The 113,436-nt window shown below is 67.8% G+C and carries 104 protein-coding genes and 1 other RNA gene (2 of these 105 cut by a window edge); 68 read left to right on the top strand and 37 right to left on the bottom strand.

Features of this window, described 5'->3' with window-relative positions; all coding sequences use genetic code 11:
- From HH212_RS01555 to htpX, 5 genes are all read right to left on the bottom strand, one after another.
- Positions 1-78 carry the start of a glycoside hydrolase family 3 N-terminal domain-containing protein gene (locus HH212_RS01555; protein WP_170205194.1) on the bottom strand. Its footprint begins 1,368 nt before the window's first position, so only the first 78 of its 1,446 coding nucleotides appear in the window; its start codon is at positions 76-78; its stop codon lies beyond the left edge, outside the window.
- Between the two features lie 70 nt (positions 79-148).
- Positions 149-1,267 carry an N-acetylglucosamine-6-phosphate deacetylase gene (gene nagA / locus HH212_RS01550; protein ID WP_169433783.1) on the bottom strand — a complete coding sequence of 373 codons (1,119 nt, stop codon included), beginning with the start codon at positions 1,265-1,267 and terminating at the stop codon, positions 149-151.
- Positions 1,264-2,187 (bottom strand): glucosamine kinase nucleotide-binding domain-containing protein, encoded by a 924-nt coding sequence (locus tag HH212_RS01545; RefSeq protein WP_169433782.1) that lies wholly within the window; start codon positions 2,185-2,187, stop codon positions 1,264-1,266. The genes nagA and HH212_RS01545 overlap by 4 nt, the downstream gene beginning before the upstream one ends.
- Before the next feature lie 116 nt (positions 2,188-2,303).
- A complete protein-coding gene (locus HH212_RS01540) occupies positions 2,304-3,395 on the bottom strand; it encodes an AI-2E family transporter (protein WP_229217514.1) in 1,092 nt (363 codons plus the stop codon).
- A 15-nt stretch (positions 3,396-3,410) separates the two neighbouring features.
- Positions 3,411-4,286: a protease HtpX gene (htpX, locus tag HH212_RS01535; RefSeq protein WP_169433781.1), complete on the bottom strand. Its 876-nt coding sequence runs from the start codon at positions 4,284-4,286 to the stop codon at positions 3,411-3,413.
- A 300-nt stretch (positions 4,287-4,586) separates the two neighbouring features.
- Between htpX and HH212_RS01530 the strand changes: the two genes are divergently transcribed.
- The 7 genes from HH212_RS01530 to HH212_RS01500 all read left to right on the top strand — a co-directional run bounded on the left by HH212_RS01530 (position 4,587) and on the right by HH212_RS01500 (position 10,315).
- On the top strand, positions 4,587-5,666 hold the full coding sequence (locus HH212_RS01530) for an acyl-CoA dehydrogenase family protein (protein ID WP_229217513.1): 1,080 nt from the start codon (positions 4,587-4,589) through the stop codon (positions 5,664-5,666).
- Complete coding sequence (locus HH212_RS01525; RefSeq protein ID WP_169433780.1) at positions 5,654-6,442, top strand: PIG-L deacetylase family protein; 789 nt, start codon at positions 5,654-5,656, stop codon at positions 6,440-6,442. The genes HH212_RS01530 and HH212_RS01525 overlap by 13 nt, the downstream gene beginning before the upstream one ends.
- Positions 6,423-7,067 (top strand): methyltransferase domain-containing protein, encoded by a 645-nt coding sequence (locus HH212_RS01520; RefSeq protein ID WP_169433779.1) that lies wholly within the window; start codon positions 6,423-6,425, stop codon positions 7,065-7,067. Before HH212_RS01525 ends, HH212_RS01520 begins: the two co-directional genes overlap by 20 nt.
- A complete protein-coding gene (locus tag HH212_RS01515) occupies positions 7,064-7,789 on the top strand; it encodes a glycosyltransferase family 2 protein (RefSeq protein WP_169433778.1) in 726 nt (241 codons plus the stop codon). Before HH212_RS01520 ends, HH212_RS01515 begins: the two co-directional genes overlap by 4 nt.
- Before the next feature lie 85 nt (positions 7,790-7,874).
- Positions 7,875-8,330: a helix-turn-helix domain-containing protein gene (locus tag HH212_RS01510; RefSeq protein ID WP_169433777.1), complete on the top strand. Its 456-nt coding sequence runs from the start codon at positions 7,875-7,877 to the stop codon at positions 8,328-8,330.
- Between the two features lie 97 nt (positions 8,331-8,427).
- On the top strand, positions 8,428-9,408 hold the full coding sequence (locus HH212_RS01505; protein ID WP_169433776.1) for an IS481 family transposase: 981 nt from the start codon (positions 8,428-8,430) through the stop codon (positions 9,406-9,408).
- Positions 9,398-10,315 (top strand): IS3 family transposase, encoded by a 918-nt coding sequence (locus tag HH212_RS01500; protein ID WP_169433775.1) that lies wholly within the window; start codon positions 9,398-9,400, stop codon positions 10,313-10,315. Before HH212_RS01505 ends, HH212_RS01500 begins: the two co-directional genes overlap by 11 nt.
- Positions 10,316-10,481: 166 nt before the next feature.
- Here the strand turns inward: HH212_RS01500 and otsB are convergent, their stop codons facing one another.
- The 4 genes from otsB to HH212_RS01480 all read right to left on the bottom strand — a co-directional run bounded on the left by otsB (position 10,482) and on the right by HH212_RS01480 (position 15,540).
- Positions 10,482-11,282 carry a trehalose-phosphatase gene (gene otsB, locus HH212_RS01495; RefSeq protein ID WP_169433774.1) on the bottom strand — a complete coding sequence of 267 codons (801 nt, stop codon included), beginning with the start codon at positions 11,280-11,282 and terminating at the stop codon, positions 10,482-10,484.
- Positions 11,279-12,955 (bottom strand): alpha,alpha-trehalose-phosphate synthase (UDP-forming), encoded by a 1,677-nt coding sequence (locus HH212_RS01490; protein ID WP_169433773.1) that lies wholly within the window; start codon positions 12,953-12,955, stop codon positions 11,279-11,281. Before HH212_RS01490 ends, otsB begins: the two co-directional genes overlap by 4 nt.
- A gap of 188 nt (positions 12,956-13,143) precedes the next feature.
- Positions 13,144-13,548: a GFA family protein gene (locus HH212_RS01485; protein ID WP_308633236.1), complete on the bottom strand. Its 405-nt coding sequence runs from the start codon at positions 13,546-13,548 to the stop codon at positions 13,144-13,146.
- A 3-nt stretch (positions 13,549-13,551) separates the two neighbouring features.
- The gene (locus HH212_RS01480; protein ID WP_169433772.1) at positions 13,552-15,540 is read right to left on the bottom strand and encodes a CocE/NonD family hydrolase; all 1,989 of its coding nucleotides are present in this window, start codon (positions 15,538-15,540) and stop codon (positions 13,552-13,554) included.
- A gap of 233 nt (positions 15,541-15,773) precedes the next feature.
- Here HH212_RS01480 and HH212_RS01475 point away from each other — a divergent pair, with 233 nt between their 5' ends.
- The 8 genes from HH212_RS01475 to bufB all read left to right on the top strand — a co-directional run bounded on the left by HH212_RS01475 (position 15,774) and on the right by bufB (position 22,615).
- Positions 15,774-15,959 (top strand): hypothetical protein, encoded by a 186-nt coding sequence (locus HH212_RS01475; RefSeq protein ID WP_169433771.1) that lies wholly within the window; start codon positions 15,774-15,776, stop codon positions 15,957-15,959.
- A 2-nt stretch (positions 15,960-15,961) separates the two neighbouring features.
- Complete coding sequence (locus HH212_RS01470; RefSeq protein ID WP_229217512.1) at positions 15,962-16,483, top strand: hypothetical protein; 522 nt, start codon at positions 15,962-15,964, stop codon at positions 16,481-16,483.
- 40 nt (positions 16,484-16,523) lie between these two features.
- Positions 16,524-18,392 carry an AAA family ATPase gene (locus tag HH212_RS01465; RefSeq protein ID WP_169433770.1) on the top strand — a complete coding sequence of 623 codons (1,869 nt, stop codon included), beginning with the start codon at positions 16,524-16,526 and terminating at the stop codon, positions 18,390-18,392.
- 1 nt (position 18,393) lies between these two features.
- Positions 18,394-19,278, top strand: coding sequence for a general secretion pathway protein GspB (locus HH212_RS01460; RefSeq protein ID WP_169433769.1), 885 nt, complete (start codon positions 18,394-18,396; stop codon positions 19,276-19,278).
- On the top strand, positions 19,265-19,837 hold the full coding sequence (mobB, locus tag HH212_RS01455) for a molybdopterin-guanine dinucleotide biosynthesis protein B (protein ID WP_229217511.1): 573 nt from the start codon (positions 19,265-19,267) through the stop codon (positions 19,835-19,837). Before HH212_RS01460 ends, mobB begins: the two co-directional genes overlap by 14 nt.
- A gap of 141 nt (positions 19,838-19,978) precedes the next feature.
- Entirely contained in the window at positions 19,979-20,179 is a 201-nt protein-coding gene (locus tag HH212_RS01450; RefSeq protein WP_169433768.1) for a YjfB family protein, read from the top strand.
- A gap of 261 nt (positions 20,180-20,440) precedes the next feature.
- The gene (locus tag HH212_RS01445) at positions 20,441-20,731 is read left to right on the top strand and encodes a BufA1 family periplasmic bufferin-type metallophore (RefSeq protein WP_169433767.1); all 291 of its coding nucleotides are present in this window, start codon (positions 20,441-20,443) and stop codon (positions 20,729-20,731) included.
- Positions 20,732-22,615, top strand: coding sequence for an MNIO family bufferin maturase (gene bufB / locus HH212_RS01440; protein ID WP_169433766.1), 1,884 nt, complete (start codon positions 20,732-20,734; stop codon positions 22,613-22,615). It begins immediately after the preceding gene.
- A 31-nt stretch (positions 22,616-22,646) separates the two neighbouring features.
- On the opposite strand, the gene HH212_RS01435 is transcribed toward bufB, so the two are convergent.
- The 3 genes from HH212_RS01435 to fumC form a co-directional block, all read right to left on the bottom strand.
- Positions 22,647-22,937, bottom strand: coding sequence for a DUF883 family protein (locus tag HH212_RS01435; RefSeq protein WP_169433765.1), 291 nt, complete (start codon positions 22,935-22,937; stop codon positions 22,647-22,649).
- 153 nt (positions 22,938-23,090) lie between these two features.
- Positions 23,091-23,291: an RNA-binding S4 domain-containing protein gene (locus tag HH212_RS01430; RefSeq protein ID WP_229217510.1), complete on the bottom strand. Its 201-nt coding sequence runs from the start codon at positions 23,289-23,291 to the stop codon at positions 23,091-23,093.
- 185 nt (positions 23,292-23,476) lie between these two features.
- Positions 23,477-24,871, bottom strand: coding sequence for a class II fumarate hydratase (gene fumC, locus HH212_RS01425; RefSeq protein ID WP_169433763.1), 1,395 nt, complete (start codon positions 24,869-24,871; stop codon positions 23,477-23,479).
- Positions 24,872-24,980: 109 nt separating this feature from the next.
- On the opposite strand from fumC, the gene HH212_RS01420 reads away from it, so the two are divergent.
- A complete protein-coding gene (locus HH212_RS01420; protein ID WP_169433762.1) occupies positions 24,981-26,558 on the top strand; it encodes a type IV pilus assembly protein FimV in 1,578 nt (525 codons plus the stop codon).
- Positions 26,559-27,050: 492 nt separating this feature from the next.
- Here the strand turns inward: HH212_RS01420 and HH212_RS01415 are convergent, their stop codons facing one another.
- The gene (locus HH212_RS01415) at positions 27,051-27,311 is read right to left on the bottom strand and encodes a flagellar protein FliT (RefSeq protein ID WP_502572566.1); all 261 of its coding nucleotides are present in this window, start codon (positions 27,309-27,311) and stop codon (positions 27,051-27,053) included.
- A 310-nt stretch (positions 27,312-27,621) separates the two neighbouring features.
- Here HH212_RS01415 and HH212_RS01410 point away from each other — a divergent pair, with 310 nt between their 5' ends.
- The 4 genes from HH212_RS01410 to HH212_RS01395 all read left to right on the top strand — a co-directional run bounded on the left by HH212_RS01410 (position 27,622) and on the right by HH212_RS01395 (position 31,159).
- A complete protein-coding gene (locus HH212_RS01410) occupies positions 27,622-29,733 on the top strand; it encodes a M13 family metallopeptidase (RefSeq protein ID WP_169433760.1) in 2,112 nt (703 codons plus the stop codon).
- Positions 29,734-29,799: 66 nt separating this feature from the next.
- Positions 29,800-30,420: a class I SAM-dependent methyltransferase gene (locus HH212_RS01405; RefSeq protein WP_169433759.1), complete on the top strand. Its 621-nt coding sequence runs from the start codon at positions 29,800-29,802 to the stop codon at positions 30,418-30,420.
- A gap of 123 nt (positions 30,421-30,543) precedes the next feature.
- On the top strand, positions 30,544-30,723 hold the full coding sequence (locus HH212_RS01400; RefSeq protein ID WP_169433758.1) for a CsbD family protein: 180 nt from the start codon (positions 30,544-30,546) through the stop codon (positions 30,721-30,723).
- A gap of 241 nt (positions 30,724-30,964) precedes the next feature.
- A complete protein-coding gene (locus HH212_RS01395; protein ID WP_169433757.1) occupies positions 30,965-31,159 on the top strand; it encodes a CsbD family protein in 195 nt (64 codons plus the stop codon).
- Between the two features lie 166 nt (positions 31,160-31,325).
- On the opposite strand, the gene HH212_RS01390 is transcribed toward HH212_RS01395, so the two are convergent.
- On the bottom strand, positions 31,326-33,545 hold the full coding sequence (locus tag HH212_RS01390; RefSeq protein WP_169433756.1) for a S9 family peptidase: 2,220 nt from the start codon (positions 33,543-33,545) through the stop codon (positions 31,326-31,328).
- Positions 33,546-33,804: 259 nt separating this feature from the next.
- Positions 33,805-36,147 carry a glycoside hydrolase family 31 protein gene (locus HH212_RS01385; RefSeq protein WP_169433755.1) on the bottom strand — a complete coding sequence of 781 codons (2,343 nt, stop codon included), beginning with the start codon at positions 36,145-36,147 and terminating at the stop codon, positions 33,805-33,807.
- A gap of 535 nt (positions 36,148-36,682) precedes the next feature.
- Here HH212_RS01385 and HH212_RS01380 point away from each other — a divergent pair.
- On the top strand, positions 36,683-37,471 hold the full coding sequence (locus HH212_RS01380; RefSeq protein WP_169433754.1) for a hypothetical protein: 789 nt from the start codon (positions 36,683-36,685) through the stop codon (positions 37,469-37,471).
- Here HH212_RS01380 and HH212_RS01375 read toward each other — a convergent pair.
- Entirely contained in the window at positions 37,455-38,864 is a 1,410-nt protein-coding gene (locus tag HH212_RS01375; protein ID WP_169433753.1) for an MATE family efflux transporter, read from the bottom strand. The two genes, HH212_RS01380 and HH212_RS01375, sit on opposite strands and share 17 nt — an antisense overlap.
- Positions 38,865-39,094: 230 nt before the next feature.
- Here HH212_RS01375 and HH212_RS01370 point away from each other — a divergent pair, with 230 nt between their 5' ends.
- From HH212_RS01370 to HH212_RS01340, 7 genes are all read left to right on the top strand, one after another.
- Positions 39,095-40,051 (top strand): DnaJ C-terminal domain-containing protein, encoded by a 957-nt coding sequence (locus tag HH212_RS01370; protein WP_169433752.1) that lies wholly within the window; start codon positions 39,095-39,097, stop codon positions 40,049-40,051.
- 2 nt (positions 40,052-40,053) lie between these two features.
- Positions 40,054-40,380: a chaperone modulator CbpM gene (locus HH212_RS01365; RefSeq protein ID WP_169433751.1), complete on the top strand. Its 327-nt coding sequence runs from the start codon at positions 40,054-40,056 to the stop codon at positions 40,378-40,380.
- 325 nt (positions 40,381-40,705) lie between these two features.
- Positions 40,706-42,037 carry an Nramp family divalent metal transporter gene (locus tag HH212_RS01360; RefSeq protein ID WP_169433750.1) on the top strand — a complete coding sequence of 444 codons (1,332 nt, stop codon included), beginning with the start codon at positions 40,706-40,708 and terminating at the stop codon, positions 42,035-42,037.
- 84 nt (positions 42,038-42,121) lie between these two features.
- A complete protein-coding gene (locus HH212_RS01355) occupies positions 42,122-42,697 on the top strand; it encodes a type 1 glutamine amidotransferase domain-containing protein (RefSeq protein ID WP_169433749.1) in 576 nt (191 codons plus the stop codon).
- A 108-nt stretch (positions 42,698-42,805) separates the two neighbouring features.
- Complete coding sequence (locus tag HH212_RS01350; RefSeq protein ID WP_169433748.1) at positions 42,806-43,393, top strand: type 1 glutamine amidotransferase domain-containing protein; 588 nt, start codon at positions 42,806-42,808, stop codon at positions 43,391-43,393.
- An 87-nt stretch (positions 43,394-43,480) separates the two neighbouring features.
- A complete protein-coding gene (locus tag HH212_RS01345; RefSeq protein WP_169433747.1) occupies positions 43,481-44,056 on the top strand; it encodes a helix-turn-helix domain-containing protein in 576 nt (191 codons plus the stop codon).
- Between the two features lies 1 nt (position 44,057).
- Positions 44,058-44,579 carry a GNAT family N-acetyltransferase gene (locus tag HH212_RS01340; RefSeq protein ID WP_169433746.1) on the top strand — a complete coding sequence of 174 codons (522 nt, stop codon included), beginning with the start codon at positions 44,058-44,060 and terminating at the stop codon, positions 44,577-44,579.
- A 244-nt stretch (positions 44,580-44,823) separates the two neighbouring features.
- Here the strand turns inward: HH212_RS01340 and ssrA are convergent.
- The 5 genes from ssrA to ompA all read right to left on the bottom strand — a co-directional run bounded on the left by ssrA (position 44,824) and on the right by ompA (position 48,306).
- Positions 44,824-45,182: a transfer-messenger RNA gene (gene ssrA, locus HH212_RS01335) on the bottom strand.
- A gap of 72 nt (positions 45,183-45,254) precedes the next feature.
- Complete coding sequence (locus HH212_RS01330) at positions 45,255-45,866, bottom strand: glycine zipper 2TM domain-containing protein (RefSeq protein WP_169433745.1); 612 nt, start codon at positions 45,864-45,866, stop codon at positions 45,255-45,257.
- Between the two features lie 148 nt (positions 45,867-46,014).
- Positions 46,015-46,722, bottom strand: coding sequence for an HAD family hydrolase (locus HH212_RS01325; RefSeq protein ID WP_169433744.1), 708 nt, complete (start codon positions 46,720-46,722; stop codon positions 46,015-46,017).
- Between the two features lie 48 nt (positions 46,723-46,770).
- Positions 46,771-47,475 (bottom strand): bifunctional 2-polyprenyl-6-hydroxyphenol methylase/3-demethylubiquinol 3-O-methyltransferase UbiG, encoded by a 705-nt coding sequence (ubiG, locus tag HH212_RS01320; RefSeq protein WP_169433743.1) that lies wholly within the window; start codon positions 47,473-47,475, stop codon positions 46,771-46,773.
- Positions 47,476-47,583: 108 nt separating this feature from the next.
- Positions 47,584-48,306 (bottom strand): outer membrane protein OmpA, encoded by a 723-nt coding sequence (ompA, locus tag HH212_RS01315; protein WP_169433742.1) that lies wholly within the window; start codon positions 48,304-48,306, stop codon positions 47,584-47,586.
- Between the two features lie 400 nt (positions 48,307-48,706).
- Between ompA and gyrA the strand changes: the two genes are divergently transcribed.
- The 16 genes from gyrA (at position 48,707) to cysM (ending at position 66,563) form a co-directional block, all read left to right on the top strand.
- Positions 48,707-51,322, top strand: coding sequence for a DNA gyrase subunit A (gene gyrA, locus HH212_RS01310; RefSeq protein WP_169433741.1), 2,616 nt, complete (start codon positions 48,707-48,709; stop codon positions 51,320-51,322).
- Positions 51,323-51,586: 264 nt separating this feature from the next.
- Positions 51,587-52,138, top strand: coding sequence for a DUF2059 domain-containing protein (locus tag HH212_RS01305; RefSeq protein ID WP_169433740.1), 552 nt, complete (start codon positions 51,587-51,589; stop codon positions 52,136-52,138).
- 13 nt (positions 52,139-52,151) lie between these two features.
- The gene (gene serC, locus HH212_RS01300; RefSeq protein ID WP_169433739.1) at positions 52,152-53,240 is read left to right on the top strand and encodes a 3-phosphoserine/phosphohydroxythreonine transaminase; all 1,089 of its coding nucleotides are present in this window, start codon (positions 52,152-52,154) and stop codon (positions 53,238-53,240) included.
- A gap of 154 nt (positions 53,241-53,394) precedes the next feature.
- The gene (gene pheA / locus HH212_RS01295; protein WP_169433738.1) at positions 53,395-54,465 is read left to right on the top strand and encodes a prephenate dehydratase; all 1,071 of its coding nucleotides are present in this window, start codon (positions 53,395-53,397) and stop codon (positions 54,463-54,465) included.
- 30 nt (positions 54,466-54,495) lie between these two features.
- Positions 54,496-55,599, top strand: coding sequence for a histidinol-phosphate transaminase (gene hisC / locus HH212_RS01290; protein ID WP_169433737.1), 1,104 nt, complete (start codon positions 54,496-54,498; stop codon positions 55,597-55,599).
- Entirely contained in the window at positions 55,600-56,502 is a 903-nt protein-coding gene (locus tag HH212_RS01285; protein ID WP_169433736.1) for a prephenate dehydrogenase, read from the top strand.
- A gap of 4 nt (positions 56,503-56,506) precedes the next feature.
- Positions 56,507-57,835 (top strand): 3-phosphoshikimate 1-carboxyvinyltransferase, encoded by a 1,329-nt coding sequence (gene aroA, locus HH212_RS01280; protein WP_169433735.1) that lies wholly within the window; start codon positions 56,507-56,509, stop codon positions 57,833-57,835.
- Positions 57,836-57,847: 12 nt separating this feature from the next.
- The gene (gene cmk / locus HH212_RS01275; RefSeq protein ID WP_169433734.1) at positions 57,848-58,510 is read left to right on the top strand and encodes a (d)CMP kinase; all 663 of its coding nucleotides are present in this window, start codon (positions 57,848-57,850) and stop codon (positions 58,508-58,510) included.
- Between the two features lie 153 nt (positions 58,511-58,663).
- On the top strand, positions 58,664-60,370 hold the full coding sequence (rpsA, locus tag HH212_RS01270) for a 30S ribosomal protein S1 (protein ID WP_169433733.1): 1,707 nt from the start codon (positions 58,664-58,666) through the stop codon (positions 60,368-60,370).
- Between the two features lie 27 nt (positions 60,371-60,397).
- On the top strand, positions 60,398-60,703 hold the full coding sequence (locus HH212_RS01265; protein ID WP_008446215.1) for an integration host factor subunit beta: 306 nt from the start codon (positions 60,398-60,400) through the stop codon (positions 60,701-60,703).
- A 250-nt stretch (positions 60,704-60,953) separates the two neighbouring features.
- The gene (locus HH212_RS01260; protein ID WP_169433732.1) at positions 60,954-61,256 is read left to right on the top strand and encodes a LapA family protein; all 303 of its coding nucleotides are present in this window, start codon (positions 60,954-60,956) and stop codon (positions 61,254-61,256) included.
- Between the two features lie 30 nt (positions 61,257-61,286).
- Positions 61,287-62,462, top strand: coding sequence for a lipopolysaccharide assembly protein LapB (lapB, locus tag HH212_RS01255; protein ID WP_169433731.1), 1,176 nt, complete (start codon positions 61,287-61,289; stop codon positions 62,460-62,462).
- Positions 62,463-62,523: 61 nt separating this feature from the next.
- Entirely contained in the window at positions 62,524-63,933 is a 1,410-nt protein-coding gene (locus HH212_RS01250) for a UDP-glucose dehydrogenase family protein (RefSeq protein ID WP_169433730.1), read from the top strand.
- A complete protein-coding gene (rfaE1, locus tag HH212_RS01245; protein WP_169433729.1) occupies positions 63,930-64,934 on the top strand; it encodes a D-glycero-beta-D-manno-heptose-7-phosphate kinase in 1,005 nt (334 codons plus the stop codon). The genes HH212_RS01250 and rfaE1 overlap by 4 nt, the downstream gene beginning before the upstream one ends.
- A gap of 161 nt (positions 64,935-65,095) precedes the next feature.
- A complete protein-coding gene (locus HH212_RS01240) occupies positions 65,096-65,476 on the top strand; it encodes a ComEA family DNA-binding protein (protein WP_169433728.1) in 381 nt (126 codons plus the stop codon).
- A gap of 172 nt (positions 65,477-65,648) precedes the next feature.
- On the top strand, positions 65,649-66,563 hold the full coding sequence (gene cysM / locus HH212_RS01235) for a cysteine synthase CysM (protein ID WP_169433727.1): 915 nt from the start codon (positions 65,649-65,651) through the stop codon (positions 66,561-66,563).
- A 350-nt stretch (positions 66,564-66,913) separates the two neighbouring features.
- Here cysM and HH212_RS01230 read toward each other — a convergent pair whose 3' ends face one another.
- From HH212_RS01230 to HH212_RS01210, 5 genes are all read right to left on the bottom strand, one after another.
- Positions 66,914-67,261, bottom strand: coding sequence for a hypothetical protein (locus tag HH212_RS01230; RefSeq protein WP_169433726.1), 348 nt, complete (start codon positions 67,259-67,261; stop codon positions 66,914-66,916).
- 443 nt (positions 67,262-67,704) lie between these two features.
- The gene (mltB, locus tag HH212_RS01225) at positions 67,705-68,928 is read right to left on the bottom strand and encodes a lytic murein transglycosylase B (RefSeq protein WP_169433725.1); all 1,224 of its coding nucleotides are present in this window, start codon (positions 68,926-68,928) and stop codon (positions 67,705-67,707) included.
- Positions 68,925-70,961 (bottom strand): transglutaminase TgpA family protein, encoded by a 2,037-nt coding sequence (locus HH212_RS01220; RefSeq protein ID WP_229217508.1) that lies wholly within the window; start codon positions 70,959-70,961, stop codon positions 68,925-68,927. Before HH212_RS01220 ends, mltB begins: the two co-directional genes overlap by 4 nt.
- Positions 70,958-72,028, bottom strand: coding sequence for a DUF58 domain-containing protein (locus HH212_RS01215; protein ID WP_169433724.1), 1,071 nt, complete (start codon positions 72,026-72,028; stop codon positions 70,958-70,960). The genes HH212_RS01220 and HH212_RS01215 overlap by 4 nt, the downstream gene beginning before the upstream one ends.
- An 8-nt stretch (positions 72,029-72,036) precedes the next feature.
- Positions 72,037-72,957, bottom strand: coding sequence for an AAA family ATPase (locus HH212_RS01210; protein WP_169433723.1), 921 nt, complete (start codon positions 72,955-72,957; stop codon positions 72,037-72,039).
- A gap of 122 nt (positions 72,958-73,079) precedes the next feature.
- Between HH212_RS01210 and HH212_RS01205 the strand changes: the two genes are divergently transcribed.
- The 4 genes from HH212_RS01205 to ylqF all read left to right on the top strand — a co-directional run bounded on the left by HH212_RS01205 (position 73,080) and on the right by ylqF (position 77,429).
- Positions 73,080-74,012, top strand: coding sequence for a histone deacetylase family protein (locus tag HH212_RS01205; RefSeq protein ID WP_169433722.1), 933 nt, complete (start codon positions 73,080-73,082; stop codon positions 74,010-74,012).
- A gap of 131 nt (positions 74,013-74,143) precedes the next feature.
- On the top strand, positions 74,144-75,010 hold the full coding sequence (locus tag HH212_RS01200; protein ID WP_229217507.1) for a hypothetical protein: 867 nt from the start codon (positions 74,144-74,146) through the stop codon (positions 75,008-75,010).
- Positions 75,000-76,304 carry a hypothetical protein gene (locus HH212_RS01195; RefSeq protein WP_169433721.1) on the top strand — a complete coding sequence of 435 codons (1,305 nt, stop codon included), beginning with the start codon at positions 75,000-75,002 and terminating at the stop codon, positions 76,302-76,304. Before HH212_RS01200 ends, HH212_RS01195 begins: the two co-directional genes overlap by 11 nt.
- A 177-nt stretch (positions 76,305-76,481) precedes the next feature.
- Positions 76,482-77,429 (top strand): ribosome biogenesis GTPase YlqF, encoded by a 948-nt coding sequence (ylqF, locus tag HH212_RS01190; protein WP_169433720.1) that lies wholly within the window; start codon positions 76,482-76,484, stop codon positions 77,427-77,429.
- A gap of 145 nt (positions 77,430-77,574) precedes the next feature.
- On the opposite strand, the gene HH212_RS01185 is transcribed toward ylqF, so the two are convergent.
- The 3 genes from HH212_RS01185 to HH212_RS01175 all read right to left on the bottom strand — a co-directional run bounded on the left by HH212_RS01185 (position 77,575) and on the right by HH212_RS01175 (position 81,834).
- Positions 77,575-78,396, bottom strand: a complete 822-nt coding sequence (locus HH212_RS01185) for a DODA-type extradiol aromatic ring-opening family dioxygenase (protein ID WP_169433719.1) — start codon at positions 78,394-78,396, stop codon at positions 77,575-77,577.
- Between the two features lie 152 nt (positions 78,397-78,548).
- Positions 78,549-79,478, bottom strand: a complete 930-nt coding sequence (locus HH212_RS01180) for a hypothetical protein (protein WP_169433718.1) — start codon at positions 79,476-79,478, stop codon at positions 78,549-78,551.
- A 4-nt stretch (positions 79,479-79,482) separates the two neighbouring features.
- Positions 79,483-81,834 (bottom strand): M1 family metallopeptidase, encoded by a 2,352-nt coding sequence (locus HH212_RS01175; RefSeq protein ID WP_169433717.1) that lies wholly within the window; start codon positions 81,832-81,834, stop codon positions 79,483-79,485.
- A 169-nt stretch (positions 81,835-82,003) separates the two neighbouring features.
- Between HH212_RS01175 and HH212_RS01170 the strand changes: the two genes are divergently transcribed.
- The 5 genes from HH212_RS01170 to HH212_RS01150 all read left to right on the top strand — a co-directional run bounded on the left by HH212_RS01170 (position 82,004) and on the right by HH212_RS01150 (position 86,434).
- Positions 82,004-83,986, top strand: a complete 1,983-nt coding sequence (locus HH212_RS01170) for a TonB-dependent receptor (protein ID WP_169433716.1) — start codon at positions 82,004-82,006, stop codon at positions 83,984-83,986.
- Between the two features lie 190 nt (positions 83,987-84,176).
- Positions 84,177-84,839 (top strand): thiol:disulfide interchange protein DsbA/DsbL, encoded by a 663-nt coding sequence (locus HH212_RS01165; RefSeq protein ID WP_169433715.1) that lies wholly within the window; start codon positions 84,177-84,179, stop codon positions 84,837-84,839.
- A gap of 46 nt (positions 84,840-84,885) precedes the next feature.
- Complete coding sequence (locus tag HH212_RS01160; protein WP_169433714.1) at positions 84,886-85,233, top strand: hypothetical protein; 348 nt, start codon at positions 84,886-84,888, stop codon at positions 85,231-85,233.
- Between the two features lie 82 nt (positions 85,234-85,315).
- Entirely contained in the window at positions 85,316-85,978 is a 663-nt protein-coding gene (locus HH212_RS01155) for a thiol:disulfide interchange protein DsbA/DsbL (protein WP_169433713.1), read from the top strand.
- Positions 85,979-86,014: 36 nt separating this feature from the next.
- Positions 86,015-86,434 carry a GFA family protein gene (locus HH212_RS01150; protein ID WP_169433712.1) on the top strand — a complete coding sequence of 140 codons (420 nt, stop codon included), beginning with the start codon at positions 86,015-86,017 and terminating at the stop codon, positions 86,432-86,434.
- Positions 86,435-86,476: 42 nt separating this feature from the next.
- Here the strand turns inward: HH212_RS01150 and HH212_RS01145 are convergent, their stop codons facing one another.
- Positions 86,477-87,847, bottom strand: coding sequence for an ATP-binding protein (locus HH212_RS01145; RefSeq protein ID WP_169433711.1), 1,371 nt, complete (start codon positions 87,845-87,847; stop codon positions 86,477-86,479).
- A gap of 313 nt (positions 87,848-88,160) precedes the next feature.
- Here HH212_RS01145 and HH212_RS01140 point away from each other — a divergent pair, with 313 nt between their 5' ends.
- Both HH212_RS01140 and HH212_RS01135 read left to right on the top strand, forming a co-directional pair.
- The gene (locus HH212_RS01140) at positions 88,161-89,018 is read left to right on the top strand and encodes a MipA/OmpV family protein (protein ID WP_169433710.1); all 858 of its coding nucleotides are present in this window, start codon (positions 88,161-88,163) and stop codon (positions 89,016-89,018) included.
- 2 nt (positions 89,019-89,020) lie between these two features.
- Complete coding sequence (locus HH212_RS01135) at positions 89,021-89,797, top strand: hypothetical protein (RefSeq protein ID WP_169433709.1); 777 nt, start codon at positions 89,021-89,023, stop codon at positions 89,795-89,797.
- 57 nt (positions 89,798-89,854) lie between these two features.
- On the opposite strand, the gene HH212_RS01130 is transcribed toward HH212_RS01135, so the two are convergent.
- From HH212_RS01130 to xseA, 5 genes are all read right to left on the bottom strand, one after another.
- Entirely contained in the window at positions 89,855-90,538 is a 684-nt protein-coding gene (locus tag HH212_RS01130) for a response regulator (RefSeq protein ID WP_169433708.1), read from the bottom strand.
- A 118-nt stretch (positions 90,539-90,656) separates the two neighbouring features.
- On the bottom strand, positions 90,657-90,953 hold the full coding sequence (locus HH212_RS01125) for a hypothetical protein (RefSeq protein WP_169433707.1): 297 nt from the start codon (positions 90,951-90,953) through the stop codon (positions 90,657-90,659).
- 21 nt (positions 90,954-90,974) lie between these two features.
- A complete protein-coding gene (locus HH212_RS01120) occupies positions 90,975-91,214 on the bottom strand; it encodes a hypothetical protein (protein ID WP_169433706.1) in 240 nt (79 codons plus the stop codon).
- Between the two features lie 81 nt (positions 91,215-91,295).
- Positions 91,296-91,874, bottom strand: a complete 579-nt coding sequence (locus HH212_RS01115; protein ID WP_169433705.1) for a superoxide dismutase — start codon at positions 91,872-91,874, stop codon at positions 91,296-91,298.
- A 220-nt stretch (positions 91,875-92,094) separates the two neighbouring features.
- Positions 92,095-93,456, bottom strand: coding sequence for an exodeoxyribonuclease VII large subunit (gene xseA, locus HH212_RS01110; protein WP_169433704.1), 1,362 nt, complete (start codon positions 93,454-93,456; stop codon positions 92,095-92,097).
- Between the two features lie 1,213 nt (positions 93,457-94,669).
- Here xseA and HH212_RS01105 point away from each other — a divergent pair.
- The 7 genes from HH212_RS01105 (at position 94,670) to HH212_RS01075 (ending at position 100,965) form a co-directional block, all read left to right on the top strand.
- On the top strand, positions 94,670-95,275 hold the full coding sequence (locus HH212_RS01105) for a MotA/TolQ/ExbB proton channel family protein (protein ID WP_169433703.1): 606 nt from the start codon (positions 94,670-94,672) through the stop codon (positions 95,273-95,275).
- Entirely contained in the window at positions 95,275-95,727 is a 453-nt protein-coding gene (locus tag HH212_RS01100; protein WP_170205187.1) for an ExbD/TolR family protein, read from the top strand. The genes HH212_RS01105 and HH212_RS01100 overlap by 1 nt, the downstream gene beginning before the upstream one ends.
- Before the next feature lie 29 nt (positions 95,728-95,756).
- Positions 95,757-96,806, top strand: coding sequence for a tetraacyldisaccharide 4'-kinase (gene lpxK, locus HH212_RS01095; RefSeq protein WP_169433702.1), 1,050 nt, complete (start codon positions 95,757-95,759; stop codon positions 96,804-96,806).
- On the top strand, positions 96,787-96,960 hold the full coding sequence (locus tag HH212_RS01090) for a Trm112 family protein (protein WP_169433701.1): 174 nt from the start codon (positions 96,787-96,789) through the stop codon (positions 96,958-96,960). Before lpxK ends, HH212_RS01090 begins: the two co-directional genes overlap by 20 nt.
- Before the next feature lie 5 nt (positions 96,961-96,965).
- Positions 96,966-97,718 (top strand): 3-deoxy-manno-octulosonate cytidylyltransferase, encoded by a 753-nt coding sequence (gene kdsB / locus HH212_RS01085; RefSeq protein WP_169433700.1) that lies wholly within the window; start codon positions 96,966-96,968, stop codon positions 97,716-97,718.
- 195 nt (positions 97,719-97,913) lie between these two features.
- Positions 97,914-98,570 (top strand): adenylate kinase, encoded by a 657-nt coding sequence (gene adk / locus HH212_RS01080; RefSeq protein WP_169433699.1) that lies wholly within the window; start codon positions 97,914-97,916, stop codon positions 98,568-98,570.
- Between the two features lie 208 nt (positions 98,571-98,778).
- Entirely contained in the window at positions 98,779-100,965 is a 2,187-nt protein-coding gene (locus HH212_RS01075) for a sodium-translocating pyrophosphatase (protein WP_169433698.1), read from the top strand.
- 88 nt (positions 100,966-101,053) lie between these two features.
- Here the strand turns inward: HH212_RS01075 and HH212_RS01070 are convergent, their stop codons facing one another.
- Positions 101,054-101,590, bottom strand: coding sequence for a DsbA family protein (locus HH212_RS01070; protein ID WP_169433697.1), 537 nt, complete (start codon positions 101,588-101,590; stop codon positions 101,054-101,056).
- A 198-nt stretch (positions 101,591-101,788) separates the two neighbouring features.
- On the opposite strand from HH212_RS01070, the gene HH212_RS01065 reads away from it, so the two are divergent.
- The 6 genes from HH212_RS01065 (at position 101,789) to HH212_RS01040 (ending at position 111,919) form a co-directional block, all read left to right on the top strand.
- Positions 101,789-102,733 carry a hypothetical protein gene (locus HH212_RS01065; RefSeq protein ID WP_169433696.1) on the top strand — a complete coding sequence of 315 codons (945 nt, stop codon included), beginning with the start codon at positions 101,789-101,791 and terminating at the stop codon, positions 102,731-102,733.
- 178 nt (positions 102,734-102,911) lie between these two features.
- Entirely contained in the window at positions 102,912-103,670 is a 759-nt protein-coding gene (locus HH212_RS01060; RefSeq protein ID WP_169433695.1) for a class I SAM-dependent methyltransferase, read from the top strand.
- Positions 103,671-103,791: 121 nt separating this feature from the next.
- Positions 103,792-104,565, top strand: a complete 774-nt coding sequence (locus HH212_RS01055; RefSeq protein ID WP_169433694.1) for a 3-hydroxyacyl-CoA dehydrogenase — start codon at positions 103,792-103,794, stop codon at positions 104,563-104,565.
- Between the two features lie 117 nt (positions 104,566-104,682).
- On the top strand, positions 104,683-106,521 hold the full coding sequence (gene ggt / locus HH212_RS01050) for a gamma-glutamyltransferase (protein ID WP_170205186.1): 1,839 nt from the start codon (positions 104,683-104,685) through the stop codon (positions 106,519-106,521).
- A gap of 146 nt (positions 106,522-106,667) precedes the next feature.
- Positions 106,668-110,990 carry a hybrid sensor histidine kinase/response regulator gene (locus HH212_RS01045; RefSeq protein ID WP_229217505.1) on the top strand — a complete coding sequence of 1,441 codons (4,323 nt, stop codon included), beginning with the start codon at positions 106,668-106,670 and terminating at the stop codon, positions 110,988-110,990.
- Positions 110,991-111,079: 89 nt separating this feature from the next.
- Complete coding sequence (locus HH212_RS01040; protein WP_169433693.1) at positions 111,080-111,919, top strand: response regulator; 840 nt, start codon at positions 111,080-111,082, stop codon at positions 111,917-111,919.
- A 30-nt stretch (positions 111,920-111,949) separates the two neighbouring features.
- Here the strand turns inward: HH212_RS01040 and HH212_RS01035 are convergent, their stop codons facing one another.
- Positions 111,950-113,436, bottom strand: partial view of a bifunctional SulP family inorganic anion transporter/carbonic anhydrase gene (locus tag HH212_RS01035; protein ID WP_169433692.1) — the 3' portion only. It continues 730 nt past the right edge of the window; the window shows 1,487 of its 2,217 coding nt (coding positions 731-2,217); the start codon falls outside the window, past its right edge; its stop codon occupies positions 111,950-111,952.

Raw genomic sequence — 113,436 nt, 5'->3', positions numbered from 1 at the left:
GCAGGCGCCGCGGATGCGGTTGGCGCGGATGAAGGCGGCACTGTCTTCGTCCAGCGCGGTGCCGGCCAGGCGGATCATCACCAGCTGGCCGGCCAGGCGGCGCGCGTCGTCCGGCGCGACCGTGGCGCCAGGCCGGGTGGACGGGGCCTCAGTCAGCGGCGACTGCACAGGCTTCTCCTTCGACATAGACGGCTTTCAGCTGCAGGTCGCGGTCCAGCACCACCAGGTCGGCGTGGCAGCCCGGCGCCAGGCGCCCGCGGCGGGTCTCGCCCAGGTAGTCGGCGGCATTGGTCGAGACGCGGCGCGCGGCGTCGGCCAGGTCCAGGCCGATCGCCACCAGGTTGCGCAGCGCCTGGTCCATGGTGAGGGTGCTGCCGGCCAGGGTACCGTCCGCCAGGCGCACGCCGCCCATGCACTTGTGCACGACCTGGCGGCCCAGCATGTAGTCGCCGTCGGGCATGCCGGCGGCGGCGGTGGAATCGGTCACGCAGTACAGGTGGGGAATCGCGCGCAGCGCCACCTTGATCGCGCCCGGATGCACGTGCAGCAGGTCGGGGATGATCTCGGCGTATTCGGCATGCGCCAGCGCGGCGCCGACCATGCCGGGGTCGCGGTGGTGCAGGCCCGGCATGGCGTTGAACAGGTGGGTGAAGCCGGCCGCGCCGTGCTCCAGCGCGCGCACGCCGTCCTCGTAGGAGCCGGTGGTGTGGCCGACCTGCACGCGGATGCCGGCGTCCGCCAGCGCGCGCACCAGCGCCAAATGGCCTTCGAGTTCGGGCGCCACCGTGATCAGGCGCAGCGGCGCGCGCGCGCCCAGGCGCTCGACTTCGCCGAGGGATGCTTCGCGTGCGAACGGCGGCTGGGCCCCCAGCTTGCCGGAATTGATGTACGGGCCTTCCAGGTGCACGCCCAGGATGCGCGCTTCGCCGCGGCCGCGCGCGCGGACGGCGGACCCGATGGCGTCCAGCGCACGTTCGATGTCGGGCAGCGGCGCGGTCATGGTGGTGGCCAGCAGGCTGGTGGTGCCGTGGCGCGCGTGCAGGCGCGCGATGGCGTGCGCGGCGTCGCCGCCTTCCATCATGTCGCGTCCGGCGCCGCCGTGCACGTGCAGGTCGATGAAGCCGGGCAGGATGTAGTCGTCGCCGTTGGCGGACGGATCGGCGGGCGCGCCCTCGATCGTCGCGATGGTGCCGGCGCCATGGCGCAGCGCGCCGTGCAGCCAGCCGTCCGGTGTCAGGATGTTGCCGGTCAAGGTGGCGTGGTTCACTGGCGTGCCTCCGGCCGGCCGGGCGCGCTGGCGTGCCGGGTCAGGTAGAGCGCGGCCATGCGCAGGGCACCCTGCGCCGAATCGCCGCGCGGCGGCGTGGCGCGCGCCGCCAGGGCGGGCGGCAGCCAGGGGCGCAGCGCCGCGCCGAGGCTGCCGCACAGGGCCAGCGGCAGCGCGCCCTGCGGGTCGAGCGCGCGCGCGATGTTCGCCGCTTCACGGCCGGCTTCCAGCAGGATCGTGTGCGCCACCGGGTCGTCGGCGTGGCGCAGCACCAAGGGCGCCAGGCCGGCGTAGGCGGTCTGGTTGGCTTGCGCTAGCCAGGCCTGCACCGTGTCGCGGCAGCCGTTGCCGCCGCCGCAGGCGGCCGTCAGGTCATGCGCGAACGGGCTGGCGGGGCGGCGCCCGTCCAGCACCTGCTGCAGGTGGTTGACCGCGCGCAGCCCGATCCAGCCGCCGCCGGCCTCGTCGCCGGCCGGGAAGCCCCAGCCGCCGACTTCGCGCCGGGCGCCGTCGGCCAGCAGGGCTTCGCCGACGCTGCCGGTGCCGATGGCGACGATGGCGCCGGGAGCGCCGTCGTGGGCTCCCATCAGGGTGGTGAAGGCATCGGTTTCCAGGACCAGGGCGGCATAGCCCGGATCGCCGGCGACGAAATCCGCCGCCCACTGGCGGTTGTGCACGCCTGCCAGGCCGAGGCCGATGGCCACTTGCCGCGGCGCCGGCTGTGCCAGCCCGGCCGCATCGAAGGCGGCCTGCACGGCGCCGCGTACCGCCGTCCAGGCGCGTTCCACGCCCAGCCCGAGGCCGGAAGGCCCGCCGGCGCCTTGCGCCAGTTCCTGCCAGGCGCCGGCGCCGTCGCCGCGCGCCAGGCGCACCCTGGTGCCGGTGCCGCCGCCGTCGACGCCGATGAGATAGTCGATCATGAGTATGTCCTGCCGAAAGGTCAGGGCACTATAGGAGCGGCGGATTGGGCTGTCAACAGGTCTTTAATTGGTATTGGCTGGTCCGGCCATCGTTTGCAATTGCATGACTGCCAACACTATGGCGTGCGGTAATCTTCCAATCCTGAACTGGTATGTAGCGCGGTATGCTCTGCCGGAGGCGCAGGCAGCACGGCGTCGTCGCCGCGCAGCCACGCGAACAGCAGCGCCATCAGGAACGGGCCGACGAACAGGCCGATCACGCCCAGCGTCGACACCCCGCCCAGCAGGCCGAACAGCACCGCCAGGAACGGCAGGTTGACGCGCCGGCCGATCAGTTTCGGCCGGATGAACTTGTCGACCATGAACAGTTCGACCGCGCCCCAGCTGAACAGGCCGAGCGCCGCGCCCGAGTGGCCCTGTCCCAGGAGCAGCAGCGACACCGCCGTGAACGACAGCGGCGCGCCGCCGGGGATCAGGGCCAGGTAGCCGGTGATCACCGCCAGCAGCGCCGGCGCCGGGGCGCCGGCCAGCGCATACGCGATGCCGAGCACGATGCCTTCCAGGATCGCGATCGAGCACAGGCCGAGCGCGGTGCCGCGCACCGACAGCGGGAACAGGCGGCGCAGCAGCGGATAGTGCTGGGGCAGCAGGCGCGCCCCGGCGCGGTCGGTGTAATGCACGGCGGCGGCACCGTGTAGGTACAGCACGAACAGGGTCAGGAGGGTCAGGAACAGGTACAGGGCGTTGGCCAGGATGGTCGAGCCCCAGGTGCGCGCCGCGCCGGTCAGGTGCGGCATGAAGTCGCCGAGCGTGCTGCGCAGCAGGCCGTTGAGGCCGCCCGGCGTGGCCAGGTGCTCGGTCCACCACTTAAGCGCCGGTTCCGCCACCAGCGGCAGGCGCGCCACCCAGTCCGGCACCGGCACGCCGCTGCCGTTCAGCTGGGCGAACAGGCGCTGCACGCCGGCCAGCTCGCTGCTGAGGGCATTGAACAACAATACCGACGGCCCCAGGAAGCTGATCACCAGCAGGCCCACCAGCAGGGCGGCGCTGGCGGCGCGCGGCCAGCCGCGCCGCAGCAGGCGCTGGTGCAGCGGCCAGGTGATCGTCGCCAGCAGCGCCGCCCAGGCCAGCGAGCCGAGGAAATGCTGCAGCAAGAAGGCCAGCGCGAGCGCGAACAGCGTCGGCAGCACGAAGGGCGGTGTCCGCATCGGCCGGCCGTTCACTCAGCTGCCCTGGAGGGCGGCGATGCGCGCCTCGGTGGACGGGTGGGTGCTGAACAGGGACAGCACGCCGCCGCCGGCGATGCCGGACGCCGCCATGTTCTTCGGCAGGTCGCCCTGGGCGATGCCGCCCAGGCGGCGCAGCGCGGCGATCATCGGACGCGGCGTGCCCATGATGCCGGCCGAGCCGCGGTCGGCGCGGAATTCGCGCTGGCGCGAGAACCAGGCCACGATGATGCTGGCCAGCAGGCCGAACAGCAGGTCGCACACCACCGAGGTGACGGTGAAGGCGATGCCGGGGCCGTGGCTTTCACCTTCCTCGCCGCGGCGCAGGAAGCCGTCGACGAAGTAGGCGACCACGCGCGCTGCGAAGATGACGAAGGTGTTGACCACGCCCTGGATCAGCGTCAGCGTGACCATGTCGCCGTTGGCGATGTGGGCCACTTCGTGGGCCAGCACGGCTTCGGCTTCCTCGCGCGTCATCGCGTCCAGCAGGCCGGTCGACACCGCCACCAGCGACGCGTTCCTGGTGGCGCCGGTGGCGAAGGCGTTCGGCTCGCCCGGGTAGATGGCGACTTCCGGCATGGCGATACCGGCCTTGTTGGCTTGCGCGGCGACGGTCTGCACCAGCCATTGTTCGGTCTGGTTGGCCGGCTGCCCGATGACGCGCGCCCCGGTCGAGAACTTGGCGATCGGCTTCGACAGCCAGAGTGAGATGAAGGCGCCGCCGAAGCCCATCAGGGCGGCGAAGCCGAGCAGGGCGCCCAGGTTCAAGCCGTTCGCGGTGAGGTATTTGTTCACACCGAGCAGGCTCGCCGAGATGCCGAGCACGAGCATGATGGCAAGGTTGGTGGCGATAAACAGCAGGATGCGTTTCATGATCAGGGTCTCGTCATGGTTAATAAAAGACAACGGCCATCCATTCGTAGTGCATTGACCGTTTCCAAGCCGACAGCTTAAAACAAGCATGAGATCGTAAAAAGCGAAGTTCATGGAATGGTTACTTCGAAAAAAACTAAGTTCGACACGATTCGGCATGCGCTTCGATCGGCTGGTGCGTGACGAGCCCGGGTAACACGGCGATACGCCGTCGATACCGCCGGGATGCCGCCAGTCTGCGCTCGCGTGCGGGAGTCTGCAAGCCCCAAGTGGTACGATGCAATTTTCGCAATCTTTATCATGCCTAACGACCTGCTTCCCTTCGCCTCCTCCGATGGTGCCGATGCCTGCAGCCGGCTGCAGGGCCACTTGCACGGCCTGCGCGGCCTGGATGCGGGCGCCGCCCTGCGCCGGCTGGTAGAGGCCGGCGCGGATCGCCTGCCGCTGCCGGGCCAAGGGCGCACCCTCGAACGCTGGCGCGCGCTGGCCGCCGTCGGCGCCCGTGATCTCAGCCTGGCCAAGCTGTTCGAAGGCCATACCGATGCGCTGGCCATCCTGGCCGAGGCCGGCATGGATGGCCTGGCGCGGCCCGGCTCGACCTGGGGCACCTGGTGCGCTGAACCGCCCGACGCGCGCGTGCTGCTGCAGGCCGGCCCCGATGGCGGATTCGTGCTGGCCGGGCGCAAGGCCTGGTGCTCGGGCGCGCAGCACATGTCGCATGCGGTGCTCAGCTGCTGGAACGCGGCCGGCGAGGCGATGCTGGCCGCGGTCGAGATGCGCCAGCCGGGCGTGCGCGTGACGGACGACGGCTGGAACGCCATCGGCATGCAGGGCTCCGGCAGCGTCGACGTGCAGTTCGACGGCGCCCGCGCCACGCCGCTGGGCGAGTCCGGCTTTTATGTGCGCCGGCCCGGCTTCTGGCACGGCGGCGCCGGCGTGGCGGCGGTCTGGTACGGCGCGGCGACCGCGCTGGCGGAGGCGCTGCGCCGCCGCCTGGCGGGCCAGGCCGACGCGCACCGGCTGGCGCAGCTGGGCGAGGTGACGGTGGCGCTGCAGGGCAGCGCCGCGCTGCTGCGCGAGAGCGCCGCCGCCATCGACGCCGCGCCGCACGACAATGCGATGCTGGCGGCGGTGTCGGTGCGCCTGTCGGTGGAAGCGGCGGCCACGACGGCGCTGGCGGCGGTGGGGCGCGCACTGGGGCCGGGGCCGATGTGCAAGGACCCGGCGATGGCGCGCCTGTTCGCCGACCTGCCGGTGTTCCTGCGCCAGAGCCACGCCGAACGCGACCAGGAAACGGTCGGGCGCGTGGTCGGGCAAGGGCCGGCGGACGATGCGGCGGACGACGTGGCAAACGTAAGGAGGGCGCCATGGACGCTGTGAACCGCGACCGCAGCATCGTCGGCACCGGCACTTCCGCGCAGGACTGGCGCGCCGATGCCGGCGTGGCCGCGCTGCCGGCCGCCGGCGTGGATGCGCTGGTGCCGCCCGGCGCGCGCCTGCTGGTGGTGGCGCCGCATCCGGACGATGAGATCCTGTCCTGCGGCGGGCTGCTGCACCTGCTGGCGCAGCGCGGCGGCGCCGCGCCGGCGGTCGTGGTGGTGGCGGTCACCGACGGCGAGCGCAGCCACGAGAACTCGCCCGACTGGCCGCGCGCGCGCCTGCTGGCCACCCGGCCGGGCGAGACCGAGGCGGCGCTGCGCTGCCTGGGCATCGCCGCACCCCAAATCGTCCGGCTCGGCATCCCCGACGGCGGCGTGCGCGCCGCCGAGGCCGACCTGGTCGGACGCCTGCGCGCCATCGTGCGGGCCGGCGACGTGGTGGTCACCACCTGGCGCTACGACGGCCATCCCGACCACGAAGCCACCGCGCGCGCCTGCGCCGCCGCGGCGGCGGCATGCGGCGCGCGCGTGCTGGAAGCGCCGGTGTGGGGCTGGCACTGGAGCGCGCCGGGCGACGGCGCCATGCCGCTGGCACAAGCCGTGAAACTGGCGCTGCCGCCGCAAGCGGTGCAAAGCAAGCGCGAGGCGATGGCCTGTTTCCACAGCCAGATATCGCCGGACGCCAGCACCGGCGCCGCGCCCATCCTTCCCGCGCATGCCCTGGCGCGCGCGTTCAATCCATTCGAGGTGTATTTCCATGACTGCCCAACCGCCTGAGCGCAAGGCCCATTTCGAGGCGCTGTACGCCGCCAACGAGGATCCGTGGAACGTGCGCGGCGCCTGGTACGAGCGGCGCAAGCGCGCCGTGCTGCTGGCCAGCCTGGCCAGGCCGCACTACCGCAGCGTCTACGAGCCCGGCTGCGGCAACGGCGAGATGAGCGCCGCGCTGGCGCTGCGCTGCGAGCGCCTGCTGGTCAGCGACGGCTCGCCCAGCGCGCTGGCGGCGGCGCGGCGGCGGCTGCAGGAAGGCGCCGACCCCGCATCCACGGCGCCCGGGCATGTGCGTTTCGAGCAGCTGGGCCTGCCGGACGAGTGGCCGGCGGACACCCGCTTCGACCTGGTCGTCATCAGCGAATTCGCCTACTACCTGGACGCCGCCGCGCTGGACGACATGCTGCAACGGGCGCGCGCCAGCCTCGACGACGACGGCGAACTGGTGCTGTGCCATTACCTGCACGGCTTCGACGACCACATCACCCCGACCGCGACGGTGCACGCGCTGGCCGGCCGCTTGCCCGGCCTGGTGCGCACCCTGCATCACCGCGACGCCGACTTCCTGCTGGAAGCCTGGCAGGTCGCTTCCGATTCTTCAAGCAACGCATCGAAAGGAACCCCGACATGATCGGTATCGCCATCCCGGCCCACAACGAGGAAAGCAACCTGGACGCCTGCCTGGTCTCGCTGCTGGCCGCCGCCCGCCATCCGCTGCTGGACGGCGAAAAAGTATGCGTGCAGGTCGTTCTCGACGCCTGCGACGACGGCTCGGCCGCCGTGGTGGCGCGCCACCAGGCCGCCTTCGCCGCCGCCGGCATGGCGCTGGACATGGAGGAGGTCGCAGCGCGCCAGGTCGGCGTGGCGCGTGCGCTCGGCGCACGCCGCCTGCTGGCGCAGGGCGCACGCTGGCTGGCCTTTACCGACGCCGATACGCGCGTCTCGCCGCGCTGGCTGGTGGCGCAGCTGGCGCAGGGCGCAGACGTGGTGTGCGGCTCGGTGGCGGTGGACGACTGGTCGCCGCACGCCGCCAACGCCCAGGCGCTGCGCGCCCACTTCGCCGACACCTACCAGGACCGCGACGGCCACCGCCACATCCACGGCGCCAACCTGGGCGTGAGCGCCGAGGCCTACCAGGCGGCCGGCGGCTTCGAGGCGGTGGCCTGCCACGAGGACGTGTTGCTGGTCAAGGCGCTGGAACGCATCGGCGCGCGCTTCGCCTGGAGCGCGCAGCCGCGCGTCTACACCAGCGCCCGCACCGACGCGCGCGCGCGCGGCGGGTTCGGGGATACGTTGTTGGCGGTGCTGGCGGGGAAGGCGCAGGGGCAGCAGGGGCAGGCTGCGGCGCAGTAATGATGGTAGAACAGCGTCGTCCCCGCGCAGGTGAACTGCCCTAAGGAAGTTGGACAGGAAAACCGTTCAACTTTCGAAGGATCAGATGTTCAAGTATCTAGACGAATTCAAGCACAAGGTAGTGCTGGAGTACTTCAGCGGTACCATGGGTTTCCGCCGTTTGTCGGCGCATCACGAGGTAAATATTGGATCGGTCAAACGATGGGTAGCGGCTTATCGTTTGCATGGGATGGAAGGAATCAGCCGCAAGGTAACGCGCTATGATGCCCAGTTTAAGCTGTCGGCACTACAGTACATGTGGGACAATGGATTGTCGATGAAACAGACGGCAGCCATCTTCAATGTTCGCAACCCGACCAGTATTGGGATATGGGAGAGCCGCTATAGCAGCGGTGGCTTGGAGGCATTGGCCAAGCCGCACAATCACGCTCGCCAAATGAAAGCACCTACGAAAAAACCTGCCGCCAAACCTGATGCCGAACGTACGCTTGATGAGGTGCTCAAGGAAAACGAGTACTTGCGTATGGAGGTAGATGTTTAGACTCGTGGGATCATGTACCCACCCGTAGCTGGCCGCTCTTCAAGGCCAGGAACGTTTTGCGTACACTGTTTCAATCTGATCTTTCGCCGACAATTCAATGACCCAAGCGCTGCACAGCCAAGCCCGCACTACTCACCTGATTCGCGAGGAAATTAGGAACTCGACGCTACCGCAAGCCGAACTGGCCAGGCTGTACAACGTTACGCGCCAGACTATCCGGAAGTGGCAAAACCGCGATTCGCCGGAAGACAAGTCGCACGCTCCGGTCAAGATGTACACCACACTTTCACCTGAACAGGAACTCATCGTGGTAGAGCTGCGCAAGACGCTGCTGTTACCGACCGACGACCTACTGGCGATCACGCGTGAATTCGTTAATCCTGCCGTTTCCCGCGCTGGTTTGGGACGCTGCCTGCGTCGTTATGGGGTCTCGGACCTGCGCGACCTGGTCGAGCAGGAAAACGCTGCGCCGGTCACGAAAAAGACCTTCAAGGATTACGAGCCAGGCTTCGTACACATCGATATCAAGTATCTGCCTCAAATGCCCGACGAAACGTCACGGCGTTACCTGTTCGTCGCCATCGACCGTGCCACGCGCTGGGTCTACATCGGCCTGTACGCCGACCAAACCGACAGCAGCAGCGTCGATTTCCTGGCGAAGGTGCAGCAGGCCTGTCCCGTCAAGATCATCAAGCTGCTGACCGACAACGGCAGCCAGTTCACGGATCGCTTCACCGCTGGCAGCAAGAAAAAGGAACCCAGCGGCACGCACGCGTTCGACCGGCTGTGCAAACAGCTTGGCATCGAGCACCGCCTTATTCCGCCTTGTCACCCGCAGACCAATGGCATGGTCGAGCGCTTCAACGGCCGTATCAGCGACATCGTCAATCAAACACGTTTCGGCTCAGCCGCCGAACTGGAATCGACGCTGCGTAATTACGTCAAGATTTACAACCACTGCATTCCGCAGCGAGCCCTCGACCATAAAACACCTGTTCAAGCACTCAAAGACTGGCACGAAAAACGCCCCGAATTGTTCAGGAAACGCGTGTATAACCAGGCGGGTCTTGACAGGTAGAGGTTCTAAAAAAGCTGCAAGCCTTAGCTCAAGCACAAAAGCAGCCCGCGCCCAAAAAGCGCAGGTAGTGCATGAATTAAGGCAAAAATACCCAATTGTTACCCTGCTCAAGATCGTCAATCTTCCCAAGAGCAATTTTTACTATTGGGACAAGGCCAGGCAAAGGCCAGATAGACACGAAGGCATCAAACAGCTTATCAAGATGACGTTTGATGCGCACAAAGGGCGTTACGGCTACCGCCGCGTAGCAAGCGCCTTGGTACAGGCAGGTAAAAAAATTCATGCCAATACCGTCCAACGGCTGATGCAGGCAGAAGGATTGAAGTCGTCACAACGAGTTAAACGATATAAATCGTATAAAGTTCAAGTAGGCATAGTCGCGCCAAATGTGCTCAAGCGGGAGTTTACTGCAGGCGAACCTAACCAGAAATGGGTCACTGACGTCACCGAGTTCAAAGTAGGGCAAGACAAGCTGTACTTCTCACCAATCAAGGATTTGTTTAACGGGGAAATCGTTGCGTATTCATTCGATACACGGCCAGTGTTCACCCTGGTAACTTCAATGCTCACGAAGGCACAGCAAAAGCTGGGCATCAATGAAAAACCAATGCTTCATTCGGACCAGGGCTGGCATTACCAGATGACTCAATACCGCAAGATGCTGAGCGACGCCGGCATGGAGCAAAGCATGTCCAACAAAGGTAACTGCTACGACAACGCGTCCATGGAAAGCTTCTTCGGCATCTTGAAGTCAGAGTGTTTCCACAATCACAAATTTGCCAGCATCGATGACCTAAAGAAGACCATCGTGGATTACGTGCAGTATTACAATCAAGACCGGATCAGGATCGGCCTTGGCGGCATGAGTCCTGTTCAATATAGACTAGCACACGCCAAGACCGCATAATCCCCCTGTCCAACTTTCTTAGGTCACTTCAAGGCGGGGACCCATACTGAGCTATTAAGAATCGATATACTGAAAGCAGCCCGGTTCTTCGTATGTATCGATTTCAGGACTTCATCATGGGTTCCCGCCAAGGGGGCCGCCAAGGCCGGGAACGACGGGTTGGTGATCACGCAAAGGGCATTAGTCGCGTAGTCGGCTCGTCGCGCAGCCCTTCGCCGCTCAACGCGAGCAGCAGTTCCAGGCAATCCGCCACCGAGGCCTGGTCCGGCACGCCGAAACGCGCCGCCGACGGACCGTCCGCTCCCACCTTCACCGTCACCCACGAAGGCGGCGCGCGCCGGAACACCAGCTCGTCGTTCTCGTCGTCGCCGATGAAGAACACATTCTCCGTCCCCATGCGCCGCGCCAGTTCGCGCAGCGCGCCGAACTTGTCGACCGAGCCGGCCGGCAGCAGGTTGAACACGCATTTGCCGCCCACCACCTCCGGCGCCGGTTGCAGGGCAGCGATGCGCGCCGCCAGCGCGCGCCGGGCGGCCTCGTGGTCGGGCGTCTGGCGGTAGTGCAGGCACAGCGTGTAGCGCTTGTCTTCCAGCACCACGCCGTCGCCGAGCGCAGTGCTCACGCCGCCGAGCTGGGCATGCCAGCCGGCGCATACGGCGGCCTGCGCCGCCAGCCGGGCCGGATCGGCGCCCGGCATGCCCTCGGCGCCGTGGTTGCCGATCACCCAGCGCGGCGTGCCCGCCAATCGCGGGCGCACGTCGGCCACGCCGCGGCCGGTGACCACCGCGACCGGCAGGCGCCGCGCCAGTTCGGCGAAGGCGGCCGCTGGCCGGGCGTCCATCCACACCTGGTCCGGGCGCGGCCGGATCGGCGCCAGCGTGCCGTCGAAATCGAAGCCGAGCAGCGGGTCGGCGCGCAGCAGGCCGGCGAGGGCGGCTCGTCCGGCCGGGGAGAGCAGGCCGATCATGCGAGCGCGCCGAACGCGGCCGGCGCCGGTGGCGCGCACAGCGCAGGCACAGGCACCGGCGGCGCGCACAGGGCAAGCGCGGGCGCCGCCAGCGGCGCGGACATGGTGCGCAGCGGCGCGCAGGCCGGCGCGCAGGCGGCCTGACGGCGCGCGGCGGACGCGGCGCGCACGCCGTCTTCCAGCAGCCGCGCCGCCCAGCCGAACACGGTATGGCGCCGCACCACCGCGCGCATCGCCGCCATGCGCGCCGCCTGTTCGCGCGCCGGCATCGCCAGCGCGGCGCCGATCGCGGCGGCGGTCGCCTCGATGTCGCGCGGGTCGACCGGCAGTGCGTGCGCCAGTTCCGCTGCGGCGCCGGCGAAGCGGCTCAGCACCAGCGCGCCGCGCAGGTCGTCGCGCGCGGCCACGAATTCCTTGGCCACCAGGTTCATGCCGTCGTGCAGGCTGGTCACCAGGCAGGCGTCGCAAGCGCGGTAGCAGTCGAGCACCGTGGCCGCATCCACGCTGGCCAGGTGCAGCAGCACCGGCAGGCGGCCGGCAGCGCCGAAGCGCGCGTTGATGCGCGCCGCCAGCGCACGCACCTCGCGCTCCAGGCGCTGGTACGCCGGCACCGCGCCGCGCCCCGGGGCGGCGATCTGCAGCAGCGTCACCCGGCCGGCCTGGTGCGGATGGCGTTCCAGGAAGCGCTCGAACGCGCGCAGGCGCTCAGGCAAGCCCTTGGTGTAGTCGAGCCGGTCGACGCCGAGCAGCAGGCGCGCCGCCGCCGGCACGCCGAAGCGCGCATCGATGCGTCGGCGCGCGGCGGCGCCGTCGTCCACGGCGGGCGCCGGCCAGGCGATCGAGATCGGGTAGGCGCCGGCGGCGGCATGCGGCATGATGCGCGCGGATGCCGATGACAGCGCCGCCGCTCCCGCGCGCGCGGCGCGCGCGGCGCTGAAGTGGGCCAGGTCGGCGGCGGTCTGCAGGCCGACCACGGTGCTGCACAACAGCCCATCCACCAGGGCATCGCGCCAGGGCAGGCGCGCCAGCGATTGCGGTTCCGGAAAAGGGATGTGCCAGAACGTGACGATGACCGCGTCCGGCAGGCGTTCGCGCACCATGCGCGGCACCAGCGCCAGGTGGTAATCCTGGACCAGCACCAGCGGCCGCGCGCTGCGCGCCTCCGCCACCACGGCGTCGGCGAAGCGGCGGTTCACCCGGCGGTAGCAGTCCCAGTCGGACGCGCGGAACACCGGTTCCACGCTGGCGCGGTGGCACAGCGGCCACAGTGCTTCGTTGGCCAGGCCGTGATAGTAGCCGTCGACCTCCGCGTCGGACAGCCATAGCCGGCGCAGGCGGTAGGATGCCGGCAGGTGCTCGGGCAGCACGTGGTCCTGGCCGTCGCAGGTGGCGCGGTCGGCGCTGCCGCTGCCGTGCGCGATCCAGCAGCCGCCCTGGGCCGACAGTACCGCTTCCAGCGCCGTCACCAGTCCGCCCGGCGGGCGCGCGGCGGCGATGCCGGCGCCGGTGTGCGAATGGACCCAAGGGGCGCGGTTCGAGACCACGACGATGTCGTCGCCACAGTCGAGCCGGTCGAGCAGGCGCGCCAGGTCGGCGGCGTCGCGCACGTCGTGCGCCCTGGTAGGCTGGGCATCGCGCCAGCCGCTGTTCGAACCGCACGCCTTTTCTTTCATCACGCCGTATTCCTCTGGTCGGATCAATCCGACAAGGATAGCGCCGATGAGAAAAAACCAACGTTCGGCTGCGCACCGATGCGTGGATCCGGCCGGTGCAGGCGCGTGCCGCGCCATGCAACGACGAGCAACGCAGCACCCGCTTGCTAGGCGCGTCAGCAACGACCGGTTCCCTACTGAGATAGGTTCTAAGGGCCGATGGGATCGGTCCGTATCGTCCAGTCGTCGTTGCGGCCGTCGAGCCAGGAGACCGGCGCCGCCGCCAGCTCGGCCGCCGTGGCGTCGTCCAGGCAAGCCACGCTGACCGCCACGTACGGTCCGCGCTGCGGCGAGGCGCCGGTGTGGAACGGCTTGATGCCGCAGACGGCGCAAAACACGTGCTGCTCGATGCCTGTGTTGCAGCGGTATGCCGACAGCGCCGCCGCGCCCTGCAGCAGCCGGAACGCCGCCGGGGCCACGATCGCCGCCCAGTTGCGCTGCTTTGCGCACAGCGTGCAGTTGCAGCGGATCGTGCCGGCCGACAGGTCGATGTCGGCTTCGAAGTGCACCGCGCCGCAATGGCAACTGCCGCGGTAGGTACGGATTCCCGTCACGGCTCAGCGCGCCGCGGTCGCGTTGCTGGCCGCCGGCGTGCCCGTCGCCTCCACCACCGGCAGCTCGACGAAGCTGCTGTGGTACACGCGCTGGGTCGCCTTGCGATAGTCGCCCGGCTGGGCGAAGAAGATGTTGGGCACGAAGGTCTGCGGATTGCGGTCGTACAGCGGGAACCAGCTCGACTGCACCTGCACCATGATGCGGTGGCCCGGCAGGAACACGTGGTTGGCGGTCGGCAGGCCGAAGCGGTAGGGCAGCGGCTTGTTCGGCGCCAGCGGCTTCGCTTGCCCGAAACCTTCGCGATAGCGCCCGCGGAAGATGTCGCCGGCCACCATCAGCTGGTAGCCGCCCATGGCCGGCTGGCTGGCCACCTGGTCCGGATAGACGTCGATCAGTTTCACCACCCAGTCGGCGTCGGTGCCGCTGGTCGAGGCCACCAGGTTGGCCACCGGTTCGCCGGCGATGCGCACCGGCGCGCTCAGGACATCCGAGACGAAGGTGGCGACGTCGGTGCGGCCGGACGCTTCGCGCTGGTCGTCGACCAGCCAGCGCGGCCACGACTGGCCCTTGGCCTCGTCGTAGCCGTACACGGGAATCGGGCGCTGGCGGAACGGCACCGGTTTTGCCGGGTCGGACACGTATTCGTCGTAGCCGCGGCCGGCGGCGCCGCCCAGCTGCGCCTTGCCGCCCTCGGCCAGGCGCAGCGCCACCGAATGGATGGCCGTGCCGGCGCCGGCGCCCGGCCAGGCAGGCAGGTCGCGCCAGCGGTTGCTGCCGGTCTCGAACGCGGTGACGGCGGGGATGGCCGGCGCCGAAGTGTCGTCCTTCAGGTAGCGCGCCAGGAAGGGCTTGAGGACTTGCTGGCGCCAGTGCAGGGCGGTGTCGCCATTGAACTTCAGCGCGCCCAGCGTGCTGCCGTCGCCGATGGCGCCGCCGTGCGACCATGGGCCGATCGACAGGAACACCTTGTTGCCGGTGTCGTGCGGCTTGATCGCCTTGTACACCGCGATCGGGCCGTAGATGTCCTCGGCGTCCCACAGGCTGTGTACCAGCAGCGTCGGCACCGTCACCGGCTGCTGCGCCAGGATCTTGTCCATCGCCTGCTGCTGCCAGAAGGCGTCGTAGGCCGGATGCGCCACCAGCTTGCGCCAGAAACCGCTCTGTTCGAGGCCGCGCCGCCGTCCCAGCTCGCCGGCGGAACCGGCGCGCAGGTACATGTCGTAGTCGTCGTAGTTGGAGATGGCCCACTTGGCGCTGTTGGCGCGCGTGACCACCTGCTCCAGGATGTAGGACATGTTGATCTGGCGGAAGGCGCCGTTGTGGAACCAGTCGTCGCCCATCCAGCCGTCGACCATCGGGTTCATCGGAATCGCCGCCTTCAGCGCCGGGTGCGGGTTCACCAGCGCCATCAGGGGCAGGAAGCCGTCGTAGGAGATGCCGATGATGCCGACCCGGCCGTTCGATTCGGGGATGTTCCTGGTGAGCCACTCGATGGTGTCCCAGGTGTCGGTCGAGTGGTCGACCGGGGTCGGGTTCAGCGGCCCGCTCAGCGGCCGGTTCATCACGTAGTCGCCTTCCGAGCCGTACTTGCCGCGCACGTCCTGCACCACGCGGATGTAGCCGCCCTCGACGATCACGTCGGCGGCGTTGTCGTAGCCGGTCAGGATGGTTTCCAGGTCCGAGCTGTCGGCGTGGTTGACCATGCCGGCGGCGTCGTAGGGCGTGCGCGTGAGCAGGATCGGCGCATTCCTGGCGCCTTTGGGCACGACGATGACGGTGTTCAGGCGGGTACCGTCGCGCATCGGGATCATCACCGAGCGCTTGACGTAGTTGAAGTCGCCGGTGGCGGCGACGTAGTCGGCCGGCGTCTCGGAGGGCAGGGCGGGATACTGGGGAGGCGGGGCGGCCGGCGCTGCCGGTACGGTGGCCTGGGCGTGGGCGGCGCCGGCCACGAACAGCGAAGCCAGGAGGGCGGCGAGCGGTGACTTCATGAACGTCCTTGTGATCGTGCTGGGGATTGGGCGGGTGTCTGGTACATTAGCATAAGGATCAGCCGGCTTGCATGGCGGCTGCGTCGCGCGTGCCGGGGCGGGCCATGTGCGCGCGTCGTTGTTGATGTTGTCGCGACGCAACTTGAGCCGTGTCCGTGCCGTTTCGCTGGGATGCTTGTGGCTGCGCAAGACGCCGGCTGTCATAATGCCTGGTTCGACCAAGGAGGGGTATCGTGATTCGTTATATGGGCACACGCAAGAACGGGCAGGGTGCCGACGTCTATGTGTTCGTCGTGAACGGCTTGGAAAAGGAAGTGCGCGAGCACGCGCTCAAACAGCATCCGGGCTGCTACGACGCCTTGCCGGCCTCGGTCAAGGCGAAGATCGCCGCCAATCGCACCTGGCTGTCCAGGTTGTGATAGTGCGCGCCGCGGCGCCGCGGCTGGCGGCCTTCTTGCTGCCGGCGCTGCTGTGGGTGTCGATACTGGCCGGCGCACCCGGCGCCGTGCTAGCCCAGAAACAGGACAAGCAGCCGTCCACCTTCTCGTCCGTGATCGGCAGCGCGCTGCTGTGCCGCAGCCAGTTGGGCAACGCCTACTTCCACGACTACTTCAAGACGTTCTTCGGTCCGGCCTACAAGCATGAAGGCGGGGCCTACTGGTTCCGTACCGGCGAGGCCACGCTGTGGGGCGTGCCGGTGAGCGAGGTGCTGGTCGGCGACGACAGCAGCGAACGCATGTTCGTGGCGGCGGTGGCGGAGGTGCCGCCGGACCAGCTGGAACAAGCGATCGCCACCGCGACCGGTGTGCGCCATCTGGCGGCGGACGCGTCCAACTATCCCTTGCGGGTATCCAACCCCGGCAGCACGATCGCCTACTACAATACCAAAAGCAAAATATACTGCGCGAAGTTCAAACCCCTGGCGCCCGGCCGCAACCCCTGAGACCATCCCGCGGGGCGGCGGCGTCATTCACGTAGCGAGCATGTACACCACTTATTTCAACCTGCGCCAGGCGCCGTTCTCGATCGCGCCCGATCCGCGCTACCTGTTCATGAGCGAACGGCACCGCGAAGCGCTGGCGCACCTGCTTTATGGAATCGGCAGCGGCGGCGGCTTCGTCCTGCTCACCGGCGAGATCGGCGCCGGCAAGACCACGGTGTGCCGTTGCTTCATCGAGCAGGTGCCGCAGGACTGCCGGCTGGCGTACATCTTCAACCCCAAGCTGACGGTCGAGGAACTGCTGCTGACGATCTGCGACGAGTTCCGCATCGTACTGCCGACAGCGCCGCGCGCCGCCGGCGTCAAGGACTACATCGACGCCATCAACGCGCACCTGCTGGCCAGCCACGCGCGCGGCGACAACAACGTGCTGGTGATCGACGAGGCGCAGAACCTGTCGGCGCCGGTGCTGGAGCAGCTGCGCCTCTTGACCAACCTGGAAACCAGCGAGCGCAAGCTGCTGCAGATCATCCTGATCGGCCAGCCCGAGCTGCGCGCCATGCTGGCCCGGCCCGAACTGGAGCAGCTGGCCCAGCGCGTGATCGCGCGCTACCACCTGGGGCCGCTGTCGGCGCCGGAGACCGGCGCCTACGTGGCGCACCGGCTGGCGGTGGCGGGGGCGCAGTCGGCATCGCCGATCCCGGCGGCGCTGGCGCCGCTGATCCACCGCCTGACCGGCGGCGTGCCGCGCCGCATCAACCTGCTGTGCGACCGCGCGCTGCTGGGCGCCTACGTCGAGAACAGCCGCGAGGTGACGCCGAAGATCCTGCGGCGCGCCGCCAGGGAAGTGTTCGCCGACGACGCGGCGCCCCGGCATGCGGCCGGCAACGCCGCGGAAGCCGCGACCGCGGCCGCGGGCCGGGCGCGCTACCTCGCGGCGCCGCGCTGGACGCTGGTGGCCGGCGGCGTGCTGGCCGGGATCGCCATCGGCGCCGCCGCCTGGCAGGCGCTGCCGCACGGCGCGTCGCAAGGCAGGCGGATGGCGGCCGACGGCCGCGCCACGGTTGCGGGCAGCCGGGCGGTGGACGGCACGGCGGCCGCAGCCGGCAAGGCGGATAATCCGGTTGGCGCCGCGCGCGATGCGAAAGGCGCGGCCGTGCCCGGCGGGGGCGGCGTGCAGGCAACTGCCATGCCGGCCGCCGGCACCTTCGCCGCGGCCGCCAAGCCGTCCGCCGGCGCTGCTGCAAGCGGCGCCGCGGCAGCCGCGCAGGGCGCTGCCGGCGCAGCGGCTTCGGCGGCCGGCCCGCTGGCGCTGGCGACCCGCGACGCCGCGCTGCGCGAGCTGGGCGGCCTGTGGGGCCAGCCCTTGCCGGCCGCGGCACCGTGCGAGGGCGCGCCGCGCCTGGGGTTGCGCTGCTACCAGGGCCGCGGCGGCCTCTACGAACTGCGCCTGCTGGACCGGCCGGCCATCGTCGCCCTGCACGACGGCGCCAAGGTCGGCTACGCGGTGCTGGCGGCGATGGATGGCGAGACCGCGACCCTGGCCGTCGGCGGGCGGCGCCAGACGGTAACGCTGGGCGCGCTGGCGGCGCGCTTCGACGGCGAGTTCACCACGCTGTGGAAAGCGCCGCGCAGTTTCCGCGACGAGGTCGGGCCGGGCGACAGCGGGCCCGACGTCGACTGGATTGCGGCGCGGCTGGCGCAGATCAACCGCCGCGACGCCGCACCGGCGCCGGCGCAGCCGATGGACGAGCCGACGCGGCGCCTGCTGCGCGCCTTCCAGGCCGGCCAGAACCTGAAGGCGGACGGCGTCGCCGGTCCGCGCACCTACATGCGCCTGAACCAGTTGAGCGGGGTCGAGGAACCGCGCCTGCTGGCCGGCGCCGCCGCCGTCACCGGCAAGGGAACCTGACATGTCCTATATCCTCGAAGCGCTGAAAAAGGCGCAGGCCGAACGCCAGCTGGGCCATACGCCGACCATCCACGCGCCGCAGCCGGCGCCGGCCGCGCCGCAGCCCGGCGCCGGCCGCAAGCCGCTGCTGCTGGGCCTGGGGGCGGGCGCGCTGGTGGTGATCGTCGCCGGCGCCGCGCTGCTGTGGCGCCAGGCCGGGCCGGTGGCGCAGCCGGCCGCCGTAGCGGGAGCGCCGGCGCCGGCCGTGGCGACGGCGCCGCAGCCGGCGCCATTCACCGTGGCAACGGCGCCATCGCTGCCGGGCACGTCCCGTGCGCCGGCTGGCGGCGCGAACGTGGCCGCGCAGACGCTGGAGGTCAGCGCGCCGCCGGCGCCGCCGGGCACGCCCGCCCCGTTCGCAACGGCGCGTCCGGAGGGGCACGCTGCCGCACCCGCTGCCGGCCACGCACCGGCGCTGGCTGCAGCGCCGGCCGCTTCACCGGTCCAGCCCCCGTCCGCCGCTGCCGCCAGAAATGGCCGCAGCGCCAATGCGCCGGGCGCGGACAGTGCCGCGCCACGTGCGAACACGGCGGCGTCGGCCGCGAATGCGCCTGCATCCGGCGCCAACGCTGCCGCCGCGCCGGTCCGCCCGGCCGCGCCGGCATCCGCGGCCGACGACAGCCTGCCGTTCCTGCAGCAATTGCCGGACACGCTGCAGCGCGAGGTGCCGAAGGTCGCCTTCGGCGGCTACATGTATTCCGCCAATCCGGCCGACCGCCTGCTGCTGGTCGACAAGGCCCTGCGCCACGAAGGCGAGGAGGTCGCGCCCGGACTGGTGCTGGAAAAGCTGCTGCCCAGGGCGGCGGTGATGAATTATCGGGGAGTGCGTTATCGTGTCGCGTATTGAAAACGGTCCGGGCCGGGTGTTCGGTGTGATCGGCTGGTCCGGCAGCGGCAAGACCACGCTGCTCGAGTTCCTGGTGGGGCGGCTGGCCGAACGCGGCCTGCGCGTCAACGTGGTCAAGCACAGCCACCACGACATCATGCTGGAGCCGCCGCACAAGGACAGCGCGCGCATGCGCAGCGCCGGCGCGGCCGAGGTGATGATCGCCTCGCCGTACCGGGTCGCCATCATGCGCGAACTGCGCGGCGCCGAAGAACCTTCGCTGGCCGAGCACCTGGCGCGCCTGGGTCCGGCCGACCTGACGCTGGTGGAAGGCTACAAGTGGGAACCGCTGCCCAAGCTGGAAGTCTACCGCGCCGAAAACGGCAAGCCCGGCAAGCCGTCCAGGCCGGCCCGGCCGCCGGTGTATCCGGACGATCCGCATATCGTGGCGGTGGCCTCGACCCTGGCGGCGCCCGCGGGCCTGGCGCCGCACCTCGCCTGGCTCGACTTGGACGATCCGGAGTCGGTGCTGGCATGGCTGGTGGGCTATCTCGACCTGGCGCCGGCCCCGGCCGGCTGAGTGCTGGCGGCGCGGTCGATCCCTGCGCCGGAAGGATATTCGCGTCCCGGCCTCAAGTCGGCGCCGGCGCGGCCGATAACGAGTTGACCGGGGCGGGGCGGAACTGTTCCGGCGCGCGCCCGGCGCCACCAGGAGAACAGAATGGACGTGATGGGTATCGCCAAGCTTTCCACCAGCATCGCCGAAACCGGATTGCGCCAGGACGTCGGCATCGCCATGCTCAAGCGCGCGCAGGACATCCAGGCCAGCACCGCCACCCAGTTGCTGGCATCGGTGCAGAGCAATGCGCCCGCGCAGAACCTGCCGGCGCACCTCGGCAACACGATCAATACCACCGCCTGAGCTCGCCACGGTTGTTCGAGGCGCCCTGAAGTCGGCAAAACGGTCAGCCAAACGGTCAGCCGGACGCGTCAACAGGTTCGCCTGCCGGCGCGTCATCCCCCCACGTATCCGGCATGCCGGGCCAGGCTGCACTATAATCCCGCTCCAGTGGCCACCATTGCTGTGCAGCGTGGGCGCCGCCGGCAGTCCACGACGCTTGCCGCAGCCTGCAACGCAGCCGCCCCGGCCGGCGTACGCATCCCATTGTCATACGGAGTCATCATGAACAAACGTCAAGCCCTGGTCGCCGCCGCATTGGCCGGCGTGTGCGCCGCCAATGCATCCGCGAGCGGCCAGATGGACATGCAGCAGCAGGGCGGCCAGGAAAAGTGCTTCGGCACCGCCAAGGCCGGCCAGAACGATTGCGGCACCGCCGTGCACGGCTGCGCCGGCCAGGCCGGCGTCGACAACGATCCGGCCGAATGGAAGTTCGTTGCCAAGGGCACCTGCGAAAAGGCCGGCGGCAAGCTGGCGCCGCCGCAGCCGGGCAAGCAGGGCAAGCAGGACAAGTAAATGGCGCATGCCGGCGCTGCCGCTGGCGGCATCGAATGTCCGCTCGGCGTGGGCGTCGGCCTGCGCACAGCGCACTACCGCACCTTCCTCGACGCCGCCGCCGCCGGGCAGCCGCCCGCGGTCGGCTGGATCGAAGTCCACACCGAGAACTACCTGGCGCGCTCCGGCCGCGACTGGCACGTGCTGCGCACGCTGCGGCGCGACTATCCGGTGAGCCTGCACGGCGTCGGCCTCGGCCTGGGCTCGGCGCACGGCTTTTCCGAAGACCACCTGGCGCGCGTGGGCGAGCTGGTGCGCGCCATCCAGCCGACGCTGGTGTCCGAGCACCTGAGCTGGGGCGCACTGCGCGAACGCCAGTTGAACGACCTGCTGCCGCTCCAGCTCGACCGCGCCGCGCTCGACCTGGTGGCCGGGCGCATCGCCCGCGTGCAGGATGCGCTGGGCCGCACCATCCTGGTCGAAAACGTCTCGGCCTACCTGCGCTTCCGCGGCGACGCCATGAGCGAAGCCGAATTCCTGGCCGAACTGGCGCGCCGCACCGGCTGCGGCATCCTGCTGGACGTGAACAACCTGTACGTCAACCAGCACAACCATGGCGAGGATGCGCTGGCGGCCCTGGACACGCTGGCGGCGCTGGTCCCCGGCGCCATCGGCGAGATCCACCTGGGCGGGCACCTGGCGACGGACGACGGCCTGGTCGACCATCACGGCGACCGCGTGGCGGCGCCGGTATGGGGCTTGTACCGGGAAGCGCTGGCGCGCTTCGGTCGGGTGCCGGCGCTGGTCGAGTGGGACACCGACGTGCCGGCGCTGGACGTGCTGCTGGAAGAGGCGGACACGGCGCGCCGCATCGCCGACGCGGTGGCGGACGAGGCCGCTCGCCGGCCGGTGGATGACACCGCAGCGCCGGCCGGCGCCGGCACGAGCCGGTCCGGCGCCTGCACGAGCCGGTCCGGCGCCGGCGCGGACCAGCCCAGCGCCGGCGCGGCGCAATCCGGCGCGAGCACGATACGCACCGGCACCGGCACCGGCACCGGCATGGGCCGACCTGGCGCCGCCACGGTGCAGGCCGCCGCTGCGCCATCCGCTGCGCCGGACCCGGCCGCGCTGCAACAGGCGTTCGGCGCAGCGCTCCTCGACAGCGCGCAGGACGCCGTTCTGGCGCCCTGGCTGAAAGGCGATGCGAACCTGCAGCGCCGTCTCGGCATCTACCGCGGCAACCTCAACGCCAACTGGCGGCGCGCGCTGTCGTGCGCGTATCCGGTGCTGCGCCAGCTGGTCGGCGACGCCTTCTTCGATGCGCTGGCACCGCTGGCGGGGCGGGCGCAGCCGTCGCTGGACCCGGACCTGAACCGCTTCGGCGCCGGCCTCGGCGATTTCCTCGACACCTTTGCGCCGGCCGCAAGCCTGCCCTACCTGCCCGACATGGCGCGCCTCGAATGGCTGGTGCACGAGAGTTTCCATGCGCCCGATGCGCCCGGCAAGGAAAGCGCGCCGGACGCCGCCGCCGTGCTCGCCGGCCTGGACCCGCAAGGCTTCGAGGACAGCCGCGCCATCCTGCATCCATCGCTGCGCCTGCACGCCTCCGACTGGGCCACCGCGCCGCTGTGGCTGGCGCACCAGCCGGACGGTCCCGGCTTTCCGCAGGCGATGCGCGCGCCCAGCCGGGCGCTGGTCATGCGTGCGCGCTTCCAGGTCGAGGTGACGCCCGTGCCGGCAGCCGCCTACGCGGCGCTGCAGCAGCTGGAAGCGGGGAACAGCTTCGGCGCGGCGCTGGACGCCGCCTTCGCGCTGGACGAGGAATTCGACGTGGGCGGCCACCTGGGCGACTGGCTCGGACGCGGCGTGCTGCAAACCGTCCTGGCCGGCGCCTTGCGGGCCTGATGCGGACGCGGCGCCCGCGGGCGCCGCGCGATCAGTGGTAGCGGAAGGCGCGCAGGATGCGCTCTTCGCCGGTGCGGTCGCAGTGCAGGGCGCTGGCCGCGTGCGTGGCTTCCATCATGCGGTTCAACTCTTCTTCCTCGAAGCGCGCCAGTTCCTCGTTGGCCGCGCTGAGCGCCACGGCCAGCTTGGCGCGCGCGCTCTGGTACACGACGCCGGTGTAATGATCGGTGTTCTTGAGCAGTTCCTCCGCGTTTGCGATGACGAGACGCAGGTCGCCGATGAGGCGCTGCTGCGTCGGGGAGCTCGATTCTGGGGTTTCCATCTTTCTCACCTTTGGCCAAATGTTACGTATTCAATATAGAGAAGGAGGGTTGCCCAAGTTTGTCAGTGCGCAAACACGACCCGTACGGCCGGGAGCGCCTAACGGGACGATCCCGGCGGGTGCGCCTGGCGCTCCCTGCATCAGGTTGCAGTGCTAGCGCACGTCGATCCGCACATCGCCCAGGGTCACCACCTGGCCGGTACGGATCTTGGCGGTCTTGCGCAACTCCTTCTTGCCGTCCACTGACACCGCTCCGCTGGCCACCACGTGCTTGCCGGCGCCGCCGCTGTCGACCAGGCCGACGAGCTTGAGCAATTGATTGAGTTCTACGAACTCCGATGTCAGTTCAAACATTGTTGTTGTCATTTTAACCTCGAAAAAAGATGGGTGGCGTACTGTTGGGTTTGCATTGCATGGCCGCATGGAATGCTCCAAACAAATTGCCCGCCGGGCTAGCGCAAGGCTGGCGGGCGGGCAGGCGGCGACGGGACATGCAAGCGGCGCAAGGCGGCCTCATGCCGCCACTGCATCGAACCTTCTCAAGCCGGGTCCGGGCGGGTCATCTCGATCGGCACGATCCACTGGTCGAACTGTTGCTCGTCCAGGAAGCCCGACTGCAGCGCCGCTTGGCGCAGCGTCGTTCCCTCGTGCTGGGCCGTCTTGGCGATCTGCGCGGCGCGATCATACCCGATATGCGGGGCCAGCGCGGTCACCAGCATCAGCGACTGTTCCATCAATTCGCCGATGCGCTTGCGGTTCGGCTCGATGCCTTGCGCGCAGTGCTGGTCGAACGAACGCATGCCGTCGGCCAGCATGCGCGCGCTCTGCAGGAAATTGTGGACGATCATCGGCTTGAACACGTTCAGTTCGAAGTTGCCCTGCGAGCCGCCGACGGTGATGGCGACGTCGTTGCCGAACACCTGGCAGCACAGCATGGTCATGGCTTCGCACTGGGTCGGATTGACCTTGCCCGGCATGATCGAGCTGCCCGGCTCGTTCTCGGGGATGGTGATCTCGCCCAGGCCGGAGCGCGGGCCGGAAGCCATCCAGCGCACGTCGTTGGCCAGCTTCATCAGCGCCGTGGCCAGGGTCTTGAAGGCGCCGTGCGCCTGCACCATGGCGTCGTGGCCGGCCAGTGCCATGAACTTGTTCGGGGCGCTCTTGAACTGCAGGCCGGTGCGCGAGCCGATCTCGGCCGCGATGCGGTTGGCGAATTCCGGATGCGCGTTCAGGCCGGTGCCGACCGCGGTGCCGCCGGCGGCCAGCTGCAGCAGGCCGGGCAGGGTACCCTTGATGGCGTGTTCGGCGAATTCGAGCTGGGCCACGTAGCCGGAAAATTCCTGGCCGAGCGTCAGCGGGGTGGCGTCCTGCAAATGGGTGCGGCCGATCTTGACGATGTCGGCGAACTCGCGCGACTTGATTTCCAGTGTGCCGCGTAGCCTGGCCAGCGCCGGCAGCACGTCCTTGGCGACGGCGACGGCGGCGGCGACGTGCATCGCAGTCGGAAACATGTCGTTCGAGGACTGTCCCATGTTCACATGATCGTTCGGGTGCAGCAGGCGGCCCTCGCCGCGCTCGCCGCCCAGCAGTTCGGAGGCGCGGTTGGCCAGCACCTCGTTCATGTTCATATTGCTCTGTGTCCCGGAGCCGGTCTGCCACACCGACAGCGGGAACTCGGCCGGATGGCGGCCGTCCAGCACCTCGTCGGCGGCCTTGATGATGGCATCGGCCTTGTCTTGCGGGAGCTTGCCCAGCGAGCGGTTGACGGCGGCCGCGGCGCGCTTGACCTGGGCCAGCGCGGCGACCAGTTCCGGCGCCATCTTTTCGCTCGAAATGTGGAAGTGGTGCAGCGAGCGCTGGGTCTGCGCTCCCCACAACTGGCCTGCCGGAACTTCGATCGGGCCGAAACTGTCCTTCTCAATCCTGTTTTCCATGTGGCTTCCTGTCGGATGGTTTATCTGGGTACGCTAAAGAGTGTACCGCAATGGCCGTTAACGAAGCTCAGGCTTCGTGACGAGGCCCCGGCCTTGACTTCGACCACCTATGCTCCACCGCTCCCGCCGTCCATCCCGCCTCGCCATCGCCCTCTGCCTCGCCGGCGCCGTCGGCGCCGCGCATCTACCCGCCCATGCGGCCGAACTCGGCGATGCACGCGTCCTGTCGCACATCGGCCAGCAGCTGGTCGCCGACATCGACCTGTCCATGATCGAGGACCCGGGCACGGCGGTGACGGTGCGCCTGGCCAGCCCGGAAGTCTACGGCGGCGCCGGCATCGCCATGCCGCCGGTATTGTCCAGCCTGAACCTGTCGGTGATGCGGCGCGACGGCCGCCAGGTCCTGCACGTGACCTCGCTGCGCCCGGTCGACGCCGATCACCTGCACCTGTACCTGGAGCTGGGTGACAAGGGCCAGCGCACGGTGCGCCTGGCAACGCTGTGGCTGACGCCGGACCCGCATCCGGCGCCGGCCGCCGCGCCAGTTTCTGCGCCGGCCGTGGTCGTGCCGGCGCCGCCGCTTGCGCCATCGCCGGCGCCGGCATCCGCCGCCGTGCCGTCCCGTGCAGCGGCGCCGGTGCGGATGGCGCCGCCGGCGATCGCGGCGCCGCTTCCCGCAGCGGCGCCGGCATCGGGTGCGCCCGCCGCCGTGGCGCCGGCGACGCCGGCGCCGGTTCCCGCGCTTGCCGCCGCCCGCCGCGGGCCGAAGGCGCTGCCGCCGGAAGGCATCGCGCCGCCGCCGCGCATGCACCGCATCGTGCCGCCCATCGTGGCCGGCAAGCCGCTCGCGGCGCTGCACGCCGGACATGAGGCGCCGTCGTGTGCGCGCGCAGCGGACGAGGCGCAACTCTGCACCGCGCTGGGCGCGAAGAATGCTGCCTTGCGAGAGCAGCTGGGCAAGCTGGAAGACAAGGTCAAGGGGCTGCAGGCGGCGCTGGGCGTGACGCCGGGCGCCGCTGCGGCAGCGGCGCCGGCCGTGGAGGCGGCAGGCGGCAAGGCGCCGGCCGGCGCGGCGGCCGGCGCGGCGCCGGCTGTGCCGCCAAAAACCGCAGCGGCGCCGGCAGGGCGAAACGCCGCGGCGGATGTCGCGGCGAATATTGCCGGCGCCGCCCGCGAAGGCGCAGCGCACACGCCCCAGCCGGATGCCTCGGTAAGCGTGTCGCCGCCGGCCGCCGCCAAGGCCGCCGCCGACGCGCACCCCGACGCGCACCCCGCAACGGAGCAGGGCGCGGACGCCAAACCGGCAGGCGATGCCAAGACCGCGCCGCTCCCGCCGCCGGCCAGGCCGGCCGCGCCCAAGCCGATCAGTTCGATCAAGACATTGGTGCCGCACAAGCCCAAGCGGCCGCTGCAGGAGGAGGGTGCGCCATGGGGCTGGATCGCCGCCGGCGCGACGCTGCTGGCTGCCGGCGCCGCCGTCCTGGCATGGCGCCGCCTTGCGCGCTCGCGCAGGGCCGCCGGTGCGGCGGGTGCACCGGGCACGGCGGGCGCAGCGACTACGGCAGCGCCGGGCGCGCCCGGTCTGCTCGACAAGTTAAAGGCGCGCTTCGCCAGGCCATCCAGCCAGGCGGCGCAGCCTGCGGCGGCGTCCGGCAACCCTGCAAGGGCCGAACCGACGCCCGAATAGGCGCGCACGAACTTGTCTACACAAATTGCATGCTTGAGTTATACTGGTTCGCATGTGATCTTGCAGGTCACGAAAAACGGCTCAGGATCCGGCGCAGCCACCACTGATAGCGTGGCGCGGGAACCGGATGGACGCTGACGAAGCGCCTGTCACCGGAAGCGGTCCGCACACCGACAATGCGTGTGGGGACGCCGGATGCAACCGGCAAGAGGCGACGCCAGGGGATGCCTGGTGTTCGCTCTCCCCCCATTCTGGCGGATGCAGTATGTCATCCGCCAATGAAAAACCCGCGCAGACGTGTGTCGCGCGGGTTTTTTTCATTGAACGTCCGGAGTGTCCGGCACGCCTGCCGGAAAGTGTGGCGTCCCGATGTGGCATCTGGGCCGGCCGCGTGACGCTGCGAGGCCGGCTGGCGAGACTTTGGGAAACGGGAAAGAATCGGCGCCGTGCTGGCCGCCGTATCGGCTACTGCGCCGGCGGCGCGGGAAGCGGTCAGTGCGCCGCGCTCAGGGCGCGGTCGAGCTGGCCCATCCACGGTTCGGTGACGTCGCGCACGGCGCGGTCGTTGGCCATCATCTGCTTGAGCAAATCGATCTTGCGCTTGCGCTGTTCGCCTTCGAGGGCCGGCACGCCGGCCTTGGCGGCGCTCGCCTGCAGCACGCATTGGGTTTCCAGCCGGGCCAGTCCGTTCCAGTCGCCCTCGCGCGCGGCGATCGCCATGCGGCCGGTCAGGGCTGCCATATTTTCGTACATTGCGAGGACTTCGTTGGACGTCATGAGTGCACCAAGAGCTGAAAATCCGGCCGGATTGCCGGTTGTCTGATCCGGTAACGGTAGGCGTTCCGGAAACTTTAGGGTCTCCAAAGAAATTTTTTGAATTTTTTTCGACAAGGAGCCGGTGCCAGGAAGGATGCCGACTGGCCGGCGTCAAAGCCGTGCCGCCACGGCAGAACCCGGACGCTGCCGCAACGGTCGAACCCGCATGCGCACATGTATCGATTGGCAAAGAACGGCGGGCCGCCATTACAATATTGAACATCTTTCCTGATACCGAATCGAGACCATGAAGACCAGCCGGACACCCATCAAGACCGCCATCGTCCTCGCCCTGTGCGGCGCCGTCGCCGCCGGCCAGGCCGCGGCCCAGTCGAACGCACCCGCCAGGCCGGCCGCCGGCGCCACGGCGGCTGCGCCGCAGGCGGGAAGCGCGCCGTCGGGTGTGTCCCAGCCGGGTGCGTCTACCGCGAATGTCGCCCTGCGCCCCGGCGACGATTTCTTCGCCTGGACCAACGGCGCCTGGCTGGCAAAGACCGAGATCCCGGCCGACCGCAGCCGCTGGGGCGCGATGGATAACCTAGCCGAGGAAAACAACCAGCGCATCGTCAAGCTGATCGAGGACCAGGCCGGCAACAAGAGCGCGAGCGCCGAGGCGCGCAAGGTGTCCGACTATTTCAGCGCCTACATGAACGAATCCGCGATCGAGGCCAGGGGCGCCGCACCGCTCAAGCCGCTGCTGGCGAAGATCGCCGCCATCAAGGACAAGGCGGCGCTCACGCGCGCGCTGGGCGAGACCCTGCGCGCCGACGTCGACCCGCTGAACAATACCGACTTCGCCACCGAGAACGTGTTCGGCCTGTGGGTGGCGCAGGGACTGCACGACCCGGCGCGCAACATGCCCTACCTGCTGCAGGGCGGCCTGGGCATGCCCGACCGCGCCTACTACCTGGACGCCGCCGAGCGCATGGCCGGGCTGCGCACCAAGTACCAGCAGCACATCGCCGTCATGCTGAAGCTGGCCGGCTATCCGGATGCCGAGGCGCGCGCCGCCAAGGTGTTCGCGCTGGAAGTCGACATCGCCAGCGGCCACGCCACCCGCGCCGACTCGGCCGACGTGCAAAAGGCCGACAATACCTGGACGCGCAGGGACTTCGCCGCCAACGCGCCGGGCCTGGACTGGGCCGCCTTCTTCAAGGCGGCGCGCCTGGACAGGCAGGACAAGTTCATCGTCTGGCATCCGTCGGCCATGCAAGGCACGGCAGCGCTGGTCGAGCGCATCGACCTGGCCACCTGGAAGGATTACCTGGCCTTCCATCGCATCAACCAGATGGCGAACGTGCTGCCCAAGGCTTTCGTCGACCAGCGGTTCGCCTTCTACGGCAAGGACCTGAGCGGTACGCCGCAGCAGTCGGTGCGCTGGAAGCGCGCGCTCGGCGCCACCAACGAGGCAATGGACGAGGCCGTCGGCAAGCTGTACGTCGCCAAATATTTCCCGGCCGAGAACAAGGCGCGCCTGCAGCAGATGGTGGCCAACATCGTCGATGCCTTCGGCAAGCGCGTGGACAAGCTCGACTGGATGGCGCCGGCCACGCGCGCCCAGGCCAAGGAAAAGCTGAAGGTGCTGTACGTCGGCGTCGGCTACCCCGATAAATGGAAATCGTATGCCGGCCTGAAGGTCGTGCCGGACGATGCCTTCGGCAATGCCCTGCGCGCCGACCAGTTCCATTACGAGCAGCGCATCGCCGAACTGGGGCGCAAGCCGGACCGCACCGAATGGGCGATGCCGCCGCAGCTGGTCAACGCCGTCAATTTGCCACTGCAAAACGCCTTGAACTTCCCGGCCGCGATCCTGCAGCCGCCATTCTTCGACCCGAAGGCGGCGGACGCGGTCAACTACGGCTCGATCGGCGCCATCATCGGCCACGAGATCAGCCACAGCTTCGACGACCAGGGCGCCCAGTTCGATGCGCAAGGCCGGCTGCGCGACTGGTGGACCAAGGAAGACCTGGCGCATTTCCAGGAAGCCTCAAGCAAGCTGGTGGCCCAGTACAACGGCTACAAGCCGTTCCCGGACCTGGCCGTCAACGGCCAGCAGACGCTGTCGGAAAACCTGGCCGACCTGGCCGGGCTGGCCGCCGCCTACGATGCCTACCGCGCCGCGGCCGGCAAGAACGCCGGCGAGGAGATGGACCGCCAGTTCTTTACCGGTTACGCGCAGAGCTGGCGCACCAAGGCGCGCGAGGCGGCCGAACGGCGCGGCATCGCCACCGACGGCCACGCGCCGCCGCAGTACCGCACCGCCACCGTGCGCAACATCGATGCCTGGTACAAGGCCTTCGACGTGCAGCCGGGCCAGGCGCTGTACCTGCCGCCGGAGCAGCGCGTGCGCGTGTGGTGACGGCGCCTGCGGGATAAGCCTGCGAGGTAATAGAATGGCGGTCCATCTACCACGGCATGGACGGCCATGAACGACGACCTGCACGACATCACGCGGCGCACCCTGCATCACTACGACCGGGTAGCGCCGCAGTTCTTTGCCGGTACCGTCGACCACGACGTCAGCCAGAACATCGCGGCCTTGCTGGCGGCGATCGAGGCGCCGGCACCGTGGGCCATCCTGGATCTGGGTTGCGGCCCCGGCCGCGACCTCAAGGCCTTCAAGGAAATGGGCCACGAAGCGGTCGGACTGGATGGCAGCGCCGAGTTCGTCGCCATGGCGCGCACGTATAGCGGCTGCGACGTCTGGCAACAGGATTTCCTCGACCTGGACCTGCCGCCGGCGCGCTTCGACGGCATCTATGCCAATGCCTCGCTGTTCCACGTGCCGCGCAGCGCATTGCCGCGGGTGTTGCGCGCGTTGCGCGCCACCCTCAAGCCGGGCGGCGTGCTGTTCAGCTCCAACCCGCGCGGCAACAACGAAGAAGGCTGGAACGGGCCGCGCTACGGCAGTTTCCACGATTACCCGGCCTGGGAAGCCTACCTGGTCGCGGCCGGTTTCCTGCCCCTGCATCATTACTACCGGCCGCCAGGCTTGCCGCGCGAACGGCAACCCTGGTTGGCGAGCGTCTGGCGCAAGCCGGTTTGACCAATATCTTGTCAAAGCTGCTATGTTAAGCCGCGAACAGAATGGCGCGCGCAATCGGCCTACAGTGGACCCATGCCGCTTCACCAACGAAGCGACGCCACATAGCCAACAGGAGGATTTATCATGAACGAAGACCAGATCAAAGGCAAAGCCAAAGACATCGGCGGCAAGATTCAGGAAGAATTCGGCAAGGCCGTGGGCAGCACCGAACAGCAAGCCAAGGGCCTGGCCAACCAGACCGAAGGCAAGGTCCAGGAAAAAGCCGGCGACCTGAAGGATGCAGCCGACAAGGCCACCCGCTGATCGCATGTTCAGCCACGAGAAACAGCCGCCGCGTGCGGCTGTTTTTTTTCCTGTCGCGTCATCTGCAGGCGGCCTCGGCGGGCGCCATGCACGGCGCTCGAAGCGGGAGAAGGGGCAGGCGAACCCGGATATTGATGAGCTATGTGCGAGCGCGCACGGAAGCCGTGCTAGGGAACGCCTAAGATGAAATCAAACATGGCCACGACGGCACATGTATGAAACAACTGCAAAGGAGATCACCATGAATTCGGACCAAATCAACGGCAAACTGAAAGATATCGGCGGCAAGATCCAGGAAGAAGCCGGCAAGCTGGTCGGCAGCACCGAGCAGCAAGCCAAGGGCCTGGCAAACCAGGTCGAAGGCAAGACCCAGGAAAAGCTGGGCGATGCCAAGGAAAAGCTGAACGACAAGCTGGACGACGCCAACCGTATCTGATCGGTTGCGCCACGTCCGGGCCACGCCCGGAGGTACGCGGCGATGCCTCCGGGCTTGTCCTGGAGTAGCATCCAACAAAATGAAAACAGCCGCCGGCTTTCATGCCGGCGGCTGTTTTTTTATGGTGCCGGCGCGCAGCCGGCGCCGGCACGGTGGCATCGCTGTCTTACTTCGGCGCGGTCCCGCCCAGGTTCTTCTTGAAGAAGGCCTCGATCATGCCGTACACGTGGCGCTGGCCGGCGCGCGACGAAATCCCGTGCTTGGCGCCCGGGTAGGTCATCAGCTCGAACTGGACGTTGCGGTTGACCAGCGCGTCGATCAGGCGCGTGGTGTTGGTGAACAGCACGTTGTCGTCGGCCATGCCGTGCACCAGCAGCAGCGGCGATTTCAAGCCGTCCAGGTGCGAGAACACGCCGCTCTGTTCGTACGCCGCCGGGTTCGCCTTCGGCGTGGCGCCGATGAACTGCTCGGTGTAGTGGGTGTCGTACAGCGACCAGTCGGTTACCGGCGCCACCGATACGCCCATGGCGATCTTGTCGGACGCCGCCGCCAGCAGGCGCAGCGTCATGAAGCCGCCATAGCTCCAGCCGAACACGCCGACGCGCTTCGGATCGACGTAGCCTTGCTTCGCCAGCCAGTCGACGCCGGTCAATTGGTCTTCGACTTCATGCTTGCCCAGTTCGCCGTAGATGACGTCGGTGAAGGCGCGCTCGCGCCGCGACGAGCCGCGGTTGTCCAGCGTGAACACCACGAAACCCTGCTGCGCCATGTATTGGTTGAAATAATTGCCCCACTGGCGCGTCACGCGCTGCGAATGCGGGCCGCCATAGGTGAACAGGAACACCGGATAGCGTTTGGCCGGATCGAAATTGGCCGGCTTGATCATCGAGTAGTACAGCGCCTGGCCATCGTGCGCCTTGATGCTGCCGTATTCGGTCGGCAGGTGGTCCGGCAGGTATTTGGCGTACGGGTGGCTGGCGTTCAACTCGTTATGCTCGAGCCATTCGACCATCGTGCCGTCGGCACGGTGGATCGACACTTGCGGCGGCGTCTTCGGATCGGAATAGGTGTCGACGAAGATCTTGCCGTTGCGCGCGAACACATCCTCGTGCCAGCCATCGTTCCTGGTGATGCGCAGCGGTTTCGACGCGTTGCTGCCGTCCAGGTTCAGCACGTAGGCCTGCTTGTCGATCACCGCATCCTTGTTGGACGCTATGTAGACCTTGCCGGCGGCTTCGTCGACCGCCAGCACATTGTCGACGCCCCATTCGCCGCTGGAGATCGGGTGCAGCAGCTTGCCGTTCAGGTCGTACAGGTACAGGTGGTTGCGGCCGCTGCGCTCGGATGCCCAGATGAAGGCGTTGCGCTTCTGCAGGAACCGCAAGTCGTCGTTGATCGCGACCCAGGTCTTCGACGTTTCGGTGAGCAGCGGGCGCTGGGCCAGCGTGGCCGCATCCACCGCCACCAGGTCCAGGCGCTTCTGGTCGCGCGACTGGCGCTGGTAGACCAGGGTCTTGGCATCGGCGCTCCAGTCGGCGCGCACCAGGTAGATATCCTTCTCGCTGCCCAGGTCGACCTTCCTTTGCGCGCCGGTCGACGGGTTCACGATCATCAGGTCGATCGCCACGTTCGGGTCGCCCGCGGCCGGATAGCGCTGGTCGATGACCTCGGTGCGGTCGGCAAAGATCTCGAAGCGGCGCGCCACCGGCACCTGCGCTTCGTCGAAATGGCGGTAGGCGATGGCGGAGTCGTCCGGCGCCCAATAGTAGCCGGTACGCTGGTCCATCTCTTCCTGGGCCACGAACTCGGCTTCGCCGTTGTGGATGGTGCCCTTGCCATCCGTGGTCAGCTGGCGTTCCTGGCCGGTGGTGAGGTCGATCACGAACAGGTTCTGGTCGCGCACGAAGGAGACGTAGCGGCCCTTGGGCGAGATCTTCGGATCGCCGACGTTGCCCGAGGCGACCTTGCGCGCGCCGTCCGGCTTGTCGGCATCGACCAGGTACAGGTCGCCCGCGATCGGCACCAGCAATTGCTTGCCGTTCGGCGACCAGCTGTAGCTCAGGATGCCCGACAGGCTGGCCGTGCGCGCGCGTTCGCGGCGCGCCTTTTCTTCCAGCGACAGGGTTTCGTTGGGCACCAGCTGCTTGGAGTCGACCAGGCGGTGCGTGGTCTTGTCCTTCATGTTGTATTCCCACAGGTCCAGCTGGAACTGGTTGTCGGCGCGGCCGCGCAGGAAGGTCACGCGTTCGCCGTCGGGCGACACGCGCAGGGCGCGCACGCCAGGACCGGACAACGCCGGGTCGGCGTGGATTCGGTCCAGCGTCAGGCGTTCCGCGGATGCGGGAACGGCCGACAGGGCGGCGAGGAGCAGCAGAAGAGGGCGCATTGGGTGGTCTCTGGATAAAGATGAGTTATGTGCAACGGGCGAGACGATACCAGAGTCGGGGGTGAAACGCTGTAAATATGGGGGCTGCGGATGGAAAACCTGAGCGAAGAAAACGTCGTCCCCGCGAAGGCGGGGACCCATGCCGAAGCAACGAAGTTGGATGGAGCGCCGTATTCGGCACTGCATCCAATTTTTGATGCTGGGTATGGGTCCCCGCCTGCGCGGGGACGACGGTGCAGGCCGTTTGGAAATGGCAGGCTTATTTGCCCACCACCTTCACCAGCCCCGGCAGCGAACGCGCCAGGCCGCTGTCATTGCCGGACGCGCTCAGCTTGCCGCTGCCCTCGTTCCAGCGCAGCCTGGTGACGGTCGACTTGCCCTTTTCGTAGTCGTACGACACGCCGTCGTCGTCATACAGGCTGAACTCGCCATCCTTGCCCGGATACACCTCGACGCGGGCAATGCCCTGCTTCGTGGCGGTGGACTGGATGTCGGCGCCGATCGGCACGATCGAGCCGGCCTTGACGAACACCGGAATCTGGTCGATCGGCGCCGCCACTTTCACCCAGCGGCCGCCCGCCAGCTTTTCCTTGGTCCAGAAGTTGTACCAGTCGCTGCCGGCCGGCAGGTAGACGTTTTTCTCGGTCTGGCCCTGCTCGGTGATCGGCGCCACCAGGAAGGCCGGGCCGAACATGTATTCGGTGCCGATGTCGGCCACGTTCGGATCTTGCGGGAAGTCCATCCACAGCGGACGCATGAACGGCGCGCCGGTGTCGTGGGTGAACTTGGCCTGGCTGTAGATGTACGGGATCAATTGATAACGCAGCGTGTCGTAGCGCGCCATGATCGTTTCCGCCGCCTTGCCGAAGGACCAGATGTCGGCCTGCTTGCGGTCGCCGTGCAAGCGCAGCGTCGGCAGGAAGGTGCCGTACTGGAACCAGCGCGTCATCAGTTCCGGATAGTCGTGGTTCTGGCCGACCACGTCGCGCGCGTCGGACGGATCCAGCAGCGGCGCCTTGGTGGCGGTGGTGGTCTGCGGCAGGAATTGCCAGCCGCCGATGTCGTTGCCCCACAGCGCGATGCCGGATGCGGTCATGTTCAGGCCGGCCGGGATCTGGCGCGCCAGCGCTTCCCAGGTCGGGTTGATGTCCGACGACCAGAACAGGGCGCCGGTGCGCTGCGAGCCGAGGTAGGCGGCGCGCGACAGGATCAGCACGCGCTTGTTCGGTTTCCACGCACGCATGTTGTCGGCCACGCCTTCGACGTGCAGCAGCGGGAACAGGTTGTGGTAGCGGTCGCCCGAACCGATCGAGTAGAAGAAGCCGTCCGGCACCAGGTCCGGCTCGGTCTCGTCCAGCCACGGGTAGTCGAAGCCGTGCGACAGGATGTTGTCGCGCGCCTTTTCCCAGAACCACTGGCGGGCGGCCGGGTTGGTGGCGTCGATCAGGCCGCCGGTGCGGTCCGAGCGGAACGGCAGGCCGTCGACGCTCTTGCCGTCCTTGTCCTTGAGCAGGTAGCCTTTCTTGTCCAGCTCGTTGAAATAGCGGCCCGAGGTTTCATAACGCGGCCAGATCGAGATGATCGACTGCATGCCCATGTCGTGCAGCTGCTTGTTCATGCCGTCCGGATCGGGGAATTCGGCCGGATTGATGTCCATCTGGCCCATGCGCGTCCAGTAGAACCAGTCGACCACCATCACGTCCAGCGGATATTTCTTTTGGCGATAGGTGTTGGCCACGCGCAGCACTTCCTGCTGGCTGTCGTAGCGCGCTTTCGATTGGATCAAGCCGAACGCCGCCTTGGGCGGGATCGGGGTCTTGCCGGTCAGGCGCGCATAGCCGGCGTACAACTCGTCCGAGTTGTTGCCGGTGATGACGAAGAAGCTGACGCGCTCGCCCACGTTCGACTGGAACGCCGTGCGCCCGTTTACGCCCGCGATGAAGCGCGTGGCCGACGGGTTGTCCCAGACGATGCCGTAGCCCTTGGACGACACCATGAACGGCACGCACACGCTTTCGCCGGCGGGGGCGTCGTACCAGTGCTTGCAGTCGAGCACGCGGCCGCGCAGGTCGAGGCCGGACAGCGATTCCTGGTTCTGGCCCATGCCGTAGTAGTGCTCGTCGCGCGGGGCGCTGAACGAGGCGCCGACCTGGTAGGTTTTTTCGCCGCTCACGGTTTGCGGCGACATTTCCCAGCCTGTCATGTTGAGGATCTGCTCGCCCCGGGCGTTCTTGACGCTCAGGCCGACCGATGCCAGCGATGGCGCGAAATATTTTTCGCCCTGGCTCGGGGTGCGCGCCGGCGGCGCCGGGTTCACCTGCAGCGTCATGCCGGACGAGGTGAAGCTGTCGCCGCCGGCGCCTGTGGCGTGGCGGAAGGCGCCGTTGTCGGCATTCTTCGGCAGGATGCCGAAGCCCGGCCCCTTCAGCACCTCGGCCTTGTCGGCGGCGATGGTCACGTGCACGATGTTCGGGCCGTAGGCCTCGACCGTGACCCAGGCGCCGTTGCGGTCCAGGGTGCTCATCGGCGCGGCGAATGCCGCCGGAACGAATGCCAGCGCCGATGCGAGCGCGGCCAGTGTCTTATGGGGAGTCAGCCTCATCCAGTCCTCTGTAAAGAATCGAGCGGCGAAGACGCGTACGGATGAGGCGATGGCAGGGATGGGTGACGGCATGCGCCGGCCGGCACGGCTGGGGCATGGCCTCATAGCCGGCCAGGCCGACGGCGCGGCGAGGAAATCGCCGCATGCGGCGCCGGCCGAGCGATTGCCGTGTGGTCTCCTGCGTATCGCGTCCGTGACGGCGACGTTCGCGTTGTTGTTGTGAGCGGCTATTGTGCGTGTTAGCGGTCACATATGCAAACAGTAAATGATTACATAACAAATAAACCTGTCACTGAACAGGAAATGAATGGAATTCGCGGGACCACGCCAGAGTGATACCGGACTGGCGCGACGGAAATCGGGTTGGCCCGCCATTGTGTCCACTGCATGCAGCCGGCCTGGGTGTTCCTAATCACCTTGTTAGACGCTAACATCGCGCTGGGCCCGGTCCTGCGCGAGCGATCAAAAACCTTTCTTGACGTTCATGCAAGCCGCGATTTGCTATGATGAGCGTCATCGACTGCAAAGGCTTTCCATGCGACACACATACTGGATGTCGTTCGTGTTCCTTGCCGCGGCGGCCGGCGCCGTGGCCTTCGTACCCGGCCTGCGCGCCGAGCGCCTGCCTGCCGCCGACGAGCAGTGCGGCCTGGGTCCGCCACCGGACGCGCCCGACTTCGCCGCGTTCCAGGAACGCCGGCGCGCCGAGATGGCACGCAGGGGTTACGAGCACGTGTGCGAGGAGAACCTGGCCCGCTTCGCGCCGCCATCCAGCATCAAGCCGGTGGCGTGGACCATGGCGGGACTGGCGTTCCAGCCGGTGCGCCTGGACGGCACGCCGTTCGCCGGGCTGGAGCTGCTCGGCGCGCAGGGCGAAACGATGGGGGACGCACGTTCGCGCCTGTACCGCAATTTCCGCATGCCCGGCGGCCGCACGCTGACGCTGTTCGAGCACGACATGTCGGCCGACGGCTCGCGCAGCTACCGCAACCCGCAGGATGAGCCTGAACGCGTCAACGGCCTGCCGGCGCGCCTGATCGTGCTGCAGGCCGCATCCGGCAAGGCCGTGTCGGTGCTGGACTGGAAGGAAGGGCGGCGCAATTACCAGCTATGGCTGGATGCCAATGTGGTGCTCGCGAATTCCAAGGCGGAATTGTTTGCGCTGGCGTCATCCTTGCCGAAGTCGGTGCCGGCGCGTGCCAGCGAACCGGAATCGCCGCCGCTGCGCCTCGGCCCCGACGGCATGCCGGTCGACGAGCCGGAAATCGCCGGGGTGGGCAAGGGCGGCAACCGGCAAGGACTCGAGGTCAGGCAACTGCCTTAGCCTGGCGCACCCGCAGCTTCGACAAGCGGTCCAGCGACCACGCCAGCAGCACCGCCGCCACCGTCAGCCCCAGCACCAGGCCGATCCAGAAGCCGGTGGCCGCCATCGGCTCGATGGGCGACCACGGGAACCAGCCGGGGGCCAGGCCGAGGACCCAGCCGACCGGCAGCGCCACGCCCCAGAAGGCGATCATCTGGATGATCATCGGCGAGCGCGTGACCTGGTAGCCGCGCATGGCGGAGGCGGCCGCCACCTGGGTCGAGTCGGACAGCTGGAACAGCGCCGCGAACAGCAGCAGCATGGCGCAGGTGGCCTGCACCGCCGCGTCCGACGTGTACATGGCCGCGATCTGCCAACGGAACAGCAAGATGCCGACCGCCGACAGCATGCCGAAGGCGATGCACATGCCGGTGCCGACCCAGGCCACGAAGCGCGCGCGCACGGCGTCGCCTTCGCCCATCGCCTGGCCCACGCGGGTCAGCGCGCCGATGCCGAAGCTGAGCGGGACCATGAACACCAGCGACGTGAAATTCAGCGCGATCTGGTGCGCCGACACCTGCACCACGCCGAAGCGCGCCACCAGCAGGCTGACCACGCCGAAGGCGCTCACCTCGGCGAAGTGGGTCACGCCGATCGGCAGGCCGAGCTTCAGCATGGCGCCGATCTCGCCCCAGTTCGGGCCTTCCCAGCGCGTGAACGGGTAGGTGGCGCGGTAGGCGCTCGACACCTTGATCCACCATATCATCCCGCCCAGCATCAGCCACACGCCGCTGGCGGTCGACACCGCGCAGCCGATTGCGCCCAGCTGCGGAAAACCGGCATTGCCGAACACCAGCAGCCAGTTCATCAGCACGTTGTACAGCAGCCCGAGCAGGGCGATGACCATGATCGGCTTGGTCTGGTTGATGCTGGTGGTATAGCCGTACAGCGCGCGGTAGCAGGCGAACGGCGGCATGCCCAGGCTGACGATGTGGAGAAACAGAGAAGCGCGGTCGGCCACCGCCTGCTCCAGGCCGATGTGGTCGAACAGCAGCGTGCACAGATTGGCCGCCAGGCAGCCGGCCAGGCCGACACCGACGCCCATCCACAGCGATTCGCGCACCGAATGGGCGATGCGGTCGAAGCGCCCGCCGCCCATCTCGTGCGCCACCACCGAATTCACCGCCATCATGACGCCCATCACGGTCACCAGGATGATCGACCACACCGAGGTGCCGAGCGAAACCGCGGCCAGCTCGGCAGCGCTGACGTGGCCGGTCATGGCGACGTCGGCCACGCCCATGCCGACCGTCGCCAGCTGGCCGACCAGCATCGGCCAGGACAGGCGCCACAGGGTGGCGATCTCGGTGCGGACGGGGGAAGCGGCGGGGCGGGTGGCTGTGGTGGACGTCATGGCGGGGTCGGCGGGCGAAACCCGTGATTTTACTGAGTAATTGTTCGGATTGCGTGACGGCCGTGACCCCAACGGGGCGGCCGATGCCTGGCAGCCGCGTTCGCCTCGAACAAAAGCGTGGTTGAAATGCCAATCCTCGCCCGCAAATATGACGGCAGCGCATCCGAACCGTGTGCCGATACGGCGAGGGCATGCATTACCATTCGAGAAACCGATCCAGGAGCAGGCGCGTGGAATACAAGGATTACTACAAGGTGCTCGGCGTCGAACGCAGCGCGTCCGCCGACGAGATCAAGAAGGCCTACCGCAAGCTGGTGCGCCAGTACCACCCCGACGTCAGCAAGCACAAGGATGCCGACGCCAAGACCAAGGAAATCAACGAAGCCTACGACGTGCTGGGCGACGCCGAGAAGCGCGCCGCCTTCGACGCGCTGGGGCAGGGTCCGCGTCCCGGCCAGGGCTTCCAGCCGCCGCCGGACTGGGGATCGCAGTTCGACTTCGGCGGCGCCGGCGGCAGCGACTTCTTTTCCGACCTGTTCGCCAACATCGGCCGGGGCGGCGCCCGCCGCGGCGGCATGGGCGGCGCGGGCGGCATGGGCGGCATGGGCGGCGGATTCAACACACGCGGCGAGGACATCCACGCCGCCATCTCCATCGACCTGCGCGACGCCTACCAGGGCGCGACCCGCAACGTCAGCCTGCGCGTGCCGCAGCAGGATGCGCAGGGCCGCACCGGGACGCGCGACAAGACCCTCAGCGTCAACATCCCGAAGGGCGTGACGCCCGGCCAGCAGCTGCGCCTGGGCGGGCAGGGCCATCCGGGCACGGGCGGCGGCGCGGCCGGCGATTTGTACCTGGAAATCCAGCTGAACCCGGACGCGCGCTACCGCCTGGAAGGCGCCCACGTCTACCAGAACGTGCCGGTGACGCCGTGGGAAGCCGCGCTCGGCGCCGCCATCTCGGTGCCAACGCCGTCCGGTTCGATCGAGGTGAACGTGCCGGCCGGCTCGCAGGGCGGGCGCAAGCTGCGCCTGAAGGGACGCGGCATTCCGGCGGCGCAGGCCGGCGACTTGTACCTGGTGCTGGACGTGGTGCTGCCGCCCGCGACCAGCGACCGTGCGCGCGAACTGTACGAGACCATGGCGCGCGACCTTGCTTTCAATCCACGCGAACGCACAGGAGCTTGATCATGCAGGAAGCACACATCATCACCGGGGTGCTGGTGGACGACGCCGCGCTCACGCTCGAGGAACTGGCGCGCGCCTGCGCCGTGGAACCGGACTGGGTGGTGCGCCACGTGCATGCGGGCGTACTCGGCGAGCCGGCCGGCGGCGTCGAGGTACAGGTGACCAGTTGGCGCTTCCGCGGCGGCGACCTGCAGCGCGCGCGCCGTCTGCTGAGCATCGAGCGCCACTTCGATGCCAATGAGGACCTGGCGGCACTGGTGGTCGACCTGGGCGACGAAATCCGGCGCCTGCGCACCAGGTTGCATGTGCTCGGGACCGACAAGGAATGACCCCGTCGTCCCCGCGCAGGCGGGGACCCATACAGCGCATCCGAATGCCGATACCAGAGAATACCGCGTCACTTTCCAAGGGCTGGTTTCTGATGCTCTGCATGGATCCCCGCTTTCGCGGGAACGACGTCTTTTAGGTCAACAATATTGTCTTGGACAGATTGCGCTTTCCCGGGGAAGGTTTCCGGCAATGCCGGAACCAACGCCTTTCAACGGCGCATCAGGTTTGTTTCACTAGAGCAACGTTTCCGATTGTTCGATTTCGGGCGGGCACATGCATGCGCGGCGATTGCGCTAGAATCGTCGGCTACTCTCCTGCCCGCCCATGTTCAAGCTCCCCACCACCGCCACCGCGCCCTTCTGTCCGTCCGAAGTCTCGGGCACCGTCACCGTCCCTGAAACCGATCCGTTGTGGAAAAAAATCCTGCGCTTCGCCGGCCCAGGCCTGCTGGTGTCGGTGGGCTACATGGATCCGGGCAACTGGGCCACCGCCATCCAGGGCGGGTCGCAATTCGGCTACGGGCTGCTGTTCGTGGTCGTGCTGTCGAGCCTGGCGGCGATCGTGTTGCAATGCCTGAGCATGCGGCTCGGCATCGTCACCGGCAAGGACCTGGCCGTCCACTGCCGCGAGCAATACCACCCGCGCGCGGCGAAAGGGCTGTGGGTGTTCGCGGAATTGTCGATCATCGCCTGCGACCTGGCCGAGGTGCTCGGCTGCGCACTGGCGTTCAAGTTGCTGCTGGGCGTGTCGCTGCCGGTGGGCGTGGCGCTGACCGCGCTCGACACCGTGATCGTGCTGGCGCTGAAGGGAAAGGGTTTCCGCCAGCTGGAAGCGATCGTGCTGGGCCTGATCGCGACGATCGCCATCTGCCTGTTCTCGGAACTGGCATTGGTGAAACCCGACTGGCAGGCGGTGCTGGCCGGCCTGGTGCCCTCGGTGCAGAAGCTGGCCGACCGCGACGCGCTGTACCTCGCCATCGGCATCCTGGGCGCCACCGTGATGCCGCACAACCTGTACCTGCACTCGTCGGTGGTGCAGACGCGCATCATCCGGCGCAAGACGGCGCAGAACGATGCGCACCTGGCCGAAGCGATCGGCCTGTCGCGCATCGACACCATCGTCTCGCTGGTGCTGGCGCTGTTCATCAACGGCGCCATCCTGGTGCTGTCCGCCGCCGCTTTCTACAAGCCGGGTGGCGGCAACGTGATGGACATCGACCAGGCCTACGCCTTGCTGGCGCCGATCGCCGGCACGGCGCTGGCCGCCATCCTGTTCGGGCTGGCGCTGCTGGCTTCGGGCCAGAGCTCGACCTTCACCGGCACCATCGCCGGGCAAGTGATCATGGAAGGTTTCTTGAAGCTCAAGATTCCCTGCTGGCAGCGGCGCCTGATCACGCGCGGCCTGGCACTGGGTCCGGCCATGGTCGGCGTGCTGACGCTGGGCGACCATGCGGTCGGCAAGATGCTGGTCGGCAGCCAGGTCGTGCTCAGCATGCAATTGCCGTTTGCCATGTACCCGCTGATCCGCCTGACCGGCCGCAGCGACCTGATGGGGCGCTTCGTCAACGCCTGGTGGACGGCGGCGCTGTCCTGGTTCCTGTTCGTGGTGATCTCGCTGGCCAACATGTGGATGGTGTGGCAGGCCATCTTCGATTGACCTCAGGCGCGCGCCGTCGACATGTCATCAAATTTACAATTAAATCTCCACCTAGCTTACTATCCACGCTAACAAGGAGATCATATGCAACAAAATCAGCAAATTTCGGGCCAAGCCCTGCAAGGCAAGCGCGTCGCCATGCTGTTGACGGACGGCGTCGAGCAAGTCGAGTACACCGGCCCGCGCGCCTTTCTGGAGCAACAGGGCGCCGAGGTGACGCTAGTGTCGCCTAAGGGTGCCGGCGAGGACATCCAAGGCTTCGACCAGCTGACGCCGGACAAGACCTTCAAGGTCGAGCTCGACGTGCGCGACGCCCGTCCGGACGACTTCGATGCGCTGGTGCTGCCGGGCGGCGTCGCCAATCCGGACCAATTGCGCCTGTCGAAGGAGTCGATCGCCTTCATCCGCGCATTCGGCGACCAGGACAAGCCGGTCGCCTCGATCTGCCACGGTCCGTGGACGCTGATCGATGCCGAACTCGTCAAGGGCAAGCGCATGACCAGCTGGCCGACGCTGCAGCTGGATTTGCAGAACGCCGGCGCCGAGTGGAGCGACGAGCAGGTAGTGGTCGACGGCAAGCTGGTCACCAGCCGCAAGCCGGACGACATTCCTGCGTTCAACCAGGCGATCCTGGCGCAACTGCAAGCGGCGAAGGCGTAAGCGCAAGCAGATAATTGATCTGCGTATCGTGCTCTATGGGCCGTGCGCCATGCGCCGCCCACGCCGCCTAGAATGGTCGTCTGATAATCGCATGATGCGGAGGCGATCATGGAGCAAGTTACCGCCAAACCCTTGCAGGGCAAACGCGTCGCCATGCTGATGACCGACGGCGTCGAGCAGATCGAATATACCAGCCCGCGTTCTTTCCTGGAACGGAACGGGGCGACCGTCGTGTTGCTTTCGCCCAAGCAGGCCGGCGAGCAAGTGCAGGGATTTAATCAATTGCAGCCGGCCGACCGCTTTACCGTCGAGCTGCATGTGGGTGACGCCAACCCCACCGACTTCGATGCGCTGGTGCTGCCCGGCGGCGTCGCCAATCCCGACCGGCTGCGCTTGAGCCGGCCGGCGATCGACTTCATCCGCGGCTTCAGCGTCGAGGAAAAGATGGTGGCGGCAATCTGCCATGGCCCCTGGACCCTGATCGATGCCGGCATCGCCACCGCCAAGCACCTGACCAGCTGGCCCAGCCTGAGGCGCGACCTGTTGAATGCCGGCGCCGAATGGACCGACGATGAAGTCGTGATCGATGCGCGCCTGGTCACCAGCCGCAATCCGGGCGACCTGCCGGCGTTCAATGATGCGATGCTCAAGGAGCTGCAAGTGGCGGAAGGCACCGATCCGGGGCCGACGTCCTGAATTGCGTGGGCCTTTTCCACGCTGCTATGCAACGAATGCAGTTTTCGCTTGCATCGTCGTCCATCATATTGGACAATAGCATCCAATATGAAAGATAATTCATCCCTGAACGAGCGGATTGCCCGTCATGTGCGCGAACTGCGCGCCGCCAAGGGCATCTCGCTCGATGCGCTGTCGACCCAGTGCGGCGTCAGCCGTTCGATGCTGTCGCTGATCGAGCGCGCCGAAACCAGCCCGACCGCGGTGGTGCTGGACAAGCTGGCGGCCGGCCTCGGCGTGCCGCTGGCCTCGCTGTTCGATGCGCCGCCGGATGCCGTCGAACCGGTGGCGCGCCGCGCCGACCAGGCCATCTGGCAAGACCCGCATTCCGGCTACCAGCGCCGCAATGTCACCCCCAGCGGCGTGGACACGCCGACGCGCATCGTCGAGGTCGTGTTTCCGCCACAGGCGCGCGTCACCTACGAAGCCGGCGCGCGTTCGCCGCAGGTGCTGCAGCAGATCTGGATGCTGGAAGGGCAGATGGACGTCACCTACGGCGCCCGGATGTACCGGTTGGGCGCCGGCGATTGCCTGGCGATTCCGCTCGACCAGCCGAATTCCTTCCACAATCCGGGCGACCTGGCGGCGCGTTACGCCGTCGTCCTCACCACCATCGGGAGTTGAGATGAGCATCACGATTCGCCACGTGCTGGCGGTGTCCGAGCGCGAACTGGCCGGCCTGGCGGCATTGCTGGCCGATTGCGTCGAGGGCGGGGCGTCGGTCGGGTTCATGCAGCCGCTGGAAGCACAGCAGGCGACGGCGTTCTGGCGCGCGGTGGCGCAGGACGTCAAGGAGGGCAGGCGCGCCCTGCTGGTGGCGCAGGACGGGGAGCGGATCGTCGGCACCGTGCAGCTGGCGCTGGCGCAGCCGGACAACCAGGGGCACCGGGCCGACCTGTGCAAGATGCTGGTGGCGTCAGGCGCGCGCAGGCAGGGGGTGGGGGCGGCCTTGCTGGACGCGGCGGAGCGGGTGGGGCGCGACTTGCGCAAGACCTTGCTGGTACTGGATACGGCGAATGCGGATGCGGAGCGTTTGTACGAGCGCGCGGGGTGGCAGCGGGTGGGGACGATTCCGGGGTATGCGCTGTGGCCGCAGGGCGGGTCTTGCGCCACCACGTATTTTTATCGGGAACTGGGAAGCGCATAGGCTTCGGGAGGCTCCGCAGGCGTAGCCTGCGGAGGCGACATCGCGCTGCGATGTCGTGAAGTGGCGAATCGGAGAGCCGTTGCGCTTGCAAGCGCAACGTCGCTTCGCCGGCTTGCCGCTTTGCGGCAAGAAACCCCGGCTACGCCCCTCGTCCGTACCGGACGAGGATTCGATGCTTTCGCTCGTAAGTATTCAAAAACAAAGCCCCGCCGGCTTGCGCCGGCGGGGCTTTGTTTTTGAATACTGGTGGAGGCGGAGGGAATCGAACCCTCGTCCGCAAGCACTCTACAGACAGTTCTACATACTTAGCACTGTCTTTTGATTTAACCGATACGACGGGGACGTGCACCCTGCATACCAGCGAGTTACCTTAAATTTCGGAAGCGACCAAGTAACCCGGTCGAGTCCTAGCCTCTGTAAATGACTCTACTTGCCTTGCGGCCCACCCCAGAGGCGAGGTAGTGTAGAGCTAGCAGCAATTAAGCTGCGAGTGCGTACGAGTTATCGTTTGCAGTTATTGATTTCTGGATGTATTTACGAGGTAACCAGTCCTCGGTATGCCCTGCGCTGCTTTGCAACCCACGTCGAAACCAGGTCGCCCCCCAACGAAAGAATAATCATTGTACTGCAATTCACGGCGCGCTGCAGGATTCGCACGCGCGCCGGTGGCGCCGATCAGCGGTTCTGGTTGGCGATCTGGTTGCCCAGCATGCCGCCGCCGATCACGCCGGCGATGGTCGCCAGTTTCTTGCCGTTGCCGTGGCCGACCTGGTTGCCGAGCAGGCCGCCGACCACTGCGCCGGTGCCGATCGCCATGTAGTTCGGCTGCGGCGCCGGACGCGGGGCCGGAGCGTAGTAACCGTCGTCACGCGCATAGCTGGCATGGTGCTGTACCGGGCGCGGCTTCGGCGCCGCGTGCTTGACCGGCACTTCCTTGATGATGGTTTCCTTGATCACCACCGGGGCCGGGGCGGGTTGCACCGCTGCCGGCACGGCCTGGGCGGCGACCAGCGGTTGTACGTAAGCGGTCGGTACCGGCTGGGCATAGCCAGGCTGCTGGGCGTTCTGTGCGACACCGCCCGCCACCAGGGCCGCCGCCGGCGCTGCCGCTGCGTAGGCCGGCGCCGCCTGGGTGGCAACCAGCGGTGCCGCTGCTGCCTGCGGCTCGCTGTGCGAACTCGGCAGCAAGCCGGTGATCGCGGCGGTGCCGGCGGCGCTGACGACGATTACCGATACGGCGGCGGCTGCCATCAGCGGATGGATACGAGTGGTCTTGGTCGCTTCCATGTCTCTGCTCCTGAATCGTTCTGTTGTTCGATGGATGCAGATTACTGGAGCGGCTGTCTCGGAGATAGACGGCGCGCTGTATCAATCGTAAAGAGTTGTAAGCGCAACCGGGAAAGACAGGCGCCGGCGCAGGCCGGCGCGGATCGGATCACGCCAGGGCTGCGGCCGGATGCTGCGCGGCAACCGTCTCGCGCAATGCCGCCAGCAAATGCGCCGGCGTGTCCAGCAGGAGGTCTGCCCCCCAGGTGGCCGGATCGATCGAACCGCAATAGCCCCAGTTGCAGGCCACCGTCACCATGCCCGCGGCCTGGCCGGCCTCGATGTCGCGCAGGTCGTCGCCCACGTACCAGCAGTGTTCCGGCGCGATGCCCAGGCGGCGCGCGCCTTCCAGCAGCGGGGCGGGGTGGGGTTTCGCGTGCGGGGTGGTGTCGCCGGAGACGATGCAGCCGGCGTGCGCCAGGCCGATCTGCGGCAGCAGCGGGTCGGTGAAGCGGGCCGGCTTGTTGGTCACCACGCCCCATTCCATGCCGGCCGCGCGGATGCCGTCCAGCAGCTCGACCACGCCTTCGAACAACGTGCTGTGCACGAACATGGCGGACTGGTAGCGGTCGAACCACTGCAGGCGCAGTTCCTCGTAGCCGTCGTCGCCCGGGGCCAGGCCGAAGGCGGCGCCGATCATGCCGCGCGCGCCGGCCGAGGCGGTCGGGCGCAGCAGCGCGTACGGGGTCGGTTCCAGGCCGCGTTCGCTGCGCAGCCAGTTGACGGCGGCAGCCAGGTCGGGGGCGGTGTCGGCCAGCGTGCCGTCGAGGTCGAACAGGACGGCGCGCGGCGCGCTCAGGCGGGAATGAAAGGTCATGGTGCGGATTTCACGAGGCGGATGGCGGCGGCAAACGGGGGCGCGACGTCAAGCCACCGGCTTGCTGCAGGCGACCATGTAGTTGACGCCGGTATCCTGGTTCAACGAGTAGATCTTGGTCAGCGGGTTGTAGGTCAGGCCCTTGAGGCCATCCACCTGCAGCTCGGCCTGGCGTACGAAGCCGGACAGTTCCGCCGGCGTGATGAACTTGGCGTAGTCGTGGGTGCCGCGCGGCAACATGCGCAGCACGTATTCGGCGCCGACCACCGCGAACAAATACGCCTTGGCGTTGCGATTGATGGTCGAGAAGAACACGTGCCCGCCCGGCTTCACCAGGGTGGCGGCGGCGCGCACGATGGCGGCCGGGTCCGGCACGTGTTCCAGCATTTCCATGCAGGTCACCACGTCGTACTGGCCGGCTTCCTCGGCGGCCATGTCTTCGGCAGCGATCAGTTTATAACGCACCTCCACGCCCGATTCCAGGCTGTGCAGGTCGGCCACCTTCAGCGCCTTCTGCGACAAATCGATGCCGGTGACCTTGGCGCCCTTGCGCGCCATCGATTCGGCCAGGATGCCGCCGCCGCAGCCGATGTCGATCACGTTCTTGCCGGCCAGCGGCGCGCGCGCGTTGATCCACTCCAGGCGCAGCGGGTTGATGTCGTGCAGCGGACGGAATTCGGAAGTCGGGTCCCACCAGCGGTGGGCCAGTTCGCTGAATTTCTGGATTTCTAAGGGGTCGGCGTTCGTAGTCATGGCGGAATGATAGCGGAATTGGTGCGGCGCGACGGATGAGGCTGCGAAAAAAATCGGGGGCATAAAAAAACCCCGCCGCAGCGGGGTTCTTCGTCCGGCAGCGGGAGATTACTGCTGCTGGGTGTTGCGCGTGCCGACCACTTCGATCTCGACGCGGCGGTTCTTGGCGCGGCCGGCATCGGTGCCGTTGTCGGCAACCGGCTGCTTCTCGCCCTTGCCTTCGGTGTAGATGCGGGTCGATTCGACGCCCTTTCCCTGCAGGTAGGACTTGACGGCTTCGGCGCGGCGCACCGACAGCTTCTGGTTGTAGGCATCTGTGCCGACCGAGTCGGTATGGCCGACGGCGATGATGACTTCCAGGTTGATGTCCTTCAGCTTCGAGACCAGGTCGTCCAGCGAAGCCTTGCCGGCCGGCTTCAGCACGGCCTTGTCGAAGTCGAAGAAGGCGTCGGCCGAGTAGCTGACCTTTTCCGAGGTCGGCACCGGTGCCGGAACAGGCGTCGGCGCCGGGGTCGGGGCCGGTGCGGTTTCAGCCGGCGGGGCCGGCGGCGGCGGGGCGACGCACTTGCCGTTTTCCAGGCGCTCCGGCTCGACGCACAGCGGCGCATCGCAACCCGGGACCGCGTCGGCCGGGGTCCAGTAGCCGGTGCGCCAGCACAGGCCGTTCGGATTGCGCACGATCACGCCGCGCGAATCCTGCAGGTAGGCGCTGTTTGGCTTCGGAGCCTGGATGTCGGTGGTCAGCGGCGCGTACGGCGGTGCGCTCTGTGCGAACGCGCTGCCTGCCATCGCTGCCGTGGCGGCGAGCATCAGGGTTGCCAATTTATTCATATTCTTTCTTCCTTTCGGTAAAATCTTCGCGTTGCGAAACAGCGCGCCCTCGCTTGGGTGTAGGCAGAATATTAACATCTGCATTTGTCGCGTTCGTTTCGCATTGTGAAACAAGCAATTAACTTCTCGGCCATTTTGCCACATGCGCTACGCCAGCACGACGGGCGACTGCTCAATTACGGTGCATGGGATTTGTCTCGTTGTTTCTGCGCAACAACGTGTTGTGAACAGGTCGCAAGCTTGACGAAAGTTTATGACAGGCATGTGTCAATCGCGTAACGAAGCCCGATTTTCATTCGGGAGAGACTTGCCTTCAAAGTGTGCTGCTGATATAGCGCGCGTGGTAAAATCGTTCTTTTCGTGAACTCAAATTTATCGGTTGAAATCGACCGAAACGCCAATGGATCAATTCGCAAAAGAAACAGTTCCGATTTCGCTGGAAGAAGAGATGCGCAAGAGCTACCTCGATTACGCCATGAGCGTGATCGTGGGGCGTGCGCTGCCGGACGTGCGCGATGGCCTCAAGCCGGTGCACCGTCGCGTGTTGTACTCGATGCACGAAAGTAACTATGTATTCAACCGCGCCTACGTAAAATGTGCGCGTGTGGTCGGCGATACCATGGGTAAGTATCACCCGCACGGCGACGCCTCGATCTACGACACCCTGGTGCGCATGGCCCAGGACTTTTCGCTGCGCTACACGCTGGTCGACGGCCAGGGCAACTTCGGCTCGATCGACGGCGACGGCGCCGCGGCGATGCGCTACACCGAGTGCCGCCTGGACAAGATCGCCAACGAACTGCTCGCCGACATCGACAAGGACACCGTCGACTTCCAGCCGAACTACGACGGCAAGGAAAAGGAACCGACGGTCCTGCCGACCAAGATCCCGAACCTGCTGATCAACGGTTCGTCCGGCATCGCGGTCGGCATGGCGACCAACATCCCGCCGCACAACCTGTCCGAAGTCATCAACGGCGCGCTGCACGTGCTGAAGAACCCGGACTGCACGATCGACGAGCTGATCGAGCTGATCCCGGCGCCGGACTTCCCGACCGCCGGCATCATCTATGGCGTCTCGGGCGTGCGCGACGGCTACCGCACCGGCCGCGGCCGCGTGGTCATGCGCGCCAAGACCCACTTCGAGGAATACGGCAGGGACGGCGGCCGCATCGCCATCATCGTCGACGAGTTGCCGTACCAGGTCAACAAGAAGTCGCTGCTCGAGCGCATCGCCGAGAACGTGCGCGACAAGAAGCTGGAAGGCATTTCCGACATCCGCGACGAGTCCGACAAGTCGGGCATGCGCGTGGTCATCGAACTCAAGCGCGGCGAAGTGCCGGAAGTGGTGCTGAACAACCTGTACAAGCAGACCCAGCTGCAGGACACCTTCGGCATGAACATGGTGGCCTTGGTCAACGGCCAGCCCAAGCTGCTGAACCTGAAGCAGATGCTGGAGTGCTTCCTGTCGCACCGCCGCGAAGTGGTCACGCGCCGCACCGTGTTCGAGCTGCGCCGTGCGCGCGAGCGCGGCCACATGCTGGAAGGCCTGGCCGTGGCGCTGGCCAACATCGACGACTTCATTGCCATCATCAAGGCTGCGCCGACCCCGCCGGTCGCCAAGACCGAGCTGATGGCGCGCGCCTGGGATTCGTCGCTGGTGCGCGAGATGCTGACGCGCACCGAACTGGGCGCATCCGGCGGCATCGAGGCGTTCCGCCCGGAGCACCTGCCGAAGCACTACGGCATGCAGCAGGATGGCCTGTATAAACTGTCCGACGAGCAGGCCCAGGAAATCCTGCAGATGCGCCTGCAGCGCCTGACCGGCCTGGAGCAGGACAAGATCGTCAACGAGTACAAGGAAGTGATGGACCACATCGCCGACCTGCTCGACATCCTGGCCAAGCCGGAACGCGTGACGACCATCATCAGCGACGAGATGCTGGGCATCCAGACCGGCTACACCGCCGAGGGCAAGGATGCGCGCCGCTCGGCCATCGAACTGAACGCCAGCGACCTGGAAACCGAAGACCTGATCACGCCGCAGGACATGGTGGTCACGCTGTCGCACACCGGCTACATGAAGTCGCAGCCGATCTCGGAATACCGCGCCCAGAAGCGCGGCGGGCGCGGCAAGCAGGCGATGGCGACCAAGGACGAGGACTGGATCGACCAGCTGTTCATCGCCAACACCCACGACTACATCCTGTGTTTTTCCAACCGTGGGCGCATGTACTGGCTCAAGGTGTGGGAAGTGCCGCAAGGGTCGCGCAATTCGCGCGGCAAGCCGATCGTCAACATGTTCCCGCTGCAGGACGGCGAGAAGATCACCGTGGTGCTGCCGCTGTCGGGCGAGAATTCCAGCTTCCCGGAAGACCACTACGTGTTCATGGCGACCAGCCTGGGTACCGTGAAGAAGACCCCGCTGCCGGACTTCAGCAACCCGCGCAAGGCCGGCATCATCGCGGTCGACCTGGACGAGGGCGACTTCCTGATCGGCGCCGCGCTTACCGACGGCAAGCACGACGTGATGCTGTTCTCGGACGCCGGCAAGGCGGTGCGCTTCGACGAGAACGACGTGCGCCCGATGGGCCGTACCGCGCGCGGCGTGCGCGGCATGAACCTGGAAGAGGGCCAGAACGTGATCGCGCTGCTGGTGGCCGAGAACGAGCAGCAGTCGGTGCTCACGGCCACCGAGAACGGCTTCGGCAAGCGCACGCCGATCGGCGAGTACACCCGCCACGGGCGCGGCACCAAGGGCATGATCGCGATCCAGACCACCGAGCGCAACGGCAGGGTCGTGGCCGCCACCCTGGTGAACGAGAACGACGAGATCATGCTGATCACCACCGGCGGCGTCTTGATCCGCACCCGCGTGGCCGAGATCCGCGAGATGGGCCGCGCCACGCAGGGCGTGACCCTGATCGCGGTGGAGGACGGCACCAAGCTGTCCGGCCTGCAGCGCGTGGTCGAGACCGACCTGGAAGAGGTCGACCTGGAGCAGGCGCCGGAGTGAGGGTAGGCGGGCAGGCGCTGGCCGCCTGCCCCGGTCGTACCGCCGAGCCGCCGCGCGCATCCGCCGCCGGCGGCTTTTTCATTACCGCAGCGGTTTTCAGCGGACCGGCCGCGGCGCTGTGGTGGCGCCGCGCCATCGGCATCGCAGGCGGGAAAACACGCCGGTATAGGATTTCTTGCAAGTTTCATGCGAAAATCAGGGCGGCCCGCAACCGGGTCGGGGTTCACGCCCTCTTTGCGTCCATGTCATTTCAAGGAAATCGCTGTGAAAAAACAACTCGCCGCCGTTGCCGTCATCTTCGCCATGTCGTCCACGCCGTCGTTTGCGCAGAGCGCGCCTGTCGCCAATCCTGCCGTCGAGCAGGCCACGCGCCAGATGTTCGATGCGATGAAGATCCGCGATACGATGATCCTGGCGATGAAGCAGGCCGTCGCCGCCATGCCGGCCCAGATGCGCGGCGGGATCGCCGGCGCGATCCAGGCCGACGCGAACATGAGCGCGGCCCAGAAGAAGGAAGCGACCGAGCGCCTCGACAAGGAATTGCCGGCGATGACGGTGCGCTTGCAGGCGATCTTCAACGATCCGGGCCTGGTCGACGACATGCTCAAGGAAATGGTACCGTTGTATGCGCAGACCTACACGGTCGACGAAATCCACCAATTGACCGCCTTTTATACGTCGCCGCTCGGGCAAAAGATGATGGCCAACATGCCGAAGCTGATGGCGCAGTCGATGGAAATGAGCAGCCGCGTCATGATGCCGCGTATCCAGAAGCTGATGGCCCAGACGACCCGGAATTTCGTCGGCAAGCAATGATCGGAACACACGAGTGACCCAGGTATTCAATTTTTCCGCCGGCCCCGCCGTCCTCCCGAAGGCAGTGCTGCAGCAGGCCGCGGCCGAGATGCTCGACTGGCACGGCAGCGGCATGTCGGTGATGGAGATGAGCCACCGCGGCCCGGAATTCATCGCGATCTACGAGCAGGCCGAAACCGACCTGCGCGAACTCCTCGCGGTCCCGGTCAACTACAGGATCCTGTTCATGCAGGGCGGGGGGCTGGGCCAGAACGCGATCGTGCCGCTCAATCTGCTGGGGCGCGCGGCGCAGCCGGCCACCATCGATTTCGTGCACACCGGTTCCTGGTCGGGCAAGTCGGTCAAGGAAGCCAAACGCTACGCCAACGTCAATGTCGCCGCGTCCGCCGAGGCGAACGGTTTCACCGCCGTGCCGCCGCAGGAAACGTGGCGCCTGACGCCCGGCGCCGCCTACCTGCACGTGTGCACCAACGAGACCATCGACGGGGTCGAGTTCGACTTCGCGCCGACGGTGCAGGGTGACGTGCCTCTCGTGGCCGACATGTCCTCGCACATCCTGTCACGCAGCGTCGACGTGGCGAAGTATGGCGTGATCTTCGCCGGCGCCCAGAAGAACATCGGCCCGGCCGGCCTGACGCTGGCGATCGTGCGCGACGACCTGCTCGACAGTGCGCTGCCGATCTGCCCGGGCGTGTTCAACTGGCGCGCCGTGGCCGATGCCGACTCGATGCTGAACACGCCGCCGACCTACGCGATCTATATCGCCGGGCTGGTGTTCGCCCACCTGAAGCGGCTGGGCGGGGTGGCGGCGATCGAACGAACGAATATCGAAAAAGCGCGCCTGCTGTACACGGCGCTGGACGCCGACGATTTCTACCGGAACCGTGTGGCGCCCGAAGCCCGTTCGCGCATGAACGTACCCTTTTATCTGCGCGACGAATCCCTGAACGACCTATTCCTGGCCGGCGCCAAGGCGCGCGGGCTGCTGCAACTGAAGGGCCACAAGTCCGTCGGCGGCATGCGGGCATCGATCTACAACGCGATGCCGATCGAGGGCGTGCAAGCCCTGGTCGATTATTTGAACGAGTTCGCGGGCCGGTAACGCACCATCGTCGTCCCCGCGAAGGCGGGGACCCATGCTGAATGACTGGAGCCGCACGCTTTGCGTCTTCACTTCCGTCCGCTCGGTATGGGTCCCCGCCTGCGCGGGGACGACGGGTTACCGCCACCGGCGAACCGCATCTTACGAGCATACGATGACAGACAAACTCAAACCCCTGCGCGAACAGATCGATGCGATCGACGCGCAAATCCTGGAACTGCTGAGCCGGCGCGGCAAGGTCGCCCAGGAAGTCGGCCACGTCAAGGCCGAGACCATGGCCCCGGTGTTCCGTCCCGAGCGCGAGGCCCAGGTGCTGCGCGGCGTGGCCGAGCGCAATCCGGGCCCGCTGAACAGCCGCGACGTGCAGACCATCTTCCGCGAGATCATGTCGTCCTGCCGCGCGCTGGAAAAGCGCGTCACGGTGGCCTATCTCGGCCCCACCGGCACCTTCAGCGAGCAAGCCGTGTTCCAGCACTTCGGCAGCGCGGTCGAGGCGCTGCCGTGCATCTCGATCGACGAGGTGTTCCGCGCCACCGAGGCCGGCACCGCCGACTACGGCGTGGTGCCGGTCGAGAATTCGTCGGAGGGCGCGATCAACCGCACGCTCGACCTGATGCTGGCCACCACCACGCTGATCAGCGGCGAAGTCTCGATCCCTGTGCACCACAGTCTCATGACGAAGACCGGCAGCATGGACGGCGTGACCGTCATCTGCGCGCATTCGCAGGCGCTGGCCCAGTGCCAGGTCTGGCTCAACCTGCACCATCCGGGCATCGAGCGGCGCGCGGTCGCCTCCAACGCCGAAGCCGCGGTGCTGGCCAGCCAGGACGCGGGCGTGGCGGCGATCGCCAGCGAGATGGCGGGCGAGCAGTACAAGCTGGGCGTGGTGCAGGCCCACATCCAGGACGACCCGCACAACCGCACCCGCTTCGCGGTGATCGGCCGGCAGGCCGCCGGCCCGTCGGGCCAGGACCGCACCTCGCTGGTGCTGGCGGTGCCGAACAAGGCCGGCGCCGTGTACAACCTGCTGGCGCCATTGTCGAAGCACGGCGTGTCGATGACGCGCTTCGAGTCGCGTCCGGCGCGCATCGGCACCTGGGAATACTATTTCTACGTCGACGTCGAAGGCCATGTCCAGGACGCCGCGGTGAGCCGCGCGCTCGACGAACTGAAGGACAACGCCGCCTTCTTCAAGGTGCTCGGTTCCTATCCGCTCGCACTGTAAACTCATTCCAGCAACGCACAAGAGAATCCCATGTCGCAATTCGGTCCAGAGTACATCCGCGCCATCGCCCCTTACCAGGCCGGCAAACCCATTTCCGAAGTCGCCCGCGAGTTCGGCCTCGACGAAGCGAACATCGTCAAGCTGGCGTCCAACGAAAATCCGTTCGGCGTGCCGGCATCGGCGCAAGCCGCGATGGCCGCTGCCGCCGCCGAACTCGGACGCTACCCGGACGCCAACGGCTTCGACCTGAAGGCGGCGCTGGCCGCGCGCTACGACGTGCCGGCCGACTGGATCACGCTCGGCAACGGCTCCAACGACATCCTGGAAATCGCCGCCCACGCCTTCGTGCAAAAGGGACAGGGCGTGATCTATTCGCAGTATTCGTTCGCGGTGTACGCGCTGGCGGCACAGGGCGTGGGCGCGCGCGGCGTGAGCGTGCCGGCGCGCGGCCACGGCCACGACCTGGACGCGATGGCCGCGGCCATCGACGCTGACACGCGCCTGCTGTACATCGCCAACCCGAACAACCCGACCGGCACCTTCATACCGGCCGCCGAGATCGAGGCCTTCCTGGCCAAGGTGCCGGCCCATGTCGTCGTCGTGCTGGACGAAGCCTACAACGAGTTCCTGGAAGAGAAGGACCAGTTCGAGTCGACCGCCTGGGTGCGCAACCACCCGAACCTGATCGTCTCGCGCACCTTTTCCAAGGCCTACGGCCTGGCCGGCCTGCGCGTCGGTTTCGCCATCGCCCAGCCGGCGCTGACCGACCTCATGAACCGCGTGCGCCAGCCGTTCAACGTGAATTCGCTGGCCCAGGCCGCCGCCATCGCCGCGCTCAACGACAAGGCATTTTTGGAAAAGGGCGCCGAGAACAACCGCGCCGGCTACCGCCAGCTGACCGCCGCCTTCGATGAACTCGGCCTGGAATACGTGCCGTCGTACGGCAACTTCGTGCTGGTGAAGGTGGGCGAGGACGAGGGCGCCGGCGCGCGCGTCAACATCGCGCTGCTCAAGCAGGGCGTGATCGTGCGCCCGGTCGGCGCCTACGGCTTGCCGCAATGGCTGCGCATCTCGATCGGCCTGCCGGACGAGAACGCGCGTTTCGTCGACGCGCTGAAGAAAGCGCTGGGCTGAATGTTCGATAAAGTCGTCATCGTCGGCGTCGGCCTGATCGGCGGCTCGTTCGCGCTCGGCCTGAAGGCGGCGCGCGCGGCCGGGCATATCGTCGGGCTGGAGCGCTCGTCCGCCGCGCTGGCGCGCGCGCGCGAACTCGGTATCGTCGACGCCGTATCCACTTCCGCGCAAGCAGCGCTGCGCGGCGCCGACCTGGTGCTGGTGGCGGCGCCGGTGGCCCAGACCGGCGCCATCCTCGCGAACCTGACGCCGTGGCTGGAACCGCACACGATCGTCACCGACGCCGGCAGCACCAAGGCGGACGTGGTGCGGGCGGCGCGCGCGGCGCTGGGGGAACGCGTGGGGCAGTTCGTGCCCGGCCACCCGATCGCCGGGCGCGAAACCAACGGTCCGGACGCGGCGCTGCCCGACCTGTACCGCGGCAAGAAAGCGGTGCTGACGCCGCTGCCGGAAAACCCGGCGCAATCAGTCGAGCGCGTGGCCGCCGCCTGGCGCGCCTGCGGCGCCATCATCCACCGCCTCGACCCGGCCGAGCACGACCGCGTGTTCGCCGCGGTCAGCCACCTGCCGCACCTGCTGGCCTACGCGCTGGTGGACGACATCGCCAGGAAGCCGCACGCGGATCTGCTGTTCCAGTACGCCGCCAGCGGCTTCCGCGATTTCACGCGCATCGCCGGCTCGTCGCCGGAGATGTGGCGCGACATCAGCCTGGCCAACCGCGCCGCGCTGCTGGGCGAACTGGATGCCTATCTGGCACAATTACACGGCCTGCGCGCGCGCCTGGCGGCTGCGGACGGGACGGCGCTGGAAAGCGTCTATGCCAATGCCCAGCATGCCCGCCGTGCGTGGATCGAAGCGATCGAAGCGGCCGAGCAGCCGCTTCCGCCCATCTCAGGAAAATGACATCATGCAGTCCAAACACTACCCCCAACACATCGACCTGGAACCGGTAATGCACGCGCGCGGCGCGGTGCGCCTGCCGGGCTCGAAGAGCATTTCCAACCGCACGCTGCTGCTGGCGGCGCTGGCCGAGGGCACCACCGTCATCCACGACCTGCTGGCGTCCGACGATACCCTGGTCATGCTGGGCGCGCTGCGCGAACTCGGCATCGGCTGGGAACAGAAGAACGACCACACCCACGTGGTGCACGGCAGCGGCGGGACGCTGCCGAATGCCAAGGCCGACCTGTTCATGGGCAACGCCGGCACCGCGATCCGCCCGCTGACGGCGGCGCTGGCCGTGATCGGCGGCGACTTCACGCTGCACGGCGTCAGCCGCATGCACGAGCGCCCGATCGGCGACCTGGTCGACGCCCTCAACGCGGTCGGCGCGCGCATCGAATACACCGGCAACCCGGGCTATCCGCCGCTGCACATCCGTCCGGGCCAGGTGGCGCCCGAGCGCATGGCGGTGCGCGGCAACGTGTCGAGCCAGTTCCTGACCGCGCTGCTGATGGCGGCGCCGCTGATGGCGAAGGAACATCCGGTGACCATCGAGGTGGTCGGCGAGCTGATCTCGAAGCCGTATATCGAGATCACGCTGAACCTGATGGGGCGCTTCGGCGTCGCCGTCGAGCAGGACGGCTGGCGTGCGTTCACCGTGCGTCCGGGCCAGCGCTATACCAGTCCGGGCAGCATCCGCGTCGAGGGCGACGCCTCGTCCGCCTCGTACTTCCTGGCCGCGGGCGCGATCGCGGGCGGCCCGGTGCGGGTGGAAGGCGTAGGGCGCGACAGCATCCAGGGCGACGTGCGCTTCGCCGACGCGCTGGAACTGATGGGCGCGCGCGTGACGCGCGGCGACACCTGGATCGAGGCCAGCGCCGACGCGCCCCTGAAAGCCATCGACGCCGACTTCAACCACATCCCGGACGCCGCCATGACGATCGCGGTGGCGGCGCTGTATGCCGACGGCACCAGCACGCTGCGCAACATCGCCAGCTGGCGCGTAAAGGAGACCGACCGCCTGGCGGCGATGGCGGCCGAGCTGCGCAAGGTCGGCGCCATCGTGGAAGAGGGCGCGGATTACCTGCGCGTGACGCCGCCGGCCGAGCTGACCCCGGCCACCATCGACACCTACGACGACCACCGCATGGCGATGTGCTTCTCGCTGGCGTCGCTGGACGGCGCGGCGCGGCGCGGCAATGCGATGCGCATCAACGATCCGAAGTGCGTGGCCAAGACCTTCCCGGATTATTTCGAGACCTTCGCATCGATCGCCAAGGACGAGTTGTTTTGACCTGAAAGACACATGCCAAATTCGACCATTCCCGTCATTACCATCGACGGACCGACCGCCTCCGGCAAGGGCACGGTGGCCCACAAGGTCGCCGACCGCCTCGGTTTCCATTTGCTCGACTCGGGCGCCCTGTACCGCCTGAGCGCACTGTCGGCGCTGCGCCGCGGCATCGACCTGGGCGACGAGCACGCGCTGGCCAAGGTGGCCGAACACCTGCCGGTGCGCTTCAACGGCGGCCACATCTACCTGGGCACGGAAGAGGTGAGCAACGCCATCCGCGCCGAGGAGGTCGGAAACACGGCGTCGCGCATCGCGGCCTTGCCGGCGGTGCGCCATGCGCTGTTCGGCCTGCAGTTGTCGTTCCGCGAGACGCCCGGCCTGGTGGCCGACGGGCGCGACATGGGCACCGTGATCTTCCCTGGCGCCCGTCTTAAAGTGTTCCTGACAGCAAGCGTTGAGGCGCGCGCGCAACGCCGATATAAGCAATTGATTGACAAAGGATTTTCTGCTAGTATGGACGATCTGCTGGCGGATTTGCAGTCTCGCGACGCGCGCGACACCGGGCGCGCCGTGGCGCCGCTGGCGCCGGCGGAAGATGCGCACCTCCTCGATACCTCGGGCATGACGGCCGAGGAAGCGGTGGAACAGGTGCTTGCCTGGTATGCGCATCGGTAGGATTCGACGATAGAGAAGTCGACCCGCATCGGCGGGAATGTGCGCCGCGTGTGCGGCGCACCGCATGGTGTCCGGGATGTCCCCGGGCGTGGTTCAACCTGACCCAGTTCAGAGCGCATATCGCCGTTCTGCTGGCTAACCTTTCAAACACTCATGGCTACTGCAGCAAATCAAGAAACCGGCATGGAAAGCTTTGCAGCACTCTTCGAAGAGTCGCTGTCGCGTCAAGACATGCGTTCGGGCGAAGTCATCTCGGCCGAAGTCGTCCGTCTGGATCACAACTTCGTGATCGTCAACGCCGGCCTGAAGTCGGAAGCCTTCATCCCGATCGAAGAATTCAAGAATGACCAGGGCGAACTGGAAGTCAACGTTGGTGACTTCGTTTCCGTGGCCATCGAATCGCTGGAAAATGGTTTCGGCGATACCATCCTGTCGCGCGACAAGGCCAAGCGCCTGGCATCGTGGCTGGCTCTGGAAAAAGCAATGGAATCGGGCGAGATCGTCACCGGTACCGTCAACGGCAAGGTCAAGGGCGGCCTGACCGTGCTGACCAACGGCATCCGCGCATTCCTGCCGGGTTCGCTGGTCGACACCCGTCCGGTCAAGGACACCACCCCGTTCGAAGGCAAGACCCTGGAATTCAAGGTCATCAAGCTGGACCGCAAGCGCAACAACGTGGTGCTGTCGCGCCGCGCCGTCATCGAAGCGTCGATGGGCGAAGAGCGCGCCAAGCTGATGGAAACCCTGAAGGAAGGCACCGTGGTCACCGGCGTCGTCAAGAACATCACCGACTACGGTGCGTTCGTCGACCTGGGCGGCATCGACGGCCTGCTGCACATCACCGACCTGGCATGGCGCCGCGTGCGTCACCCATCGGAAGTGCTGACCGTCGGCCAGGAAATCACCGCCAAGGTCCTGAAGTACGACCAGGAAAAGAACCGCGTCTCGCTGGGCGTCAAGCAACTGGGCGACGATCCGTGGACCGGCCTGTCGCGTCGCTACCCGCAAGGCACCCGCCTGTTCGGCAAGGTCACCAACCTGACCGACTACGGTGCGTTCGTGGAAGTCGAGCAGGGCATCGAAGGCCTGGTGCACGTCTCGGAAATGGACTGGACCAACAAGAACGTGGCCCCGAACAAGGTCGTGCAGCTGGGCGACGAAGTCGAAGTCATGGTCCTGGAAATCGACGAAGAGCGCCGCCGTATCTCGCTGGGCATGAAGCAGTGCAAGGCGAATCCGTGGGACGACTTCGGCATGACCCACAAGAAGGGCGACAAGGTCAAGGGTTCGATCAAGTCGATCACCGACTTCGGCGTGTTCATCGGCCTGCCGGGCAACATCGACGGCCTGGTGCACCTGTCCGACCTGTCGTGGACCGAGTCCGGCGAAGAAGCCGTGCGCAAGTTCAAGAAGGGCGACGAGCTGGAAGCCGTGGTCCTGGCGATCGACGTCGAGCGCGAGCGTGTCTCGCTGGGCGTGAAGCAGCTGGAAGGCGACCCGTTCAACAACTTCGCATCGCTGAACGACAAGGGCACCCTGGTCACCGGCACCGTGAAGTCGGTCGAGCCGAAAGGCGCCGTGATCGCGCTGAACGAAGAAGTCGAAGGCTACCTGCGCGCTTCGGAAATCGCCCGCGACCGCGTGGAAGATGCCGGCACCCACCTGAAAGTGGGCGACAAGGTCGAAGCCCTGGTCATCAACATCGACCGCAAGGCACGCAGCATCCAGCTGTCGATCAAGGCCAAGGACAACGCCGACACCCAGGAAGCCATGCAGAAGCTGGCTTCGGACAACAGCGCTGCGACCGGCACCACCAGCCTGGGCGCCCTGCTGAAGGCCAAGTTCGACAACAAGAACTAAGGTTCAATCGGAGCTGAAAGCGCGCAGATGACCAAGTCCGAGCTGATCAACCGCCTGGCCGAGCGTTATTCCCAGCTCGTGGCCAAGGATGCGGAGTACGCCGTCAAGACCATCCTCGATGCGATGACCAACGCCCTGGCGACCGGGCAGCGCATCGAGATCCGTGGTTTCGGCAGCTTCGCGCTGAACAGCCGGCCGCCCCGCATCGGCCGCAACCCGAAGTCCGGCGACAAGGTGATGGTGCCCGAAAAACGGGTGCCCCACTTCAAGCCGGGCAAGCAGTTGCGCGAGCGGGTCGACGCGATGGTCGGGCAGCCGATCATCGAAGACTGACGTCGTCTGCCGTGGCAGACAGGAACGGCATCCTCCAGGGGGTGCCGTTTTTTTTTGCCGGCGACAGGTAACGGGCCGCGTTTCGCCCGGCACTTCAAGCACGTGCAAGAAGCGCCATGCGCCCCATGACGGCCTTGTTACCCAAGTATAATCACGCTGCCCGCGCCGCACGCCAGCCGCGCCGGCTTTGAATAATCGCGCCGATTATGCGACACTCGCTCTTTATGGTCTTTCCTGACGGAACTTGCCGATGAAATTTGTTTCCACCATCATTGGATGCATCCTGTTCGTGCTGTTCTTCAGTTTCGCCCTGAAGAACACGCACCAGGTCGACCTGCACTTCTTCCTGAACTATGAATTGCGCGGACCGCTGGTACTGATGCTGCTGGCCTTTTTCGTGGCCGGCGCCGCCTTCGGCATCCTGGCGGTGACGCCGACCGTGTTCCGCCACCGCCGCGAAAGCTCGCGCCACAAGGACACGATCCAGGCGCTGCAGAGCGCGGCCGGTACCGCCGTCGCCGCGCCGGCACCGGACAGCGTGGCGCCGCGTTGAAGATCACGTAACGAAACCAACAAGAATCGCATGGAATTTGAAATCTGGTGGCTGCTCGGCATCCCCGTCTTTTTCGCCCTCGGCTGGATCGCGGCGCGCGTCGACATCAAGCAGCTGGTGTCCGAATCGCGCAGCCTGCCGCGCGGCTATTTCAAGGGCTTGAATTTCCTGCTCAACGAGCAGCCGGACAAGGCGATCGACGCCTTCATCGAGATCGTCAAGCTGGACCCCGAAACCGCCGAGATGCACTTTGCCCTCGGTAATCTGTTCCGCCGCCGCGGCGAGACCGAGCGCGCCATCCGCGTGCACCAGAACCTGCTGTCGCGCCCGGACCTGCCGATCGACCAGCAGGTGCATGCCCAGTACGAGCTGGGCATGGATTACCTGAAGGCCGGCCTGCTCGACCGCGCCGAGGAAACGTTCAATCTGCTGGTGGACACGCAATATGGCGTGCAGGCGCGGCGTGCGCTGCTGGAAATCTTCCAGCGCGAAAAGGAATGGCGGCGCGCCATTCCCGCGGCCGAGGGCCTGCAGGAATCCGGCGCCGGCGCCCACCACAAGGAAATCGCCCAGTTCTATTGCGAACTGGCGCAAGATGCCATGGTCCACATGCAGCCGGACGAAGCCAAGGCGCTGCTCGACAAGGCATTGCTGGCCGACCGTAAGAGCGTGCGCGCCACTATCCTGTATGGCGACGCGCTGCTGGCGCAGGACGATGTCGAGGGCGCATTGAAGACCTGGCGCCGCGTGGAGCAGCAAAGCGTACCGCACGTGGCGCTGGTCGCCGGACGGTTGATGGATGGCTACCGCAAGGTAGGGCGGCCGCAGGAGGGCGTCAACCTGTTGCGTTCCTACCTGGCGGAAGCGTCATCCATTGATCTGATCGAGGTAGTGTTCAAGGCCGTGATCGAACTGAACGGCGTGGATGCTGCCAAACAGCTGGTGGTCGAGGAGTTGCGCCGCAACCCGACCCTGCTCGGCCTGGACAAGCTGCTCGAAGCGCGCCTGATGGATGCGCCCGCCAACGTGTGGGAAGAATTGTCGATGGTGAAGAACCTGGTGCACGGCTATACCCAGAAACTGGCGCGCTACCAGTGCAGCCATTGCGGTTTCAAGGCCAGGCAATATTACTGGCAATGTCCTGGTTGCAGCCGGTGGGAAACCTACCCGCCGCGCCGCACCGAAGAACTGAATGTGATGAATTGAGCGCCTCGAACGAGCGCTCGATCCATGAATACTGATTATCAATAACCTCGCGAACTAGACAATGAAGATTACGATTATCGGCACCGGCTACGTCGGCCTGGTCACCGGCGCCTGCCTGGCAGAACTCGGCAACGACGTGTTCTGCCTGGACGTCGACCAGCGCAAGATCGACCTGCTCAACAACGGCGGCATCCCGATCCACGAGCCGGGCCTGGAAGAAGTGGTCGCGCGCAACCGCGCCGCCGGCCGCATCCAGTTCTCGACCGACGTCGCCGCCAGCGTGGCCCACGGACAGCTGCAGTTCATCGCCGTCGGCACGCCGCCGGACGAGGACGGCTCGGCCGACCTGCAGTACGTGCTGGCCGCCGCGCGCAACATCGGCCGCCACATGGACGGCTTCAAGGTCATCGTCGACAAGTCGACCGTGCCGGTGGGCACGGCCGACCGCGTGGCCGCCGCTCTGCAGGACGAACTGGGCAAGCGCGGCGACGCCGCCGCCGGCAGCGAATTCGCCGTGGTCTCGAACCCGGAATTCCTGAAGGAAGGCGCGGCGGTCGAAGACTTCATGCGTCCGGACCGCATCGTCATCGGCCACGGCGACAGCCCGGCCGGCCTGCGCGCGCGCGACCTCATGAAAGTGCTGTACGCGCCGTTCAACCGCAACCACGAGCGCACCTACTGGATGGACGTGCGTTCGGCCGAGTTCACCAAGTACGCCGCCAACGCCATGCTGGCGACGCGCATCTCGTTCATGAACGAGCTGGCCAACCTGGCCGACCGCGTCGGCGCCGACATCGAGGCGGTACGCCACGGCATCGGTTCCGATCCGCGCATCGGCCACAGCTTCCTGTACGCCGGCGCCGGCTACGGCGGTTCGTGCTTCCCGAAGGACGTGCAGGCGCTGGAGCGCACCGCGCGCCAGTACGACCAGGAACTCCTGATCCTGCGCGCCGTGGAAGCCGTCAACGACCGCCAGAAGCAGGTGCTGGGCCGCAAGGTGGTGCAGCGCTTCGGCGCCGACCTGGCCGGCAAGCGCTTCGCCGTGTGGGGCCTGGCGTTCAAGCCGAACACCGACGACATGCGCGAAGCGCCGTCGCGCGTGCTGCTGCGCGAGCTGATCGAGCGCGGCGCCAGCGTCGCCGTCTACGACCCGGTGGCGATGGAAGAAGCGCGCCGCGTGCTGGCGCTCGACCTGGCGCCGGAACAGCTGGAAAAAATCGACTTCAAGGCGGCCCCGATGGACGCCCTGCATGACGCCGAGGCGCTCGTCATCGTCACCGAATGGAAAGCCTTCCGCAGCCCGGACTTCGACCAGATCAAGGCGCGCCTGAAGAACCCGGTGATCATCGACGGCCGCAACCTGTTCGATCCGGCCCAGATGACCGCCCTCGGCGTCGAATACCACGGCATCGGCCGCTCGGTGCTGACCGGCCGTCCCGGCCAGGACGGGCAACAGGAAGCGCAGGCATGACAGACGCACTGCCGGGCCGCCTGCTGCAGGCGGACAGCTACCGCCAGGCCGAGGCGCCGCAACTGGACCGGGTGCGCCTGCTGGTGGTGGGCGACGTCATGCTCGACCGTTACTGGTTCGGCGACGTCTCGCGCATCTCGCCGGAAGCGCCGGTGCCGGTGGTGCGCATCGAGCGGCGCGAGGAGCGCCTGGGCGGCGCCGCCAACGTGGCGCGCAACGCCGCCGCATTGGGCGCCCACTGCGGGCTGCTGGGCGTGGTCGGGGCCGACGAGGCCGGCGACCAGGTCGAGCGCATCCTGCGCGACTCCAGCATCCACAGCTACCTCAAGCGCGACGAGGCGATCTCCACCATCATCAAGCTGCGCGTGATCGGACGCCAGCAGCAGATGGTGCGCATCGACTTCGAGGATGCGCCGACCGAGACCGCGCTGCGCGACAAGCTGACCCGCTTCAAGGCGCTGCTGCCGGACTACGACGTGATCGTCCTGTCCGACTACAACAAGGGCAGCCTGGTCAACGTGGCCGAGATGATCGCGGCCGCGCGCACCGCCGGCAAGACCGTGATGGTCGATCCCAAGGGCGACGATTTCACGCCCTATGCCGGCGCCACCATGCTGACCCCGAACAAGGCCGAGCTCAAGCGCATCGTCGGCAACTGGAAGACCGAGGCGCAGCTGACCGCCAAGGCCCAGGACCTGCGCCGCGAACTCGGCCTGCAGGCGTTGCTGCTGACCCGTTCTGAAGAGGGCATGAGCCTGTACACCGAGGACGACGTGCTGCACGTGCATGCCGACGCGCGCGAGGTGTTCGACGTCTCGGGCGCCGGCGACACCGTGATCGCCACGCTGGCGGCGATGCTGGGCGCGGGCGCCTCCCTGCCGGAAGCGCTGGCCACCGCCAACCGCGCCGGCGGCATCGTGGTCGGCAAGCTGGGCACCGCGACCGTCACCCGCGACGAGCTGTTTCCGCAGCGCCGCCGCAGCGACGACGGCAGCGTCTGACGGGCTGAGGTTCTGGGCGGCGTCGGTTGAACGCGTGGACGGGGCGCCCCGTCCACCCTACCTGATTTCGCACAAACAACCGGCGTCAACCGTTCGGCGCCGGCCGCCGTTATCCGCACTGGCGATACCGCCATCCCATTCCAACGATAACGGAGAATCAGATGATCAAGAAACTGATGCTTGCCATGGCCGCGCTCGCAGCGTCGACCGGATTTGCGTTTGCCCAGGTCGACGTCAACAAGGCCGATGCCGCGGCGCTCGACGGCGTCAAGGGCGTCGGCCCGAGCATGTCGAAAGCAATCATCGACGAACGCGGCAAGGGCGCGTTCAAGGACTGGGCCGATTTCCAGAAGCGCGTGAAAGGCGTGGGCGAGAAACGCGCCGCCAAGCTGTCGCAGGCCGGCCTGCAGGTGAACGGGCAAGCCAAGGAAGGCGCGCCGATGGCGGCGCCGGACGACAAGGCCGCCGCCAAGCCGGCCAAGGCCGCCAAGGGCGCCAAGCCGGCCGATGCAAAGGCCGAACCGGCCAAGACCGCTGGCTGAACCGCGCCGCGCCGTGCCGTCCGCGCTGCCTTGTCCGCAGCGCGCAGCGCATCCCGACCCCGCCTCGGCGGGGTTTTTCATTGGCATCGCAGGCCAGGACGCGGCGGCTCTACCGTACGCCCGTTCGCATCTGGGATTAGAATGGTGGTTTCGAGTTCGCAGAGAGCAAGCAATGGCAGACAAGACGGCCTACATGACCATCGAAGACACGATCGGCAATACCCCGCTGGTGCGCCTGATGCGCATTCCCGGCGCGGAAGCGGCGGCGCGCAACAACATCATCCTCGGCAAGCTCGAAGGCAACAACCCGGCCGGCTCGGTGAAGGACCGCGCGGCCATGTCGATGCTGCGCGGGGCGGAGGCACGCGGCCAGATCAAGCAGGGCGATACCCTGATCGAGGCGACCAGCGGCAACACCGGCATCGCGCTGGCGATGGCGGCCGCCATCCGCGGCTACAAGATGCTGCTGATCATGCCGGACAACCTGTCGGTCGAGCGGCGCCAGAGCATGGCCGCCTACGGCGCCCAGATCATCCTGACGCCCAAGACCGGCGGCATGGAGTACGCGCGCGACCTGGCCGAGCAGATGCAGAAGGACGGCCAGGGCATCATCCTCGACCAGTTTGCCAACCAGGACAATCCGCGCGCCCACTACGAGACCACCGGCCCGGAAATCTGGCGCGATACCGGCGGACGCGTCACCCACTTCGTCAGCGCGATGGGCACCACCGGCACCATCATGGGCGTGTCGCACTACCTGAAGGAACAGAACGAGGCCATCACCATCGTCGGCGCCCAGCCCGAGGAAGGCTCGTCGATCCCGGGCATCCGCAAGTGGCCGGAAGCCTACATGCCGCGCATCTTCGACAAGGCGCGCGTCGACCGGGTGGAAAGCGTGACCCAGGCCGCGGCCGAGCAGATGGCGCGCCGGCTGGCGGCGGAAGAGGGCATCTTCTGCGGCATCTCGGCGGCCGGCGCCTGCGAGATCGCGCTGCGCGTCGCGCAGACGGTGGAAAACGCCACCATCGTGTTCATCGTCTGCGACCGCGGCGACCGCTACTTGTCGACCGGCGTGTTTCCGGCCTGAGCGCCTCGCCGTCCCTGGCGCGCTTGGCTGGTTTTCACCAGGACAATGCTCGTGGCTATGTATGGGTCTCCGCCGTCGCGGGGACGACGCTTCGGGCCGGCGGATCGAGCCAGGTATTTTGGCGTACGGAATCGGTCGCATCGGCGCGATGAGCGAGAGGTCGACAAGGAAGAGCAGTGAGACAGTACGTGCCGGGCGCGACGCCTGGGAGCGCGGTCGCCTGTACGGGAACGGCGGTGCGGCGGCTGCCGGGCTGGAAGACGGCGCCGTGCTGGAGAAGAAACGCGGTGCGGCCGGGAACGGGATGCGGCGGCGTCGACTTCAGCCGCCGTCCGCTCCGGCGTGCACGATTACTCCTCGGCGCCGGAACCCAGGTTGTTGTCCTTGTCCTTCGGCTTGAACTGCTTGTCGCTGATGCGGAACTTGGCGCGGCGGTCGCCCATCAGGTAACGCAGGTCGCGGATCGACAGGTCGCTGACCTCGTGCATGCGGATCAGCAGCGAAGCGCCGACCGGCAGGCGGTGGTGGCGGATCTTCGAGATCACCGGCGGCGCCACTTCCAGCGCGCGCGACAGGGCAGCGTCGTTCTTCAGGCGCAGGTTCTCGATCAGGGTATCGAGCAGGCGGTTCGGGTTGTATTGCAGCAGCTCATCGGATTCCGAATCGCTGTTGATGTCGATGCCGACTTGGTTGGTCATGATGTCACTATTCCTATTTGGGTTACGGAGCTCGCTGGAGGTTTTCGATGCCAGAAGGTTTCGAAAATTTCTACTAAATTATATAACTAATTTCTAATTTAGTACTTAAGAGCAATAAATATCGGTACTTTACGACGCCTTTGTTGTCTCATCGCAACAATGGCCTCAATGCAATTCTCTCACAAACTCACTGAAAAAATAATTGTTTTAAGCTTAAACTTAATTGTAAAGCAATTATCGATGCGCGTCCGCACACTTAAGGTTGAATAGTGGAATGACAAAGTTCGAGGGAGTATGCGCGACGAATAGTTCGTTTCTTGGGAGAACTGTCCAGTAAGAACTACTATACACCCGGGGGGTATAGTCTTATCAGGACGGCATCGAACGTCAAATCCGTCAGATTGTCGTTACAAACTGATACAAAGTTTATCGTTCGACCAAGCTTATGAACCGCGTGACAACTTGATGGCGCGTCCGAGTTCGATTACCGACATGGCATAGAAATAACTGCGATTGTATTTTGTGATAGCAAAGAAGTTAGCATTCGCCACCCAATATTCGGTCGCGTCGGCGCCGTTCTGCAAGTCGACCAGGCCGTACAGGCGTTCCTCGGGAAGGGCGACGCGGGGCGCCACGCCCGCCGCCTGCAGTTCATCCGGCCGGTAGCGCGCCGCCAGGCCGCCCACCAGCGCTTGCCAGGCCATGCTCGGCGCCACGTCGGCTTCGAACACTGCCGGGCCGGTATTGCTGCGGTCCCAGCCGTGTTCGACCAGGAAGTTGGCCACGCTGCCGATCGCATCCGATGGCGAGCCGCGCAGGTCGACGATGCCGTCGCCGTCGAAGTCGACGCCATACTTCAGGATATTGCCCGGCATGAATTGCGGCATGCCGACCGCACCGGCGAAGGAACCGAGCAGCGAAAACGGATCGATGCCCTCCTTGCGCGCCAGCAGCAGGGTATTCGCCAGTTCGCCGCGGAAGAATGCCATGCGGTCGACGCGGTTGGGCGCCTCCGGATAGGCGAAGGCGAGGGTGGTCAGCACGTCGACCACGCGGAAGCGCCCGGTGTCGCGGCCGTAGATGGTTTCCACGCCGATGATGCCGGCGATGATCTCGGCCGGCACGCCGTAGGTGGCTTCGGCGCGTGCCAGCGCCTGGGCGTTCTCGTTCCAGAAGCGCACGCCGGCGTTGATGCGGATCGGCTCGATGAAGCGCTCGCTGTAGGTGCGCCAGTTCTTCGGCTTGCCCGGCGGCGCCGGCTTGACCAGCTGTACCGCGGAATCGACGAAGCGGGTCTGCTTGACCAGCTCGCGCAGCGCGGCGCGGTCGAAGCCATGCTGCGCCACCATGTCGTCCTGGAAGTCGCGCACTGCCTGCCATTCGCCGAAGTCGACCGCTTCGCCGTCGTAGTCGATGCGCGGCCGCGCGGCGGCGGCGCCTGCGGCGCCGGCGGCGACGGCAGCCGCCTTGGCGGTCTTGCCGGCTTTGACGGACTTGGCGCCAGCCTTGCCGGGCTTGGCCGCCTTGCCGGAAGCCGCCTTGGCCGACTTGCCGGCTGCCGTCTTCCTGGCGTCGGCGGCATGGTTAGTGGAAACAGCGGCAAGCGCATCGGATGCCGGGCCGGCGCCGAAGGCCAGGACAAGCAGCAGGGGAACCAGGGATTTCATCGAACTCGGGACAGCAATTGTTTCAGGATCGGAAGCAGTCGGGAAGCGGCGGCGCCGCCATCGGGCCGGACGCCGTAGCGGTAGGCGCTGTAGCGGCGCAGGAACTCGGCGGCGGCGGTGCCCGACTCGGGCGCCAGGCCGGCGGCGCCGATGCGCGCCGCGTAGGCGCTCGGCCCTTCGTCGGGTGCGCGCGCCAGGCCGAGCTGGCCGAGGCGCCGGCACAAGGCCGAGTATAGCGCATCGACCGGGTCGTCCCGGCGCCGGCGCAGCAATTTGGCCCAGGCCAGCAACACCAGGGTGCCGGCCGCCAGCAGCGTCGCGTTGCGCCAGTCGAACGAGAAGCGGCGCAGGCGCTCCACCAGCTCCTGCTGGCGCTGCGGCGTGTAGTTCAGCACCCACTGGTTCCAGCCGTTGCCGGCCGCGGCGAGCGCGTAGCGCAGCCGCCCCAGCAGCGAATCGGGGTCCGGCTGCAGCAGGCCCTGCAAGCCTTCGATGCCGAACGGCGCCGGGCCGGACGTCGTCCTGGCGACGCTGCGCTGCACGCGCGCCGGCGATACCGCGGCGGTCGGGTCGACCCGCACCCAGCCGCGGCCCTGCAACCAGACCTCGGCCCAGGCATGGGCGTCGGACTGGCGCACGGTCAGGTAGCCGTCGACCGGATTCAGTTCGCCGCCCTGGTAGCCGGTCACCACGCGCGCCGGCACGCCGGCGGCGCGCATCAGGAACACGAAGGCGCCCGCATAGTGTTCGCAAAAGCCGGCACGGCTGCCGTACAGGAAGTCGTCGACCGCATCCGGTCCGGACAGCAGCGGCGGTTGCAGCGTGTACGAAAAGCCGTCGGCGGCGAAGCGGCCCAGCACCGCCGCCACGCGCCCGGCCGGATCGGGTTCGCGGCGCAGCCGTTCGCCGTCGGCCAGGGCGCGCGGGTTGCGGCCGTAGGGAAGGAGCAGCCACTGGGCCGGATTGGCCAGGGCGCTGCCGGCCTGCAGGTCGAAGCGCACGTACGACACCAGGTCGTAGCGCACGCGCTCGGCGAGCGGCGCGCCGGCCTGGATCTCGAGTTCGGGCGTCAGGATCACCGGGCGGTCGGCCAATGCCGGCAGCGCCTGCGGCAGTTCCAGCGCGAACAGCCAGCGTGTGTTCGAGGCTTCCTGCGTCACCTGGTAGCGCACCGGGGCGCCGTCCACCGCGATCGACAGCGGCTGCGGGCGCGGCGGACGCGGCGGCGGGCGCACCCGGGTCCAGATACGGCCGTCGTAGTCGCCCAGCACCGGCCCGCGCCAGTACAACTGCGGCTGCGGCGGCGGCGCGCCCTCGAATTTCACGCGGAAGGCGACGTCCTCGGATTGCGCCAGGCTGGCGAACTGGCCGGGCGCCATGGTGTCGGACAGGCCGGTCTTGCCGCTCGAGGCGGCATCCGGGATGCCCCACAGCGGCGCGCCGACGCGCGGAAACAGCACGAAGGCGGCCGCCGCCAGCGGCGCCGCCAGCGCCAGCATGCGCGCCGCCATCGCCAGGCGCCGGCGCAGCGGCGGTACCGCCCCGGTCAGCTGGAACGACAGCTGGGCGGTGAGCAGCAGCGCGATCGACGCCAGCATCAGCAGGGCGGTGAAAAAACCCTGCGAATAGAAGAAGTTCGTCAGCACCAGGAAGAAGCACAGGAAGATCACCACGAACAGGTCGCGCCGCGCGTGCATCTCCAGCATCTTGAAAGCGACCAGCAGCACCAGCATGGCCACGCCGGCATCCTTGCCGAGCACCGTGTCGTAGCTCGCCAGGATGCCCGCCATCGAGGCCGCCGCCAGCGGGATCAGGTAGCGTCCCGGCGGCAGGCGCCGCCCGAGCACGGTCAGCGCGGCGCGCCAGGCCAGGGTGGCGCCGCACAGCAGCGTCACCCAAAGCGGCAGGTGGGCCGCGTGCGGGGCCAGCACCATCAGCGCGCTGGCCATCAGCAGCAGGGTGTCGCGCTTGTCGCGCGAGAGCGATGCGATGCGCTCGCCGATGCGCTCCGGGAACAGGGCGGACAGGTTCACGGCGCAGCGCCTTGGTCCGCGCCGCCGGGGCCGGCGTGTTCGCCGCCGAGGCCGTACAGCGCCAGCGCGCGCAGGCAGGCGGCCTGGTGCGCGGCGCCGAGCGCGCTGTCGTACTCGACGGCGCCGAGGCGGAAGGCGTAGGGCAGGGCGCGCGCCTCGGCGTCCAGCACCCAGCGCGTCATGCGCGACAGCCTGCTTTCGAGGTCGAGCTGGGCCGGCAGCGCGCCGAAGTCGAGCACCAGCATCTCGGAGGCGCCGCCTTCGAAATGCTTGGTCAGCAGCTGGCCGCCGAGGGCCGGATCGAGGCGCGCGATCTGGCGCCAGGCCAGGTGGCGCAGCGGATCGCCCGGCTGGTAGCTGCGCACGCCGCCGAAATCGTCGCTGCCGCCGTTGCCGGCACCGTCCGGATCGGGCCAGCGGTCGTACGGCAGCGGCGGCGCGTCCTGCTCCGGCCGCGGATAGACCAGCGCGCGGCTGTCCGGCTGCCAGTAGCTCCAGGCGCGGAACAGGCCGAGCGGGAAACGCGTGGACAGGCGCATGCGCGGGGCCGCGCGCCAGCCGCGCTGCGCGGCGGCGGCGGCCAGCACCGGCGCCGCGCTGCCGCCGGCGGCCACGTCGAACGGGTGGCGCGGCGCCGGCACGTCGTCGGCATCGATCCAGACGGCATAGCGGTCCAGGCGCGTGCGGTTGGCCACGTGCAGCGCGAACGGCACGTCGGCGCCGGCGAATACGTCGGGCGCGCGCCCGGCGCGCAGGCGCAGGTGCGCCAGGTTGCGCCAGGTGCCCACCATGTCGACCACGGCGCAGGCGGCGGCGACGAAGGTCAGCGCGTAGCCCAGGCCGAGGTTGTAGTTGATCGAGCCGACCAGCAGCACCAGCAGCAGCGCCGCGAAGCCGAGCCCGGCGCCGGTGGGCAGGATATACACGCGGCGCTGGCCCAGCACCACCTCGCCGGCGTCCTGCGCCGTGGCGCGTGCACGCCAGCGGCTGCGCGCGGCGGCCAGCCAGGCCGGCGCCGGCCTGGCTGGCGCGGCTTCGCTGCGGGCCGGGCCGGCCGTGCGCGCCATCCGCGCCATCAGACCGGGACCGACTTCTGCAGCTGCAGCACCAGGTCGCGGCTGGCCATGGCTACGCCGTGCGCGGCTTTCAGCGGGCGCAGGCGGTGCGCGCATACCGGCACCAGCAGCGCCTGCACGTCTTCCGGGATCACGTGGTCGCGTCCCTCCAGCGCGGCCCAGGCGCGCGCCGCCTGCAGCAGGGCCAGCGTAGCGCGCGGCGACAGGCCTTCCGCGAACAGCCGGCCCGAGCGCGAGGCCTGGGCCAGCGCCTGCAGGTAATCGACCAGGGCGCCGGAGGCGTGGATGGCGCGCAGCGCCTGGCGCGCCTGCAGCAGTTCGGCCGGCTGCATCACCGGCGCCAGGGTCTTGAGCATGGCGCGCCGGTCTTCCCCCATCAGCAGGGCGCGCTCGGCGGCGGCGTCCGGGTAGCCGAGCGAGAGGCACATCAGGAAGCGGTCGAGCTGCGATTCGGGCAGCGGGAAGGTGCCGACCTGGTGCGCCGGGTTCTGGGTGGCGATCACGAAGAACGGCTCGGGCAGCGCGCGGGTGACGCCGTCGGCCGTGACCTGGTGCTCTTCCATCGCTTCCAGCAGGCCGGACTGGGTCTTCGGCGTGGCGCGGTTGATCTCGTCGGCCAGCAGCACCTGGGTGAAGACCGGCCCGGGGTGGAAGGCGAAACCGTTCTTTTCGCGTTCGTACACCGAAATGCCCGCCACGTCGGCCGGCAGCAGGTCGCTGGTGAACTGCACGCGGTTGAACTGCAGGCCCAGCGTCAAGGCCAGTGCGTGCGCCAGCGTGGTCTTGCCGACGCCCGGCACGTCGTCGATCAGGAGGTGGCCGCCGGCCAGCAGGCAGGTCAGCGCCAGGCGCACCTGCTGGTCCTTGCCGACCACGATCTGGCTGACCTGGCGCGCGGCGGCGTGTAGTTTGTCGAACATGGTGCTTCCCGTGAGGTTCCAAAAGGCGCTCTGCACAAGCGTGGTGCGCATGGTAGATTAGCGTTATTGGCAATCTTTCCCTATGCCGCATGCGATCCCGTCGATTCTACGGCACTTGACCCATGAGCACAGCAATCTACAGCCACCCCGACTGCCTCCTGCACGAGATGGGCGACTGGCACCCCGAGTCGCCGGCGCGCCTGCGCGCCATCGAGGACCAACTAATCCTGGCGCGCCTGGACGGCCTGGTCGAGCAGCACAGCGCGCCGCTGGCCGACGAGGCCGCGATCCTGCGCAACCACAGCCGCGCCGCGCTCGACCTGGTGCGCGACAACCTGCCGGAGGCCGCCGGCCGGCACTATCCGCTCGACGGCGACACCCTGCTGTGCCGGGACAGCTACCGCGCCGCGCTGCGCGCCGCCGGCGCCGCCGTGGCCGCCACCGACGCGGTCATCGGGGGCAGCGTCGACAATGCCTTTTGCGCGGTGCGCCCGCCTGGCCACCACGCGCTGCCGGACGCGCCGATGGGCTTCTGCCTGTTCAACAACGTGGCGATCGCGGCGCGCCACGCGCTCGAGGCGCACGGCCTGGCGCGGGTGGCGATCGTCGACTTCGACGTCCACCACGGCAACGGCACCGACGCCTCGTTCCGGGACGACCCGCGCGTGCTGATGGCCAGCTTCTTCCAGCATCCGTTCTATCCGTACACCGAGCCCGGCCCCATCACCGCCACCAGCGTCAACATCCCGGTGCCGGCCTACACGGGCGGCGACGCCGTGCGCCGCCTGGTCGAGGACTACTGGCTGCCGGCGCTGCACGCGTTCCGCCCGCAGATGGTCTTCGTCTCGGCCGGCTTCGACGCCCACCGCGAGGACGACCTGGGCGGGATGGCGCTGGTCGAGGCCGACTACGCCTGGATGACGCACCGGCTGGTGGAGGTGGCGCGCGAGCACGCGCAGGGACGCATCGTCAGCTGCCTGGAGGGCGGCTACAACCTGTCGGCGCTGGGCCGCAGCGTGGCGGCGCACGTCAAGGCGCTGGCCGAGCTCGATTAGCCGCCCTGCGGTCCGCGCACGTATGTGAACCGATGACCTTCCGCCGTCGTCTAACGTGAACAAGCGACGATGGCGGAGGAGCGATGAACCCGATACGCACGAGGCTGGCGCAATGCTTGCTGGCGCGATGCTTGCTGGCGCCATGCCTGCTGGCCGCATCCGGCCTGGCCGCGGCCACCAACTATACGCTGTGGATCAACGGCCGCAACGGCGGCGGCACCGTCGGCGACTACGACAGCTTCGCCTACTGGGGCCCGGCCTCCACGCCCGCCGGCATCAACAAGAAGGCGGCCAACTGGGACGGCAGGAGCAGCATCGCCTCGCAGAGCGGCCACCTGCGCGACGCGCTCGACTGCTTCTGCACCGGCGCCAACTGGTGCTACATCGCCGCCCACAGTGCCGGCGACCTGATGATCGGCTACACGCTGGCCAACTACGGCGGCTCCACCCGCGTGAAAAAGAACGCGGTGGCCAACGCCGCCGGCGTGTGCGCCGACCTCGGCGGGAGCGCGGGAGGCACGCAAGCCGGCTGGAACATCAAGTGGGTGCGCGTGGCCGCCGGTTCCGGCGGCGGCTCGGAACTGGCCGACGCCGGCGCGTGGGCGATCTCGGAACCGCTGGTGCAGGACCTGCGCACGGTCACCGCGCGCGCCATGTACAACCACAACGCCACGCGCGGCATCTGGTTCTACATGTACGCCGGCGCCAGGGGCGCGCTGTATTCGGCGCTGCTGCCGGGGCAGGACGACGAGGTCGAGGCCTACCACAGCGCCGGCGGCGTGTCGGGCAGCTCGGGCGCCGCGTTCTGCAACCCGCGCGACTGGTTCTGCAACGACCTGACCCTGGGCAGCGCGGCCAACCAGGGCGGGCGTCCGAAATGGAACACCCACTCGGTGGCGTTCCGCGACGACGGCGAGGACTACAACCATTACGTCAACGGCAACTGGGGCGGCATCGTCTCGGTGATGCGCGCCGCGGTGGCGGCCAGTGCGCTCTGAGGCGCCGCCGCCGGGCCGGCGCGGGCGCGGGGGCCGCGTTCCCCGGCCGTGGCTGCGGCGCACGGCCCTGGCGGTGGCGCTGGCGGCGGCCGGCCTGGCGTTGTGGAGCATGCGCGGCGGCGGCGAGCCGCCCGCGCCGGCCGCTGCTGCGGCGCCTGCCGCCGCAGCCGGCCTCGTAGCCGGCAGGATCGACGGCGCCGGCCTGCCGTTGCCGGACGAGCGCGCGCGCTGGCGCCGCGAACTGGCCGACAACTACCGGCTGGCCGACCATACCTATTGCAGCTACCGTGCCGGCAGCCGGTACCCGTCCGGGTCGCGCCCGATGAGCGAGAACGCCGACCAGAACCGTCCCAACGCCCCGATCCTCGACACCAACCCGATGCGGCTGCAGGACGGCGGCGTCGAGACCGGCGTGCAATTGCAGACCTCGCAGTCGCGCGTCTACCTGGTGGCCGGCGAAGCGGTGCACTTTTCGCTGCGCGCCGTCGACGCCGCGGGCAACGGCGTGCCGCTGGTGGTGACGCGCGCGCTGGCGCAGGGCATCACCTACGACGGCGCGCGCAGCGGCCCGCAAGTGGCGTTGGCGTTCGCCGACGATGGCCTGGGTACCGACCAGGCCACGGGGGACGGCGTTTTGACCGGCGTGCTGGCGCCGGCGCAGGGCAGCCTGGCCGGCTTCAACGGCACCATCCGCACCGAGGTGCGCTACAGCGCCGGCGGCAGGAGCGGCGTGGTCGCCTTCGACGTGATCCACACGCCGGAATTGCCGGCGGTCTGGACCGGCCAGGTGCGCGAGGCGATCGAGGACGGCGCGCTGGTCTTCACCCTGCGCACCGAAGTGCGTCTGCCGGGCCGCTACATCGTCAGCGGCCGCGTCGACGACGCCCACGGGCGCCCGTTCGCGCTGCTGACCTTCAACGACCTGCTCGGTCCCGGCCCGGCCGAGGTCAGGCTGGCCCTGTTCGGCAAGCTGCTGCGCGACCAGGCGCAGTCCGATCGACCCCCTGTGCTCCCGTTGACCCTGCGCGACGTCGACGGCTATCTGCTCAAGGAAAACACCGACCCCGACCGCGTCCTGATGCCGCGCCTGGAAGGCAAGGTCCACACCAGCAAGGACTACGCGCTCGACGGCTTCTCGGACGCCGAATGGCAGAGCGAGGAGCGCACCCGCTATCTGACCGAGTTCGCCAAGGACGCGGCGCTGGCCGGCGCGGCGCTGCGCGAGGCCGATCCGCTGCAGCCCTTGCCGGCGAGCGAATGCGGGGCGGTGCATCGAGGATCGAACAGGCCTTGAATCAGCGTCGTCCCGCCTTTGCGGGAACGAGGTTTTTCTGCCACTGACCGTATCCGGGTGCAGCACTGCGCCCGGATGGCAAGCCGAACCGGATTTCATGATGTTTCCCTGCCGCCACGGTCAGCAGGCAGCGCACAGCGTAAAATAGCGGTTTGAACGCAGAAATTTGAGAAAAGCATGTCGATACAATGGTTCCCGGGCCACATGGCCGCGGCCCGCAAGCAGGCCGCGGAGCAGATGGAAAACACCGATGTGGTGATCGAGGTCCTGGACGCGCGCCTGCCGCAGGCGAGCAGCAACCCGATGGTCGAGGAACTGCGCAAGTTCCGCCAGCGCCCCTGCCTGAAGGTGCTGAACAAGACCGACCTGGCCGATCCCGCCGTCACCGCGGCCTGGGCCGCCTGGTACGACGCCCAGGACGGCGTCACCGCCTACCCGATGACGACCAAGAAGCCGTCCGACGTGGCGCGCCTGCCCGACCTGTGCAAGCAGCTGGCGCCGCACCGCGGCGTGCCGACCAAGCCGCTGCGCATCATGATCATGGGCATCCCGAACGTCGGCAAGTCGACCTTGATGAACGCGCTGCTGAAGAAGCGCGTGGCCAAGGTCGGCGACGAGCCGGCCGTCACCAAGGCCCAGCAAAAGCTGTACCTCGATAAATTCACCGTGCTGGTCGACACCCCCGGCATGCTGTGGCCGAAGATCGCCATGGAAAGCGACGGCCTGATGCTGGCCGCCAGCCACGCGGTCGGCACCAACGCCGTGATCGAGGAAGAAGTGGCGGAATACCTGGGCACGCTGCTGCTGCAGCGCTACCCGCAGCTGCTGGCCGCGCGCTATGGCCTCAAACCCGAAGGCATGGACGGCGTCGGCGTGATCGAAGGCGTGGCGGCGCGGCGCGGTTTCCGCGTGCGCGGCGGCGAGTTCGACTACGAAAAGGCGGCCCACGTGCTGCTGCAGGATTACCGCCAGGGCGCGCTCGGCCGCATCAGCCTGGAATCGCCGCAGACCCGCGCCGCGGCGCTGGAAGCGCACCGCATCGACATGGAAGAAAAGGCGCGCATCGCGGCCGAAAAGGCGGCACTGAAGGCGGAAGAGGCGGCGCGCGGCAAGCGCGGGAGCTGATACACGCAAGGCACCCGGGACGTAAAATCCCGTGTCTGCAGCGGCGTGCCGGTTCGACGCCGGCTCCGGGCGCCATATATCATGCCACGCGTCCAGCCAGCGTCTGCACAGACGATCCAACCGCCTTGCCGCAATCCAAACGACCTTACGCCTCGCCCGGCGCCGCGCCGAAACGGAAGCTCGACACCGCTAGGCTGCCGAAGAACTCCTCCTCGTGGTACACGCAGGCAGCGGTCTCATCGGCCGCCGCGCCCAATGCCACCCACAGCGGCACCAGGTGATCCTCGCGCGGATGCGCCTGGCGCGCACCCGGCGCCGCGCGCCAGTGCAGCATGGCGTCGCGGCGCTGGTCCGGCGGCAGCGCCAGCAGCGTGTGGCGCAGCCAGCCGTCGAAGTCGTGCGAGGCTTGCGCGCCGCCAGGGCCGAACAGGCGCAGGTTGTGGAAGGACAGGCCGCTGCCGATGATCAGCACGCCCTCGTCGCGCAGCGGCGCCAGCGCGCGGCCGGCATCCAGGTGCAGGGCCGGATCGTAGCCGTGGCGGATCGACAGCTGCACCACCGGCATGTCGGCTTGCGGGTAGACCGGGGCGAGCATCGAAAAGGTGCCGTGGTCGAAGCCGCGTTCGGGGTCCAGTCCGGCCGGATGGCCGGCCGCCTCGAGCAGCCCGGCCACGCGCGCCGCCAGCTGCGGCGCGCCCGGCGCCGGATAGCGGATCTGGTAGGTGTGCGGCGGAAAGCCGCCGTAGTCGTAGATCATGCCGGGCGCGGCGCCGGACGACAGCGTGAAGCGCTCGGTTTCCCAGTGGCTGCTCACCACCAGCACCGCCCGCGGGCGCACGCCGACCTGGCGCCGCATGTCGACCAGAGATGCTTCCAGGCGGTCGTAGGCGGGACCGTACTGGTTCTTCATCCACGGCCACGGCCCGCCGCCGTGGGAGACGAAATAGGTGGGCAGGCGATCGGTCATGGCGGCTCCTTGCGATGGCTGGACAAGCGGTCATATTAGCTGATCCGTGCCGGTGCGTAGGGTGGGGGCCATACCATCGATCTGCATCGCCGCGGCGGCGCTGCCGTCCACGCGTCCAGCCGGCGCAGGTACCGGCGCGCCCAGCCGCCGTCTCAGCGCCCCGCGTGATCGCGCGCCAGCGCCATCAGCGCGAACAGGCGCGCGCCGCGCATCCAGCCCAGGGCCAGCACCGCCAGCTGCGCCAGCAAAAAGGCGGCGACGGTGCCACCCGCGCCCAGCGCCGGCACTTGTATCCGCCACAGCGCCACCAGCGCCGCCAGCGCCAGGCCGGCCACGGTGATCACCAGGTAGGAGCCGAGCACCGCCAGCGGGCGCCGCACCAGCAGCTTGACGCCGCCCCACCATGCCAGGAATGCAGAACGCCGCCGCGGCTCCGCGCCCAGCAGTGCGCGGCCGGCGTCGATGCTGGCGTGCACCAGCACCAGGAGCAGGGCCGTCAGCGCCAGCGCCAGGCGCGACGCCTGCTGCGCGTCGGTTTCCAGGATCGCGTTGCCGGCCACTTTGGCGGCGTGGCCGAAGGCGGCGCCGGACGCGGCGCCCGCCAGCGCCAGCGGGATCGCCGCCCACACCAGCATACGGAACATGCGTCCGTATTCGGCGGCGCCGGCCGCCAGCAGCGGGATGAAGCGCAAGCGCTGCGGCGCGCGCGCGGCGGCCACGCTCATGCCCGACAGCAGGGGCGACAGCAGCAGGGTCAGCGCCAGGGCCACGATGGCGCCGGCACCGAGGATCTGGCGCTCCCGGGCGACGCCGGCCAGGTCGGCGATGGCGAGCATGTCCAGGCGCTCGGCCAGGCGCGCCGCGTGCACCGAGTAGTCGAGGTTGGCCGACAGGATCTGCCACACCGGCAGCGTCGCCACGACGGCCGGCAGCAGCAGCAACAGCGTCCACCACAGCAGCAGGCGCCATTGCAGCGCGCCGCCGGCCGCGTGCAGGGCCGTCCTGAAGCCGAAAGGACGGCGCGGGGCGCTGTGCTGCGGCGCCAGGGAAGGGGTTTCCAGGGTCGATGGGGTCGTCATCATGGGCTCACACGTTCGCGATCAGGGACAGCAGGTATTGCACGACGGCGGCGAATTCCAGGCTCCAGCGGCGCGTGGCGCTGCCGTCGGGTTCGATGGTGCGGCTGTCGTCCAGCTTGCTGACGTCGAGGTAATGGCGCTGCTGCGGGTCGAGTTCGGCCGACACCGCCTTGGCCGGCCGGGTCCAGCCGAAGGTGCGCCAGCGTTCGTTGCCGTCCCACTGCACGGTGTCGCTGCTGCCGTCGGCGAACCTGACGATCAGGGTCTGCGGCACCGGCGCGCCCTGGCGGCGCAGCGTCACCTCGGTGCGCCACGGGTAGGGTCCCAGGCCCGGCTTGGCGTTCGGATGCGCCTTCTTCCATTGTTCGCGCGCGGTGTCGATGCGCTTGTCGAGATCGGCCTGCTTGTCCTCGACCCAGGCACTGCCCTGCAGGCGCGTGCCCGGCTGCGGCACTTGCTCGCGGCTGGTGAACGAGCCGATGCGGTCGTCCACGCGCGCCACCGCATAGACCTGCTGCGCGAACACCGCTTCCACGGCGGCGCGCTGGCCGCTGGCCTCGGCCAGCGTTTCGCGCAGGTCGGCGATGCTCGGGTGGCGGAAATGCCAGCGCCGGTAGTATTCCTTGAACGCGCGCTCCAGCGCCACCTTGCCGATGTGCGCTTCCAGGTCGTGCATCAGGGTGCTGGTGCGCACGTACACCGGTCCGATGCCCTGCAGCCGGTCCCAGGCATTCTGGCCGGGCGCGTCGGCCGGCTCGGTGCGCGGCGCCGCGATGCGGTCGGCCTGGAAGGGATCGAAGCCGGGTGCGAAGCCGAGCCGTTTCGTCAGCGGCGTGCCCATGAAGACCTTCTGGCTGCGCGCGCGCAGCATGCGGTCGTCCCAGTACTGGTTCAAGCCTTCGTCCAGCATCGGTTCCTCGAACTCGTTCGAGGCCAGCAGGCCATAGAAGTAGCCGTGGCCGAATTCGTGGATGGTGACGAAGTCGAGCAGGTACTCGTTGAGCGTGCCCGGTTCGACCCTGGCATAGCCTTCGGCGGTGAAGAAGGTCGGGTATTCCATGCCGCCGGCTTCTTCGGCGTTATGGGGCGGGATCACCACCGTCAGCGTCTTATACGGGTACGGGCCGAGCGTGTTCGAGAAATAGGTGAGCGCATCCCTGGCCGCCTTCAGCGCCGGCGCCGCGCTGGCCGCGTATTCCGGCGGGTACAGCACGGTCACCGTCACTTGCGGGCTGCCGGGGCCGGTCCAGGCGCCGGTCAGCGGTTTCGCCGTGCGCTTGTCGGCGGTCCAGGCGAAGTCGTGCACGTCGCCCTGCACGAAGCGGTGCGTCAGCAGCTTGCCCTTGGCCAGCGGGGCGCCCTGGCGCTCGCCGGTGGCGCCGACCGTGTAGTCCTTCGGCGCGGTAATCTTCACGTCGTAGCTGCCGAAGTCGGCGTAGAACTCGGACTCCAGGTGGAACTCGTGCGCGTTCCAACGCGGCGCCGTGGCCCCGCGCTCGCCCGGCAGTTCCAGCACGCCGATCTTGGGGAACCACTGTCCGGCCAGGTGGAACGTGCCGAAATAGCCGGTGCGCGCCATCACCCGCGGCAGCTTGGCGAGGAAGTCGATGTCGACCGTGGTGGCCGCGCCCGGCGCCACCGCGGCCGGCAAATCGAAGCGCACCACGGTGTGGTCGGTGACCGGGCCGCCGTCCGGATGGACGAAGGTCCAGGGCACTTTGGCGCCGCCCTGGGTCACGCCGCGCAGCGCGATGTGGCCCCATTCGCCTTCCTTGATGTCGACGCCGGAGCGGAAACCCTTGTCGCGCTGGCGCTTCTCGGTGAAGAAGGTGCTGCCCGCGCCCTCGAAGGCGTTCATGTACAGGTGCAGGTAGACGCTTTTCACCGGCACCGTGCTGCGGTTGCGCCAGGTGAGCCGTTCGCGTCCGTCGATCGTGTGCTTGTCCGGGTCGAGCGTGGCGTCGATGTCGTAGTGGACCACGCGGTCGGACAGCGTGGCTTCGCGGCCGGTGCGCGGGCCGCCCCATGCGTCCGGACTGCTCGGCACGCTCACCGCGGCGGCGTGCGGGCCGGCCAGGGCGATGCCGTCGGCGGAGGCGGCGCCCGGCGTCGGCGTGGACGCGGGCGTCGGCGCGGATGCCGCGGCGCCGGCCGGTGCGCCGCGGAGGGCGGATGCGACCCCGGCCGCGGCGCGCTCGGGCACCGACGCGGCCGGCTTGGGACTGTCGGCGTGTACCGCCGCCGGCTGCGTGACCGGCGCGCCCTTCGGTTGGGCCAGGAGGGCGGCGCCGGCCGCCGTCCCCGCTGCCAGCACGGCGAGCGCCGCGCCGCTTTTCACTAGGGTGGAACTGAGTCGCATGCCAGGGCTCCCAGGGTTGGATGGCTTGTCTTTGTGTTCACACTATATGCGAGAATGCCACGCCGGCATGGGGCTTTTGCGATGGACGGCAGGGAAAGCGGGATGGATTGTCGGGAAACCGGCTTGGCAAAGCTATAATGCGCGTTTTCCCCGCAACAAAACCATCTCCATGAATCCTGCCGTCTTCGACAGCGGCGCGCCGGCCGTCAAGCCGCTCGCGCTGGCCTGCGCCATTGCCGTTTCCACGTTGATCAGCGCCGCGTGCGCGCCCGCCGCCGCCCAGGAAGCGCCCTCGACCATCGTGGTCACCGGCGCACGCTTCCCCAGCGCGGACGGCCTGCAGCCGATCGGCGCCACCGTCATCAGCCAGGACGACATCCGCCGCGCCGGCGTCAACGACGTCAACAGCGCGATCCGCAAGATCGGCGGCGTGTTCGGCCGCCAGAGCCTGGATTCCTCGCCCGACTTCGCGCTCGACCTGCGCGGCTTCGGCACCAACAGCGCCCAGAACCTGGTGATCATGGTCGACGGCGTGCGCCTGAACGAGAACGAGCTGGCCAATTCGGTGCTGTCGACCATCCCGATCGACACCGTCGAGCGCATCGAGATCACGCGCGGCGGCAGCAGTGTGCTGTACGGCGAAGGCGCCACCGGCGGCGTGATCCAGGTCTTCACGCGGCGCGCACGGGACGAGGGCATGCACGGCTCGGTGTTCGCCGAGGCCGGGTGCTTCCGCCAGCACGACGTGCGCGTGGCCTTGAGCCAGGTGACCGGCGACATCAGCGCCGACCTGGCGGTGGCGCGCCAGGGCAGCGACAACTACCGCGAGAATGCCGACTTCGACCAGCGCAACTTCAGCCTCGGGCTGCAGACGCGCTACATCGGTGGCCGCGCCGGCATCCGCGTCGAAAGCGCGCAGCAGCAGTCGCGCTTTCCGGGTTCCTTGAGCCTGGAACAGTTCGAGGCGAATCCGCGCCAGAGCCTGACGCAGAAGGACTTCGGGTCGCTCAACACCACGCGCACCAGCGCCTTCGCCGAGTACCGCCTGGGGGCGGTCGACCTGGCGGCCGAACTGTCGCACCGCGAGCGCAACGTGCGTTCGAATTACCTGTCGGGCGATTTTTCCTCCGTCGGCGCCTACGACGGCCGCCAGGACCAATTCTCGCCGCGCGCGCGCTGGCTGGGCGAGGCCGGCGGCATGCTGAACGAAGCCGTGGCCGGCGTCGACCTCACGCGCTGGGTGCGCAAGACCACTTCCGACTATTCGCGCGCCGATGCGCGCCAGAAGTCGAAGGCGCTGTACCTGCGCGACGAACTGCGCTTCGATAGCGCCCACGACGCCCGCCTGGCGCTGGGCGCACGGCGCGAACTGTTCGACAAGGACACCAGCGACGCGCTCGCCGGCAGCCTGCCGGAAAGCCGCGCGCAGGCGCAGAACGCCTGGGACGCGCAGCTCAGCGTCAAGCCCATGCCGCTGCTGACCGTGTACGGCAAGGCGGGGCAGAGCTACCGCGTGGCCAACGTCGACGAGAACGGCTACCGCGCCAGCGCCGACATCCTCAAGCCGCAGACCTCGCACGACCTGGAACTGGGCGCCAGCTTCGGCGACGCCGTCCGCAAGGTCACGGCGCGCGTTTTCCGCCACAAGCTGCGCGACGAGATCTTCTTCGATCCGACGCTGGCGCCGTTCGGCTTCAACACCAACCTCGACCCGACCCGGCGTCAGGGCGTCGAGATCGACGCCGACAGCGTCGTCACCGGTGCCTGGCACGCCAGCGCCCACGTCCAGCACGTCAACGCTTCGTTCACCGACGGTCCCGACGCCGGGCGCGAACTGGTGCTGGTGCCGAAGAACGTGGTCACCGCGCGCCTGGCATGGCAGCCTGGCAACGGCCAGTCCGCCGACGTCGGCGCCCAGTGGGTCGACCGCCAGCGCTACGGCAGCGACTTCAGCAACACCTGCGACGCCCGCATGCCGTCCTACGTCACCTTCGACGGACGCTACGCCGTGAAAGCCGGCCCGTGGGAAATCGCGCTCAGCGGTCTCAACCTGGCCGACCGCCGCTATTTCAGCAACGCCTTCGGCTGCCGCTACGGCATCTACCCCAGCGACGGCCGCCAGCTGAAACTCTCCGCCCGCTACGACTTTTGACTTGTCTTAAACCGGGGTCAGAGCCCGATTTTTGGAAATTGCCCAAAATCGGGCTCTGACCCCGGTTTGTGCTTTCGCAAGCTTGTTACGAGCGGTAAGCAAATGCAAAAAATAAGCCAGGGCTAAGGCTGGGGCGCCAAAAAGTGGTAATCTCGCGGTCGTTCGCTAAACCAACCCTGGAAGGATATCTATGCGCTCCCTGCGTTTTGCCCTGCTCGCCGCCAGCCTTGTCGTCAGCACCGCGTTCGCTTCGCCGACCGACCCGAAGAGCGGCGTCGAATATGTGACGCTCGCCCAGCCGCAGCCGGTCCAGACCGTGGGCAAGAAGGTCGAGGTGGTCGAGTTCTTCATGTATCACTGCCCGCACTGCAACGCGCTGGAACCGGCCTTCGAGCAGTGGGTCAAAAAGCAGGGCGACAAGATCACCCTGCGCCGCGTGCACCTGCCGTTCACCGGCGCCAGCGACCCGGAAGCCCACCTGTACCTGACGCTGGAAGCGATGGGCCGCCTGGGCGACATGCATGCCAAGGTGTTCAAGGCCGTGCACGTCGACCGCGTGCGCCTGAACCAGGACCAGGCGATCATCGACTGGGTGTCGAAGAACGGCGTCGACCGCGCCAAGTTCCTGGAAACCTGGAACTCCTTCGGCGTGATGACCAAGCTGCGCCGCCTGCCGCAGATCGTCAACGACTACAAGGTCGATGGCGTGCCGACCGTGGTCGTCGACGGCAAGTACCAGACCTCGCCGGCGATCGTCTACAATTCGGTCAAGACCCAGGATGAAGGCCAGCTGTTCCAGGCCACCCTGCAGGTGATGGACGCGCTGGTCGCCAAGGCGGCGCAGTCGAAATAAGTCGACGTGAGCCGTAGTGAAATGAGCCGAATCAAGTGAGCATTGGATGAGCGACGCCGAAGGCAAGATCCTGAGAATCTACGACAAGTCCAAGCCGGAAGACGAGGACTTGTACGATACCAGCAACGTCAACCACCTGGCCTGGAGCCTGGTGGCCTTGCTGGCGGGTCTTGTCGTCTGGCTCTGCATCGCGCTGGTGAACGCCGAAAACCAGCGCTATGCCCTGATCAGCAACAAGTGCGCCGACGTGGTCTTCAAGACCGGCGTCGACCGCCAGTGCCTGCTCACCGTGCACTCGCGCGACCACTGGTGGGAAAACCTGTGGTACGGCATCACCCACGTGCAGCCGGAAGACCCGAACCACAAGAGCCGCTACGCGCGCAAGCCATCTTAAGTTTTCCTTAAGTTTATTCAACACCAATATTCTTTTTGGCAATGCTAATCTTTGGGTTCTTTCTCGAACCCAAGGATGGTCCATGCGTTTCTTCGATCTCGCCGCCGCCGGCATGTTCCTGCTGGCATCCACCGCCTTCGCATCGCCCGCCAACCCGCAGAACGGCGTCGACTACGTCACCCTGTCGCAAGCGCAACCGGTGCAAACGACGGGCAAGAAAGTCGAAGTCATCGAATTCTTCATGTACCACTGCCCGGTGTGCAATGCCATCGAGCCGATGCTGGAAGACTGGATCCGCAAGCAGGGCGACCGCATCGCCGTGCGGCGCGTGCACTTTCCCTCCACCGGCCCGGCCGATCCGGAAGCGCACCTGTACCTGACGCTGGAAGCGCTGGGCAAGGTCGACGAGATGCACGCCAAGGTGTTCAAGGCGGTGCACGTCGAGCGCATCCGTCTCAACAAGGACGACGCCATCATCGACTGGGTGGCGAAGAACGGCATCGACCGCGCCACCTTCGTGAACGCCTGGAACTCCTTCGGCGTGACCACGCGCCTGCGCCAGCTGGGCAAGGTGACCGCCAGCTACGGCGTCGACAGCGCGCCGGCGCTGGTGGTGGACGGCCGCTACCTGACCTCGCCCTCGACGGTCAATGTGGGGCTGAAAACCAACAATCGCGACGAGCTGTTCAGGGCGACGCTGCAAGTGGCGGATGGGCTGGTTGCCAAGGTCGCCCAGGCGAAATAAGCTGTCGGCAGCCGACACGACACCGGAGAACGAAAGATGAAGCTGCCTTATTCGGGCGGATGCGCATGCGGCGCGATCCGCTACACGGGCGAACGCGAGCCGATCGCCATGCTCAACTGCCATTGCATCGATTGCCAGCGCTCGAGCGGCGCACCGTTCGCATCGGGCATCGTCGCCAAGACCGAGGACCTCCGGGTCAGCGGCACGCCCAAGGCCTATGCCGTGCGCGCCAGCAGCGGCGGCCTCGCCACCCGCAGTTTTTGCGCCGAATGCGGCACGCCCCTGTTCACCAGCAGCGAGGCGCATCCGGACATCACCTCGATCCGCTTTCCTTCGCTGGACGACACGTCGGCATTCAAGCCGATGCTCGACATCTACGCCGCCAGCGCACAGCAATGGGTGTGCCTCGACCAGGCGATCCCGCATTTCCCGCAGTCGCCCGAGCCGCCGAAATGATGCGCCGCACGGGCCGGCGCGCCGGACGGCGCCACCGTGCCTTCAGGCCGCCTGGCCGGGCAGGTTGACCACGAAACGCGCCCCGCCCAGCGCGCTGCGTTCCACCCGCAGGCTGCCGCCGTGCAGCGCCACCGCCTTGCGCGCGATCGACAGGCCCAGGCCGAAGCCGCCGGTGGCGCGGTCGCGGCTGCGGTCCAGGCGGTAGAACGGGTCGAACACGCGCTCGCGTTCTTCCTCCGGGATGCCGGGACCGTCGTCCTCGACCGCGATCTCGATGTCGGGACCAATGCGCCGCGCCGCCAGCAGCACTTCGCCCGCCGCGTACTTCTGGGCATTGCGCAGCAGGTTGCCGAGCGCGCGCGCCAGCAGGCGGCGGTCGGCCTCGACCATGTCCAGCGCCGGATCCAGCACGCAGCGCAGGCGCGCCGGCTGCGGATGCAGGCCGTCGGCACATTCGCGCAGCAGCGGCGCCAGCGCGAACGGCGCGCGCTGCAGCGCTTCGTTGCTGTCCAGCTTGCTCATCGACAGCAATTCATTCACCAGCGCATTCAGTTCGGCCAGGTCGCCTTCCATCGCCGCCACGCGTTTCAGCAGCGCCGCCGCGCCCGCGGCCCTGGCGCTGGCTGCAACATCGCCGGCCGGCGCCGCGTCCCGGGCCAGGTCGGCGGCGCGTTCGCTCAACAATTCCAGCGCGAATTCCAGGCGCGCGATCGGCGTGCGCAACTCGTGCGACACCGAATGCAGCAGGTTGCGCTGCGTATCCAATAAATCCTGGATGCGCCCGGCCATCGCGTTCATGCGCTCGGCCAGCGGATACACCGCGTCCGACGGCGCCATGCGCGCCCGCGCCGCCAGCTTGCCGGCGCCGAACTCGTCGGCCACGCGCGACAGCGACTGCAGCGCCTGCCAGTGCGAGCGCGACCACAGCGCGATCGGCACCAGCAGCGCCAGCGCCACGATCACGTAGCGCAGCACTTCCATCGCCAGCGCACGGCCCAGGTCGATCGGCAGGTTCCAGGCGTGGATGGCATCGTCCTCGCTGCCGACGTAGCGCTCGCCGCCCAGGTCGACGCGCCGGAAAAAGGCCTTGTGCGCCGGGTCCAGCACCACCTCGCCGCGCAGCAGCGCCGCCTGCGCCGCGCGCGGCAGGGCGGCGCGCGCCTGCGCCAGCGGCACCAGGTCGAAATGCGCCTCCGACACCTCGCGCACCTTGTTCAGGCGCGCCAGCCACTCGTCGGCGGGCGCGTGGTCGACGTATTGTTCCAGCAGGAAGATCTGGGCCGAGGCCTGGCGCCGCGCGATGTCGTCGAGTGGATCGCCGAACAGGCGCGCGAACACGAAGTAGATGGCGAAGGTCGCCGCCGTGATCGACAGCATCACCAGCACGAAAAAGCGGAAGAACAGGCGGTTCACGTTGCCGCCCGGCCGCGCGATGGATGGGAAATCGTGGTGCGCATTCCCGGATTGTATAGGAGCAAGCATCCGCGCCGGACGGCGGCCCGGCGCCATTTACACATTGACGACAATTGGCCGACAGACCTCGGATGAATCCCGAGCGCGGCCCCGGTACGATGCTGAACGATCAGGTTTCCGTTTGCCCACCTGAAGCGCGACTGACGGTGGGCTTTTTTTATGCGAACGCCGCTGTTGCGTAACGCGCGGCCGGCTAGGGGAGGAGGGTGGAAGCACGTAGAATGTTGTCTTCCCGAATTCTTCCACCTCGAACATGAAGAAGCTCCTCCTGATCGCGCTGAGCGCCGGCTGCGGCGCCGCCTGGGCCCAGACCCCGGCCGCCAACCCGATGCCCGACGGCAGCCGCGACATGTATGCCGGCCTCGGCGTGCAATCGGCACCGCGCTACGCGGGTGCGAGCGGGCGCCGGCTGGCGGCCTTGCCGGTGCTGCAGGTCGAGTGGAGCAACGGCGTGTTCGTCTCCGGCATGAGCGCCGGCATCCACCTGTCGTCCGCGCCGACCGTCGAATTCGGCCCGCTGCTGACCGTGCTGCCCGGCCGCGACGAAGCCGGCAGCGGACGCGGCATGGACGGCGTCGGCATCACCGAGGCCTTCAACGCGGCCTCGGAGCCGGTCGAAAAGAACCTGCTGGCTTCCCGTGCGCGCCTGGATGGGCTCGACCATATCGGCTTGCGCGTGCAGGCCGGCGGCTTCGCCAACCTCTACCTGACGCCGCGCTGGCGCCTGGGCGCCAGCCTGCTGGGCGGCTCCGGGCGCGAGCGCGACGGCGCGCGCCTGGAACTGGGCGTGCAGCGCCTGGCGGCGCCGTTCGGCGAGCGCCACCGCGTGTCGCTGGCGGCCGGCATCACCGTGGTCAACCGCCACGACAACCAGAGCTATTTCGGCGTCTCGCGCGAAGAAGCCGCGCGCAGCCGCTTCGCCGCCTACGACGCCGGCGGCGGCCTGCGCGACGCGCACCTGGGCGCGCGCTGGAACTGGACCTTGCATCCTTCGTGGATGCTGACGTCCAACCTGCAGGTGCAGCGCCTGCTGGGCAGCGCCAACCGCAGCCCGCTCGCCGAGCGGTCCACCAACCTGACGGTTTCGACCGCCATCGCCTACCGCTTCTGACGATGCCTCTCGCCCGGACCATCACCGCCTCCCTCGCCGCGCTGCTGGCCGCCTGCACGGCGTGCGCCGCGACCGCGGCCGTGCCCGCGGGTGCGCCGGCGGGTGTGGCGGCGGGCATCCCGGATGCGGCGGCGGGCGAGGGCAGCGCGCTGAGCTACCGGGATGCCTATCGCGCCATGGTGGTGTTCGACAAATACGGCGGCCCCAAGCACCTGCTGCAACAGCAGTTGCAGGTGCTGCCGGCGGAGCCGGGCGCCGCGGCCGGCGCGCCCGGCAATGCGGGCGAAGGGCTGCAACTGACGCTGGCCGGCAAGACCACGCGCCTGCACCTGCCGCTCGATCCGCTGGGCCGCACCGTGTTCCCGTTGCAAAAGGCGGCCTACGACGAAAACGCGGCACTGGCATTGAACCGCAACGGCGCGTTCACGCTGCGTCCGCGCGTGACGATCGCATTGCGGGCCGACGGCATCTACGACAGCGCCGACCTGCGCAGCGCCTGCGCCCAGGCGCTGGATTTCGCACGCTACGTCGACGCCTCGCAGCGCGGCCGCCAGTGCGGCGCGGTGCGCTTCGTGTTCGCCAGGAATGGCAGCGGCGGCGTGCGCCTGCGCCGCGAGGGCGCGGCCGAGCAAGCCCTGCCGGCGCTGCCGGGCGCCGCCTTCGCGGGCGAGCCTGACGCCGGTTTTCCCACCGTGACCTGGCGCTTCGGCGCCGTTGCCGAACGCGCGCAGCTGGTCACCACCACGGCGCCGCTGGCGATCGTGCCGGTGTTCGATTAGGGAACAGGGAATGGCGGGCGCGGCGCGGACGCCGGCCGGGGGCGATGCGAACGAAGGTCAGTTCCAGGCCGACGGCGAGAACAGGTAGCCTTCGCCCCACACCGTCTTGATCTTTTCCGACAGCGTGTCGTCGAACTTGCGGCGCAGCTTGGAGATGCTGTTGTCGATGCTGCGGTCGAGCCCGTCGAACTCGATGCCGCGCATCTTCTTCAACAGCTCGTCGCGCGACAGCACCCGGCCGGCCGCCTCGGCCAGCACCAGCAGCAGCTTGTATTCGGTATTGCTGAGCACGCATTGCTGGCCGCGCCAGGTGACGCTGCGGTCGTCCAGCATGATGCGCAGCGCGCCGAACTCGAGCGAGCGCAGCTCGGCGGCATTCGACTGGGTGCGGCGCAGCAGGGCGCGCAGGCGCGCCAGCAGCACGCGCGGCTGCACCGGCTTGTTGACGAAGTCGTCCGCGCCTTGTTCCAGGCCCGAGACTTCGTCGTAGGTATCCTCGCGCGCGGTGAGGATCAAGATCGGTACCGGCGACACCTCACGGATCTGGCGGCACACCACCATGCCGTCCAGGCCGGGCAGCATCAGGTCGAGCACCACGATATCGGGCGGCGCCGCCTTGAACTGCGCCAGCGCGAGGTCGCCGCGGGTCACCAGGTCGACCGCGAACTCATAGCCGGACAGGTATTCCGTGACCAGTTCCGCCAGGCGCGGATCGTCTTCCACCAACAGTACGCGATACATGATGTGTCCCCCCCCACCTGTCATTGTATAAGAGCAAGTATCGGAACGGCCGGTTTGCCGGCGCATGCCGACAAACCGATACAGTTTCATGACAAATGGCGTCGAGGCGACATTACCCTCATTTCTGCCAGTGGATCGCACCGTGCTGGGCGGCCGCCATGCCTTCGCAGTGCTGCTCGAAACGCAGGTCGATCGCGTTCAACTGGCCCAGCGCATAGCTGACCTTGTCCACCACGAACCAGCCGTTCAGGATATTGCAGCCGCGGCCGTTGCCGGACCAGTCGAGGCCGCCCTTCACCGCGTTATTGAATGGATAGCGCTGCAGATCGCCGTAGTAACCCGGCTGCAATTGAGACAGCGAACGCATGCCGACGAAATCGCCGGTCCAGCCGCCGGTGAACGGCGTACGCGTCACCTTGCTGAAATAGCCGGCTTGTCATTTACCTGCCGCGCTCGGCAACAGGAAACCGCCGCTCCATTTCTGGTTGCCCTTTACATCCACCGACAGGCCCACGCCCTTGGCCGCCAGGATGCTGTCCGCAGTCGTGTGCGCATAAGTGCGCCCCTGGCCGATGTAGCCGCCGTTGGCGCTTTGCAGATAGTCGTAGTTACCGCTGGCCGGGATGGCGCCGGATAGCGTCGACCACAAGCCGTTCGGGATCGGGTAAAAAGGCAACAAAAAATCCGCCGAAGCGGATTTTTTTGCGGTATCGACCGGCCGCAGCGCCTTCGCGGAGTTACGGCATACGGAGGCAGATTACGCGAAGTTCTGGTTCACGAAATCCCAGTTGACGGTGTTCCACCATGCCTCGACGAACTTCGGGCGGGCATTGCGGTAGTCGATGTAGTAGGCGTGTTCCCAGACGTCGCAGGTCAGCAGGGCCTTGTTCTCGGTGGTCAGCGGGGTGCCGGCGTTCGAGGTGTTGGCGATGTCGACGGTGCCGTCGGCCTTTTTCACCAGCCAGGTCCAGCCGGAACCGAAGTTGCCGACGGCCGACTTCTGGAATTCTTCCTTGAACTTGTCGAACGAACCCCATTTGGCGTTGATCGCATCGGCCACCGGGCCGGTCGGGTTGCCGCCGCCGTTCGGGGTCATGCAGTTCCAGAAGAAGGTGTGGTTCCACACCTGGGCCGAATTGTTGAACACGCCGCCCTGGGACTTCTTGATGATCTCTTCCAGGGGCATGTCTTCGTATTCGGTGCCCTTGATCAGGTTGTTCAGGTTGGTGACGTAAGCCTGGTGGTGTTTACCGTAGTGGTATTCCAGGGTCTCGGCGGAAATGTGCGGTTGCAGAGCGTCCTTGGCATACGGCAGCGGGGGCAGAGTATGTTCCATGTCTTGTCCTTGATAGGGTTGGTGATTCATCCGAAACGGGGGCTTATTCTAAACCGGATGCGCGCGCGTTGCATGTTTGGCTTTCATTTCAAACATGCGCCGCATTGGCGCGCGCCGCCGGCAAACGATTTTGTCGGCATGACGCGACGCGCGGCGCGCAGGCTGCCTGCAATACCGGCGCCGGCCGCGCCGGGCGCGCCCTGGCGTGCGCTGCCTGGTTTTATTCGAGCACGTCCTGCACGCTGGCGACGCCGACCGCGGCGCTGCCGTCGGCCAGGCGCACCGTCAGCACGTCGCGCGGCCTGATCCTGGACGGCGAGCGCAGTACCTTGCCCTTGGCGTCGCTGACGATGGCATAGCCGCGCTCCAGCGTGCGCTGCGGATTCAGCAGTTCGAGCTGGGCGGACAGGGCCGCCAGCGCCTCGCGCCGCTGGCGCAACTGGCCCCCCATGCCGGCCACCAGATGGCGTCGCTCGGATGCCAGCTGGGTGCGCATGGCGCGCGAATCGGGGCGGTGGCGCGCCCAGCGCTGCTGCAGTTGCGCCAGCAGCACGCCGTGGCGGTTCAGCGGCGCGCGCACCGCGTGGGTCAGGCTGCTAGCCATGCCCAGCAGTTTCAGGCGCTGGTGGGCGATCTGGGCCGCCGGGCTCAGCAGGCGGCGGCTGAGACTGTCGAGAGCCTGGCCGGCATTGCCGAGGATGCGTTCCATGGCGCGCCGCAGGTCGCCGGCATCGGCTTCGAGCGAGGCCAGCCAGTCGGCGCGTGCGGTGGAGGCCAGCTCGGCGGCGGCGGTCGGGGTGGCGGCGCGCAGGTCGGCGGCGAAGTCGGCGATGGTGAAGTCGGTCTCGTGGCCGACGCCGGAAATCACCGGCATGGCGCAGGCGGCGATGGCGCGCGCCACCGCTTCCTCGTTGAAGCTCCACAAGTCTTCGATCGAACCGCCGCCGCGGCACACGATCAGCACGTCGACCTCGGCGCGGCGCGAGGCGGTGGCGATCGCGCCGGCGATCTTTTCCGCCGCCAGCTGGCCCTGCACCGGCGCCGGATACAGCACCACGCGCACGTGCGGGGCGCGCCGCCGCAAGGCCGTGAGCACGTCGCGCAGGGCCGCCGCCTGCGGGCTGGTGACGATGCCGATGCTGCGGGTAAACAGGGGCAGGGGACGCTTCTTCCCTTCGTCGAACAGGCCCTGCGCCGCCAGTTTTTCCTTCAGGCGCAAAAAGGCTTCGTATAGCGCGCCGACCCCGGCGCGGCGGATCGCCTCGACGTTGATCTGGTAGTCCCCACGTGCGCCGTACAGCGTAACCAGCGCGCGCACTTCGACCTTGTCGCCTTCGCGCGGCACGAAGCCGGCGAACTGGGCGCGGCCGCGGAACATCACGGCGCGCACCTGGGCGGCATCGTCCTTCAGCGTGAAGTACCAGTGGCCGGAGGCGGCGCGCTTGAAGTTCGAGATTTCGCCGCCGATCCAGACCAGGGGAAACGAACGTTCGAGCAGGCGCGCCACCTGTTGATTGAGCGAGGTGACGGTCAGGACAGGGGGCGCGGTATAGGCCGGATCGGTTTGGTCGATGCTGAACATATCAATATGCTAATGAAAACTGTCCACAAAAAAGATCATGGGTGATGCAAGATTCATCATTTTTTAGCTTGTTTCTAGACTTATCCTAAGCTATTGATTTATATGGATAAATCATCCTGCTTGATTTCGATGCAGAAACAAAATTCCTTTATGTATCAAACACTTCCCTCCAGCGCGGATCAGTTGGCCACAATCTTATCCACAGAAATTGTGAGGAAGTGAATTATTCCATCTGCCTAAAATAGAGGCGGATAAATGTTTCTTAATGTAATCAAACACTTAGGTGCCGATGAGGCCGCTTGCTCACATCGTTTTCCACAATTTATGTGAATACCGGTGCGTATCGCTGATCGTGTCCCTGCTGAACCGATCCCGCGAAGTCGTCGGTGCTCATTGACTCGCAGCAAAGCCGCAATGGCTTGTGCGGGCCTGCTCGAGACGCCGTGGCAGGCAGCACTATACCAGTTACGATCGGCAGCTTTCCCCATGGGGCCTCGTACGGTGAGCAGCCACTATCGGCATGTGGACAAGCGCCGAATGCCTCAAAAGCAGGCGAATGCAGAAAAATCTCTTCGAATCAAAGGCTTGCATCGAGAAGGAAATGTTTGCTCACATCTTTTTCCACAGTTTTTGTGAACAGTCATGCGCTATGCCCGGCGCATATTCTGGCGGATGTTGGGTAGGGCGCGCGCGCTGCCGACTGGCTCCGGCCGCTGCCAGCCATGCTGCGAACATGCAGTATGCGCAAAAATTAGGCGGAGATTGATAAGTTTTTAAAATCAATTACTTAGAGTTCACAACATACCCTTGCACACAATTTTATCCACATAAATTGTGAAAAAGCCTTTGTCATGAGCACAGATGTAGTCCGATTCAAGCTGCCCATTTATTGCGCGGAATTACATTTCTTAATAAAATCAATGACTTGCTATTTGGAAATGAACTTCCGCACACATCTATCCACAGAAATTGTGGGCAACTACATCTCTTGAGCATCAAAAAGTTACTTCTGGCAATGCGATATTTTGGATGCCGTCTTTTTGCGCACTGAAGAATATCCTATAAGAATCAACGGCATCGTCGGTGGAGAGGTCCATTGCACACACTTTTATCCACAGAATGTGTGCAGAACCCTACTTGCCGCAAAGCGGCCGACACGTTACATTGCGCAATTCCCTGTCGCGTTGTTTTTCCATTTATTCGGGAGTTCGTTTTGCTCGCCATTCTCCAAGCGGCCGGCTGGCCCATCTGGTTCCTGCTGCTCGCTTCCGTCATCGCCCTCGCCCTGATCGTCGAACGCCTGATCTACCTGCGTCGCGAAAAGATCCTGCCGCGCCAGCTGCTCGACGAAGTCATCCAGGTGTATCGCGGCGGTAAGGTCACGCCCGACATCATCGACAAGCTGCAGCAGAATTCGCCGCTCGGCACCGTGCTGGCGGCGGCGCTGCGCAACGTCGACGCGCCGCGCGACGTGATGAAGGAATCGATCGAGGAAGCGGGCAGGGGCGTGGCGCACGTGCTCGAGCGTTTCCTCACCACGCTCGGCACCATCGCCTCGCTGGCGCCGCTGATGGGTCTGTTCGGCACCGTGGTCGGCATGATCGAGATCTTCGGCGCCCAGAACGCCAGCGGCGCCAACCCGGCCCAGCTGGCGCACGGCATCTCGGTGGCGCTGTACAACACCGGCTTCGGCCTGGCGATCGCGATGCCGACCCTGGTCGCCTACCGCCACTTCCGCGCGCTGGTCGACAGCTTCATCATCGACATGGAACTGCAGTCGGTGAAGTTCGTCGACGTCGTCCACGGTGCGCGCAAATGATCGACTTTCGCCGCGGCCGCAAGCGCGAGGATCCGGAAATCAACCTGATCCCGTTCATCGACGTGCTGCTGGTGGTGCTGATCTTCCTGATGGTCACGACCACCTACAGCAAGTTCACCGAACTGCAGATCACGCTGCCGACCGCCGACGCCGCCAAGGCGGTCGACAAGCCGTTCGAGATCAACGTCACGGTCGACGCCAAGGGTAACTACACGGTCAACAACGTGCCCGTCTCGTTCCACGGCGTGGCCGGCCTGGCCGAGGACCTCAAGCGCGCCGCCACTACCGGCGCCGATGGCCAGCCCCTGGCGCAGCCGGCGCGCGACCCGGTGGTGATCGTCAACGCCGACCAGTTCGCCATGCACCAGATGGTGATCAACGTGCTGGAAGCAGCGCGCCTGGCCGGCTACGACAGGCTGACCTTCGCCGCCCAGAGCAGCACCCAGAAATAAGGGGAGCGGGCGCGCGCCGCCCGCACCGCATGGCATCTTCCCTCGAATCGACTCTCACGCGCGCCTGGCTGCGGCGCGGTCCGCTGGCCATGGCCTTGTGGCCGCTGTCGCTGCTGTTTCGCCTGCTCGCGGCACTGCGCGCCGCGCTGTTCCGCGCCGGCGCGCTGCGCTCCGAACGCTTGCCGGTACCGGTGATCGTGGTCGGAAATATCTTTATCGGTGGCACCGGCAAGACCCCGTTGACCATCTGGCTGGCCGAGCAATTGATGGCGGCCGGCTTGCGGCCGGGCGTGATCTCGCGCGGGCACGGCGGCAAGCAGGACGGCGCGGACGCCGGCGCCGGTGCGCCGCGCGAAGTATTGCCGGGGTCGAGCGCGCGCGCGGTCGGCGACGAGCCGCTCCTGATCGCCGCGCGCACCGGCTGTCCGGTGGTGGTGGGCCGGCGCCGCGCCGAGGCCGGACGGCGCCTGCTGGCCTTGCATCCGCAGGTGGACGTGCTGATCGCCGACGACGGCCTGCAGCACTACGCCCTGCAGCGCGACGTCGAGGTGCTGTTGTTCGACGGGCGCGGCGTCGGCAATGGCTGGACCCTGCCGGCCGGCCCGCTGCGCGAGCCGCCTTCGCGCCGGCGCGATTTCACGGTGGTGAACGCGCCCGAGCTCGGCGCGGACCTGGCGGCGGCGGTGGGCGGGGCGCCGTTCCGCATGGTGCTGGCCGGCGACACGGCGGAGCGCCTGGCCGATGCGGGCGAGCGCCGGCCGCTGGCGGATTTCCGCGGCCGGCGCATCGTGGCCGCCGCCGGCATCGGCAATCCGGGCCGCTTTTTCGCCATGCTGCGCGCAGCCGGATTGCAGGTGCAGGAACTGGCGCTGCCCGACCACCACGACTTCCTCGACGACCCGTTCCGGGCGCTGGATGCCGACGTCATCCTGGTGACCGAGAAGGATGCAGTAAAATGTCGGCAACTTGAAAACATCAACAACGATCCGCGCCTGTGGGTCGTGCCGGTGGCGGCGCGGATCGATTCCGCGCTGGCCGCCCAAATCGTGGAGAAATGTCGTGGACGCCCGACTGCTTGATATCCTGGTCTGCCCGCTGTGCAAGGGACCGCTCGAATATGACAAGAAAGCCCAGGAACTGACCTGCCGCCCGGACCGCCTGGCCTATCCGGTGCGCGACGGCATCCCGATCATGTGGGCCGACCAGGCGCGCAAGATCGAGCCGGCGCTGTAGGCGGCATGGGTTTCATCGTCATCATCCCGGCGCGCCTGGCCTCGACCCGGCTGCCGAACAAGCCGCTGGCCGACCTGGGCGGCAAGCCGATGGTGGTGCGCGTGGCCGAGCGCGCGCGCGAGTCCGGCGCCGCGCGCATCATCGTCGCCACCGACCATCCGGACATTGCCGCCGCCTGCGCCGCGCACGGCATCGAAGCCTGCATGACGCGCGCCGACCATGCGTCCGGCACCGATCGCATCGCCGAAGTGGCGCGCGCGCTCGGCCTGGCGCCGGATGCGGTGGTGGTCAACCTGCAGGGCGACGAACCGCTGATCGATCCGGCGCTGCTGGCGGCCTGCGCCGCCCGCATCGGGCCGGAGGTGCCGATGGCCACCTGCGCCCACCCGCTGGCGGATGCGCACGACGCCTTCAATCCGAACGTGGTCAAGGTCGTGCTCGACAAGGCCGGCCGCGCCCTGTACTTTTCGCGCGCCACCATCCCCTGGCACCGCGACGGCTTCGCCGCCGATCGTGCCACGCTCCCGCCAGGCTATGTGCCGCTGCGCCATATCGGGCTGTACGCCTACAGCAACGCCTTCCTGCAAGCCTATCCGCAACTGGAAACGTCGCCGCTGGAAACCATCGAAGCGCTGGAACAGTTGCGCGTCCTGTGGCACGGCGTGCCGATCGCGGTCCACGTGACCGACGCGGCGCCGCATGCCGGCGTGGACACGCCGGACGACCTCGCGCGGGTGCGACTTTTCTACCAGTCTTGATCTTGTTGGAAATGTTGTCATAGCGCGTCTGCGCCAGCTCAACGGGTCGATCGATCGCGGCCGGCCAGTGGCTTTTGGGGCCGCTTTCATGGTAAGTTTCGGATCATTTAGTCAAATTTGCATCAAACTCGGTCATTGCGCTGCACCAAAATGCAGCGTGTATAACTGTTATCAAAACCTTTTAGGAAATCCTTCATGCGTCTCATTCTGTTAGGGGCACCTGGCGCCGGCAAAGGCACCCAGGCCAATTTCATCAAAGAAAAATTCAACATTCCCCAGATCTCTACCGGCGACATGCTGCGCGCGGCGATCAAGGCCGGCAGCGAACTCGGCCTGGCGGCGAAAAAAGTGATGGATGCGGGCCAGCTGGTGTCGGACGACATCATCATCGGGCTGGTGAAGGAGCGCCTGAAGGAAGCGGATTGCGAGAACGGCTACCTGTTCGACGGTTTCCCGCGCACCATCGCGCAGGCCGACGCCATGAAGGACAGCGGCGTCGCGGTCGACTACGTGCTGGAAATCGACGTGCCGGACGACATGATCGTCGAGCGCATGAGCGGCCGCCGTTCGCACCCGGCCTCGGGCCGCGTGTACCACGTCAAATTCAATCCGCCCAAGGCGGAAGGCGTCGACGACGTCACCGGCGAGCCGCTGGTGCAGCGCGACGACGACAAGGAAGAGACCGTCAAGAAGCGCCTGGACGTGTTCCACACGCAGACCGAAGTGCTGCTGGGCTACTACGGCAAGTGGGCGCAATCCGGCCTGCCCGGCGCCCCGAAATACCGCAAGATCACCGGCGTCGGCCCGGTCGAGCAGGTGCGCGACGCGGCGTTTGCGGCGCTGTCCGAGTAACGGCAAGACAAGGCCGCCGCATGCCGCGGCGGTTGTTTGTTGTTTCAACGACGGCATGACAGGTAGCGTGGACGGCTCTGCCGTCCACGCGTTCAACCGTCCTCTATCGATTCCGGATCAACGTTTCGCAGTACGCAGCAGGCAGGCAGCGCGCAACAGGCTGCCTTTCAAACGTGTGGTGTACTTGATCAACGATGAGGGGGACGACATGGCAGCCACGCAGCTCATCTTCGCCGTCGCGTGCGGCGTCATCGCGGTAGGGTACGGATTGTGGTCGCGCAGCTGGGTGCTGCACCAGGACCCCGGCAGCGGCCGCATGCAGGAAATCTCGCTGGCGATCCAGCAGGGGGCCTCGGCCTACCTGGCGCGCCAGTACCGCACCATCGGCATCGTCGGCATCGTCCTGCTGGCCATCGTCTTCTTCCTGCTCGGCGTGCCGACCGCCGCCGGCTTCCTGGCCGGCGCGCTGCTGTCGGCGGCCTGCGGCTTCATCGGCATGAACGTCTCGGTGCGCGCCAACGTGCGCACCGCCCAGGCCGCCTCGCAGGGGCTGGACCAGGCGCTGCACGTGGCCTTTCGCGGCGGCGCCATCACCGGCATGCTGGTGGTCGGGCTCGGGCTGCTGGGGGTGTCGCTGTTCTACTGGATACTGACCGCGCGCGCCGACGGCTCTCTTTCCGCCCATGACGCGATCCAGCCGCTGGTCGGCCTGGCCTTCGGCGCCTCGCTGATCTCGATCTTCGCGCGCCTGGGCGGCGGTATCTTCACCAAGGGCGCCGACGTCGGCGCCGACCTGGTCGGCAAGGTCGAGGCCGGCATTCCCGAGGACGATCCGCGCAACCCCGCCGTGATCGCCGACAACGTGGGCGACAACGTCGGCGACTGCGCCGGCATGGCGGCCGACCTGTTCGAGACCTACGTCGTGACCCTGGTGGCGACCATGCTGCTGGGGGCGCTGGTGGTGCCGGCCGGCGCCGGCGCGGCAGGGGCGGGCAGTGCCGGCGCCGCCATGCTGTACCCGCTGCTGCTGGGCGGCGTCTCGATCCTGGCCTCGATCGTCGGCTGCTCGCTGGTCAGGATCCGCCCCGGCCACAAGATCATGGCGGCGCTGTACACCGGACTGTGGTGGTCGGCCGGGCTGTCGCTGATCGGCTTCGGCGTGGTCACCTGGCTGGTGTGGGCGGACGGCGCCATGCGCTGGCACATGCTCGGCTGCGCGCTGGTCGGCATCGCCCTGACCGCGTCGATGGTCTACATCACCGAGTACTACACCGGCACCGACTTCAAGCCGGTGCGCCACATCGCCGAAGCCTCGACCACCGGGCCGGGCACCAACATCATCGCCGGCCTCGGCGTGTCGATGAAGGCCACCGCCTGGCCGGTGCTAATGGTGTGCGCGGCGATCCTGCTGGCCTACCGCTTCGGCGGCCTGTACGGCATCGCCATCGCCGCCACCGCGATGCTGTCGATGGCCGGCATCATCGTTGCCCTCGATGCCTACGGGCCGATCACCGACAACGCCGGCGGCATCGCCGAGATGAGCGGCATGCCGGAGCGGGTGCGCGCCGTCACCGATCCGCTGGATGCGGTCGGCAACACCACCAAGGCCGTCACCAAGGGCTATGCGATCGGTTCGGCCGGGCTGGCGGCGCTGGTGCTGTTCGCCGACTACACGCACGCGCTGGCGGCGGGCGGCGCCCGCGTCGCCTTCGAGCTGTCGGACCCGATGGTGATCGTCGGCCTGTTCATCGGCGGCCTGATCCCCTATTTGTTCGGGGCGCTGGCGATGGAGGCGGTGGGGCGCGCGGCCGGGGCGGTGGTGATCGAGGTACGGCGCCAGTTCCGCGATATCGTCGGCATCATGGCCGGCACCGGCAAGCCGGAATACGACCGTGCGGTCGACCTGCTGACCGCCTCGGCGATCCGCGAGATGGTGCTGCCCTCGCTGCTGCCGGTGCTGGTGCCGGTCGCGGTCGGCATGCTGCTGGGGCCGGTGGCCCTGGGCGGGATGCTGATGGGGACCATCGTCACCGGCCTGTTCGTGGCGATCTCGATGACCACCGGCGGCGGCGCCTGGGACAATGCCAAGAAATACATCGAGGACGGCCAGTACGGCGGCAAGGGATCGGACGCGCACAAGGCGGCAGTGACCGGCGACACCGTGGGCGACCCGTACAAGGACACGGCCGGCCCAGCGGTCAACCCGCTCATCAAGATCATCAATATCGTGGCGCTGCTGCTGGTGCCGGTGCTGCCGGCCGGCGGCTGGCTCGCCGTCACCGACGCCACGGCGAACCGGCCGCCGTCATCTTTCGACAAGCCAGTGACGCGTAGGGTGGACGACTCTACCGTGACGGCAGATCATCCTGCCGCCTCGATGCCGTCCACGCGGTGATCGGCATCCTCGATTCTGCGCCGCATCCGGCCCTACGGTAACGGCTATCCTCGGCACCGCCACGCCGACGCCCGACATGGCGGGACCGCTACCGCCGCGCCGCCTCGCGCAGCGCCATTTCCAGCGATTCCCGGTCCGAATCGCCCTGGTAACGCACGCCGTTGATGAAAAAGCTCGGCGTGCCGCTGGCCCCGTCGCGGTGCGCGCGTTCGGCGTCTTCCAGCACCCGTGTCCGGTGGCGCCGCTGCAGCAGGTCGTCGCGGAATCGCTCGGTGTCCAGGTCGAGGCGCTCGGCCAGCAACGCCAGGTCCTGTTCGCCGGTCACCTCGCGCTGCCGTTCCAGCAGGGCGTCGTGCATGTCCCAGAAGCGGCCCTGGGCGGCGGCCGCCTCGGCCGCCTCCGCCGCCAGTCCGGCCAGCGGGTGCAGCTGTTCCAGCGGCAGGTGGCGGTACACCAGGCGGATACCGCCCAGCTTCTTGCCCAGTTCCTCGCCGATCGCGGCCAGGGCCGCATGCGCGCGGGCGCAGAACGGGCATTGGAAGTCGCCGTATTCGACCAGGGTCAGCGCCGCATCCTGCGGGCCGCGCACATGCTCGCCGCTGCCGATCTCGTCCATTCGTTTCATCGTTTCTCCACAATCGGGCGGCGGCGCCTGCCGGGCAGGATGCCTGGCAATGCCGCCGGCCGGGCATGATGGCACGAGGCCGCCTGCGGCTGGCGCAGCCTTCGTTCAGGAAATATCTGGATGGCATGCCAGCGCCGCGTTCGCCGCACCTGCGCTAAAGTAGGACGAACAGCGCAAACCAGGAGTGGAGGACCCAGCATGGAACCGATCCGATCGCCGTCGTCCCGGCGGCAAGCGAAGACGGCGCAGTCGCCGCTGCAAGCACTGGCGCTGGCGATGTTGTTCGCGTGGACGGCGCTGCCGGCACAGGCGGTGCAGGCGCGCGAAGTACAAGCCGCCCAGCAGCAAGCGGCCCAGCCGCAAGCGACCCAGCCGCAGGCCGCCCAGCCGGCCCAGCAGGCACGCCAGGCCCAGGCGATCCAGAAGGCCCGGCAGGCCCAGGCGGTCCGCCCGTCCACGCCGGCCGGCACGGGCGAGGGCAATGCGTCGACCCGGCGCCAGACCGAACGGACCGACCGCGCCAACCGCGCCGCCACCATCGCCGACGAAGCCGGCGATACCGGCCAGCCAGCGGCAGCCGCGGCCGCGGCCGGCCAACATGCCGGCGCGGCCGGCGCGGCTGGGGCTGCGGCGCCGGGCGCCGCCAGATCGGCGGACACGTCGCCGGGCACCGCCGCGGCCGGACCGTCGTACGGACCGGTGCTGGATCCACAGGCGGCCGACGCGGCGCGCAAGGACCCGGCCGAGGTACACGACGAAACCGACAGCCAGGCGCGCCAGGCCCAGCCGCAGGGGCAGCCGTCGGCGCAAGCCGGGCCGGCCGGCCAGTCCCAGCGCGGCGCGCGCGCCGGCGCACGCCGCCATCCTGCCTGGCAGGCGCCCGGTGCGCTGGCGCCGCGCCCGCTGCAGCCTGCCGGAAACGAGCTGGCGGCCGGCATCCCCGTCGGGAGCGTGCCGGTGCCGCCGCCGGCCACGGCGCCGCGGCCGGCGGTGCCGAGCTCGACCGCCATCAACGCTTGCGTGGGCGGGGTCTGCACCGATGCCGGCGGCGCCGTCTACAACGGCATCGGCAGCGGCAACGCCGGCGTGAGCAGCAGCGGGCGCGCCTGTGCGCGCACCGGCGCCACGGTGCAATGTTTCTAAGAGCGTATCCCAGTAGACAGGGGGAAGCGAGTGCCGATGCATGGCGAACGGAAGCAACGCAGCGCCCGTTTGTCAGGCGCGGCAATAGCGACTCCGGGCGACTGGGATACGCTCTAAAGCCAGCCAACCGGTGGTTGCCGGCGCGCCCGGCAAGCGCGGGTAACAGGAAAGGACATCCATGACGATCGATGACGCACCCGCACGCAACCCGTTCGACCGGGGCGGCCAGGCCTACGCCCGCTTCCGCCCGGACTATCCGGCCGCGCTCGCCGCCTTCCTGGCATCGGCGGCGCCGGACCTGCGCTGCGCGCTCGACGTCGGCTGCGGCAACGGGCAATTGACGAAGCTGCTGGCGCCGTGTTTCGACCAGGTGATCGGCGCCGATCCCAGCGCCGACCAGATCGCCAACGCCGCGCCGGACGCGCGCATCGCCTACCGCTGCGCGCCGGCCGAGCGCCTGCCAGTGGACGACGGCAGCGTCAGCCTGGTCACGGCGGCCCAGGCCGCGCACTGGTTCGACCTGCCGGCGTTTTATGCGGAGGTGCGGCGCATCGCCGCGCCGCGGGCCGCGCTGGCGCTGGTCAGCTACGGCGTGCTGCGCATGGAGGCGCCGCTCGACGCGCACTTCCAGCGCTTTTATGCCGAAGGCATCGGGCCGTACTGGCCGCCGGAACGCAAGCTGGTCGACACCGGCTACGCCGGCATCGCCTTTCCGTTCGAGGAACGCCGCGCGCCGCCCATGGATATCCGCCTGGAATGGGACTTGTCCGACTTCCTCGGCTACGTGTCGACCTGGTCGGCCGTGCGCGGCGCGCGCGAAGCGGGCAGGGAAGACCTGCTGGCGGCGTTCGCGCACGACATCGCCGCGGCCTGGGGCGATCCCGGCAGGAAGCGCCCGGTGTCATGGCCGATCAACATGCGCCTCGGCACCTGCTGAGCACTCGCCGCCGCCGGCCGAAAGCGTCTACAATCCGAGCGTTGACGTTTACGTAAACGTAATGGACGCGCTCGGGCGCATCCGGCGCCTGGCCGCGCGTCCCAACCTTGGAGACAACCACATGCAAATCCAGAACAACGTATTCATCGTCACCGGCGGCGCTTCCGGCCTCGGCGCCGCCACCGCGCGCATGCTCGTGCAGGCCGGGGGCAAGGTCGTGCTGGCCGACGTCCAGGCCGAGGCCGGCATGGCGCTGGCCGCCGAGCTGGCGGGCGGACAGGCGAGGGCGCGCTTCGTCCAGTGCGACGTGACGCGCGAAGCGGACGGCCAGGCCGTGGTCGAGGCGGCGCTGGCGCTGGGCCTGCTGCGCGGCCTGGTCAATTGCGCCGGCGTGGCGCCCGCCATCAAGACGGTCGGCAAGGACGGTCCGCATCCGCTCGACGCGTTCCAGCGCGCTATCAACATCAACCTGGTCGGCACCTTCAACCTGTGCCGCCTAGCGGCCGACGCCATCGCCAGGCAGGATGCCGGCGAACACGGCGAGCGCGGCGTGATCATCAATACCGCCTCGGTGGCCGCCTTCGACGGCCAGATCGGCCAGGCCGCCTACGGCGCCTCCAAGGCCGGCGTGGCGGGGATGACGCTGCCGATGGCGCGCGACCTGGCGCGCAGCGGCATCCGCGTGATGACGATCGCACCCGGCATCTTCGAGACGCCGATGCTGATGGGCATGCCGCAGGAAGTGCGCGACGCGCTGGGCGCGATGGTGCCGTTCCCGCCGCGCCTGGGCATGCCGGCCGAGTACGCGCACCTGGCGCGCACCATCATCGAGAACGTGATGCTCAACGGCGAGACGATCCGCCTGGACGGGGCGATCCGCATGCAGCCGAAGTAAGCCGCGCCGGCGCGCCTGTGAGCGCTTTGGCAATTTGAGGTACGATGCTCCGTTGTATCGCGCGCGGCCGGCATGGAAACCGGCCTGCGCGCGGCCGTACTGACGACCGGAGAATCGATGATGACCTTGCAATTGCCCACCCTTGCCGCCGGCGTGCGCGGCGCCCTGTCCGCCCTCGCATTGGCAAGCGCCTTCGGCAGCGCCCTCGGCGCGGCCGGCACCGCGCTGGCCCAGGATGCGGCGCCGACCGTGCTGCAGCAGGCGCCCGAGGCGGCCAGCGGCTGGCAGGAAAAGGCTGGCTGGGCCGCGCGCAAGTACATGGTGGCGGCCGCCAATCCGCTGGCGGTCGAGGCGGGCTACGAGATGCTCAAGCAGGGCGGCACGGCGATCGACGCCGCCATCGCCACCCAGCTGGTGCTGACCCTGGTCGAGCCGCAGTCGTCCGGCATCGGCGGCGGCGCCTTCTTGATGTACTACGACGGCAAGAAGGTGCAAGCCTTCGACGGCCGCGAGACCGCGCCCTCGAAGGCCGACGAACACCTGTTCCAGCATGCGGACGGCACCCCGCTGTCGCGCAGCGAGGGCATCGTCGGCGGGCGCTCGACCGGCGCGCCGGGCGTGCTGCGCATGCTGGAACTGGCGCACCGCCAGCACGGCAAGCTGCCCTGGAAGACCCTGTTCGCGCCGGCCATCCGCCTGTCGGAAAACGGCTTCGCCGTCAGCCCGCGCCTGAACAGCCTGCTGGCCGGCGACGCCTACATCCGCAAGGACCCGACCGCGCGCGCCTACTTCTATGGACCGGACGGCAAGCCGTGGCCGGTCGGGCACGTGCTGAAGAACCCGGACCTGGCGCGCACGCTGCGCGAGATCGCCGACGGCGGCGCCGGCGTGTTCTATACCGGCCGCATCGCGCGCGACATCGAGGCCAAGGTCAAGGGCCACCCGACCAATCCGGGCCTGCTCAGCGCGGCCGACATCGCCGCGTATCAACCCAAGCTGCGCGAGCCGGTGTGCAACGACTACCGCAGCTATACCGTGTGCGGCATGCCGCCGCCGTCCTCGGGCGGCATCGCCGTGGCGCAGATGCTGGGCATGCTGGAGACGCGCGACCTGAAGGCACTGGCGCCCGCCAACGGCATCCCCGGCGCCGACGCGGTGCACCTGTTCTCGGAAGCCGGCCGCCTGGCCTATGCCGACCGCGACCGCTACGCCGCCGACACCGACTTCGTGCCGCTGCCGGGGCGCGGCCTGCCGGCGTTGCTCGACAAGACCTACCTGGCCCAGCGCGCGGCGCTGATCGGCGCGCGCTCGATGGGCAAGGCGCCGGCCGGCCATCCGCCGGGCGTGGACATGGCCTGGCACTGGGGCCTCGACAATTCGATCGAGGCGCATTCGACCTCGCACGTGGTGGCGGTCGACCAGTACGGCGCCGGCCTGTCGATGACCACTAGCGTCGAGGATGCGTTCGGCTCGCGCCAGATGGTCGACGGCTTCATCCTGAACAACCAGCTGACCGACTTTTCCTTCGATTCGGCTGATGCCAGCGGACCGATCGCCAACCGGGTCGAGCCGGGCAAGCGCCCGCGCAGCGCGATGAGCCCGACCATCGTGTTCGACAAGCAGAGCGGCAAGTTCGTGGAAGCGGTGGGTTCGCCCGGCGGTCCCCTGATCATCAACTACGTGGCCAAGGTGCTGGTCGGCACGCTGGACTGGGGCCTGAACATGCAGCAGGCGATCGCGCTGCCCAACTTCGGCAGCCGCAACGGCCCGACCGAGCTGGAAGCGGGGCGCTTCCCGGCCGCCGAGGTCAAGGCGCTGCAGGCGCGCGGGCACGCGGTGCGCATCGGCGAGCAGACTTCCGGCCTGCAGGGCGTGGCGCGGATCCAGGTGCACGGGGTGCCCTTGTGGTTCGGCGGCGCCGATCCGCGCCGCGAAGGTGTGGCAAAAGGCGACTAGATTGTAGATAAAAACGTATTTATTCAACGCAAAGGCGGCAAGCTTTGTTAATCTTGCCGCGTGGACATTGAACAATATACGCTGATGATCGCCGCCGATCGGCGCACTTTCCCCATTCACCGCCGCAGCCTGGCGGCCGGCCGCGCATGACGCGCCCGTACCCGCTTCCCGGCGCCCGCCTGCGCCGGATGGCGGCGGCCTGCCTGGCGCCGCTGCTGCTCCTTCGCCTGCTCCTGCTTTCCATGCTGCTGCCGCTGGCGCCGGCCACGGGGGCACCGGTGCCGACGCTGCGCTTCGAGCACCTGTCGGTGGAAGACGGCCTGGCGCAGGAATCGGTGCTGGCGATCGTCCAGGACCAGGACGGCTTCATGTGGTTCGGCACCCAGTCCGGGGTGTCGCGCTACGACGGCTACCGCTTCACCAATTTCCGCAACGTGGTCGGCGACCGCCGCACCCTGGTCAACAACTGGGTGCGGGTGCTGTACGTCGACCGCAAGGGCCGGCTCTGGATCGGCACCGACGGCGGCCTGGACCGCTACGAGCCGCTCACCAACGCCTTCACCCACTTCCAGCCGCGCGAGCCGGCCAAGCGCGGCAACGGCAACCGCCATATCCGCGCCATCCTGGACGACGGCAAGGACGGCCTGTGGCTGGCCACCGCCGATGGCCTGCAGCACTTCGACATCGCCAGCGGCGCCTTCACCATCTGGCACCACATTCCCGGCGTGCCCGACAGCCTGGCGTCCGACAGGCTGACTTCGCTGGCGCTGGACGCGCGCGGGCGCCTGTGGATCGGCACGGCGGCCGGCCTCGACAGCCTGGGGCCGGAAGGCGGCGCCTTCGGCCATCACCCTTCCGCGCGCGGCGGTCCGCACGACGACATCAAGGCGCTGCTGGTGGACGCCGGCCAGGGCCTGTGGGTCGGCAGTTCGGGCGGCCTGGAGCGGCGCATGCCGGACGGCGTCCTCCCCGACGGGCGCACGCCGCGCGGCTTCGGCGCGGCGCAAGGCATTCCCGCGGGCGAGATCAGCGTGCTGTACCAGGACGCCGAGCGCCAGGTGTGGGCCGGTTCGCACGACCACGGCCTGTTCCGCTGGCTGCCGGCGGCGAACCGCTTCGAGCAGCATCCGCACCGCATCACCGACAACTACAGCCTGGGCGACAACCAGGTATCGGCGCTATACGGCGACCACGTCGGCACCTTCTGGGTCGGCACCTGGTACGGCGGCGTGTCGCGCGCCGACATGGGCGGCGGCGGTTTCGCGCGCATCGTGCGCGGCGCCGACGTGCCGGCCGCGCTGGAAGAAAACAAGGTGCGCGGCATCGCCGCCGACGCCGCCGGCAAGCTGTGGCTGGCCACCAACGGCGGCCTGCACCGCTTCGACCAGGACAGCGGCCTCGAGACCACCTACCGGATGGCGCCGGCGGCGGCCGGGCTCACCGGCGACGCCATGGCCACCGCGGTCGCCATCGGCCACGACGGTGCGATCTGGGCCGGCGCCGCCAAGGGCCTGGCGCGCTTCGATCCGAAGAGCGGGCGCATGACGCGCCGCTCGCTCTCGGGCGACATCGACGCCAACTACGTGCGCAACCTGCTGGTCACGCGCGACGGCATGCTGTGGATCGCCACCCGCGGCGGCCTGCACCGGCTCGATCCGGACGGCGGCGCGCTGGTGACGTACCAGCACGACCCGGCGTCGAGCGCCAGCCTGTCCGACAACGTGGTGCGGCCGATGCTGGAAGACCGCAACGGCCGCCTGTGGATCGGTACCTTCGACGGCCTCGACCTGCTGGACCGCGCCACCGGCAAGTTCCGCCACTTCCACCACGACCCCAACGATCCGGCCAGCCTCAGCCACGACGAAGTGCACTACCTGCTGGAAGACCGCCACGGCACGCTGTGGGTCGGCACCGCGGTGGGCCTGAACCGCATGGTGATCGGTCCCAACGGCATGCCGCGCTTCCAGCGCTACACGCGGCGCGACGGCCTGGAAGACGACGCGGTCGCCGCCATGCTGGAAGACATGGACGGCTACATCTGGGTCAGCACCTCCAGCGGGTTGTCGCGCCTGGATCCCGCCAGCGGCGGCTGGCGCCACTACAATTCCGCCGACGGCACCACCGAGGGCGCCTATTTCGACGCCTCGGCCCTGCGCACCGCGGACGGCACCCTGTACTTCGGCGGCAACACCGGCATCACCGCCTTCAACCCGCGCGCGCTGCACGACAACCTGATCGCGCCGCGCGCCGTGATCACCGGCCTGCGCATCTTCGGCCAGCCGGTGGAACAGGCGCATCCGGGGCTGCTGTCGGGACCGATCGAGCGCGCCGCCGCGATCACGCTGCCGGCCGCGGATGCGGTGTTCTCGATCGAATTCTCGGCGCTGCACTTCGCCGCGCCGCAGCGCAACCGCTTCGCCTACCGCCTGGCCGGCTTCGACCAGGAATGGATCGAGGCCGACGCCGCCAAGCGCTTCGCCACCTACACCAACCTGGACCCCGGCACCTACGTGTTCCAGGTGCGCGCCGCCAACAAGGACCGCATCTGGAGCGACAGCGCGGCCACGCTGGAGATCACGATCCTGCCGCCGTACTGGAAGACCTGGTGGTTCCGCAGCCTGGGCGGCCTGCTGGCGCTCGGCGTCGGCTACGGCCTGTACCGCTACCGCGTGGACGAGCTGCGCCGCCAGAAGGAGCAGCTGGAACACCAGGTCGGCGCGCGCACCGAGGAAATCGAGCAGCAGAACCGCCAGCTGGAGCGCCAGACCGCGGAACTGCGCGAGCAGCAGCGCCAGGTGCGGCGCCGCACCGACGAACTGGCCCATGCCAACGGCGCCCTGCAGGAAAACGAGGAGCGCCTGTACCAGGCCAAGCGCCGCGCCGAGGACGCCACGCGCCAGAAGTCGGAATTCCTGGCCAACATGAGCCACGAGATGCGCACGCCGCTGGCCGGCGTGATCGGCATGCTCGGATTCGCGCTGCGCGACGGCCAGCTCAAGGATTCCACGCGCGAGCAGATCCTGCGCGGCCAGGCCAATGCCCAGTCGCTGCTGGCGATCATCAACGACCTGCTCGATTTTTCCAAGATCGAGGCCGGCAAGCTGACCATCGAGAACATCGACTTCGCGCTCGACGACACCATCGCGCAGGTGGTCACGCTGTTCGAGGAGCAAGCCGGGGCGCACAGCGTCGGCTTCACCGTGCACCTCGACCACGACTTGCCGCGCTACGTGGTGGGCGACCCGACCCGGCTGCGCCAGATCCTGGTCAACCTGGTCGGCAACGCCTTCAAGTTCACCCACAGCGGCACTGTCAGCGTGCGCGTCGAGCGCCGCCTGGAAGACCAGCAGGATGCGGCGCGCAGCAACATGATCCGCTTCTCGGTCGAGGACACCGGCATCGGCATCGACGCCGACGCGCTGCCGCGCCTGTTCCAGCAGTTCGAGCAGGCCGACGCCACCACCACGCGGCGCTACGGCGGCACCGGCCTCGGGCTGGCGATCTGCCGCCAGCTGGTCGAGCTGATGGACGGTACCATCGGCGCCGTCAGCACGCCGGGTCGGGGCAGCACCTTCAGCTTCGTGCTGCCCATGCCGGACGGGGTGCAGCCGCCGCTGGTCGAACTGCAGCCGCGCCAGCCGCACACCCACTGCCTGCGCGTGCTGTGCGCCGAGGATTACCCGACCAACCAGATCATCGTGCGCATGATGCTGGAAGAGCAGGGCCACCAGGTCGACGTGGTCGACAACGGCCGCCTGGCGGTGGCCGCCTGCGCGCGCACGCGCTACGACCTGGTCCTGATGGACGGGCGCATGCCGGACATGGACGGCGCCAGCGCCACCCGCCTGATCCGCGCCGGCGGCCCGCCCGAGGCGCCGGTGCTCGACCGCCACCTGATGATCGTGGCGCTGACCGCCAACGCCAGCGAGGAAGACCGCACGCGTTACCTGGCGTGCGGGATGGATGCCTTCCTCACCAAGCCGATCGACGAGGGCCAGCTGCATTTCCACCTGACCCGCGCCATCGAGCGCCAGCAGCAGCGCGGCATCGTGCTGGCCCCGATGCCGGCGCAGCCCGCCGCCGCACCCGGCCAGGGTGCGCCCAGCACCGCCGACCTCGACGCCATGTTCGGCGTGTTGACCGGACCGCCGCCGGCGGCGGTGGCGGCGGCGCAGAACGCCGGACGGCGCGCCGGCGACCTGCGCGGTCGCATGCGCAGCGCTTTCCTGTCCGACCTGCCGAGCCGCCGCGCCGAGCTGGAGGCGGCGCTGCAGGCGCCCGACCTGGAGGCCGCCGCACGCCTGCTGCACGGCATGCGCGGCAGCGCCGGCTACCTGGGCGAAACCGAGCTGCACGCCCTGTGCGGTGAGCTGGAACGCGCCGCCGACGGCGGCCGCCTCGACCTGCTGCGCGGCGGCATGCCGCACCTGCTGCTGTTGCTGGCGCGTTTCGAGGAAACCATGGCGTGAACGGCCGCACGGCGCAATCGTGCGCACGCCGGCGTGCTGCCAGGCGATCTGTATAATTTGCCGCAGAACAATATCCTCAGGGAGGCGCCGTGCAAGTCCTGATCATCGACGACGACGTGGTGTCGCGCATGGTACTGATGCACCTGGTCGATACGGCCGGCAGCGCCGACGGCGACTGCGGCGGCCTGGGTGCGGCCGGCAGCGTCGACTTCGACGTGCTGGAAGCCGAGGACGGCGAACAGGCCTGGCAACTGCTGCAGGCCGGCGCGCGTCCGGCCATGCTGTTCTGCGACCTGCGCATGCCGCGCCTGTCCGGCATGGAGCTGCTGGCCCGGATGCGCGCCGACGCGCGTTTCGCCAAGCTGCCCTTCGTACTGGTCTCGGCGGCCGCCGACAGCGCCACCATGGAACAGGCGATGGCGCTGGGCGCCGACGGCTACATCGTGAAACCCTTCGACAGCGCCAGGGTGTGCGCGCACCTGGCGCGCCTGGCGTTGCCGTCGGCGCGCGGGGAGGAGGGCGCCGCCGCCCTCGCCACCTTCGACGAGGAGCCGGGCGCCACCGCGCGCCGCCTGGGCATCGACGGCGCGCGCCTGCTGCTGTACCTGGGCGGCCTGCAGCGCCAGCTGGATGCGGCCGCCGCGGAACTCGCGCCGATGCTGGCGGACGGCCATGCCGGCGCCGTGTACGAGCGCCTGGCGCGCCTGGCCGAAGGATGCCGCATGCTGGGGCTGGACGGTGCCGCCGCGGGGCTGGCGGCACTGCAGGCGCGGCTGGCGCCGGGCACCGTGGAGATGAAGGCTGCAGCGGCCGATGCTGCGTCGAACGCTGTGGACGAGAGCACGCCGCAAGCGCTGTCCGCGGCGCTGGATGCGGCGCGCGCCGCCGTGCTGCGCCAGACCGTGGCGGCGCGCCGCTTGCCGGCCTGAGCCGCGCGGGGCGCGCGCGCCGTCAAGGCATCAGGCCGCCGCGCCGGCCGCCGACGGATGGCGGCGTGCGATGTCGGCGCCCGTGACCGGGGTGCCGAAATCGACCGTCCTGGCGGCGATGTCGTGGTAGGCGCCGACCAGGCCCATCTCGCCGCGCGCGACGCAGCCGCGCAGGAATTCGCTGCCGTCGATGATGTCGGCCAGCGAGTTCTGGATGTTCTGGCGCGTCACCCGTTCCAGCGCCGCCTTGTCGGGCGCGGCGCCGTGCGCACTGCCGCAGCCGCACTGCGCCACCGCGCGCCGGATCTTGCCGGTGATCGCCTCGACGCTGTGGGCATGCTCGTCCTGCAGCGCCAGGCCGACGGCGCCGCAGCTGGAGTGGCCCTTCACCACGATCAGCTTGGCGCCCAGCTTGTGCGCGATCTCCAGGCTGCCGATGATCTCGCGGCTGATCACGTTGCCGGCGATGCGGATCGTCAGCAGGTCGCCCAGGCCGGCGTCGAAGATGATTTCCGGCGAAGTGCGCGAGTCGATGCAGTTGACCACGACGGCCATCGGGTGCTGGCCGGTGGCGGTCGCATCCACCTGCTGTTCGTAGTACTTCTTGGTCCAGCGTCCGCTGCGGAAGCGTTCGTTACCGTCGCGCAGCAGTTGCAGGATTTCCGCAGGGCGCAGCTTGTTCTGCGTTTCCTTGTCGAGGGCGGGCACGAACTGGATCGGGTCCTGCATCTGGTACTTGTCGCGCAGGCCGATCACGTTCAGGCGCACGTTGCGTTCGGCGGCGCTGACGCGGAAATCCTCGATCGTTTCCAGCACGTCGTTGTCGATGTAGTCGGCGTTGCTGGCGTCGATCAGCACCTTGGCGCCGTCCGGCACTTCCCACAGGGCGGTCTTGATGGTGGCCTTGTTCAGGAACGAGACCTGGTTCGGCAACTCCATCTTGATGACGTCGCCGATGTGCAGGCGGTATTGCTCGATCGAGAACGGATTGCGGAAGTTGCTGCGCAACAGGAAGAACAGGCTGGCGGCCAGGCCGATCAGCACGCCCTTCAACAGGTCGGTGAACACGATCGCCAGGATGGTGATGATGAAGGGCGCGAATTGCGACCAGCCTTTCAGGTACATGTCGCGGAACAGCGAGGTCTTGGTCAGCTTGTAGCCGGTGACGATCAGGATCGCGGCCAGGGCCGACAGCGGAATCATGTTGATCAAGGGGCTCAGTGCCACCACGCTGACCAGCAGCAGGATGCCGTGCAGGACCGCGGAGACCTTGGTGCGGTTGTCGTTCTGGATATTGACCGAGCTGCGCACGATCACCGAGGTGACCGGCAGGCCGCCCAGGAAGCCGGCGCAGATGTTGCCCACGCCTTGCGCCAGCAGCTCGCGGTTGGGCGGCGTTTCGCGCTTGTGCGGATCGATCTTGTCGACCGCTTCGATGTTCAGCAGCGTTTCCAGCGACGCCACGATGGCGATGGTGAAGCCGACCATCCAGACGTCCGGATTGGCGAGATGGGCCA

Origin of the sequence: Massilia forsythiae (assembly GCF_012849555.1) — a bacterium.
In the GTDB taxonomy this organism is placed as follows: Bacteria; Pseudomonadota; Gammaproteobacteria; order Burkholderiales; family Burkholderiaceae_D; genus Telluria; species Telluria forsythiae.
Note: the sequence above shows the minus strand (reverse complement) of the source record. Positions and strands in the feature narration are given on the sequence as shown.

Excerpts from the sequence above, each read along its gene's own strand:
- HH212_RS01545 (WP_169433782.1), bottom strand. The coding sequence starts at position 2,187 with ATGATCGACTATCTCATCGGCGTCGACGGCGGCGGCACCGGCACCAGG.
- HH212_RS01540 (WP_229217514.1), bottom strand. The coding sequence starts at position 3,395 with ATGCGGACACCGCCCTTCGTGCTGCCGACGCTGTTCGCGCTCGCGCTG.
- htpX (WP_169433781.1), bottom strand. The coding sequence starts at position 4,286 with ATGAAACGCATCCTGCTGTTTATCGCCACCAACCTTGCCATCATGCTC.
- HH212_RS01530 (WP_229217513.1), top strand. The coding sequence starts at position 4,587 with ATGCCTAACGACCTGCTTCCCTTCGCCTCCTCCGATGGTGCCGATGCC.
- HH212_RS01525 (WP_169433780.1), top strand. The coding sequence starts at position 5,654 with ATGGACGCTGTGAACCGCGACCGCAGCATCGTCGGCACCGGCACTTCC.
- HH212_RS01520 (WP_169433779.1), top strand. The coding sequence starts at position 6,423 with ATGACTGCCCAACCGCCTGAGCGCAAGGCCCATTTCGAGGCGCTGTAC.
- HH212_RS01515 (WP_169433778.1), top strand. The coding sequence starts at position 7,064 with ATGATCGGTATCGCCATCCCGGCCCACAACGAGGAAAGCAACCTGGAC.
- HH212_RS01510 (WP_169433777.1), top strand. The coding sequence starts at position 7,875 with ATGTTCAAGTATCTAGACGAATTCAAGCACAAGGTAGTGCTGGAGTAC.
- HH212_RS01505 (WP_169433776.1), top strand. The coding sequence starts at position 8,428 with ATGACCCAAGCGCTGCACAGCCAAGCCCGCACTACTCACCTGATTCGC.
- otsB (WP_169433774.1), bottom strand. The coding sequence starts at position 11,282 with ATGATCGGCCTGCTCTCCCCGGCCGGACGAGCCGCCCTCGCCGGCCTG.
- HH212_RS01490 (WP_169433773.1), bottom strand. The coding sequence starts at position 12,955 with ATGAAAGAAAAGGCGTGCGGTTCGAACAGCGGCTGGCGCGATGCCCAG.
- HH212_RS01480 (WP_169433772.1), bottom strand. The coding sequence starts at position 15,540 with ATGAAGTCACCGCTCGCCGCCCTCCTGGCTTCGCTGTTCGTGGCCGGC.
- HH212_RS01465 (WP_169433770.1), top strand. The coding sequence starts at position 16,524 with ATGTACACCACTTATTTCAACCTGCGCCAGGCGCCGTTCTCGATCGCG.
- HH212_RS01460 (WP_169433769.1), top strand. The coding sequence starts at position 18,394 with ATGTCCTATATCCTCGAAGCGCTGAAAAAGGCGCAGGCCGAACGCCAG.
- HH212_RS01450 (WP_169433768.1), top strand. The coding sequence starts at position 19,979 with ATGGACGTGATGGGTATCGCCAAGCTTTCCACCAGCATCGCCGAAACC.
- HH212_RS01445 (WP_169433767.1), top strand. The coding sequence starts at position 20,441 with ATGAACAAACGTCAAGCCCTGGTCGCCGCCGCATTGGCCGGCGTGTGC.
- bufB (WP_169433766.1), top strand. The coding sequence starts at position 20,732 with ATGGCGCATGCCGGCGCTGCCGCTGGCGGCATCGAATGTCCGCTCGGC.
- HH212_RS01435 (WP_169433765.1), bottom strand. The coding sequence starts at position 22,937 with ATGGAAACCCCAGAATCGAGCTCCCCGACGCAGCAGCGCCTCATCGGC.
- HH212_RS01430 (WP_229217510.1), bottom strand. The coding sequence starts at position 23,291 with ATGTTTGAACTGACATCGGAGTTCGTAGAACTCAATCAATTGCTCAAG.
- fumC (WP_169433763.1), bottom strand. The coding sequence starts at position 24,871 with ATGGAAAACAGGATTGAGAAGGACAGTTTCGGCCCGATCGAAGTTCCG.
- HH212_RS01420 (WP_169433762.1), top strand. The coding sequence starts at position 24,981 with ATGCTCCACCGCTCCCGCCGTCCATCCCGCCTCGCCATCGCCCTCTGC.
- HH212_RS01415 (WP_502572566.1), bottom strand. The coding sequence starts at position 27,311 with ATGTACGAAAATATGGCAGCCCTGACCGGCCGCATGGCGATCGCCGCG.
- HH212_RS01410 (WP_169433760.1), top strand. The coding sequence starts at position 27,622 with ATGAAGACCAGCCGGACACCCATCAAGACCGCCATCGTCCTCGCCCTG.
- HH212_RS01405 (WP_169433759.1), top strand. The coding sequence starts at position 29,800 with ATGAACGACGACCTGCACGACATCACGCGGCGCACCCTGCATCACTAC.
- HH212_RS01400 (WP_169433758.1), top strand. The coding sequence starts at position 30,544 with ATGAACGAAGACCAGATCAAAGGCAAAGCCAAAGACATCGGCGGCAAG.
- HH212_RS01395 (WP_169433757.1), top strand. The coding sequence starts at position 30,965 with ATGAATTCGGACCAAATCAACGGCAAACTGAAAGATATCGGCGGCAAG.
- HH212_RS01390 (WP_169433756.1), bottom strand. The coding sequence starts at position 33,545 with ATGCGCCCTCTTCTGCTGCTCCTCGCCGCCCTGTCGGCCGTTCCCGCA.
- HH212_RS01385 (WP_169433755.1), bottom strand. The coding sequence starts at position 36,147 with ATGAGGCTGACTCCCCATAAGACACTGGCCGCGCTCGCATCGGCGCTG.
- HH212_RS01380 (WP_169433754.1), top strand. The coding sequence starts at position 36,683 with ATGCGACACACATACTGGATGTCGTTCGTGTTCCTTGCCGCGGCGGCC.
- HH212_RS01375 (WP_169433753.1), bottom strand. The coding sequence starts at position 38,864 with ATGACGTCCACCACAGCCACCCGCCCCGCCGCTTCCCCCGTCCGCACC.
- HH212_RS01365 (WP_169433751.1), top strand. The coding sequence starts at position 40,054 with ATGCAGGAAGCACACATCATCACCGGGGTGCTGGTGGACGACGCCGCG.
- HH212_RS01360 (WP_169433750.1), top strand. The coding sequence starts at position 40,706 with ATGTTCAAGCTCCCCACCACCGCCACCGCGCCCTTCTGTCCGTCCGAA.
- HH212_RS01355 (WP_169433749.1), top strand. The coding sequence starts at position 42,122 with ATGCAACAAAATCAGCAAATTTCGGGCCAAGCCCTGCAAGGCAAGCGC.
- HH212_RS01350 (WP_169433748.1), top strand. The coding sequence starts at position 42,806 with ATGGAGCAAGTTACCGCCAAACCCTTGCAGGGCAAACGCGTCGCCATG.
- HH212_RS01345 (WP_169433747.1), top strand. The coding sequence starts at position 43,481 with ATGAAAGATAATTCATCCCTGAACGAGCGGATTGCCCGTCATGTGCGC.
- HH212_RS01340 (WP_169433746.1), top strand. The coding sequence starts at position 44,058 with ATGAGCATCACGATTCGCCACGTGCTGGCGGTGTCCGAGCGCGAACTG.
- HH212_RS01330 (WP_169433745.1), bottom strand. The coding sequence starts at position 45,866 with ATGGAAGCGACCAAGACCACTCGTATCCATCCGCTGATGGCAGCCGCC.
- HH212_RS01325 (WP_169433744.1), bottom strand. The coding sequence starts at position 46,722 with ATGACCTTTCATTCCCGCCTGAGCGCGCCGCGCGCCGTCCTGTTCGAC.
- ubiG (WP_169433743.1), bottom strand. The coding sequence starts at position 47,475 with ATGACTACGAACGCCGACCCCTTAGAAATCCAGAAATTCAGCGAACTG.
- ompA (WP_169433742.1), bottom strand. The coding sequence starts at position 48,306 with ATGAATAAATTGGCAACCCTGATGCTCGCCGCCACGGCAGCGATGGCA.
- gyrA (WP_169433741.1), top strand. The coding sequence starts at position 48,707 with ATGGATCAATTCGCAAAAGAAACAGTTCCGATTTCGCTGGAAGAAGAG.
- pheA (WP_169433738.1), top strand. The coding sequence starts at position 53,395 with ATGACAGACAAACTCAAACCCCTGCGCGAACAGATCGATGCGATCGAC.
- hisC (WP_169433737.1), top strand. The coding sequence starts at position 54,496 with ATGTCGCAATTCGGTCCAGAGTACATCCGCGCCATCGCCCCTTACCAG.
- HH212_RS01285 (WP_169433736.1), top strand. The coding sequence starts at position 55,600 with ATGTTCGATAAAGTCGTCATCGTCGGCGTCGGCCTGATCGGCGGCTCG.
- aroA (WP_169433735.1), top strand. The coding sequence starts at position 56,507 with ATGCAGTCCAAACACTACCCCCAACACATCGACCTGGAACCGGTAATG.
- cmk (WP_169433734.1), top strand. The coding sequence starts at position 57,848 with ATGCCAAATTCGACCATTCCCGTCATTACCATCGACGGACCGACCGCC.
- rpsA (WP_169433733.1), top strand. The coding sequence starts at position 58,664 with ATGGCTACTGCAGCAAATCAAGAAACCGGCATGGAAAGCTTTGCAGCA.
- HH212_RS01265 (WP_008446215.1), top strand. The coding sequence starts at position 60,398 with ATGACCAAGTCCGAGCTGATCAACCGCCTGGCCGAGCGTTATTCCCAG.
- HH212_RS01260 (WP_169433732.1), top strand. The coding sequence starts at position 60,954 with ATGAAATTTGTTTCCACCATCATTGGATGCATCCTGTTCGTGCTGTTC.
- lapB (WP_169433731.1), top strand. The coding sequence starts at position 61,287 with ATGGAATTTGAAATCTGGTGGCTGCTCGGCATCCCCGTCTTTTTCGCC.
- HH212_RS01250 (WP_169433730.1), top strand. The coding sequence starts at position 62,524 with ATGAAGATTACGATTATCGGCACCGGCTACGTCGGCCTGGTCACCGGC.
- rfaE1 (WP_169433729.1), top strand. The coding sequence starts at position 63,930 with ATGACAGACGCACTGCCGGGCCGCCTGCTGCAGGCGGACAGCTACCGC.
- HH212_RS01240 (WP_169433728.1), top strand. The coding sequence starts at position 65,096 with ATGATCAAGAAACTGATGCTTGCCATGGCCGCGCTCGCAGCGTCGACC.
- cysM (WP_169433727.1), top strand. The coding sequence starts at position 65,649 with ATGGCAGACAAGACGGCCTACATGACCATCGAAGACACGATCGGCAAT.
- HH212_RS01230 (WP_169433726.1), bottom strand. The coding sequence starts at position 67,261 with ATGACCAACCAAGTCGGCATCGACATCAACAGCGATTCGGAATCCGAT.
- mltB (WP_169433725.1), bottom strand. The coding sequence starts at position 68,928 with ATGAAATCCCTGGTTCCCCTGCTGCTTGTCCTGGCCTTCGGCGCCGGC.
- HH212_RS01215 (WP_169433724.1), bottom strand. The coding sequence starts at position 72,028 with ATGGCGCGCACGGCCGGCCCGGCCCGCAGCGAAGCCGCGCCAGCCAGG.
- HH212_RS01210 (WP_169433723.1), bottom strand. The coding sequence starts at position 72,957 with ATGTTCGACAAACTACACGCCGCCGCGCGCCAGGTCAGCCAGATCGTG.
- HH212_RS01205 (WP_169433722.1), top strand. The coding sequence starts at position 73,080 with ATGAGCACAGCAATCTACAGCCACCCCGACTGCCTCCTGCACGAGATG.
- ylqF (WP_169433720.1), top strand. The coding sequence starts at position 76,482 with ATGTCGATACAATGGTTCCCGGGCCACATGGCCGCGGCCCGCAAGCAG.
- HH212_RS01185 (WP_169433719.1), bottom strand. The coding sequence starts at position 78,396 with ATGACCGATCGCCTGCCCACCTATTTCGTCTCCCACGGCGGCGGGCCG.
- HH212_RS01180 (WP_169433718.1), bottom strand. The coding sequence starts at position 79,478 with ATGATGACGACCCCATCGACCCTGGAAACCCCTTCCCTGGCGCCGCAG.
- HH212_RS01175 (WP_169433717.1), bottom strand. The coding sequence starts at position 81,834 with ATGCGACTCAGTTCCACCCTAGTGAAAAGCGGCGCGGCGCTCGCCGTG.
- HH212_RS01170 (WP_169433716.1), top strand. The coding sequence starts at position 82,004 with ATGAATCCTGCCGTCTTCGACAGCGGCGCGCCGGCCGTCAAGCCGCTC.
- HH212_RS01165 (WP_169433715.1), top strand. The coding sequence starts at position 84,177 with ATGCGCTCCCTGCGTTTTGCCCTGCTCGCCGCCAGCCTTGTCGTCAGC.
- HH212_RS01160 (WP_169433714.1), top strand. The coding sequence starts at position 84,886 with ATGAGCGACGCCGAAGGCAAGATCCTGAGAATCTACGACAAGTCCAAG.
- HH212_RS01155 (WP_169433713.1), top strand. The coding sequence starts at position 85,316 with ATGCGTTTCTTCGATCTCGCCGCCGCCGGCATGTTCCTGCTGGCATCC.
- HH212_RS01150 (WP_169433712.1), top strand. The coding sequence starts at position 86,015 with ATGAAGCTGCCTTATTCGGGCGGATGCGCATGCGGCGCGATCCGCTAC.
- HH212_RS01140 (WP_169433710.1), top strand. The coding sequence starts at position 88,161 with ATGAAGAAGCTCCTCCTGATCGCGCTGAGCGCCGGCTGCGGCGCCGCC.
- HH212_RS01135 (WP_169433709.1), top strand. The coding sequence starts at position 89,021 with ATGCCTCTCGCCCGGACCATCACCGCCTCCCTCGCCGCGCTGCTGGCC.
- HH212_RS01130 (WP_169433708.1), bottom strand. The coding sequence starts at position 90,538 with ATGTATCGCGTACTGTTGGTGGAAGACGATCCGCGCCTGGCGGAACTG.
- HH212_RS01115 (WP_169433705.1), bottom strand. The coding sequence starts at position 91,874 with ATGGAACATACTCTGCCCCCGCTGCCGTATGCCAAGGACGCTCTGCAA.
- xseA (WP_169433704.1), bottom strand. The coding sequence starts at position 93,456 with ATGTTCAGCATCGACCAAACCGATCCGGCCTATACCGCGCCCCCTGTC.
- lpxK (WP_169433702.1), top strand. The coding sequence starts at position 95,757 with ATGGCATCTTCCCTCGAATCGACTCTCACGCGCGCCTGGCTGCGGCGC.
- kdsB (WP_169433700.1), top strand. The coding sequence starts at position 96,966 with ATGGGTTTCATCGTCATCATCCCGGCGCGCCTGGCCTCGACCCGGCTG.
- adk (WP_169433699.1), top strand. The coding sequence starts at position 97,914 with ATGCGTCTCATTCTGTTAGGGGCACCTGGCGCCGGCAAAGGCACCCAG.
- HH212_RS01075 (WP_169433698.1), top strand. The coding sequence starts at position 98,779 with ATGGCAGCCACGCAGCTCATCTTCGCCGTCGCGTGCGGCGTCATCGCG.
- HH212_RS01070 (WP_169433697.1), bottom strand. The coding sequence starts at position 101,590 with ATGAAACGAATGGACGAGATCGGCAGCGGCGAGCATGTGCGCGGCCCG.
- HH212_RS01065 (WP_169433696.1), top strand. The coding sequence starts at position 101,789 with ATGGAACCGATCCGATCGCCGTCGTCCCGGCGGCAAGCGAAGACGGCG.
- HH212_RS01060 (WP_169433695.1), top strand. The coding sequence starts at position 102,912 with ATGACGATCGATGACGCACCCGCACGCAACCCGTTCGACCGGGGCGGC.
- HH212_RS01055 (WP_169433694.1), top strand. The coding sequence starts at position 103,792 with ATGCAAATCCAGAACAACGTATTCATCGTCACCGGCGGCGCTTCCGGC.
- ggt (WP_170205186.1), top strand. The coding sequence starts at position 104,683 with ATGATGACCTTGCAATTGCCCACCCTTGCCGCCGGCGTGCGCGGCGCC.
- HH212_RS01045 (WP_229217505.1), top strand. The coding sequence starts at position 106,668 with ATGACGCGCCCGTACCCGCTTCCCGGCGCCCGCCTGCGCCGGATGGCG.